The organism is Serratia sp. 4542 (genome assembly GCF_016805595.1).
GTDB lineage: Bacteria > Pseudomonadota > Gammaproteobacteria > Enterobacterales > Enterobacteriaceae > Serratia > Serratia nevei.
Genome location: NZ_RXKV01000006.1, coordinates 1 through 110234, shown reverse-complemented (window position 1 = coordinate 110234; position 110234 = coordinate 1). Strand labels below are relative to the sequence as shown.

Annotated in this window: 117 protein-coding genes, 3 tRNA genes and 1 rRNA gene (1 of these 121 running past the window's edge); 40 read left to right on the top strand and 81 right to left on the bottom strand. The window is 59.8% G+C overall.

Annotation, left to right across the window (positions count from 1 at the left end):
- The 4 genes from EKL15_RS07640 to EKL15_RS07625 all read right to left on the bottom strand — a co-directional run.
- On the bottom strand, positions 1-814 hold the 5' portion of the coding sequence (locus tag EKL15_RS07640) for a FecR domain-containing protein (protein ID WP_060440594.1). Its footprint begins 140 nt before the window's first position; only the first 814 of its 954 coding nucleotides appear in the window; the start codon lies at positions 812-814; its stop codon lies beyond the left edge, outside the window.
- Between the two features lie 76 nt (positions 815-890).
- A complete protein-coding gene (locus tag EKL15_RS07635) occupies positions 891-1391 on the bottom strand; it encodes an RNA polymerase sigma factor (protein WP_060423284.1) in 501 nt (166 codons plus the stop codon).
- 144 nt (positions 1392-1535) lie between these two features.
- Positions 1536-1736, bottom strand: a complete 201-nt coding sequence (locus EKL15_RS07630) for a YaiA family protein (protein ID WP_046688340.1) — start codon at positions 1734-1736, stop codon at positions 1536-1538.
- 47 nt (positions 1737-1783) lie between these two features.
- Positions 1784-2188 carry a nuclear transport factor 2 family protein gene (locus tag EKL15_RS07625; protein WP_070915516.1) on the bottom strand — a complete coding sequence of 135 codons (405 nt, stop codon included), beginning with the start codon at positions 2186-2188 and terminating at the stop codon, positions 1784-1786.
- 96 nt (positions 2189-2284) lie between these two features.
- Between EKL15_RS07625 and EKL15_RS07620 the strand changes: the two genes are divergently transcribed.
- Positions 2285-3028 (top strand): AraC family transcriptional regulator, encoded by a 744-nt coding sequence (locus tag EKL15_RS07620; protein ID WP_100396234.1) that lies wholly within the window; start codon positions 2285-2287, stop codon positions 3026-3028.
- Between the two features lie 36 nt (positions 3029-3064).
- On the opposite strand, the gene aroL is transcribed toward EKL15_RS07620, so the two are convergent.
- The 4 genes from aroL to EKL15_RS07600 all read right to left on the bottom strand — a co-directional run bounded on the left by aroL (position 3065) and on the right by EKL15_RS07600 (position 7502).
- A complete protein-coding gene (aroL, locus tag EKL15_RS07615) occupies positions 3065-3589 on the bottom strand; it encodes a shikimate kinase AroL (RefSeq protein ID WP_100396235.1) in 525 nt (174 codons plus the stop codon).
- A gap of 109 nt (positions 3590-3698) precedes the next feature.
- On the bottom strand, positions 3699-4217 hold the full coding sequence (locus tag EKL15_RS07610) for a GNAT family N-acetyltransferase (protein WP_070915512.1): 519 nt from the start codon (positions 4215-4217) through the stop codon (positions 3699-3701).
- 53 nt (positions 4218-4270) lie between these two features.
- Positions 4271-6394: a TonB-dependent siderophore receptor gene (locus EKL15_RS07605; protein ID WP_060440598.1), complete on the bottom strand. Its 2124-nt coding sequence runs from the start codon at positions 6392-6394 to the stop codon at positions 4271-4273.
- Entirely contained in the window at positions 6387-7502 is a 1116-nt protein-coding gene (locus tag EKL15_RS07600) for an ABC transporter substrate-binding protein (RefSeq protein WP_203089191.1), read from the bottom strand. Before EKL15_RS07600 ends, EKL15_RS07605 begins: the two co-directional genes overlap by 8 nt.
- A gap of 214 nt (positions 7503-7716) precedes the next feature.
- Between EKL15_RS07600 and EKL15_RS07595 the strand changes: the two genes are divergently transcribed.
- Complete coding sequence (locus EKL15_RS07595) at positions 7717-8178, top strand: GNAT family N-acetyltransferase (protein WP_060423260.1); 462 nt, start codon at positions 7717-7719, stop codon at positions 8176-8178.
- Here EKL15_RS07595 and EKL15_RS07590 read toward each other — a convergent pair whose 3' ends face one another.
- Positions 8179-8736, bottom strand: coding sequence for a class I SAM-dependent methyltransferase (locus EKL15_RS07590; RefSeq protein WP_197658126.1), 558 nt, complete (start codon positions 8734-8736; stop codon positions 8179-8181).
- A gap of 240 nt (positions 8737-8976) precedes the next feature.
- The gene (locus EKL15_RS07585; RefSeq protein WP_038873191.1) at positions 8977-9261 is read right to left on the bottom strand and encodes a YdgH/BhsA/McbA-like domain containing protein; all 285 of its coding nucleotides are present in this window, start codon (positions 9259-9261) and stop codon (positions 8977-8979) included.
- 309 nt (positions 9262-9570) lie between these two features.
- Between EKL15_RS07585 and EKL15_RS07580 the strand changes: the two genes are divergently transcribed.
- Positions 9571-10746, top strand: coding sequence for a low temperature requirement protein A (locus EKL15_RS07580; protein WP_203089181.1), 1176 nt, complete (start codon positions 9571-9573; stop codon positions 10744-10746).
- Positions 10747-10944: 198 nt separating this feature from the next.
- Here the strand turns inward: EKL15_RS07580 and EKL15_RS07575 are convergent, their stop codons facing one another.
- Positions 10945-12306, bottom strand: coding sequence for an esterase-like activity of phytase family protein (locus EKL15_RS07575; protein ID WP_203089179.1), 1362 nt, complete (start codon positions 12304-12306; stop codon positions 10945-10947).
- A gap of 427 nt (positions 12307-12733) precedes the next feature.
- Here EKL15_RS07575 and aqpZ point away from each other — a divergent pair, with 427 nt between their 5' ends.
- On the top strand, positions 12734-13429 hold the full coding sequence (gene aqpZ, locus EKL15_RS07570) for an aquaporin Z (RefSeq protein ID WP_100396238.1): 696 nt from the start codon (positions 12734-12736) through the stop codon (positions 13427-13429).
- A gap of 57 nt (positions 13430-13486) precedes the next feature.
- On the opposite strand, the gene EKL15_RS07565 is transcribed toward aqpZ, so the two are convergent.
- Positions 13487-14257: a class I SAM-dependent methyltransferase gene (locus EKL15_RS07565; protein WP_159317686.1), complete on the bottom strand. Its 771-nt coding sequence runs from the start codon at positions 14255-14257 to the stop codon at positions 13487-13489.
- Positions 14258-14374: 117 nt separating this feature from the next.
- Here EKL15_RS07565 and EKL15_RS07560 point away from each other — a divergent pair, with 117 nt between their 5' ends.
- The 3 genes from EKL15_RS07560 to EKL15_RS07550 all read left to right on the top strand — a co-directional run bounded on the left by EKL15_RS07560 (position 14375) and on the right by EKL15_RS07550 (position 16676).
- Positions 14375-15160: a helix-turn-helix transcriptional regulator gene (locus tag EKL15_RS07560; RefSeq protein ID WP_038873182.1), complete on the top strand. Its 786-nt coding sequence runs from the start codon at positions 14375-14377 to the stop codon at positions 15158-15160.
- A gap of 125 nt (positions 15161-15285) precedes the next feature.
- Complete coding sequence (locus EKL15_RS07555; RefSeq protein ID WP_142109350.1) at positions 15286-16032, top strand: DUF2076 domain-containing protein; 747 nt, start codon at positions 15286-15288, stop codon at positions 16030-16032.
- Between the two features lie 95 nt (positions 16033-16127).
- Positions 16128-16676, top strand: a complete 549-nt coding sequence (locus EKL15_RS07550; protein ID WP_142109349.1) for a GNAT family N-acetyltransferase — start codon at positions 16128-16130, stop codon at positions 16674-16676.
- Here EKL15_RS07550 and EKL15_RS07545 read toward each other — a convergent pair.
- The 5 genes from EKL15_RS07545 to EKL15_RS07525 form a co-directional block, all read right to left on the bottom strand.
- Positions 16667-16918 carry a hypothetical protein gene (locus EKL15_RS07545; RefSeq protein WP_033642017.1) on the bottom strand — a complete coding sequence of 84 codons (252 nt, stop codon included), beginning with the start codon at positions 16916-16918 and terminating at the stop codon, positions 16667-16669. The genes EKL15_RS07550 and EKL15_RS07545 overlap by 10 nt on opposite strands.
- Before the next feature lie 86 nt (positions 16919-17004).
- Entirely contained in the window at positions 17005-17457 is a 453-nt protein-coding gene (locus tag EKL15_RS07540) for a thiol-disulfide oxidoreductase DCC family protein (protein ID WP_203089177.1), read from the bottom strand.
- Between the two features lie 75 nt (positions 17458-17532).
- On the bottom strand, positions 17533-17862 hold the full coding sequence (locus EKL15_RS07535; RefSeq protein WP_025301705.1) for a hypothetical protein: 330 nt from the start codon (positions 17860-17862) through the stop codon (positions 17533-17535).
- Between the two features lie 154 nt (positions 17863-18016).
- Complete coding sequence (gene ycaC, locus EKL15_RS07530) at positions 18017-18643, bottom strand: isochorismate family cysteine hydrolase YcaC (RefSeq protein WP_060423224.1); 627 nt, start codon at positions 18641-18643, stop codon at positions 18017-18019.
- A gap of 117 nt (positions 18644-18760) precedes the next feature.
- Positions 18761-19642, bottom strand: a complete 882-nt coding sequence (locus tag EKL15_RS07525; RefSeq protein ID WP_038873171.1) for a pirin family protein — start codon at positions 19640-19642, stop codon at positions 18761-18763.
- A gap of 125 nt (positions 19643-19767) precedes the next feature.
- Between EKL15_RS07525 and EKL15_RS07520 the strand changes: the two genes are divergently transcribed.
- Positions 19768-20676 carry a LysR family transcriptional regulator gene (locus EKL15_RS07520; protein ID WP_049273915.1) on the top strand — a complete coding sequence of 303 codons (909 nt, stop codon included), beginning with the start codon at positions 19768-19770 and terminating at the stop codon, positions 20674-20676.
- Here EKL15_RS07520 and EKL15_RS07515 read toward each other — a convergent pair whose 3' ends face one another.
- Positions 20677-21060, bottom strand: coding sequence for a VOC family protein (locus EKL15_RS07515; RefSeq protein ID WP_060423221.1), 384 nt, complete (start codon positions 21058-21060; stop codon positions 20677-20679).
- Between the two features lie 2 nt (positions 21061-21062).
- Positions 21063-21845, bottom strand: coding sequence for a DeoR/GlpR family DNA-binding transcription regulator (locus tag EKL15_RS07510; RefSeq protein ID WP_060423217.1), 783 nt, complete (start codon positions 21843-21845; stop codon positions 21063-21065).
- Between the two features lie 138 nt (positions 21846-21983).
- Here EKL15_RS07510 and EKL15_RS07505 point away from each other — a divergent pair, with 138 nt between their 5' ends.
- Positions 21984-22673, top strand: coding sequence for a ZIP family metal transporter (locus EKL15_RS07505; RefSeq protein WP_060440611.1), 690 nt, complete (start codon positions 21984-21986; stop codon positions 22671-22673).
- Between the two features lie 106 nt (positions 22674-22779).
- Entirely contained in the window at positions 22780-23397 is a 618-nt protein-coding gene (locus EKL15_RS07500; RefSeq protein ID WP_047728779.1) for a hypothetical protein, read from the top strand.
- 35 nt (positions 23398-23432) lie between these two features.
- Here the strand turns inward: EKL15_RS07500 and EKL15_RS07495 are convergent, their stop codons facing one another.
- The 4 genes from EKL15_RS07495 to EKL15_RS07480 all read right to left on the bottom strand — a co-directional run bounded on the left by EKL15_RS07495 (position 23433) and on the right by EKL15_RS07480 (position 25588).
- On the bottom strand, positions 23433-23696 hold the full coding sequence (locus EKL15_RS07495; RefSeq protein ID WP_004940597.1) for a DUF333 domain-containing protein: 264 nt from the start codon (positions 23694-23696) through the stop codon (positions 23433-23435).
- Positions 23697-23746: 50 nt separating this feature from the next.
- On the bottom strand, positions 23747-24235 hold the full coding sequence (locus tag EKL15_RS07490; RefSeq protein WP_015376789.1) for a DUF2501 domain-containing protein: 489 nt from the start codon (positions 24233-24235) through the stop codon (positions 23747-23749).
- A gap of 126 nt (positions 24236-24361) precedes the next feature.
- A complete protein-coding gene (pagP, locus tag EKL15_RS07485) occupies positions 24362-24952 on the bottom strand; it encodes a lipid IV(A) palmitoyltransferase PagP (protein WP_048232795.1) in 591 nt (196 codons plus the stop codon).
- 156 nt (positions 24953-25108) lie between these two features.
- Complete coding sequence (locus EKL15_RS07480; RefSeq protein WP_087763256.1) at positions 25109-25588, bottom strand: universal stress protein; 480 nt, start codon at positions 25586-25588, stop codon at positions 25109-25111.
- A gap of 674 nt (positions 25589-26262) precedes the next feature.
- Between EKL15_RS07480 and EKL15_RS07475 the strand changes: the two genes are divergently transcribed.
- Positions 26263-27942, top strand: coding sequence for an alpha-keto acid decarboxylase family protein (locus tag EKL15_RS07475; protein WP_203089175.1), 1680 nt, complete (start codon positions 26263-26265; stop codon positions 27940-27942).
- Positions 27943-27995: 53 nt separating this feature from the next.
- Here the strand turns inward: EKL15_RS07475 and EKL15_RS07470 are convergent, their stop codons facing one another.
- Entirely contained in the window at positions 27996-29099 is a 1104-nt protein-coding gene (locus EKL15_RS07470) for a DUF1615 domain-containing protein (protein WP_126180267.1), read from the bottom strand.
- 178 nt (positions 29100-29277) lie between these two features.
- On the opposite strand from EKL15_RS07470, the gene tehB reads away from it, so the two are divergent.
- Complete coding sequence (tehB, locus tag EKL15_RS07465) at positions 29278-30141, top strand: SAM-dependent methyltransferase TehB (RefSeq protein WP_060423195.1); 864 nt, start codon at positions 29278-29280, stop codon at positions 30139-30141.
- Here the strand turns inward: tehB and EKL15_RS07460 are convergent.
- Positions 30136-30849, bottom strand: coding sequence for a 2OG-Fe(II) oxygenase (locus tag EKL15_RS07460; RefSeq protein ID WP_203089173.1), 714 nt, complete (start codon positions 30847-30849; stop codon positions 30136-30138). The two genes, tehB and EKL15_RS07460, sit on opposite strands and share 6 nt — an antisense overlap.
- On the bottom strand, positions 30846-31901 hold the full coding sequence (gene ada / locus EKL15_RS07455) for a bifunctional DNA-binding transcriptional regulator/O6-methylguanine-DNA methyltransferase Ada (protein WP_187322760.1): 1056 nt from the start codon (positions 31899-31901) through the stop codon (positions 30846-30848). The genes EKL15_RS07460 and ada overlap by 4 nt, the downstream gene beginning before the upstream one ends.
- A 237-nt stretch (positions 31902-32138) precedes the next feature.
- Here ada and leuE point away from each other — a divergent pair, with 237 nt between their 5' ends.
- Together leuE and EKL15_RS07445 are read left to right on the top strand one after the other, a co-directional pair.
- A complete protein-coding gene (leuE, locus tag EKL15_RS07450) occupies positions 32139-32777 on the top strand; it encodes a leucine efflux protein LeuE (RefSeq protein WP_016928933.1) in 639 nt (212 codons plus the stop codon).
- A gap of 159 nt (positions 32778-32936) precedes the next feature.
- Entirely contained in the window at positions 32937-34436 is a 1500-nt protein-coding gene (locus EKL15_RS07445; protein ID WP_102984200.1) for an aldehyde dehydrogenase family protein, read from the top strand.
- Between the two features lie 33 nt (positions 34437-34469).
- Here EKL15_RS07445 and feaR read toward each other — a convergent pair whose 3' ends face one another.
- A complete protein-coding gene (gene feaR, locus EKL15_RS07440; protein WP_197652318.1) occupies positions 34470-35369 on the bottom strand; it encodes a transcriptional regulator FeaR in 900 nt (299 codons plus the stop codon).
- A 222-nt stretch (positions 35370-35591) separates the two neighbouring features.
- Here feaR and EKL15_RS07435 point away from each other — a divergent pair, with 222 nt between their 5' ends.
- Positions 35592-36314 carry a phosphatase PAP2 family protein gene (locus EKL15_RS07435; RefSeq protein ID WP_049202307.1) on the top strand — a complete coding sequence of 241 codons (723 nt, stop codon included), beginning with the start codon at positions 35592-35594 and terminating at the stop codon, positions 36312-36314.
- 35 nt (positions 36315-36349) lie between these two features.
- Here the strand turns inward: EKL15_RS07435 and EKL15_RS07430 are convergent, their stop codons facing one another.
- Both EKL15_RS07430 and EKL15_RS07425 read right to left on the bottom strand, forming a co-directional pair.
- Complete coding sequence (locus EKL15_RS07430) at positions 36350-36991, bottom strand: DsbA family protein (protein ID WP_110157349.1); 642 nt, start codon at positions 36989-36991, stop codon at positions 36350-36352.
- A 107-nt stretch (positions 36992-37098) separates the two neighbouring features.
- Positions 37099-37503 carry an Exc2 family lipoprotein gene (locus tag EKL15_RS07425; RefSeq protein WP_100396249.1) on the bottom strand — a complete coding sequence of 135 codons (405 nt, stop codon included), beginning with the start codon at positions 37501-37503 and terminating at the stop codon, positions 37099-37101.
- 193 nt (positions 37504-37696) lie between these two features.
- On the opposite strand from EKL15_RS07425, the gene EKL15_RS07420 reads away from it, so the two are divergent.
- Positions 37697-37945 (top strand): hypothetical protein, encoded by a 249-nt coding sequence (locus EKL15_RS07420; protein ID WP_038873128.1) that lies wholly within the window; start codon positions 37697-37699, stop codon positions 37943-37945.
- On the opposite strand, the gene EKL15_RS07415 is transcribed toward EKL15_RS07420, so the two are convergent.
- Complete coding sequence (locus tag EKL15_RS07415; protein ID WP_197794070.1) at positions 37942-38709, bottom strand: NAD(P)H-dependent oxidoreductase; 768 nt, start codon at positions 38707-38709, stop codon at positions 37942-37944. The genes EKL15_RS07420 and EKL15_RS07415 overlap by 4 nt on opposite strands.
- An 84-nt stretch (positions 38710-38793) precedes the next feature.
- Here EKL15_RS07415 and EKL15_RS07410 point away from each other — a divergent pair, with 84 nt between their 5' ends.
- Positions 38794-39174 (top strand): helix-turn-helix domain-containing protein, encoded by a 381-nt coding sequence (locus EKL15_RS07410; RefSeq protein WP_038873124.1) that lies wholly within the window; start codon positions 38794-38796, stop codon positions 39172-39174.
- On the opposite strand, the gene EKL15_RS07405 is transcribed toward EKL15_RS07410, so the two are convergent.
- Positions 39171-39752 (bottom strand): flavin reductase family protein, encoded by a 582-nt coding sequence (locus EKL15_RS07405; protein WP_060423165.1) that lies wholly within the window; start codon positions 39750-39752, stop codon positions 39171-39173. The two genes, EKL15_RS07410 and EKL15_RS07405, sit on opposite strands and share 4 nt — an antisense overlap.
- 174 nt (positions 39753-39926) lie before the next feature.
- Between EKL15_RS07405 and EKL15_RS07400 the strand changes: the two genes are divergently transcribed.
- From EKL15_RS07400 to EKL15_RS07380, 5 genes are all read left to right on the top strand, one after another.
- A complete protein-coding gene (locus tag EKL15_RS07400; RefSeq protein ID WP_055312975.1) occupies positions 39927-41528 on the top strand; it encodes an ABC transporter substrate-binding protein in 1602 nt (533 codons plus the stop codon).
- Positions 41529-41806: 278 nt separating this feature from the next.
- On the top strand, positions 41807-42331 hold the full coding sequence (gene cybB, locus EKL15_RS07395; protein WP_072265465.1) for a cytochrome b561: 525 nt from the start codon (positions 41807-41809) through the stop codon (positions 42329-42331).
- A 53-nt stretch (positions 42332-42384) separates the two neighbouring features.
- On the top strand, positions 42385-43671 hold the full coding sequence (locus EKL15_RS07390) for a hypothetical protein (protein WP_180548146.1): 1287 nt from the start codon (positions 42385-42387) through the stop codon (positions 43669-43671).
- A complete protein-coding gene (locus EKL15_RS07385) occupies positions 43668-44843 on the top strand; it encodes a hypothetical protein (protein WP_060423151.1) in 1176 nt (391 codons plus the stop codon). Before EKL15_RS07390 ends, EKL15_RS07385 begins: the two co-directional genes overlap by 4 nt.
- 16 nt (positions 44844-44859) lie before the next feature.
- Entirely contained in the window at positions 44860-45564 is a 705-nt protein-coding gene (locus tag EKL15_RS07380) for a hypothetical protein (RefSeq protein ID WP_203089171.1), read from the top strand.
- 3 nt (positions 45565-45567) lie between these two features.
- On the opposite strand, the gene EKL15_RS07375 is transcribed toward EKL15_RS07380, so the two are convergent.
- A complete protein-coding gene (locus EKL15_RS07375) occupies positions 45568-46683 on the bottom strand; it encodes a hypothetical protein (protein ID WP_370592967.1) in 1116 nt (371 codons plus the stop codon).
- Positions 46684-46750: 67 nt separating this feature from the next.
- Positions 46751-47473 (bottom strand): isochorismatase family protein, encoded by a 723-nt coding sequence (locus EKL15_RS07370; RefSeq protein WP_087763250.1) that lies wholly within the window; start codon positions 47471-47473, stop codon positions 46751-46753.
- A gap of 115 nt (positions 47474-47588) precedes the next feature.
- Between EKL15_RS07370 and EKL15_RS07365 the strand changes: the two genes are divergently transcribed.
- Positions 47589-48509: a LysR substrate-binding domain-containing protein gene (locus EKL15_RS07365; protein WP_100396254.1), complete on the top strand. Its 921-nt coding sequence runs from the start codon at positions 47589-47591 to the stop codon at positions 48507-48509.
- A gap of 460 nt (positions 48510-48969) precedes the next feature.
- Positions 48970-49503 (top strand): hypothetical protein, encoded by a 534-nt coding sequence (locus tag EKL15_RS07360; RefSeq protein WP_060423146.1) that lies wholly within the window; start codon positions 48970-48972, stop codon positions 49501-49503.
- A gap of 51 nt (positions 49504-49554) precedes the next feature.
- Here the strand turns inward: EKL15_RS07360 and EKL15_RS07355 are convergent, their stop codons facing one another.
- The 3 genes from EKL15_RS07355 to mchS3 all read right to left on the bottom strand — a co-directional run bounded on the left by EKL15_RS07355 (position 49555) and on the right by mchS3 (position 51014).
- Positions 49555-49692 carry a TM2 domain-containing protein gene (locus EKL15_RS07355; protein WP_164268409.1) on the bottom strand — a complete coding sequence of 46 codons (138 nt, stop codon included), beginning with the start codon at positions 49690-49692 and terminating at the stop codon, positions 49555-49557.
- 625 nt (positions 49693-50317) lie between these two features.
- Positions 50318-50572 (bottom strand): hypothetical protein, encoded by a 255-nt coding sequence (locus EKL15_RS07350; protein WP_204275850.1) that lies wholly within the window; start codon positions 50570-50572, stop codon positions 50318-50320.
- A 28-nt stretch (positions 50573-50600) separates the two neighbouring features.
- A complete protein-coding gene (gene mchS3 / locus EKL15_RS07345; protein ID WP_147824192.1) occupies positions 50601-51014 on the bottom strand; it encodes an MchS3 family protein in 414 nt (137 codons plus the stop codon).
- A 388-nt stretch (positions 51015-51402) separates the two neighbouring features.
- On the opposite strand from mchS3, the gene EKL15_RS07340 reads away from it, so the two are divergent.
- Genes EKL15_RS07340 through EKL15_RS07330 form a run of 3 tightly spaced genes read left to right on the top strand, consistent with a single transcriptional unit; the run spans position 51403 to position 55431 of the window.
- Positions 51403-52677, top strand: coding sequence for an HlyD family secretion protein (locus EKL15_RS07340; protein ID WP_084827850.1), 1275 nt, complete (start codon positions 51403-51405; stop codon positions 52675-52677).
- Entirely contained in the window at positions 52670-54784 is a 2115-nt protein-coding gene (locus EKL15_RS07335) for a peptidase domain-containing ABC transporter (protein WP_087763247.1), read from the top strand. The genes EKL15_RS07340 and EKL15_RS07335 overlap by 8 nt, the downstream gene beginning before the upstream one ends.
- Positions 54781-55431, top strand: a complete 651-nt coding sequence (locus tag EKL15_RS07330) for a CPBP family intramembrane glutamic endopeptidase (protein WP_084827849.1) — start codon at positions 54781-54783, stop codon at positions 55429-55431. The genes EKL15_RS07335 and EKL15_RS07330 overlap by 4 nt, the downstream gene beginning before the upstream one ends.
- A 30-nt stretch (positions 55432-55461) precedes the next feature.
- Here EKL15_RS07330 and EKL15_RS07325 read toward each other — a convergent pair whose 3' ends face one another.
- The 8 genes from EKL15_RS07325 to gpt all read right to left on the bottom strand — a co-directional run bounded on the left by EKL15_RS07325 (position 55462) and on the right by gpt (position 62311).
- Entirely contained in the window at positions 55462-56034 is a 573-nt protein-coding gene (locus tag EKL15_RS07325; RefSeq protein ID WP_147824191.1) for a hypothetical protein, read from the bottom strand.
- 808 nt (positions 56035-56842) lie between these two features.
- Complete coding sequence (locus tag EKL15_RS07320) at positions 56843-57061, bottom strand: TM2 domain-containing protein (RefSeq protein WP_015376761.1); 219 nt, start codon at positions 57059-57061, stop codon at positions 56843-56845.
- A gap of 196 nt (positions 57062-57257) precedes the next feature.
- Positions 57258-57333, bottom strand: a tRNA-Thr gene (locus tag EKL15_RS07315).
- A 187-nt stretch (positions 57334-57520) separates the two neighbouring features.
- Positions 57521-58774, bottom strand: a complete 1254-nt coding sequence (gene proA / locus EKL15_RS07310) for a glutamate-5-semialdehyde dehydrogenase (RefSeq protein WP_060440625.1) — start codon at positions 58772-58774, stop codon at positions 57521-57523.
- Positions 58775-58783: 9 nt separating this feature from the next.
- Positions 58784-59887: a glutamate 5-kinase gene (gene proB / locus EKL15_RS07305; protein ID WP_015376738.1), complete on the bottom strand. Its 1104-nt coding sequence runs from the start codon at positions 59885-59887 to the stop codon at positions 58784-58786.
- 114 nt (positions 59888-60001) lie between these two features.
- Positions 60002-60403, bottom strand: coding sequence for a sigma factor-binding protein Crl (gene crl, locus EKL15_RS07300; protein ID WP_033641981.1), 402 nt, complete (start codon positions 60401-60403; stop codon positions 60002-60004).
- A 60-nt stretch (positions 60404-60463) separates the two neighbouring features.
- On the bottom strand, positions 60464-61711 hold the full coding sequence (frsA, locus tag EKL15_RS07295) for an esterase FrsA (protein WP_021504999.1): 1248 nt from the start codon (positions 61709-61711) through the stop codon (positions 60464-60466).
- Between the two features lie 141 nt (positions 61712-61852).
- On the bottom strand, positions 61853-62311 hold the full coding sequence (gpt, locus tag EKL15_RS07290; RefSeq protein ID WP_025301674.1) for a xanthine phosphoribosyltransferase: 459 nt from the start codon (positions 62309-62311) through the stop codon (positions 61853-61855).
- A gap of 338 nt (positions 62312-62649) precedes the next feature.
- Here gpt and pepD point away from each other — a divergent pair, with 338 nt between their 5' ends.
- The gene (gene pepD, locus EKL15_RS07285) at positions 62650-64110 is read left to right on the top strand and encodes a beta-Ala-His dipeptidase (protein WP_060425301.1); all 1461 of its coding nucleotides are present in this window, start codon (positions 62650-62652) and stop codon (positions 64108-64110) included.
- A gap of 42 nt (positions 64111-64152) precedes the next feature.
- On the opposite strand, the gene dinB is transcribed toward pepD, so the two are convergent.
- The gene (gene dinB / locus EKL15_RS07280; protein ID WP_033637213.1) at positions 64153-65214 is read right to left on the bottom strand and encodes a DNA polymerase IV; all 1062 of its coding nucleotides are present in this window, start codon (positions 65212-65214) and stop codon (positions 64153-64155) included.
- 183 nt (positions 65215-65397) lie between these two features.
- Here dinB and EKL15_RS07275 point away from each other — a divergent pair, with 183 nt between their 5' ends.
- A complete protein-coding gene (locus EKL15_RS07275; RefSeq protein WP_142109315.1) occupies positions 65398-66291 on the top strand; it encodes a glycerophosphodiester phosphodiesterase family protein in 894 nt (297 codons plus the stop codon).
- Positions 66292-66357: 66 nt separating this feature from the next.
- On the opposite strand, the gene EKL15_RS07270 is transcribed toward EKL15_RS07275, so the two are convergent.
- The 10 genes from EKL15_RS07270 to EKL15_RS07225 form a co-directional block, all read right to left on the bottom strand.
- On the bottom strand, positions 66358-66777 hold the full coding sequence (locus EKL15_RS07270) for a putative T6SS immunity periplasmic lipoprotein (protein ID WP_102984210.1): 420 nt from the start codon (positions 66775-66777) through the stop codon (positions 66358-66360).
- A gap of 4 nt (positions 66778-66781) precedes the next feature.
- On the bottom strand, positions 66782-67315 hold the full coding sequence (locus tag EKL15_RS07265) for a hypothetical protein (RefSeq protein ID WP_060425298.1): 534 nt from the start codon (positions 67313-67315) through the stop codon (positions 66782-66784).
- Between the two features lie 421 nt (positions 67316-67736).
- The gene (nqrM, locus tag EKL15_RS07260) at positions 67737-67964 is read right to left on the bottom strand and encodes a (Na+)-NQR maturation NqrM (protein WP_004930244.1); all 228 of its coding nucleotides are present in this window, start codon (positions 67962-67964) and stop codon (positions 67737-67739) included.
- Positions 67965-67971: 7 nt separating this feature from the next.
- Positions 67972-69003, bottom strand: a complete 1032-nt coding sequence (locus EKL15_RS07255) for an FAD:protein FMN transferase (RefSeq protein ID WP_203089169.1) — start codon at positions 69001-69003, stop codon at positions 67972-67974.
- The gene (nqrF, locus tag EKL15_RS07250; protein WP_033649928.1) at positions 69004-70227 is read right to left on the bottom strand and encodes an NADH:ubiquinone reductase (Na(+)-transporting) subunit F; all 1224 of its coding nucleotides are present in this window, start codon (positions 70225-70227) and stop codon (positions 69004-69006) included.
- 15 nt (positions 70228-70242) lie between these two features.
- Complete coding sequence (nqrE, locus tag EKL15_RS07245) at positions 70243-70839, bottom strand: NADH:ubiquinone reductase (Na(+)-transporting) subunit E (RefSeq protein ID WP_015376732.1); 597 nt, start codon at positions 70837-70839, stop codon at positions 70243-70245.
- Between the two features lie 6 nt (positions 70840-70845).
- Entirely contained in the window at positions 70846-71475 is a 630-nt protein-coding gene (locus EKL15_RS07240) for an NADH:ubiquinone reductase (Na(+)-transporting) subunit D (protein WP_004930232.1), read from the bottom strand.
- Positions 71468-72262, bottom strand: coding sequence for a Na(+)-translocating NADH-quinone reductase subunit C (locus EKL15_RS07235; protein ID WP_015376731.1), 795 nt, complete (start codon positions 72260-72262; stop codon positions 71468-71470). The genes EKL15_RS07240 and EKL15_RS07235 overlap by 8 nt, the downstream gene beginning before the upstream one ends.
- Positions 72252-73493, bottom strand: coding sequence for an NADH:ubiquinone reductase (Na(+)-transporting) subunit B (locus tag EKL15_RS07230; protein WP_033649926.1), 1242 nt, complete (start codon positions 73491-73493; stop codon positions 72252-72254). The genes EKL15_RS07235 and EKL15_RS07230 overlap by 11 nt, the downstream gene beginning before the upstream one ends.
- A gap of 3 nt (positions 73494-73496) precedes the next feature.
- Positions 73497-74846, bottom strand: coding sequence for a Na(+)-translocating NADH-quinone reductase subunit A (locus EKL15_RS07225; protein WP_033649925.1), 1350 nt, complete (start codon positions 74844-74846; stop codon positions 73497-73499).
- Between the two features lie 553 nt (positions 74847-75399).
- Between EKL15_RS07225 and dpaA the strand changes: the two genes are divergently transcribed.
- On the top strand, positions 75400-76167 hold the full coding sequence (dpaA, locus tag EKL15_RS07220) for a peptidoglycan meso-diaminopimelic acid protein amidase (RefSeq protein WP_060425295.1): 768 nt from the start codon (positions 75400-75402) through the stop codon (positions 76165-76167).
- On the opposite strand, the gene EKL15_RS07215 is transcribed toward dpaA, so the two are convergent.
- The gene (locus EKL15_RS07215; protein ID WP_004930222.1) at positions 76102-76905 is read right to left on the bottom strand and encodes a class II glutamine amidotransferase; all 804 of its coding nucleotides are present in this window, start codon (positions 76903-76905) and stop codon (positions 76102-76104) included. The two genes, dpaA and EKL15_RS07215, sit on opposite strands and share 66 nt — an antisense overlap.
- A 97-nt stretch (positions 76906-77002) precedes the next feature.
- A complete protein-coding gene (gene lpcA / locus EKL15_RS07210) occupies positions 77003-77584 on the bottom strand; it encodes a D-sedoheptulose 7-phosphate isomerase (RefSeq protein WP_004930220.1) in 582 nt (193 codons plus the stop codon).
- A 246-nt stretch (positions 77585-77830) separates the two neighbouring features.
- Between lpcA and fadE the strand changes: the two genes are divergently transcribed.
- The gene (gene fadE / locus EKL15_RS07205) at positions 77831-80287 is read left to right on the top strand and encodes an acyl-CoA dehydrogenase FadE (RefSeq protein ID WP_038871338.1); all 2457 of its coding nucleotides are present in this window, start codon (positions 77831-77833) and stop codon (positions 80285-80287) included.
- 289 nt (positions 80288-80576) lie between these two features.
- Entirely contained in the window at positions 80577-80729 is a 153-nt protein-coding gene (locus EKL15_RS07200) for a Hok/Gef family protein (RefSeq protein ID WP_004930217.1), read from the top strand.
- Positions 80730-80802: 73 nt separating this feature from the next.
- On the opposite strand, the gene EKL15_RS07195 is transcribed toward EKL15_RS07200, so the two are convergent.
- The 10 genes from EKL15_RS07195 to mtnK all read right to left on the bottom strand — a co-directional run bounded on the left by EKL15_RS07195 (position 80803) and on the right by mtnK (position 90006).
- Positions 80803-81846 carry a HoxN/HupN/NixA family nickel/cobalt transporter gene (locus tag EKL15_RS07195; protein ID WP_203089160.1) on the bottom strand — a complete coding sequence of 348 codons (1044 nt, stop codon included), beginning with the start codon at positions 81844-81846 and terminating at the stop codon, positions 80803-80805.
- 40 nt (positions 81847-81886) lie between these two features.
- Positions 81887-82864 carry an urea transporter gene (gene yut, locus EKL15_RS07190; protein WP_060425293.1) on the bottom strand — a complete coding sequence of 326 codons (978 nt, stop codon included), beginning with the start codon at positions 82862-82864 and terminating at the stop codon, positions 81887-81889.
- A gap of 19 nt (positions 82865-82883) precedes the next feature.
- Positions 82884-83831 carry an urease accessory protein UreD gene (locus EKL15_RS07185; protein WP_049202286.1) on the bottom strand — a complete coding sequence of 316 codons (948 nt, stop codon included), beginning with the start codon at positions 83829-83831 and terminating at the stop codon, positions 82884-82886.
- Complete coding sequence (gene ureG / locus EKL15_RS07180; RefSeq protein WP_175444080.1) at positions 83828-84484, bottom strand: urease accessory protein UreG; 657 nt, start codon at positions 84482-84484, stop codon at positions 83828-83830. The genes EKL15_RS07185 and ureG overlap by 4 nt, the downstream gene beginning before the upstream one ends.
- Positions 84481-85167 carry an urease accessory protein UreF gene (locus tag EKL15_RS07175; RefSeq protein WP_049202285.1) on the bottom strand — a complete coding sequence of 229 codons (687 nt, stop codon included), beginning with the start codon at positions 85165-85167 and terminating at the stop codon, positions 84481-84483. The genes ureG and EKL15_RS07175 overlap by 4 nt, the downstream gene beginning before the upstream one ends.
- On the bottom strand, positions 85164-85760 hold the full coding sequence (gene ureE / locus EKL15_RS07170) for an urease accessory protein UreE (protein WP_047572557.1): 597 nt from the start codon (positions 85758-85760) through the stop codon (positions 85164-85166). The genes EKL15_RS07175 and ureE overlap by 4 nt, the downstream gene beginning before the upstream one ends.
- A gap of 12 nt (positions 85761-85772) precedes the next feature.
- Positions 85773-87488 carry an urease subunit alpha gene (locus tag EKL15_RS07165; RefSeq protein ID WP_060440636.1) on the bottom strand — a complete coding sequence of 572 codons (1716 nt, stop codon included), beginning with the start codon at positions 87486-87488 and terminating at the stop codon, positions 85773-85775.
- A 3-nt stretch (positions 87489-87491) separates the two neighbouring features.
- Entirely contained in the window at positions 87492-87938 is a 447-nt protein-coding gene (locus EKL15_RS07160; RefSeq protein WP_087763216.1) for an urease subunit beta, read from the bottom strand.
- A gap of 55 nt (positions 87939-87993) precedes the next feature.
- Entirely contained in the window at positions 87994-88296 is a 303-nt protein-coding gene (locus EKL15_RS07155) for an urease subunit gamma (RefSeq protein ID WP_025160087.1), read from the bottom strand.
- 510 nt (positions 88297-88806) lie between these two features.
- Positions 88807-90006 (bottom strand): S-methyl-5-thioribose kinase, encoded by a 1200-nt coding sequence (gene mtnK, locus EKL15_RS07150; protein WP_197813466.1) that lies wholly within the window; start codon positions 90004-90006, stop codon positions 88807-88809.
- 146 nt (positions 90007-90152) lie between these two features.
- Here mtnK and mtnA point away from each other — a divergent pair, with 146 nt between their 5' ends.
- On the top strand, positions 90153-91181 hold the full coding sequence (gene mtnA, locus EKL15_RS07145; protein ID WP_084826791.1) for an S-methyl-5-thioribose-1-phosphate isomerase: 1029 nt from the start codon (positions 90153-90155) through the stop codon (positions 91179-91181).
- A gap of 17 nt (positions 91182-91198) precedes the next feature.
- On the opposite strand, the gene EKL15_RS07140 is transcribed toward mtnA, so the two are convergent.
- The 3 genes from EKL15_RS07140 to EKL15_RS07130 are packed head-to-tail and all read right to left on the bottom strand — an operon-like array spanning position 91199 to position 93038.
- Positions 91199-91741, bottom strand: a complete 543-nt coding sequence (locus EKL15_RS07140; protein WP_102984216.1) for an acireductone dioxygenase — start codon at positions 91739-91741, stop codon at positions 91199-91201.
- Positions 91738-92427 (bottom strand): acireductone synthase, encoded by a 690-nt coding sequence (gene mtnC / locus EKL15_RS07135; protein WP_197809251.1) that lies wholly within the window; start codon positions 92425-92427, stop codon positions 91738-91740. Before mtnC ends, EKL15_RS07140 begins: the two co-directional genes overlap by 4 nt.
- The gene (locus EKL15_RS07130; RefSeq protein WP_038871354.1) at positions 92424-93038 is read right to left on the bottom strand and encodes a methylthioribulose 1-phosphate dehydratase; all 615 of its coding nucleotides are present in this window, start codon (positions 93036-93038) and stop codon (positions 92424-92426) included. Before EKL15_RS07130 ends, mtnC begins: the two co-directional genes overlap by 4 nt.
- A 164-nt stretch (positions 93039-93202) precedes the next feature.
- On the opposite strand from EKL15_RS07130, the gene EKL15_RS07125 reads away from it, so the two are divergent.
- The gene (locus tag EKL15_RS07125) at positions 93203-94363 is read left to right on the top strand and encodes a pyridoxal phosphate-dependent aminotransferase (protein WP_100397113.1); all 1161 of its coding nucleotides are present in this window, start codon (positions 93203-93205) and stop codon (positions 94361-94363) included.
- Positions 94351-95124 carry an amidohydrolase gene (locus tag EKL15_RS07120; RefSeq protein ID WP_100397114.1) on the top strand — a complete coding sequence of 258 codons (774 nt, stop codon included), beginning with the start codon at positions 94351-94353 and terminating at the stop codon, positions 95122-95124. Before EKL15_RS07125 ends, EKL15_RS07120 begins: the two co-directional genes overlap by 13 nt.
- Here EKL15_RS07120 and hpxK read toward each other — a convergent pair.
- From hpxK to EKL15_RS07100, 4 genes are all read right to left on the bottom strand, one after another.
- A complete protein-coding gene (gene hpxK, locus EKL15_RS07115; RefSeq protein WP_100397115.1) occupies positions 95116-96369 on the bottom strand; it encodes an allantoate amidohydrolase in 1254 nt (417 codons plus the stop codon). The two genes, EKL15_RS07120 and hpxK, sit on opposite strands and share 9 nt — an antisense overlap.
- Entirely contained in the window at positions 96366-97610 is a 1245-nt protein-coding gene (locus tag EKL15_RS07110) for an alanine--glyoxylate aminotransferase family protein (protein ID WP_100397120.1), read from the bottom strand. The genes hpxK and EKL15_RS07110 overlap by 4 nt, the downstream gene beginning before the upstream one ends.
- A gap of 208 nt (positions 97611-97818) precedes the next feature.
- Positions 97819-98658, bottom strand: coding sequence for a MurR/RpiR family transcriptional regulator (locus tag EKL15_RS07105; protein ID WP_100397116.1), 840 nt, complete (start codon positions 98656-98658; stop codon positions 97819-97821).
- Between the two features lie 136 nt (positions 98659-98794).
- Entirely contained in the window at positions 98795-99673 is an 879-nt protein-coding gene (locus EKL15_RS07100) for a siderophore-interacting protein (protein ID WP_100397117.1), read from the bottom strand.
- Positions 99674-99902: 229 nt separating this feature from the next.
- On the opposite strand from EKL15_RS07100, the gene EKL15_RS07095 reads away from it, so the two are divergent.
- Positions 99903-102143 carry a TonB-dependent siderophore receptor gene (locus tag EKL15_RS07095; RefSeq protein WP_100397118.1) on the top strand — a complete coding sequence of 747 codons (2241 nt, stop codon included), beginning with the start codon at positions 99903-99905 and terminating at the stop codon, positions 102141-102143.
- A gap of 106 nt (positions 102144-102249) precedes the next feature.
- Here the strand turns inward: EKL15_RS07095 and EKL15_RS07090 are convergent.
- Positions 102250-102326: transfer RNA gene (locus EKL15_RS07090), tRNA-Asp, on the bottom strand.
- Positions 102327-102470: 144 nt separating this feature from the next.
- Positions 102471-103214 carry a DNA polymerase III subunit epsilon gene (gene dnaQ, locus EKL15_RS07085; RefSeq protein WP_038871384.1) on the bottom strand — a complete coding sequence of 248 codons (744 nt, stop codon included), beginning with the start codon at positions 103212-103214 and terminating at the stop codon, positions 102471-102473.
- A gap of 71 nt (positions 103215-103285) precedes the next feature.
- Here dnaQ and rnhA point away from each other — a divergent pair, with 71 nt between their 5' ends.
- Positions 103286-103753 carry a ribonuclease HI gene (gene rnhA, locus EKL15_RS07080; protein ID WP_033649910.1) on the top strand — a complete coding sequence of 156 codons (468 nt, stop codon included), beginning with the start codon at positions 103286-103288 and terminating at the stop codon, positions 103751-103753.
- Here the strand turns inward: rnhA and EKL15_RS07075 are convergent.
- Complete coding sequence (locus EKL15_RS07075) at positions 103750-104469, bottom strand: class I SAM-dependent methyltransferase (RefSeq protein WP_038871387.1); 720 nt, start codon at positions 104467-104469, stop codon at positions 103750-103752. The two genes, rnhA and EKL15_RS07075, sit on opposite strands and share 4 nt — an antisense overlap.
- Positions 104470-104513: 44 nt before the next feature.
- Here EKL15_RS07075 and gloB point away from each other — a divergent pair, with 44 nt between their 5' ends.
- The gene (gene gloB / locus EKL15_RS07070) at positions 104514-105269 is read left to right on the top strand and encodes a hydroxyacylglutathione hydrolase (protein ID WP_100397119.1); all 756 of its coding nucleotides are present in this window, start codon (positions 104514-104516) and stop codon (positions 105267-105269) included.
- A 71-nt stretch (positions 105270-105340) separates the two neighbouring features.
- Positions 105341-106723 (top strand): murein transglycosylase D, encoded by a 1383-nt coding sequence (gene mltD, locus EKL15_RS07065; protein ID WP_060440648.1) that lies wholly within the window; start codon positions 105341-105343, stop codon positions 106721-106723.
- Positions 106724-106775: 52 nt separating this feature from the next.
- Here mltD and EKL15_RS07060 read toward each other — a convergent pair whose 3' ends face one another.
- Positions 106776-107570 (bottom strand): endonuclease/exonuclease/phosphatase family protein, encoded by a 795-nt coding sequence (locus EKL15_RS07060; RefSeq protein WP_025160092.1) that lies wholly within the window; start codon positions 107568-107570, stop codon positions 106776-106778.
- A gap of 330 nt (positions 107571-107900) precedes the next feature.
- On the opposite strand from EKL15_RS07060, the gene yafC reads away from it, so the two are divergent.
- Positions 107901-108785, top strand: a complete 885-nt coding sequence (gene yafC / locus EKL15_RS07055; protein WP_060425254.1) for a DNA-binding transcriptional regulator YafC — start codon at positions 107901-107903, stop codon at positions 108783-108785.
- 46 nt (positions 108786-108831) lie between these two features.
- Here the strand turns inward: yafC and dkgB are convergent, their stop codons facing one another.
- The 3 genes from dkgB to rrf form a co-directional block, all read right to left on the bottom strand.
- Positions 108832-109635: a 2,5-didehydrogluconate reductase DkgB gene (dkgB, locus tag EKL15_RS07050; protein ID WP_060425251.1), complete on the bottom strand. Its 804-nt coding sequence runs from the start codon at positions 109633-109635 to the stop codon at positions 108832-108834.
- Between the two features lie 213 nt (positions 109636-109848).
- Positions 109849-109925: transfer RNA gene (locus tag EKL15_RS07045), tRNA-Asp, on the bottom strand.
- A 94-nt stretch (positions 109926-110019) separates the two neighbouring features.
- Positions 110020-110135, bottom strand: a 5S ribosomal RNA gene (rrf, locus tag EKL15_RS07040).
- Positions 110136-110234 lie beyond the last annotated feature (99 nt).

Here is a 110234-nt window from a genome sequence, read left to right as displayed (position 1 = left end):
CGATGCGGGTTTCGCGATAGCGATTGAGCTGCGCGAGCGCCTGCGCCAGCGGTTGGCGGTCGATCACCAGCCAGCCGCGCCGCCAGGCGTCATCACCGGCCGCTTGCCGCGTCAGCCACAGCAGGCCGCTGCGGTAATGCGCCGCCTGACGTTGCGCGACCACTAGCGAGCGCTCGCCGCGCTCGAGCGTCACCCGCACACTGTGCTGATGCACGCTGACATCCACGCCCTGCTCGGTGCGCGCTACGCTGAACTCGGTGCCCAGCGCCTGCGTGACGCCATTTTCCGCCTCCACCCTGAACGGGCGACGTTCCGCCCCGCCCAGCGGCGCGACGATAAAATAGGCGGTGCCGCGCAGCAATCGCACCTTGCGCTCGTCTGCAGAATACGCCAGCGCGATCGCGCTGCCGCTGTCCAGCGCCACCCGGCTGCCGTCCGGCAACGCAACTTCACGCACTTCGCCGCGAACGGTTTGATAATCCGCCTGCATGCCGATCCACAGATCCGGCCCGCGATAAACGCCGAAGGAAACGGCGATCGCCACCGCCGCCGCCACCGCCCAGCGTGGCCATCGATGGCGAGAGGGCGTTTTCAGCGCCGCCACCTGCGGCTGTAAGGCCTGCCGCTGCTCTGGCGGCAACTGCCCCAGCGTCGTCCAAAGCTGGCGCGCCTGACGCAGCGCCGCCGGATGCTGCGGATCATCGGCCAGCCAGGCGTCCAGCGCTTGCCGCCGTTCGGCGGGCAGCGCCCCTTCGGCCAGGCGTACGGCCCAGGCGGCCGCCTGCTGTCGCGCCTGCGCGGTTAGCGGTTTCATGATGACGTAGACCCCTGTTTTTTCTGGTTATAGGTTAAGACGTCTGAGGGCGGATAAACCCGTAAAAAAATTGCCATTATTGTTCTTCCATACGCGCCATCAGCCGCTCGAGCGCGCTGGCCAGGTGTTTTTCTACCGTGCTGAGCGACACGCCCAGCTGCGCCGCCACCTGCGCCTGGGTCAGGCCATCGAGCCGGTTAAGGCGGAAAATCTGCTGCGTGCGCGACGGCATGCCCGCCAACGCCTGTTGCAACAGCTGCAGCAGTTGGCTATCGATCGCCAGTTGTTCAAGCGCCGGTTCGCCGGAGGGATACTGCGCCAGAATGTCGTCTTCTACCGCTTCGGTCTGCCGCCGCTGCTGCTGGCGCAGATGGTCGAGCATCAGGTTTTTGGCGGTTTTATACAGGTAGGCCTCAATATCGAGAATGTTACCCTGCGGGTATTGCTCGGTAAGGCGGGTAAAACTTTCCTGCGCCAAATCCGCGGCCAGCTGAGGGTCGCGCAGTTTGGCGTTCAAATAAGTTTGCAGCGGCCGCATGTGGCGCAGAAACAGCGCCTGCAACTCGGAATTGGACATCTCTTTTCCCAGAAGTGAAACACCCAATAGGGGCGATAAAAATCACATAAATGATTATCATTATCAATATTGTTCTGGGAAATATGTGCTAAGGCGGGGATAAACAGGAAACCGGCCTGACGCCGGTTTCCGCTGGGCTGCAGGTCAGAGCTCTAACGCCTCGTCCTCATAGCGATGCTTGGCGTCGAGCGCTTCCTGCTCGGTTTCATGTTCACTGAGCAGCGTATTCGGCTCAATGTCGTCGGTGCGCACTTCAAAACGGCGCAGATGCAGGCTCGGGTCGCCCCGAAACACCTCTACGACGCGGGCGCTCCGTGGATAAGCAGGTTGATCATTTTCGCGCATGCCGTTCTCCCGTGTGTTTCACACAGTAGCAAGTATAGCAGCCGCCCTCATTCCGACACGCGCGAGCCAAGATCGCGATCGCCGGGGGAGCCCGCCAACAGCTCGGTCAGTTCGTCACAGGCGCAAATGCGGCCCTCACGCACGGTGAAGTGCGCCAGCACCCGCACGCGGCTGCAGGAACCATCGCACTTTTCCAGCTCGACCAGATGGTGGGTCAGCACCGCCTCGCCCTGCTCCGCCGCCGCGATCACGCTCAGCGTCATGCGGCGGGTTTGCCGCTTCAGCAGCGCCATGTGTTGCTCAAACTGCTCGAAGTTCAGCACCTTGCCATCCACCTGCTGGCGGTAGTCTGCGCTGAAACGGGCGGCGAGCTGCGTCGGCCGGTGCTCCGGGCTGGCGACGACCTGCTGCAGCGTATCGAGTACCAGATCCAGTGGGGTAAGTTGAGTCATCATGTTTCTCCGAAATAGGGTGAACGACGATCCTATCCCGCTCAAGCGATGGCATAATAACCACATCAAGACTTTTAATAACGTTAAACGGCCAACATGACGCAGATCCGCAGCCAACGCCTTCAGCATGAAAAAAAACACCTGACGCCCTGGCACCGGCACGAAGGCGGCCAGATCTATCTCTTGACGCGCGGCATGCTGGCCATGGAACTCCCGGGCCGGCAATGGGCGATCGCCGGCGGTACGCTGGGCTGGCTGCCGCCGGGATGCGCCCATCAGGCGCTGGCCTGCGGCGACGTGGCAGGCTGGAGTCTGTATCTGCCGGTGGAAAGCGTGCCGGAGATGCCGCCGCAGCCGCAGCTGTTCACGGCCTCTGCGCTGTTGCAGGCCCTGGTAGAGCGCATCGCGCAGTTCCCCGCCGGCCCGCTGAGTGCGCCGCAACGGCGGCTGCTGCAGGTGCTGCTGGACGAAATGCACGCGGCAAGCCGCGCCCCTTTGCAATTGCCGCTGCCGCAGGACGCCCGGTTGCTGAACATCGCCCGGGCGCTGCTGAACGATCCCGCCAGCCTGCGCAGCCAGTGCGACTGGGCCACCTGGGCCGGGCTCAGCCCGCGCACCCTGAGCCGCCGTTTTCTGCAGGAAACCGGCATCAGCTTCGCGCTGTGGCGCCAGCAGGCGCGGGTATTGCGTTCACTGGAGGGATTATCACGCGGCGAAGCGGTCAGCGAGGTGGCCGACACCTGTGGCTATGACAACGTCAGCGCCTATATCGCCGCCTTTCGCCGCCGCTTCGGCGTCACGCCCGGGGCGTACTTTGCGCCGGCTCGGCAAACGGAATAAGAAAACGGGCGCCCAGCGCCCGAAGAGAAGAAAGGGTTACTTCACCGTCTCACGCGGCAGCACCGCGAGAATTTGTTCCACCACCCGCTGCGGATCGGCGGCGCCGTCTATCACGTAATGCGCGGCGTCCTGATACAGCGCTTCGCGCGCCGCCAGCACCTCGAGCATCTCCTCGGCGATCGGCCTGCCGGTGAGCGTCGGGCGCTGCGCATCTTCCGGGTACTCTTCCAACCGCTGCGCCAACACGCTGGCCGGCGCGCGCAGGTAGATAACGGTGCCATGCTGACGCATAAACTGACGGTTCTCCTCCGCCAGGATCGCCCCGCCGCCGGTGGCAACTATAGTTGACAGCTTGGTCACGGTTTGCAACGCGATGGTCTCGCGGCGGCGGAACCCCAGCCAGCCCTCGCGCTCGACCATTTCCGCCACGCTCATCTGCGCCGCCTGCTGCATAAACAGATCGGTATCGACGAACTGATAGCCCAACGCCAACGCCAATGCGCTGCCTACCGTGGTCTTGCCGGCTCCGCGAGCGCCTATCATGAACAGGGTTTGTGTCATTACGGGTTGTCCCTTATGCGGTGACTTGAGTGCATTGCATACCAAAATACCGAGCGGGTGCGATGGCGTGGTGGTGGCATCATACCCTGCCCGCTCTGTATTTCAATATTTACGATAGTGTAAATTCCATGGCACAGCGACTGCCTGCGGCAAAGCCGTGCGCCAGATCCTCATCCAGATGCCGCCGCAGAGCAGCCGTGAGCCGCGCGTCGTCGAGCGGCCGGAATCCCAGCCGCCGGTAGTAAGGCGCATTCCACGGTACCTCGATGAAGGTGGTGAGCGTCAGGCGGCCAGCGCCCTGCCGTTTGGCCTCTTCCGCCACCGCGCCGATCAGGCGACGGCCGACGCCCTGCCGCTGCCAGGTGCCGGCGACCGACAATTCGGCGATGTGCCAATCGCCCCCCTGAACCTGCACGGCGATAAAACCGGCGCACTCGCCGTTGTCGCTTTCCGCCAGCCATTCACGGCGTTCGGCAATAAACGCGGCATGCTGCTGCGGGGCCATCACCTCGCCTTCGGCGATAAAGCGCCATTCCGGCTGCTGGCGAAACAGCTGCGCCGCCGAACGTTCAACCGCCATCAGATGCACGATATCCCGCTGCTGCGCCAAACGAATCTGCAGGCTCATGGGTTCTCCTTAACGTTGGGGCGGTTATTTAAGCAAATTTCACCGCCCGTAGCTTAGAAATCGATACTGCCGCGCAGCACCACCTCACGCGGTTCCCCCACCGCCACGCGCAAATTACCGCCGCTGGACGGGTAGTAGGTTTTATCGAACAGGTTCTTCACGTTCAGCTGCCATTTCACCCGATAGCCGTTGATCGGCATGGTGTAAGCGGCGAACGCATCGGCAACGGTGTAATTATCCAGGGAGAAGCTGTTGGCGGCGTCACCCGGGCGGCGTCCTACGTAGCGCGCACCGGCGCCAATGCGCACCTCATCGCCGCTGTAGAAGCCCGGGCTGCCCAGGTTCTGGGTCAGGAACAGCGAGGCGGTGTGGCGCGCCACGTTGGTCATCTCTTTCCCCTTGTTGTCCGGATCGTCCACCACCCGCGCGTCGGTATACGCATAGGAGCCGATCAGGCTCAGCGAATCGGTGAGGTTACCGGCTACGTCCAGCTCCACGCCCTGCGAACGCACGCGCCCGGCGGTGCGCGTCACGGTTTCGCCCTCCACCAGCTCATTGACCATCACGTTGCGCTTGGTGATGTCGAACAGCGCCAGCGTGCCGGTGACGCCGTTCGGCAACGCCAGCTTGCCGCCGACTTCCCACGACTTGCCCTGCTCCGGCGGCAGCGAACCAATTTGGGTGGCGATGGAAGAGTTCGGCTTGAACGACTCGGTATAGCTGCTGTACAGCGACACATAAGGCGTCAGCTTGTACACCACCCCGGCGCGCGGCACCAGCTTGCTGTCCGAGCTGTCGGTATTGGCCTGGAACGGCCGCCCCTTGCCGGCATAGACGTCGAAAGCGTCGTAACGCAGGCCGCCCATCACCAGCCATTTATCGGTTAGCTGGATGGAATCCTGCATAAACCAACCGTAGCTGGTGAGGTTTTCCCGCTGGTCGCTGTCTTTGGCGCTGACCGCCGTCGACGGCGGCATCAGGCCGTATACCGGATGATAGATATTGAAATCGCTGTTCTTTTTGCCGCGGATCATGTCGCCGCGGAAGGTACGGTTATCTTCAAAATCGAAGCCGAACAGCATCTGGTGGTTGATGCTGCCCCAGTCCACGTCGCCATTGAGCGTCAGCTGCACCGCGTTGGCGTGGCTGACGGCGTTGGCAGTCGAGTCGGCCTGGCGGCTCAACACGCCGGTCACCGGGTTCAGCGCCGTGGCGCGCGCCTGGTTGTCGCTGTAGCTGTTGCGGCTGTAGGCGTAGGTCAGTGAGCTTTTCCAGCGCTCGTTGAGCGTCTGATCGATCTGCAGGGTAATGCTGTCCTGATCGCCGCGGGTGGCATTATAGGCTTCGTCGAAACGGCGATCGCGCGGCGTATTCACCGGTTTGCCGGTGCGCGAATCGATAATGGTGCCGCGATCGAACGGCACCAGATATTCCATATGTTCATAGGCCAAGCGCACGGTGGTGTTCTCGCCGTACCACATCAACGACGGCGCGATCACCGTCTGGCGATTGCGGCCAAAGTTGCGCCAGTAATCGGTTTCATCGTGATCGACGATCATGCGATAGGCAAACCCCGACGTGCCGAGCGGCCCGGTAACGTCGAGCTGGCCGCCGCCGCCGTTGAAGCTGCTGCCCCAGCCTTCCACGTGGGTATGCTGCTGCAGCTGGGGCTTTTTGGTGATCATGTTGATCATCCCGCCCGGCTCGCCCATGCCGTACAGCATCGAGGCCGGCCCCTTGAGCACCTCCACCCGCTCGGTGGTCGGCGTAAAGTTGCGCGCCTGCACCGAGCGCACGCCGTCGCGCAGAATGGAGCCGTCGCGGTTGTCGCCGAAGCCGCGTTTCATGACCGCGTCTTGGGTGCCGCCCAGCGTGTTGGCCTGGGTAATGCCGCTGACGTTGTACAGCGCTTCGTCCAGGCTGCTGACCGCCTGATCGGTAATCACCTGCTGCGGCACCACGTCGATCGCCTGCGGCACGTTCAGCAGGTTGGTTTCGCTGCGGGTGCCGGTGACGCTGGTCAACGGCTGATAGCTCTGCACGCCGTCGGCATCTTTGCGGCCGACCACGACCAGGCTCTCTTCCTGCGGCGCGGCTTTATCCGCCGCCCACGTCGGCGATGTCGCGCAGGCCGCCAAAGGCAATGCGCACCACCAGCCGCGCTTGTTGTTATTCATTATCTAACTGACTCCAATAGGTCCCTGAAAAAGGTAACGGCAAAAACTGCTGATACAGCTGTTGGAAGGTCTGCTGCGGGTTAATGTCGGCGAACAGATCCGGGTAAAACGCTTTGACGAACATCTCGACCAGCACCACGTGGTACGGGCTGAGGTAAAAGTTGTGCCAGACGCTCCAGGCGCGGTGATGCTTCACCGCCTGCAGGCTGGCCAGCATCGGCTGTGTGGCGATCAGCCGGCGGAAGCTGTCGGCGGCGTCCTGTTGGCTGACCTGCGGCCCGAGGCGCAGATCGGATAGCCGCTTGCCCTGCGGCCCGGCCATGCCGGTGGCGAGGTAAACGTCGGGATTGGCGCTCAGAATGGTTTCCGGGTTCAGCTCACCGTACACCCCTTTGACGCTGGCGTTGGCGATGTTGTCGCCGCCGGCGAAGCTCAGCAGATCGCCGAGGTTGCCGTGCGCGGCGGTGGTGCAGCAGGTGTCACGCCGCCCCAGATGCAGGTGCAGCATCACTTTGGGCTTCGGCCCCTGATAGCCCGCCAGCCGCTGCTGAATCACAGCCATATGCTGCTGATAAAACGCGATAAACTGCTCAGCGCGCTGCTGGCGATTGAGCACTTCGCCCAGCAGCCGCACGCTCGGCACGGTGTTGTTCAGCAGATCGATGCGCAGATCGACGTAGATTACCGCCACGCCGGCCTTGTTCAGCGCGGAAACCAGCAGATCGTTATCGCCGTCTTCACGCGCGTAGCGCGCCAGGATCACCAGATCCGGCTTCAGCTGCAGCAGGCTTTCAATATTGACCTGGCGGAAATTATTGCCGCTGATAATGGGGATCGCGGCGATCTGCGGGAACTTCTGCGTATAGAGCTGCCAGCTTTGCGCATCGAACCGCGCCAGATCCGCCGGCCAGCCGACGATGCGCTGCGCCGGGTTGCCCGGCTCCAGCAGCGCCAGCGTATACAGCATGCGGCTTTCCCCCACCACGATGCGCTGCGGGTTGTCCGGCACCACGACCTGGCGGCCGGTGATATCGGTCACCGTCTTCGCCTGAGCGGAGAACACGCCGAAGCACAGGGAAAGCAGCAGTAAAATGAGGGAATTGCGCATGATTAAGCCGACACGGGGAAATAGTGTGCGCATGATAATCACTCTCATTAGCACTTGCAATCCTGCACGGCGATTGCCAAAAGAAATCCGGGAAACGGCGCCGGGCGCGCGGCGAAACATGGTGAAACCGCTAAAAGAGCGGCTTTAAAAAGTTAAAAAAATGGCGGGGAAATCGGTTAAATAGAGCGGAAACCACCAAAATAGGGAGACATCCATGGATCAACGCATTATTCCGCTGTCGGAGTGCCCGCAGTTTGCCGATGTGTGCGCCGCCTGGGCCTTCGGCCAGTGGGGTTCACAACGCGGCGGCACGCTGGAGCGCACCCAGCTGCGCTTCGCCCAATGCAGCCGGCCAAGCGACGATCACCTGACGCTGATGATGATCGACGGCGATCGCCCGGTGGGCATGGCCAGCCTGTGGCCCAGCGACGATCATCAGCGCCAGGATCTCACCCCGTGGCTGGCCGGCGTCTTCGTGCATCCCGATCACCGCCGCAAGGGCATTGCCCACCGCCTGGAGATGGCGATCGTCGAAGCGGCGCGGCAGCGCCATCATTCGATTTTGCATCTCATCACCGACAAATCGGAAGCGCTGTACGCCGGCTGGGGTTGGCAACCTCTGGAGCGCCGGCGGCAGTATGACGAAGACGTGGTGGTGATGGTGAAAACGCTGTAGTTAACGCGGCGTACAGACATACACCAGCGCCGGCGGGAAATTGCGCACCACCCGTAGGCGCTTCCAGTGAAAATAGCGGGACAGCAATTTTTCCGACAGGTGGCTGTATTGAAACAGCACCAGCGTGCCGTTGCGCGCCAGCAGCCGCTGCCGGGCCTGCTGAAGGATGCGCACGCTGATCCTGACCGGGATCGACAGCAGCGGCAGGCAGGAAAACACCACGTCATAATCCGTGGCCATTTGGGTCGCCGAATGGGCCATCACCCGCAGCCGCCGATCGTCTATCCCCCGCAGCCGATGCACGAAATGCGGTTGGATCTCGAAAGCCTCCAGCGCCGCATCGGCGCGCATCCGCCCCAGAATGCGTTTGGTCAATACGCCGTCCGCCGCCCCCAGCTCCGCGATCGACAGCGCCCGGGTCCATTCAACCTGGTTCAGCATCGCCTGGCACAGCCACGGGGAAGAAGGCGCCAGCGTACCGACGGTGCGCGGTGAAGCCATAAATTGCTGCAGGTAAGCGAAGTGATTCATCAGTTGCAGCCGGGTCGCATTTAACATTGAGGCCTCCTTGGGTTAAGTCCTCAATGTGAGCCGAATTTCTTAAGTATTCATTAACATGATTCCGAAAGCGGCGGACACAGTTGTAATAAAATGCAACCTCAGCCGCAGCGGAAAAATGAAAAACGGTCGTAATAATGACCTGAAAATAAGCCGCCCACGCGCGCCCTATCAGATAATTATTACGACCGTTTATTTTATTGGCCACGTTGCCGTGGCCAGAGGGTAAAAAGCCAACGCTTAGCGATAAATTTCCGCATTGCCACGCCAGTTGCTGGAATCCCCGGGGGTGTCCAGACCGATAATGCGGTAATGGCCGGCGCCGTCCGCCGCGGCTTTTTCTTTCAGGGCGTGAATGGCGTCATGCGGTGAGCCGCTAATGCCGGAAACCGACACCACGCCGAGGCTTTGCAGATTGGCGGCCTGTTCGCTGTTGACCTGTTTCACCGACGACAGCGGCGCGGCGAAAGTGGAGAAGGAAGCGGCGGCGATCAATACTGCTGCGATGCTTGGGATAAGTTTCATGATTGACTCCAGGTGTTCTTGTTTATTAGCTCGTTGTCAGTGATGTTAATTATCCGCTAGCCAATGAAAACGGACGTCATGCAACGTAAAGAACATCAATCATTGTGAGGAGAATAAGGAGGAAGTGAGAGCGAGTGTGTATTTTAAGGCGGAAATGACTTTATAGGGTTCACCTTACCCCTATTTGATGAACAATTAAAGACGGGGAGAAAGAAAGAACGCGCGCCGCCGCTATTTAAGATTTTTTACCCGCCGGGGCGCGCTGAGCTACGCTGATTTTGTGGCTTACCCTTTTAAGGAAGAACGCTTATGTCGCAAAACCTGCTGCGCGTGCGTGACGGTCAGGGCGCTTCGGTCTCGTTTTCCGAGCTGCTGTTCGATCTGATCTACGTTTTCGCCGTGACCCAACTTTCCCACTATCTGTTGCATCACCTGACGCTGACCGGCGCGCTGGAAACCCTGTTGCTGTGGTTCGCCGTCTGGCTGGCCTGGCAATACACCGCCTGGGTCACCAACTGGTTCAATCCGGATACCCGTCAGATCCGCCTGCTGCTGTTCGCTATCATGCTGCTGGGGCTGTTCGCCGCCGCCGCACTGCCCCAGGCGTTTGGCGAGCGCGGCCTGATCTTCGCGCTGTTCTATGTCGCCATTCAGGTCGGGCGCTCCGTCACGGTGCTGCGCCTGCTGGCGCCCGGTCATCCGTTAAAACGAAACTTTCACCGCATTCTCGGCTGGCTGTGCATCTCCGCCGTCTTCTGGATCGCCGGTGGGCTGGCGGAAGGCAACACCCGCCTGGCGCTGTGGGCGGTCGCGGTCTTGTGCGAATACGTCTCACCGATGTTCGGCTTCCGGCTGCCGGTGCTGGGGCGCTCGGACAGCAGCAGCGAGTGGACCATCGAGGGTCACCATCTGGCGGAACGCTGCCAGCTGTTCGTTATCGTGGCGCTGGGGGAAACCATTCTGATCACCGGCGCCACCCTGAGCGAGATGAAAAGCTGGAACCTGCCGGTGCTCATCGCCTCGCTGGTGGCCTTTCTCGGCAGCCTGGCGATGTGGTGGGTCTACTTCGACACCAGCAGCAAAGCCGGCAGCCACGCCATCAGCCAGGCGGAAAACCCCGGCCAGCTGGGCGCTTACTTCCATTACGTGCACGTCGCGCTGGTGGGGGCGATCATCGTCTGCGCCGTGGCCAACGAGCTGGTGATCGCCCATCCCGACGGCCGCATCCAAAACGCCACGGCGGCGGTGTTGCTGCTCGGCCCGGCGCTCTACCTGTTCGCCAACGCGCTGTATAAACGGCTGGTGTATCATCGCTTCCCGCTGTCACACCTGGTGGGGCTGCTGGCGCTGGCGGTATTGGCCCCCGTCGCCTATTTAACCGATCTGCTGATGGTCAATGGCCTGACGACGCTGATCATGGTGGTGGTGGCGGTGTGGGAAAGCATCTCGCGCGGCAGAGCGCCGCAGCGGCACGCGGAAGCCTGAAGCAAACGGGGGCGTCACCGCCCCCGCTGTGAGATTGATGACAAACCTCATGCCATTGCCGGGTTTGCAGAGAGCAGCGGATAAAAAAACAAGGAAAATCAATTTATTGATTTTCGGCTGATGGCCACAAAGGAGGAAAAACCACGTTTTTTCCTCCTTTGTCAACGGTCTGACGGGGGCGCTATCGCCCCCGCTGTCTCACTTCAAGGGATGCGGCAAGGTGAGCACCCAGAGCTCGCTCAGCGACTCCGGCTGCTCCAGCGGGCGCAATTCGATACGGGCGTCGGTCTTGTCGCCGTCGAGGCTCAGCCGCCCTTCTTTCTCCAGCTGATAATCGCCGATTTTCTTGCTTTTTGGCGATGCGTCCACCAGCTTGGCCTGCAGGCCGAAATCGTTGTCATTAATCAGCGCCAGCGTGCGATCGTCGATCAGCGCCAACCCTTCCGCTTTCTCCTGGCGCCAGCCCAACTGGCGCAGATCCGCCACTTCCTGTTTCTGCGCCAGCTTCACGCCGCGTTTGGCGAGATCTTTCGCATCGTCGAACTCCAGCGCTTTCCCCTGGCCGTCAAACGCGCTCAGATCGCTGGCCTGCGCGAGATCCACCAGATAGATCTTGTTGATCATCGTCTTATCTTTACCGGTTCCTTGTTCAATCAACAGGATGCGCTGGTTGTCCAACGCCACCACATCGCCAATCTTGGCGTCTTTGGCTTTTTTATAGCTGTCGATATCGATGGGATAGCCGTACATGGCGGTTTTGCCACTGCGCGGATCGAAGCTCACCAGCCGGGTAAACTGCGCCTTGTTTTTGCTTTTGCCATCGACATCCAGCGTGCTCTGCACCGCCGCCAGAATGCGCCCATCCGGCATCCGGGTCAGCCCCTCAAAACCGCGGTTGGGCTGGCGCCACTTCAGGATGTTCGGCAAACCACTCGCCACCGCCTGCTCGCCGGCCTGCGGTGTTGGGCCGTATTTGGCGAGAATTTTACCGTTGCCGTCGACATGGATCAGAAACGGACCGTACTCATCGCACAGCCAATAGCCGCCGTTGCCGTCACCGATGATGCCTTCGGTATCCAACCCGCGGCGATCGCCGGGCAGCGGCTGCAACGCGTCGTTCAACGCCACTTCGTTCGTGGAACCAATCAGCTCGCTCGGCAGCGGCAGCCCGCTAATCGGCCCTTTTTCGTCATGCAAGGGCCGTGCATTCTCGGCCACGGCCTTGCCGCCACCGATACGAATGTCCATCAACAGAGGCACGAATTGCGGGTTGGCGAAAATTTTGGCTTCTTGCTTGCCCACCGCCGGGGCATCGGCATTCGGGCCGCGATCGGTCAGCGTCGTCAGCACCAGATCGTCGCCCTGCTTGCGATTGAACGTCAGCCCGGAGCCGATCCCCACCGGCAGCCCCTGCGGGAAATTCTTGGCGAACGCCCCCTGATAGGCGACGCGTTCCCCGCCGGGGAAGCCGACCACATAACGCGCTACCTCAATATCTGCAGCGTAGGTGAATACAGGAAACAGTGAAGCCAACAGCAGGGAGAGCGATTTTATTTTCATGGTTTTTACCCGAGGTTGAACGAAGCGTTATCAGGCAGAAGAAGATATTAATTTAGCATGACACTGAGATGACAACAGGCGCTTCGTCAAATGTGCAATAGGCAATGAAGGTTGACTGGCAAATAGAAATTAGCAATTAACCTGGGGATATTGAATGGAGAAAACCGCTGGAAAAAAGCGCCTGAAAATAACCCGTCATTTCGCTTAGGGTAAATTCTTATATCAAAGATAAAAAAATCGGCAAACGCGCGCCGGCACGGCGAAAAACGGCGTTTTTCTCATAGACAAAATAAAATACCGGGGATTTAATACCGCCGTTATTCAAGGTGCATTAAGAAAATTCTATAGAATATCTGCATGAACTGAAAAAGCTGTTCTATAGTTTTTAGTGCTAACGCCCGTTAGTCTATTCCGCAGGATGGAATCTATGTCAAAGCGACTTTTTGCTGAATTTTTTGGCACATTTTGGTTGGTGTTTGGTGGTTGTGGTAGCGCAGTATTAGCCGCGGCATTCCCACAGCTGGGTATTGGTTTCCTCGGCGTCGCGCTCGCTTTCGGTCTGACCGTGGTGACGATGGCCTATGCCGTCGGCCATATTTCCGGCGGGCACTTTAACCCGGCAATCACCGTTGGCTTATTCGCCGGCGGCCGTTTCGCGGCGAAAGACGTGATCCCTTACGTTATCGCACAGGTGATCGGCGGTATCGCCGCAGCGGCGGTGCTGTATTTGATCGCCAGCGGCAAAGCCGGTTTCGACGCCACCGCAGGCGGTTTCGCCTCCAACGGTTACGGCGAACACTCACCGGGCGGTTATTCTCTGCAGGCCGCGATCGTGATTGAGCTGGTGCTGACCGCCTTCTTCCTGATCGTTATTCATGGCGTGACCGACAAACGCGCGCCGGCAGGCTTCGCCCCGCTGGCGATCGGCCTGACGCTGACCCTGATCCACCTGATCAGCATCCCGGTGACCAACACCTCCGTCAACCCGGCGCGCAGCACCGGTGTAGCGATCTTCCAGGGCACCTGGGCGCTGCAGCAGCTGTGGGTCTTCTGGCTGGTGCCGCTGGTCGGCGGCATTATCGGCGGCCTGATCTACCGCTGCCTGCTGGAAGATAAAAAATAAGCGCATCACAGCCGATAGCGTTTCACGGGGCAGCCTTCATCGGCTGCCCCGTTGCTTTCAGCCCTTCGTCACGTCAAACATCATGATATCGCTGGTAAAGGAGCCGTCCGGCTGAATGGCGAAGTGCGCCGCGACCTCCTGCGACACACTTTGCTGCAGCGCACGGATCGCGGTAACGAAATGCGCCGGCGTGCGCATGCGCGCCACCCAGCTGCCGAACTCCAGCATCAACCGATCCGACGTTACCTCGCGCACCACCAACCCGGCCTCGGTCAATAACGCCAGCCACTCGCCCGGCGCATAGTTGCGCACGTGTGAGGTGTCGCGCAGCACTTCCACGGTTTGCAGGTAGATATCCAGCAGCGGATGCCCCGGCGAGACCACGTCCATGAAGATCGCTCTGCCGCCCGGCTTGAGTACCCGCTTGACCTCACGCAGCGCCTGGCCAACGTCGTGCCAGTGGTGTGCCGAATAGCGGCTGATGACCAGATCGAAGCTGGCGTCCTCAAACGGTAAAGACTCCGCCACGCCCTGCTGCAGCTGAATATTACTCAGGCCTTTTTCCGCCGCCGCCTGCTCCACCACCGCCAACATTTGCGCCGACAGATCGTAGGCCACCACCTGCGCCACCCTGGCCGCCGCCGTGAAGCTGGCGTGCCCGGCGCCGCAGCCCAGATCGAGCAGGCGCGCGTCTGCATGCGGTTCCAGTAACTGTGCGAGGCGTTGCAAATCCTTGCCCTGCGCGTGCACCGCGCTGGTTAAGTAAGCGTTGGCCTGCTCGCCGAACTGCCGGTCTACCGCGTTTTTATGGCTGTTGCTGATGCTCATGTTTGCTCCCGTTATTATCCGGCTTGCGCCTGTGCCTGAAGGCTTTCGGCTACTATAATCAGGCTACTATACGGGTACAATATGAGCAGTTATCCTGGTATAAATAGGTACCACGCTATGTCATCAGAAGCCTTATCCGGGCCAAAGGCCCTCGGCGCATTCCTGCGCGCGCACCGCGAGCGCATCACGCCGGAAATGCTCGGCCTGCCCAGCTCCTCGCGCCGCCGCACCAGCGGCCTGCGGCGCGAAGAGCTGGCGCAAATCAGCGGCATCAGCGCCACCTGGTATACCTGGATCGAACAGGGGCGCGAGGTGTCCATTTCCCCCTATACGCTGGCACGCATCGCCAAGGCGCTGCGGCTGGGCCCCGCCGAACGCCACTACCTGTTTACCCTGGCGCGCGTCGCCGATCCCGAGCAGGAAACGCACCGCGAAACCGCCAACGACGCGGTGCTGCAAAGCGTGCACCAGATGACTGTGCCCTGCTACCTGCTGGACGTGACCTGGAACGTCGTCGCCTGGAACCCGCAGGCGGCGGCGCTGTTCAGCGGCTGGCTGGATGTGGCCAACAGCCCCAACCTGCTGCACTTCATGTTCTTCCACCCATTGGCGAAAACGCTGGTCAGCGATTGGGAAGAACGTGCCCGCCGCGTGGTGGCCGAGTTTCGCGCCGAGACCAGCCATCACCAAAACACCGAAGAGATGCGCGCCTTCGTGCGCAACATGACGCACAACAGCGCGGACTTTAATCACTGGTGGAAACAGCATGACGTGATGGCGCGCGAAGGCGGCGAGCGCGCGTTCGAGCACCCTCAGCAAGGTGCGCTGCGCTATCGCCAGCTCACCTTCCATCCGGCGGAGCACGGCGGTCTGAAGCTGGTAATGCTGATCCCGCTGCCGTAATTGGTAACAAATTCATAGACAGGTTTACCCGCCATTTATTTATTGGTTCATGCAAACGCGCTAGGGTGATTGTTACCGATGACAACGATCATCCAGCACCGTTATTTATCTCCCGAGGTACGCCTATGCAATCCGAAGAACAACGCCTTATCGATGGTCTGTTTGGCCGCCTGAAAGAAGCCGAGACCAAGACGGGCCCACGGGATCTCCAGGCAGAACAGCAAATTAATCAGCATATTCGCGAGCAGCCTTCCGCCCCTTATTACATGGCGCAGGCGATGATCATTCAAGAAGCGGCGCTCAAGCAGATGGACCAGCGGGTCAAAGAGTTGGAAGCCCAAGTGGCGCAGCTGCAACAAACCGCCAACGGACAACAGAGCAGCGGCGGCTTCCTGGCCGGCCTGTTCGGCGGCGGCAGCCGCAGTACGCCAAGCCCGCGTGAACAGTATCAGGCGCAGCAGCAAAATACGGCGGCCTGGAACAACGCGCAGCAAGGGGGCTACTCACAGCCGCAGCAGCCAGCCTATGCCCAACCGCAGCAGGCGGCGCCTTCGCGCGCCGGCGGCTTCCTGGGTGGGGCTTTGCAAACCGCGGCGGGCGTCGCCGGCGGCGTGGTATTGGCCGACATGCTGACCGGCATGTTCCGCCATTCGCAGCCGCAGGAAATCGTGAATATTATCGAAGAAAACCCGGCACCGCTGGACGACAGCGCGATGCGCAATTTCGACGCCTCCAACAACCTTGATACCTTCAACAACGGCGACGGCGGCAGCTTCCTGAATCAGGACAACGGCTTCCAGAACGCCAACTATCAGGATGACACGGACTACGCCGACGACGATTACAGCGACGACGACGATTCCTTCCTGTAATACTCCTCTCCCCCTCTCACCCGCAGAGGGGGATTTCCCGTTTCGCCGATCTGGACTACAGTGAACGCTGTTCATTGATCCGGCCGGGAGAAACGATGCCGAGCTTTAATCCTTCAGCCCCGTACTTCAGCGAGCGCCTGCAGATGCGGCCGCCGGTGATGACAGACCTCGAACGTTTCTACGCCATCTTTGGCGATCCGCAAACCCAACGCTTCAACCCCGCCGGCCCGCTCACCAGCGAAGCGCAGGCCGCTTCGGCGCTGCAGGAGCGGCTCGCCGTCTGGCGGCAACACGGCTACGGCTCCTGGGCGCTCGCCCTGCGCGAACGGCCGGATTGGGTTATCGGTTTTGGCGGCTTGTCCTGGAAACCGCTCGGCGCGCAGCGCACCGTTAACCTCGGCTATCGCTTCGATACCCGGGTGTGGGGCATGGGGCTGGCCACCGAGATGGCGCGGGCTTCACTGCAATACGGGTTTGTCGGTCTGGAGGTGGGTGAGATTTCTGCCATTGTGCGCGCGGAGAATCAGGCTTCGTGGCGGGTGCTGGAAAAGATTGGCATGCAGCGGGTGGATACGCTGGATGACGTGCCCGGCGCAGCGCCGAGCCTGGTGTATACGCTAAAGCGCGGCGACTATCAGGGCTGATCGTCGCTGATTTTGGCCAACGCCATGCGGTAAGATTTGACCTTCTGACGCTTTTTCAGCCAGGTGGCGGTAGAAACGATGAACACCGCGCCCGACATCGCCAATACGCCGGTCGGGTGGCCGTAAAACACCATCAAGGCAAAGTACACGGCGGAAACGATCGCCACCCATTTAGCCGTATTGCCCATGTCGTTTTTCTCCTGGGTCAAACGGCGGATGTGCTCTTCTTCACTGATTCCCATACGCGCTCCTTGTTGGCTGAACGTTCCATTATATGGAGCTGGAGTGCTGATATTTCAAGCGGTTGGATGGTAAAGAAGCGTAAAGCTCAGGCCGGCGGTTCCCGCCGCCGGGGCAGATAGCGCCCGGGCTGGTCGGCGCCCGGCAAACCGGTGCCGTCGTTGCGGCCAAACAGCCGGTAGCGATTGCCGGCGACCGCATCGTAGACCTTGTCCGCCAGCCGCGGCGGCAGGTAACGCGCCAGCGCCAGCGCGCGGTACGGCCACCCCAATTGGCGCAACGCCTGGAACAGCGCCGCCGAACGCAGCCAACAGCGCCCCTGCTCAACATAGACCACGGAATCGAAACAATCGGTCGGCAATCCCAGCACCTGCAGGATCGCCTGCCCTTCGACGGATTGCACCGTCGCCAACAGAATGCGCCGCTGCCGATCGGCGCGAATAAGGTATCTCACCAGCCCGTGACACAGATTGCATTCGCCGTCGAACAACAGCGCGCACTCGCCGGGCTGGAGACAGGGCAGTTGTGCTAAAAGGGTCATCCCGCCTCCCGATAAACGCTCGCCTTAGCCTAACGCGCCTTGAGCGTGCGAACCAGAGCGGGATGACAGAGCCCGTTAAGGCGCAGGCGGGGCGTCAGGCACGGCCACCACCGCGACGCGCACCTCGTAATGCTTGGCGCTGCCCGCCGGGATCACCGCCGTCAGTTTGTTGATGGTTTCCACCGGATTGTCGCTGGCCGAGGTGGCGCAGAACAGTTCGCCGCCGTGGCAGAACCCCGGCTTGGGCGGGTGCCCGCCCGGGAAAGGCGGCATGCGCATCGGTTCATCCGCCACAGGCGGCAACGCTTTGGCCGCAGGCGCCTCAGGGGCCGACATCGCGCTCGCGCTGAACAACAGCGCCATGCCCATGCAGGGCAGCGCCAGGATCTTGATTGCTTGTTTCATTGAATTAGCCTCATTTGCCGGGTTCGGGATTACGCTACCCCGCCCCCGGCCAATGAGAAAGCCGCTTTTCGCTACCTTTTCGCCCCGCTACGTTTTGCTTACATCCCGCATCTAACGTGATGAAAGGCGAAAGGTGGGGTAAAGGGCCGCCGTGTTACTTACCGCCGGCCAGCGTGTTATAGCTGGTCATCAGATTGCGGTAGTCCGGGATATGGTTGGAGAACAGCGTGCCCAGGCCTTCGATGTCGTTGCGCCAGTCGCGGTGCAGCTCGCAGGCGACGCCGAACCAGGTCATCAGCTGCGCGCCGGCGGCTTCCATGCGGCTCCAGGCCGACTGACGCGTCAGCTCATTGAAGGTGCCGGAGGCGTCGGTCACCACAAAGACCTCAAAGCCTTCATTGAGCGCCGACAGCGCCGGGAATGCCACGCACACTTCGGTCACTACACCGGCGATGATCAGCTGTTTACGGCCGGTGGCTTTTACCGCCTTGACGAAGTCGTCGTTGTCCCAGGCGTTGATTTGGCCGGGGCGAGGAATAAAAGGGGCATCGGGGAATTGGGCCTTCAGCTCAGGCACCAGCGGGCCGTTGGGGCCGTTTTCGAAACTGGTGGTCAGAATGGTCGGCAGATTGAAGTACTTCGCTAAATCACCCAGCGCCAGCACGTTGTTTTTAAACCGATCGGGATCGATATCGCGCACCAGCGAAAGCAGCCCTGCCTGATGATCCACCAGCAATACGGCGGCCTGGTCCTTGTCGAGGCGCTTGTAATTTGCAGTCATGGTTTTACTCCTGTGGGGGTTGATGTTGCGGATGAAACGCCCCGCCGCTGGGACGGGGCGTTGAGGTTTAAGTGTAGCGCCTGGGCCGGGGAACACGTCCCACCCCAGGCACCAAGGTCAGCCGGCGCTTGCTTCGGCGTTCATGCTGCCGAACTTGCCGCTGTTGAAGTCGCGGAACGCCTGCTGGATTTCCGCGTCGCTGTTCATGACGAACGGGCCGTAGCCGACGATAGGCTCATCGATCGGTTCGCCGCTCAGCACCAGCAGCGCGACGTCGTTGTTGGCTTCGATAGTGATCGAATCCCCCGCCCGGTCGAAACGCACCATTTGGGTTTCGCGCACCACCTCTTCGCCGTTGACCAGGATCGCGCCATGCAGCATCACCAGCGCCAGCGTATGGCCTTCTTTCACCGTCAGCGTGGTGGTGTGGCCGGCATTCAGCTTCATATCCCACACGTTGAGCGGGCTGAAAGTGCGTGCCGGGCCGGCGTGGCCGCCAAAGTCACCGGCGATCACCCGCACCTGCCCTGCGCCGTCTGCCAGCGGAACCACCGGAATATCGGCGTTCAGCAGCGTCTGGTAACCGGGCTCGGCCATTTTGTCCTTGGCCGGCAGGTTGACCCACAGCTGCACCATTTCCATGGTGCCGCCCTTGCGCGAGAAGTCCCGCGAATGGAACTCTTCGTGCAGAATGCCGGAGGCGGCGGTCATCCACTGGACGTCGCCGGGGCCAATCACCCCGCCGCTGCCGGTCGAGTCGCGGTGTTCCACTTCGCCCTGATAGACGATGGTCACCGTTTCAAACCCGCGATGCGGATGCTGACCCACGCCGCGGGTGCCGGAGGCAGAACGGAATTTGGTGGGCGCCGCATGATCCAGCAGCAGGAACGGGCTCATTTCCGCCCCCAAATCGTTATAAGAGAACAGCGAATTCACCAGGAAACCGTTACCGACCCAATGTGCTTCCGGGCTGTTGTGAATACCGAGGATTTTTTTCATCTTGAACTCCCGTTTCAGACCTCACGGCCTTAAGTTGATGGCAGAAGTTTAATCTGTCGGGGTTTGCTGCAGTAGTAGGCAAGATGTACACTCAGCGTTCTACTGGTAGAACGATAAGGGATACGATGCTGACCGATCTGAACGATCTGTTTTTCTTCGCCAGCGTGGTCGATCACCAGGGATTTGCTCCCGCCGGCCGGGCGCTGGGCATTCCCAAATCCAAGCTCAGCCGCCGCGTGGCGCTGCTGGAAGAGCGGCTGGGCGTGCGCCTGATCCAGCGCTCGACGCGGCGTTTCTCGGTGACCGAGGTCGGCCAAAACTATTACGCACACTGCAAGGCGATGCTGGTGGAAGCGGAAGCGGCGCAGCAGGCGATCGAACAGACGCGCGCCGAGCCCTGCGGCACGGTGCGCATGTCGTGCCCGGTGGCGATCCTGCACACCCGCGTCGGCAGCATGGTGGCGGCCTTTATGGCCGACTATCCGAAGGTGACGGTGCATCTGGAGGCCACCAACCGCCGGGTGGACGTGGTGGGGGAAGGGTTGGATCTGGCGATCCGCGTGCGGCCGCCGCCGCTGGAAGACAGCGATCTGGTGCTGAAGATCCTGGCACAGCGCACCTGGTGCGTCGCCGCCAGCCCGGCGCTGGTGCGCACCCTCGGGCCGGCGCACACGCCGGAAGACCTGCGTAAATACCCGACGCTCGATCTCGGCCCGGCGCGCGCTCAGCACCAGTGGCGGCTGACCGGCCCGCAGGGTGAGCGGGTCGAGTGGGAACACACGCCGCGGCTGGTCACCGACGACATGCTGATGCTGCGCACCGCCGCCATCGCCGGCGCCGGCATCGTTCAGCTGCCGGCGATGATGATGCGTGACGACATGCTGCGCGGCGAACTGGTCCAGCTGCTGCCCGGCTGGCAGCCGCAGGGCGGCGTGGTGCATGCGGTCTACCCGTCGCGCCGCGGTTTATTGCCGGCGGTGCGGCTGCTGCTCGATTATCTGGGCGAGCAGTTCGCCAGCATCGAAGAGGAGTGATTAGGCGGTAATTTCGATCGCGTTGCCGTCCGGATCGCGGATGACGGCCTCATAGAAGCCGTCGCCGGTCCAGCGCGGAGCGGACTGCAAGATACCCTCCTGCTGCGCGCGCTGCGCCAATCGATCGACCTGCCGTTCATCCCCCAGCGACAGCGCGATGTGCGCCCAGCCCACCCGTTCTTCCAGGGCCTGCGCCGGCAACAGCGTCGGCACGCGCATGATCTCCAGCGTCGGCCCGGCCGCCAGGCTGACGAAACGGGAAACAAACCCCGGCCGGTTGCGGCTGACGTACTCCTCACCCGCCTCACCGTTGAAATAGCGCTGCCAAAACGCCAGCTGCGCGTCGATATCACGGGTCCACAGGGCAACATGGGCTATTTTCATCATCATTCTCCGGTCGGTAAATCGCTGTGCCAAACCTGGCCGCCGCCCTGCGCCACCTGCAGCTCGAGCTGCGGGTGCGCGCCGCGCGCCGTCACCAGATGATCCACCCGCCCGGCGGGCAGGAAGGGGTAAGGGGCGTAGGTATTGAGCTTGTCGCGGGTACACAGCACCGCCACGCTGCCGGCGCGCGTCAGCAGCCGCTTTTTGAAGGTGGCGTCCTGGTAGCTCAGCGCGGAGAAGCCGCCGTCCGGGTCGTAGGCGCAGATGCCGGTGAACACCAGATCGAAATGGAAACCATCTATCTCTTCCGCCGCCTTGGCGTCCACGCAGCCGCCAACCTGCGCATCCAGCTCACCGCCGATCAGGATGGTGCGGATCCCCGGCCGTTCCAGCATTTTGCCGGCGATGCTCAATGCATTGGTCACCACCGTCAAACGCCGATCGCGCGGCAACATATCCGCCAGATACAGGTGGGTGCTGCCGGCATCGAGGAAGATCAGCTGCTCTTCACCGATCAACCCCAGCGCGGTCTGCGCCAGCGTCAGCTTCTCATCGCCGCTGAGCGCCATGCGCGCCGCAACGGGGCCTTCGGCCGGCGTCGGCGCCAGCGCGCCGCCATAGATACGTTTACACAGGTTCTGCGCCGCCAGCTGGCGCAGATCGCGGCGGATGGTGGCTTCGGTGGTATTCAACCGCTGCGCCATCTCCAGGGCCAACACCCGCCCCTGTTGGCGAAGCGCGTCGAGAATGGCCTGGTGGCGTTCATTCGGTAACAGTTTGGACATCGCGTAAATCCGGTGACGCTAAAGTGATCACGAATGTACATAAACGTACACAATCGAACAATCATTTTTTTCGCCACGCTGAAGCGGCGGCGCTCGTCTAGACTGAGAGTGACATCACCGATAAGGGATTATGACGCGATGACCTCCGCCGTGCTTTATACGCTGTTTCCCGCCGCAGCCACCGTCATCGGCGCTGCGGTGGCACTCTATCGCCGCCCCGGTGCCGCCACGATGCGCGTCATCCATCACTTTACCGCCGGCATCGTTTTTGCCGCCGCCGCCACCGAAATCCTGCCCGATCTCAAGCAGCAGTCGCCTTTGGCCGTGTTGCTGGGCGGCGCTGCGGGGGTGCTGTTAATGCTGTTGGTTAGGCAACTGGGTGAAAAAGCGCAGGGGCCGGTCGGTTTTATCGCCGCGGTCGGCGTCGATATCTTTATCGATGGGCTGGTGCTGGGTATTGCCTTCGCGGCCGGTGCCAAGGCCGGTCTGCTGTTGACGCTGGCGTTGACGCTGGAAGTGCTGTTCCTGGGGTTGTCGATCGTCGGCGATTTGAAAGACTTTCTCGGCAGGCGGCTGCGGGCCATGGCGGCGATAGTCGGCCTGGCGCTGCTGCTGCCCATCGGTGGCCTGCTGGGGGCGCCGGTGGCCATGCTGGGCGCATTTTGGCTGACCGCCTTTTTGGCCTTTGGCCTGATCGCCCTGCTCTACCTGGTCACCGAGGAGCTGCTGGTCGAAGCGCATGAAGGCGGAAAAGAGACACCGTTCGCCACCGCGATGTTCTTTGCCGGCTTCCTGCTGCTGTTGCTGTTAGAGGAAGGTTTGGGGTAAAAAAACAGGAATTTCATGGCGCATGCCGCCCGGAGGCAACGCTTTGGCTATACTGAGGCAGGCGAAGTTACCGTAGACGTAACGGCTTGGGCGTAAAGGGAAAACGATGTTATTGACGATCGCAAGGTGGCTGTTTCAACTCCCCGGGAAGCTGTTCGGGCTGATTTTTAAAAATCGCCTGAGGATATTTTTGTTCTTTATGCTGGTCGCCATCGCGGTGCTCGGCGCCAAGCGCTATCTGCGCGCTCATCAATATGACGACGAGTTCAGCCTCGCCGCCCCCACCGATTACAACCGCGCGATAAAGCGCGAAATGCCGCTGCGCGAGGCGCGTGAACAGTGCGGGGGGCCGCTGCACGACAATGCCGGGCAGCCGTGGCCCGCCTCAGCCGGTTATCTGCACCAGCCGACGCGGCTGCCCGCGACCGGTCTGCATCGGCTGACGCTGGATAATCAGGGCAACGATTTCGCGGTGCTGGTCAAGCTGGAAACGCCGACGGCACCGCAGCAGCTGGCTGAAGTCTTTATTCCGCCCGCCGGCAGCTTCGAGGTGAAAATCAATGCGGACGCGGAACACGTCATGAAAATCAAGAACATCAAGACCGGCTGCATGTTCCGCTCCCGGCCGTTCAACCTGGATAAACAGAGCGATTGGCGCATGCCGCTGACGCTACAAAAAGACGGCAGCCTGCAGCTGCAGTCGATAGGGGATCGCCAATTCTGATCGGGCGCCGGGCGGAAGCGCCGGCGCCGCGAGGGTTACTTTTTCACCGGGTGATCGCGGCGGAACAGTTCCCAGCTTTCAATTTCCTGCCCACTCGGCAAGGTGCAGGTGGAATACTGGCCTGCCGCGTTCTCTTTGGCATTCAGCTTGCCGCCGATTTGGGTGCAATACACGTCGGCCGGGTTCGCCATGCCGATCGGTTTCACCTGCGGCGGTGGCGGCGCATCGTTGGATTTCACGGAACACCCCTGCAACATCGTCATCCCCGCCAACAGGGAAAGCATCAACGTTTTTTTCATTTTTCCAGCTTATGCAAAAAAGAACGGCGGAGCGCTCCGCCGTTCGTTCATCATGAAATAAAGGATTTGCCCTGTTTCAGCACCAGATCGCAGGCTTTTTGCTTCACCTTCTCGGTGATCTGCGAGGTACCCAGGCTGTTCAGATCCAGGCTCTTGCCTTCGCCGGTCTGCAGCAAGCCGCCCAGGCCCTGCTGATAATCCTGGCTCTTGGCGTTTTCGGTGCTGGTGATGCCCAGCTTGCTGAGCAGCTGATCTTTCACCCCTTCGGCACCGTTAGCCGACAGCACGTTGTTTTTCACACAGTACTGCAGGATACCGGCGGCATTGGTCATGCTGCTGGAGCTCAACGCCTTGTCGCCACCGTTCAACAGGCCGGTCAGCGAGGAGAGCGACATGCCGCCGCTGCTGTCGCCGCCCGACTTGCTCAGTTCGCCCGCCGCGCTGCTGAGGGAATCCATCAGCCCGGCAGCCTGAGTGGCGCCGCTAGCCAGGGTAGCGGACAGCGCCAAGGCCAGCAGTAAACGATGTTTGGTGATCATAGTGGTAAAACTCCTGTAATAACGGCATGCGATCGGCGCAGCGCGCCGGGATACCCTTCCGACGCCGCCGGCGGCGACAAGTTCCTTTTATCTCGCCGCCGCGCCGTTTTTCGGAATTCAGGAAATTTAGAACTGCCAGCGCAGCCAGGCGAAGAACACGTTGCCGTTGTTATAGGTGCCGGGAATGTAGGTCGCCTGGAACGTCAGCCGCTGATAGCCGATAGAGGCCAGCGGCAGCGGTGCCGGGATAGGAATGTATTTCCAGTTGTCACGCGCGGTGACGCTGGCGGTGAAGCCCAGCCCCAGGCGGAAATCCTTGTCATCCAGCGGGCGCCAGATCTTCTCGTAGGCGTAGCCGCCGATCGGCTCCCACTTGTTGAAGGAATCCTTGAACGCCATGATGTAGATGCCGTGCCAGTCACCGTCGCTGTCGTAGCGGGAGATACCGTAACCGGCCCCCCACGGGCGCTCGTTGTACTTATCGATCTTCTCGTCGTCGTAAGTCCAACGGTTGTGCCAGGTGATGGCCGGAATATAGAGATCGTGGTTAGGCGAGTTGTTCCAGGTCTCCGCCACGTTATCGGTAAAACGCTGCCATAGACCCGGTTTTTCAGCCTGCGCGGTATTGCCACTTTCTGTACCAACCTCAGCGTAAGAAGGCAGTGCAGGAAATATCAACGCCAGAGAACATGCCAAAAGAGTCCGTTTGAGAAACATCGTAAAGCTCCTGTAAAAATACGGCCGAAGATTCTTACCGATAGCCCAGGCAAGATCAAGCTGTATCTAATTTATCCAACGCCCGTTGTGCTTTGGTTAAGTTTAGCACCGGAAAATTCCCGATAACTTTTAACAGGTTGTGCCGGCCTGCGTATGCTATCGCCTTTCGGGCGGCAAAGCCGTGGGAAAAGTCCGCTTTGTCGCACACGACTCGCGGGCAAGGTGCTTGACCAACACATCGACATCGAGACGGTTCACAAACTCCAGGGAATAAGAAGAATAGAGACCGAACAGGCGATTCTGGTGCCCGACCACCACCAGATCGATACCGGCCTGATGAATGAAATCGTTGACGTCCTTAAAGCGCCGGATAGTGACGATTTCCTTGACCGCAACCGGCGCCTCGACGGCGCTCACCAGCCGGCTCAGCATCGCCTTGGCGGCGATCACCTCCTGCGCCTGGCGATCTTTGACCAGCGCATCGCTGCCGTACTCCAGCTCCGCATAGTCGGCGTTGAGGTGGCCGACGGTGATGGCGATCGGCAGCCCGCCCGCCATCGCTAGCGTTTGACGCAGTAACGGCAGCCCATCGCGCTCATCGTGAATCAGTACCAGAATGTGTCGATAGCTTTTCATCGCTCTTTCCCCCGTCAGTCAGTGCCACTGGGGCACCGCCCTCTTTGGTAGGTATACGCCATCTGCGCGCACGTAGAGAAAAGTTTACGTATCACTTACCACGGAATGTGATGGCCACCACGTTATCTTAGCGACCGTGGCGGCGCATTTTAACGCCGGCCCGACGTGGCGCGCACCGCCGCCCCCGTAAAGTAAAGCTGACGGAAACCGACGAATAAAAAACGATCGCTGTTAATTTTTTGTTTTTAATTGGTTACAGAATGGTTTCTTGAAATAAGCGTGCGGCGGATCACCAAAATCCCCCTTTACGTCAGCGTCGGCTTTTCTTTTCCAGGCTAACTGCCGGGTACCGCCAGACAGGATTTAACGCGGCATCAAAAGTACCGGTAAACTCCCCCTGCGTCATGATAAATGCCAACGCGGCGCCGTTTCTCTGCTGATATTCCATCAAGGAAAAATACCGCCGCACGCCAATACGCAATACCCCTACTTTTTATGTATTACTCAATCGCGTAAAGCGCCGAATACAAACCGCCCATTTTTCGGCTGCCAACCCTATCTTGAACAAGTCGACGCTTTAAATAACTGTTAAAGCTAACGACACAACATCGCCAGCAATTTATTTTTGCTGATTTTCGCCTGACAAAATAAAGATAAATAATCCGGAGCAATCAATGAAAATAACTATCGGGTCATTCATTCTGCAACAGCTTCACGCCCTGAACGTCGATCGTATTTACGGCGTGCCCGGCGACTATAACCTCAGCCTGCTGGAGCTGCTGGAAAGCGACGACCGATTGGCGTTTATCGGCAACTGCAATGAATTGAACGCCTCCTACGCCGCCGACGGCTACGCCCGAATGAAAGGCGCCGGCGCGCTGATCGTCACCTACGGCGTTGGCGATCTGGCCGCGCTGTCCGGCATCGCCGGTGCCTATGCCGAATCTTCGCCGGTGATCTGCATTGCCGGCACGCCGCCGCTGCACGCGATGAAGAATCATCAGCTATTGCACCATACCCTGGGCGACGGCAATTTCGACAACGTCATGAACTGTTTTAAACAATTCACCGTTGCTCAAGCCTTGATTACGCCGGAAAATGCCGCGCAGGAAATTCCGCGCGTTATTTCCCGCGCCTGGATAGAGAAGAAACCGGTCTATTTACAGCTGCCTTCCGATATTTGCGACGTCGAAATTGAAATCACCGCAGCCGCAGCGGCGCCGCAGTTGCCGGCCAGCGATAAATACAATGTGCAATTAGCGGCGATGGCGCTGTTAACCAAAATAAAACGCGCACAGCGCCCGATCATGTTGATCGACCAAATGGTGGATCGCTATCAGCTGCAGCAGCGGGTTATCGAGGTCGCTCATCGCTTTGCCATTCCGCTGACCAATATGCCGACCGCCAAATGCATTATTCCGGAAGATACCGCCGGTTGGATGGGCGGCTACAGCGGCAACCTGTCGCGCCCCGAACTGTATGAACGCATGGCCCACTCGGACTGCGTGCTGAGCTTCGGCGTGCGTCTGGTGGACTCCACCACCGGCTATTTCTCGCAGCAAATTCCCGCCGCCGCTCAGGTGGATATCCAACCGTTCTCGCTGAAGCTGGACAACACCTCCTACCCGGCGGTGGCGGCGGCGGATCTGCTGCAGGCGCTGCTGGATCTGAGTGAAGACGCGCCGGTACAGCCCCTGGCGCCGCTGCCCGATCCACGAGAGAAGCTGGCGACGCCGAGCGATACCCCCATCGACCAGGCCTATCTGTGGCAACGGATCCAGCGATTTATCCGGGCAGATGACGTGGTGGTGGTGGAAAACGGCACCTCGGGCGCCGCCATCGGCGGCATGCACATGCCCGGCGGCGTCAAGGTGGTCAACCAACCGATCTGGGGTTCGATCGGCTATACCCTGCCGGCGCTGCTCGGCACCCTGATGGCGGCGCCGGAGCGCCGGCATCTGCTGTTCATCGGTGACGGCTCCTTCCAGCTCACCGCGCAGGAAGTGTCTACCCTGCTGCGCTGCGAGCAAAAGCCGATCATCTTCCTGATCAACAACGACGGCTACACCATCGAGCGTTATATCCTCGGCGAAAACTCGTCCTACAACGACATCGGCCCGTGGGACTACGCCAAACTGCCGGCGGTGCTGAATACTCAGGCGCAGCCGTTCAGCGTGGCGGTGGAGACCACGCAGCAGCTGGAAATGGCCCTGGAACGCGCCTCGCGGCAGGATCGGCTGGCGTTTATCGAGGTGAAAGTGCCGATGATGGACACGCCGCCGGTGATGAAAGAGTTCTGCAACCGCTGCAACAGCTTTAACTTCGGCCTGACCAACCCACGCCGCAGCGCCTGAGGCGCTACCGCGCCGCCGGTGGTTCAGGCCACCGGCGGCATTTTTTTATGTCGTTACCCGCCGGCGCGCGCCATGCAACGCTGGCGGCGTTCGTCCACCCGCTTGGCGAACCAGGCGGTGGTCAGCTTGCGGGTGATTTTCGGGCTCTCCAGCTGGATACCCGGCAGCATCTCACGCGGCAGCTTGCCGCCCGCCAGCGCGTAGACCTTCTTATACAGGTCGGTGTCGGCAAAGCCGGCCGTGTCGCCTTTCTCGAGCGCCCGGCGAATGGCGCTGTCGCTCATGTTCAGGCGCTTGCCGAGCGTGCGCACCGCCAGCTCGGTCGAGCCGGGCTTGTCGCTGCCGAAATCGATCAGGTCGCCGTCCAGCGCCAGCGGAATCGCGCTCGCCCGGCTGACCGCGTTTTGGAACGCCGCGTTGCGGCTGGCGTACCAGCCGGCGTTGAAGTCGGCAAAGCGATAAATCGGCCGGCTGTAATCGACCGGATACCCCAGCAAATGCATAATGCCGAAGTACATGCCACCGCGCCGGCTGAAGACTTCGCGGCGAATCGAACCGTCGATCGGATAAGGGTACCCTTTGGCGTGCGCCTCGGCGAAGGCGACGCTCACCTGCATCGGGCCGCCGGTATGTACCGGGTTTAAATGCCCGAACAGCTTCTGCCCCATCGGCACGCGGTCGATCATGTCATCGAAGATATCGCTCAGATCCTTCTCGGTACGCACCTTATCCAACCGCTCGCTGTAGCTCTTCCCGTTCGACGACGAGATCTTCAACGCGGTGTGCACCAAAAAGTTCGGGATGTGCATCTGATCGGCACGGCGATCGATCTCCTTCCAGGCGATCTTCGGCAGCCCCGGCACCTGCGGGTTGGCCTGGAACGTTGACTCCTGTTCGGTCACCGCCAGCACCGAACACAGGTTCTCATCGCTCGGCTCGATGCCCTGCGCGGCAAAGGCGGCGGTAATATCGGTAGCCCAGCCCTGACGATCGCCGGCGTTGGCCGGGATCAGCGTCATCAGTCGGGCTTTGACGTCGGCGGGGCGCGCCGCCGGCGCCGTGGTGGTGGTTTTACTGGTACAGCCCGCCAGCGCCAGCAGCGCGGCCAGGCTCAGCCAACGGAAGGGCGTCGGGTGAAATAAACGAGGTATCGGCATCTTTTCCCTGAACGTGATGACATGAACAGCACTGAAATTAGCCCAGCCGCCGCGCACAATCCAGTATAAAGATATCGCCGCGCCTTCCCGTCAGGCCGCTATGTTCAAACGCCTCATAAAGATGTATTTTATATACATCATATAAATCACTTTGCTTGCCCAGCCAGAGGAGCCCCTTATGGAGCAGCAGCTGCTTTGCTATAAAACCCTGCCGGAATGGAACAGCGACACGCTGCCGGAAGCCTTCCGCCAGCGCCACAACACCCAGAGCGGCACCTGGGCGAAGCTCACCGTCCTGAGCGGCAGCCTGACGTTCGCCATGATGACCGAAGACGGCGCCACCACCGAGACCTGGCAGTTCAGCCCCGAAAGCCAGCCGCCGTTTATCGCACCGCAGCAGTGGCATCGCATCGTTTCCTTCTCGGACGACATGACCTGCCGGCTGGCGTTTTACTGCACGCCGGAAGATTACTACCACAAGAAATACGAACTGACGCGCACCCACTCTGAAGTGATCGAGGCGGCGGCGCGCATCGCGCCGGGCAAGGCGCTGGATCTGGGCTGCGGCGGCGGCCGCAATTCGCTCTATCTCAATCTGAAAGGTTTCGACGTCACCGCCTGGGACAAGCACGCGCCGTCGATAGACCGCCTCAATCAGATCATCGACGCCGAGCAGCTGACCCGCCTGAGCGCCAGCGTGCAGGATCTCAATACCCACCGCTTCAGCGGCGAATACGACTTCATCCTGTCCACCGTGGTGATGATGTTCCTCGAACGCCAGCAAATTCCGTCTATCGTGCAAAACATGCAGGACAGCACCGTGCGCGGCGGCCATAACCTGATCGTGGCGGCGATGGATACCGAGGATTATCCCTGCCCGCTGCCGTTCCCGTTCACCTTCAGCCCGGGTGAGCTGAAGCATTATTATCGCAACTGGGAGATCCTCAAATACAACGAAGACGTCGGCCAACTGCACAAGACCGACGCCGCCGGCAACCGCATCTCGCTGCGCTTCGCCACCCTGCTGGCGCGCAAGCTATAGCGCGTCGTGAAAGATAACCCCCAGCGTGTGGCGTTGGCCGGCGCGTATCCGGCTGACGCCGTGGCGCAGATTGACCCGATAGTAGCCTTTCACTCCCGCCACCGGCCTGTGATGCACGGCGAACACTACTGCGTCGCCCTGCTGCAGCGGCACCACCTCCGGCCGACTCTGCATCCGCGGCCGCTGTTCGGTCAGCACGAATTCGCCGCCGGTGAAGTCCCGTTCAGGGGCGGAAAGTAAAAACGCCACCTGCAGCGGAAACACCCGCTCGCCGTACAGATCCTGATGCAGGCAGTTGTAATCCCCCGCTTCGTAACGCAACAGCAGCGGCGTCGGCCGCCGTTGGCCGGCCCGGTGGCATTCGGCCAGGTAGGCCTCGTGTTCGGCGGGATAGCGCGCCGTCAAACCCAATAAGGTATTCCAGCGGTTGGCCACCGGCGCCAGCCGTGCATACATCAGGCTGCGCACCTCGGCCACCGGAAGCGGCAGCGGATAGGCGAAATACCGGTACTCGCCGCGGCCAAAACCGTGCCGCGCCATCACGACGCGGCTGCGGAAGTGCGCATCGTGCGGGTAGAGCGCCGCCAGCTCGCGGCACAGGTCTTGGCTGAGCACGCCAGGCAGCCGCGCGCAGCCCTGCGCATCGAGTTCGCGTTCGATTGCCGCCCAGTCCAATTCGGCCAGCCGCGCCGCCAGCAGGCCGCTCATCGCTGCGCCTCTTTTTCCAACAAGGCTTGCTTGCGCTCGACGCCCCAGCGATAGCCGGACACAGCGCCGTCGTTACGCACCACCCGGTGACAGGGGATCGCCACCGCCAGCACGTTGGCGGCGCAAGCGCCGGCCACCGCGCGCACCGCTTTGGGCGCGCCGATGCGCCGGGCGATATCGGCATAGCTGACGGTTTCGCCGACCGGTATCGCCCGCAGCGCCTGCCAAACCCGCTGTTGAAACGCGGTGCCGCGAATATCCAGCGGCAGCGCCAGCCCATTTTCCGGCGCTTCAATCAACCCCACCACCTGCGCCATCAGCGCTTCATACTGCGCATCGCCGCCGATCAGCTCGGCATTAGGGAACTTGTCCTGCAGATCCTGCACCAACCGCTGCGCATCGTCCCCCAGCAGAATGGCGCAGATGCCCACCTCGCTCTGCGCCGCCAGGATCTCACCCAGCGAACAGCGCCCTACGGCGAAATGGATGCGCATGCCTTTGCCGCCCGCCCGGTAGGCCTTCGGCGTCATGCCCAGCGCGGCGTTGGCTTGCTGATAGAAGCGGCCGTTGGCGCCATAACCGGCGTCGAAGATCGCGTCGGTCATCGTCTCCTGCTGCGTAAGACCGGTGCGCAGCCGTTGGCTGCGCTGCGCGTCGGCATAGCCTTTCGGCGTCAGGCCGGTGATCGCTTTGAACAACCGGTGGAAATGGTATTGGCTCAACCCGACGTGGCGCGCCAGCGTCTGCAGCGACGGCGCTTTCTCCGCCCGTTCGATATAGCGGCAGGCCTCAGCTATCTGCCGCGCATGCTGCTCCGTCAACGGCGTCAGCCCCTGGCGGCAGCGTTTGCAGGGCCGATAACCCGCTGCCTCCGCCTGCTCGGCGTCGTCGAACAGCTCCACGTTTTGCCGGTTCGGCTGGCGTGACGGGCAAGAAGGTGAGCAATACACGCCGGTGGTTTTCACCGCGTAGATAAAGCGGCCGTCGGCGTGCTTGTCGCGGCTGACGATCGCCAGCCAGCGCGGATCGGCGCTGTCGATTACGTTTTTCATCATCCGTTCCTCACTGCGGTTTCGATGTTAACCAGCATAGTGACGGGCCGTTGGCGAAACACGCCGACTCTTGCTTTTTAATTCGGCGCCGACGTTTTCGACAATGTTTCGACAATTTTTAACCAACAACATGAAGTTTATTACGTTGCCAACCCGGTTGCACAGCGTTAGGATCGCGGCCGGCCACGGGCGTGGCCAGTGTTTTTGCCTGTTAGTTGCGCGCATGGAGAGGTTATTGTGTTAGAGAGTTTTGGCGTCCTGAATTTATGGACCTATTTGGCCGGGGTGGTCTTCATTATCATTCTGCCGGGGCCGAATACGCTGTACGTGCTGAAAACCGGCGTATCGCGCGGCGTGCGCGCCGGCTACACCGCAGCGCTCGGCGTATTCATCGGTGATGCGATCCTGATCTTCTGCGCCTATATCGGCGTGGCTTCGCTGATCCGCACCACGCCGTTCCTGTTTACCCTGGTGCGTTTTCTCGGTGCGATTTACCTGCTGTTCCTCGGCGCAAAAATCCTCTACGCCACCTTCGTGCAGAAGGCGCAGGCGCAACAGCAGCAGATTGAGGGCGGCCACAGCATTCTGCGCAAGTCGCTGACGCTGAGCCTGACCAACCCGAAAGCTATCCTGTTTTACGTGTCGTTCTTCGTGCAGTTCATCGATTTCAACTACGCGCACACCGGGCTGTCGTTCACCATTCTGGCGCTGATCCTCGAAGCCGTCAGCTTTATCTACATGAGCACGCTGATCTTCTCCGGCGCGATGCTGGCGCATTTCTTCAATCACAAGAAAGGCCTGGCGAAGCTCGGCAACGGCCTGATCGGCCTGCTGTTCCTCGGCTTCGCCACCCGTCTGGCAACCCTGAGTTCGTGATCCCTCCCGGCCGGCGCCCGCCGGCCGCGGTTTACTCGTTCGTCACGGCAAAATGACACGCAGGGCAAACCGAATGTCAGGCAGACCAAAGCCGCCGCTTTCCCGCTGATCTAGACTTGCAGGGTTAACGATAACCTGATGAGCCTGATCGGAGGATGTATGTCTGACAATACCGTAGCCGTGCTGGATAGCGTGTCGCGTTTTCTCGATCGTCAGCATGGGCTGTATATCGACGGCCAGTGGCGCGCGTCCGCCGCGGAAGGCCGCCTGGCGGTGTATAACCCCGCCAATGGGCAGCAGATCGCCACCACCGCCGACGCCAACGAACACGACGTCGCGCTGGCGGTGCAGTCCGCCCACAAAGCCTTCAGCGAAGGCGTCTGGGCGCAGCGTCTGCCGGTAGAGCGCGAACGCATCCTGCTGCGCTACGCCGATTTGGTGGAGCAACACGCCGAGGAGCTGGCGCAGCTGGAAACCCTGGAGCAGGGCAAATCCATCAACATCGCCCGCGCTTTCGAAGTCGGCAGCACCCTGAACTGGATGCGCTACACCGCCGGGCTGGCGACCAAAATCACCGGCCAGACGCTGGACGTCTCCATTCCGATGCCGCCGGGCGCCAAATATCAGGTTTATACCCGTAAAGAGCCGATCGGCGTGGTTGCCGGCATCGTTCCCTGGAACTTCCCGCTGATGATCGGCATGTGGAAAGTGATGCCGGCGCTGGCGGCGGGCTGCTCCATCGTCATCAAGCCGTCGGAAACCACCCCGCTCACCCTGCTGCGCATGGCCGAACTGGCGAGCGAAGCCGGTGTGCCGCCGGGCGTGTTCAACGTGGTGACCGGCCGCGGTACCGTGTGCGGCAAGGCGCTGACCGAACATCCGCTGATCGCCAAAGTCAGCTTCACCGGCTCCACGCCGGTGGGCAAAAGCATCGCGCGCGCGGCGGCGGATCGCCTGACCCGCGTGACGCTGGAGCTGGGCGGCAAAAACCCGGCCATCGTGCTGAAAGACGCCGATCCGCAGCAGGTGATCGAAGGCCTGATGCTCGGCAGCTTCCTCAACCAGGGGCAGGTGTGCGCCGCCAGTTCGCGGATTTATATCGAAGCGCCGATCTATGACCAACTGGTGGCCGGTTTCGAACAGGCAGTGAAATCGCTGTCGGTCGGGCCGGGCATGGACACCGGCGCGCAAATCAACCCGCTGGTGTCGCTCGCGCACCGCAACAAGGTGGCGGCCTACCTTGACGACGCCCGGGCGAAAAACGCCGAGCTTATCGGCGGCGCGGCCGGGCCGGATGCCAACGGCTTCTACATCCCGCCAACGCTGGTGATCAACCCGGACGACAGGCTGAACCTGACGCGCGAGGAAGTGTTCGGCCCGGTGGTCAACCTGATTCGGGTGGCGAGCGCCGAAGAGGCATTGAGCAAGGCCAACGACACCGACTTCGGGCTGACCGCCAGCCTGTGGACCACCAGCCTGCAGAAAGCGATGGCGCTGACGCCGCGCATCCAGGCCGGCACCGTGTGGGTCAACACCCATACGCTGATCGACCCGAACATGCCGTTCGGCGGGTTCAAACAGTCGGGCAGCGGCCGTGACTTCGGCCCGGATTGGCTGGATGCCTACACCGAAACCAAATCGGTCTGCATCCGCTATTGAGTGAGGCGGCGCGGGCCTGGCCCGCGCCCTGACTTATTGATATTGCCGGCGGTACTCACTCGGCGACATGCCGAAACGCTGCTTGAAAGCGGTCGAGAAATGGCTGTGATCGGCAAACCCCCAGTCGAGGCCGACTCCAGCCAGCTTTTCCTGCCCGGCGGCACTGCGCAGCGCCTGCGCGCACAGATCCAGCCGGCGATTTCTGATGTACTGCGCCACCACCAGCCCCTGGCGGGCGAACAGCCGATACAGGCTGCGCAGCGACACCCCCAACTCGGCCGCCACCCATTCCGGGCGCAGCTGCGCCGACTGAATATGCCTGTCGATCAACGCCAGCGCCTTGTCGAAAACCGGCTGTTGCCCCTCCGGGCGCGCCTGTTCGAGCGCCAGCGCCGGGCGCAGCAGCGCCGCCAGCGCATTCAGCACCGCTTCGCTTTCCGCCGCGGCGAGCTGAGGATCCTGCATGCTGCTCAGCACCAGTTGGCGGCTGAGGCGCACCGCGCTGAGCTCTGCTCCGAGACGCTGGGCACAAGGCGGCGGCACCGGCAGGCAGCCGCGCGGCAACAGCAGTGAGATTTGGCGTGAATCGCTCTGGAAGGTGAAGCTGCTGGGCCGTGAGGCGTCGATCAGCGTGATGTCGCCGGGAGAGAGCACCGTCTGGCTCTCGCCCTGCTCCATCAACGCGCTGCCGCGCAGCTGGAAGACGGTAAAAAAGTGCGCGCCGTCGCTGCGGGCGATCTCGCGCGGCGTGCGGTACAGCCGGGCCTGAGACACGTCGACCACGCTCAGGCGCAGCGCATGGGCGCGGAATTCCTGCATCGCCCCGCTGAAGCCCGGCCCCAGCGTTTTCGCGCAGAATCGGCCGCAGGCGGTGTTGATTTTCCCCAGCCACTCTTCGAAGCCGACGTCCCGGAGCGTTGCCAATGCCGTCATGATCTCTCCCTTCAAACAGCAGCGGTGCTGCGCCGTTGAACAGAAAAACACCATAACAATCCGTTAACACACAATCAATGGCGAGCGGGGGATTTGGCGCCGCGATCACAGTTCACCCGGCGCCCGTCATCAATCCGCCACGAAACCGTCATCTCATCGTCACAGGCCTCGCCAAAGATACAGACTGCTCCCCTTTCACTTTGACACCCTGGACATGATCCGATGAAATCGTTGCAGAAATCCGTTTTAGCGCTGTGTTTGTTTACCACCAGCGCCCTGACCGCGTTCCACGCGCAGGCGGCAGAGGAAGCCCAACCGTTCACCACCGCGCAGCAGGTGGATCTGACCCACATCCTGCCGCCACCGCCGGCCAACGACTCGGCGCAGACCCAGCGCGAACTGCGGGAAGTGCTCGACATGCAGCAGAAACGCACGCCGGAAATGGCCAGCCAGGCCAAGGCGGATGCGGAAGAGAACGTCTGGGTGTACAGCAACGTGATGGGGCCGAAGTTCAACGCCAAAGCGTTGCCGGCCGTGAGCGCCTTCTTCGATCGCATCGTCGCCACCGAAGCGGCGGTGGTCGATCCGGCGAAAGATTTCTGGAAGCGCCCGCGCCCGCATATGCTCGACAGCCGCATCGAGCCGATCGTCAAGCGCTCCAGCTCCGGCTCCTGGCCTTCCGGCCACACCACGCTGGGCACGCTGATGGGCATCACCCTGGCCAACATGGTGCCGGAAAAGCGCGCCGCCATCATGACGCGCGCCTGGCAATACGGTGACAACCGAGTGGTGGCAGGGATCCACTACCCTTCCGATATCGAGATGGGCCGCATCGCCGGCAGCGTGATCAGCCAGCAGCTTTCACAGCAGCAGGATTTCCAGCAGCAGTACCGGCAAGCGCGCGACGAGCTGCGTCTGGCGCTGGATTTGCCTGCGGAAAAATAGACCCGGCGGCTAACACCGGGCCCTGACGGCCCGGTTTACGGCTGCTTGTCCAACAGGTAACGCACCACCGCCGCGTACTCTTTGGCGTAGCCTTCGACGCTGGTGCTGGCCATGCCGGCATTGTCTATCTTGTATTTGCCTGCCACGTAGAACGATGGGGTGCCGCGCACCTCGAACGCTTTCACCGCTTCGTTCTGCTTGGCGATCAATCCTTTGACCAGCAGGCTGTGACGCGCGTTTTCATAGGTAGCGGCATCGATGCCGGCCGCCGTGAACACCCGCTGAATATCTTCGGCACCGTTGACGGCGCGCTGTTTCTGCACCGCGTCGAACATCGCCCCTTCAATCTTGTCTTCCACGCCCAGCACCGTCGCCACCGCCCAGGCTTCGGTCAGCTCATTGCCCAGTTTACCCATCAGGCTGACGTGATATTTGGTGACTTTCTCACCGGCGGGCAACGCCTGCGCCACAGTACTGCCTACGCGGTAGGTATCGGCGAACTGATAGCAAGGGCCGCAGTAGAAGGAGAAGAACTCCACCACCGCCGGCGCGGCGGCCACCGGCTTATCCAGCCGGGTGTATTGCTCGCCCGCACGGTAATCCGCGGCCTGAACCGCGGGCAACGCCAACATCAATACGACGGCGGCGGCGAACGAACGCTTAACTTTTGCCAACATAAACACTCCTGGTTTCGATTATGAACATCGTCCTTAGCGGCGGTTTTTATAATCAAATAACCGGCAGAAGGCCAGTTTTTATTACCTTCTGTTTATGTGGGATTCAGTCAGCGCCCTTCGTAGCCGTCCCAATAGGCACCTACCGCTTCCTGCGACAGCACCTGGCGGCGCTTAGGATTGTCGGAGCCGCTGTAGGCACGATTGATGAAAATGGTCTTGTGTTCCATGTTCTGCTGGAATTCCGGGCTGGCCAGATAGTCGGCCTTTTTCTGCGCCTCGCTGCGCGCTAAGCCCGCCGCGCGATCCTTTTTCCCCTGCTGGTAGAACTGTTCGAACATCGGCACGGCGTTTTTAATGCTGCCGTTCACATCGGTGCGGAATTGCGGATCGAAGTCATCGCGCGTTTGATAAACGTAATGCTTGGCATGCAGCTCCGCGCTGCTGAGGTGGTGGGTGCAGGCGCTGAGCGCCAACAGCGGCAACAACAGCGCCGCGCTTTTCAGTTTTTTCATGTCGTCTGTCCCTGTCAGTGAGGAAGGTCCTTTAGCGCCAAGAGCATAGCGCCGGCCCCCGGTGAACGTCAAACGACAAAAAATCGCATCATATTGTTTTATATTAATATTATATACATTGATTGGTATTCATTGCCTGAAACACTATGCTTTAACAGAACAGGGTAAACACTCACCGACAGCGAGGCGGCCAATGAAACCGATCGACAAAAACGTGGGGGAGTACGACCTCACGGCGGAAAAAAAAGCGGGCATGATCACCGGCACTATCCGCGGTGAACTGCCGGACAGCGACGCCAACCTGCCGCTGGTGCCCTTCTCCGGCACCTTCGCCGGCCCGAGCGTGGCCGACGCCATCGCCGATATCCAGCAACAGTTCCCCGACATCGAACCGGCGATTATCGACGACTTGCGCGAGGAACTGCTGAAGGCCGGTTTCTAAACCGGATCGCGGTGCCGTACGAACGGGCTGTAGACCGGCGCGCCGGGCTTCAGCGCCAGATCGGCGTCAAAATCGTCATTGCGGTTGAACGGTACCGCCGGCCAGGCGGCAAGATCGCTTAAGCCTTCCCGATACGCCTGCGTCACCTGCGCCAAAGCGGCGTTCTGCGCCCGCCGCTCCTCGCCCGCCAACCCGCCGCGCACGCCATAGACCAGGAACGGCTCCAGCACGCTAAAGCCGATATAGTGCAGCGCATGCATGATCGGCCACAGCATCAACCGCATATCGCCGTCACGCCCGTCCGGCGCACAGGCCTGAGCGGAAGCGCCGGCGGTAACGGTCAGCAGCGCTCGTTTGCCGCGCATCACGCCGTTCTCATGGCGGTGGCGGCTGTCGTACACCCCGCCGTAAACGAACACCCGATCCATCCAGCCTTTGAGGATGGCCGGTGCGCCGAACCACCAGAAAGGGAACTGCAGCACCAGCGTATCCGCCCAGCGCAGCAGCTCGATATGCCGCCGAATCTCCGCCGGCAGCGCCTGGATCGTCCAGTGATGGCGCTGCTCCTGCATCGCATCGAACCTGTCCGCCTGCTTTCTGCTGGGGTAATGGCCGGCGCCTTCGCGCGGATCAAACCCCTCCTGATACAGATCGACCGTCTTCACCTGGTGCCCCTGCGCCAGCCAGGCCTGCCGCGCCTGTTCGGCCAAATGGGCATTGAAAGAATGTGGCTCGGGGTGAGCCAGCACAATCAGCACGTTCATCCTGTTTCTCCCGCGGTAAGGTGGTGCTGCTATGCTGTGGCTTTATCGCATCCTTGGCAATTACGCACCTGAAGGTAACCCCCCATGGCCTATCCCGGCGACGTCTATTCGAGTAAATGCTCCGCGCGCGATGCGCTGGCGCTGATTTCCGGCAAGTGGGTGATGCTGATCCTGCCCGCGCTGGCGCAGCGGCCGATGCGCAACGGCGAGCTGCTGCGCCGCATCGACGGCATTTCACAGAAGGTGCTGACGCAAACGCTGCGCCAGCTGGAACGCAACGGGCTGCTCGAACGGCTGGATTTAAGTGAAAAGAATCAGGCGCATGTGGAATACCGGCTCAGCGCCGTCGCCTGCTCGCTGGTCGAGACGCTGACGGCGCTGGACCGATGGGCGGAATACCATTTCCCCGAGTTGGACGCCGCCCGCGAGCGCTATGATGCCGACCGCAAGCGCGCGGCCGATTAAAGCGGTTTGGCCCGCAGCGTCTCGCCGCTGCGCACGAAGTTGCCCGCCCCCAGATGATGAATCGTATGCAGATCCGCATTGGCGGCGGTGAAGTTCCAGCGCCCCTGCTGGAACACCCGCTCGTCCGCCGCCGCGCTCAGCACCTCGCCGAAGCAGGTGTCGTATTTTTCCTGCGCGCCGCTTTCCGGCAATAAGCGGCACTCCAGCCACGCCACGCAGCCCTGTTCGATCAGCGGCACCTGCAGGGTGGCGCTCGGCGCGGCAGCGATGTGGAAGCGGGCGAACTTGTCGTCATCCAGCCCGGACACACTACCGACCGCGTAGGTGGCGTCGATGAACATGGCCGCCGGCACGCAAATGCCGAATACGCCGCTCTCCTCGATCATTTGCCGGCTGTGCGCCCCTTTGTCCACCACGATGGCAATGCGCGGCGGGCTGAACTCCACCGGCATCGACCAGGCGGCAGCCATCACGTTGCGTTTGGCGCCGTCGCGGCTGCGGCTGGTGATCAATACCGTCGGGCCGTGGTTCAGCAGGCGGCTGGCGTGTTCGAGGGCGACAGGGCGAAAGTGGCTCATCGGGAAATCCTTGCGAGTGAGTGATTGCCCAGCAGTGTAGATCTGCGCTGCGGCGGCAGGCAACGCGGGGCGCACAGAATGCGCAGCTGAGGCGCTTGTTCCCCGTCGCGCCATCCGTTATCTATAGTTAAATCAATTCGCCGCTAACGGCTCCCCCCACCTGAGGATCTTGCCTTGACGTTTTCAAAACACCCTATCGCCGCGCTGGCGCTGGCAAGCGCCGGCCTGCTGTCGGCGGGCAGCGCGCTGGCCGCTTCCGATGCGCTGGTGTACTGCACCGTCGCCTCGCCGGAATCGTTCAACCCGCAGCTCTCCAGCTCCGGGCCGACCTTTATCGCCACCTCGCAGGTGCTGTACAACCGCTTGGTAACGCTGCGCGAAAGCGATAAAACCCCCGCCCCTTCGCTGGCCACCGAGTGGAGCGTCAGCCCGGACGGCAAGACCTACACCTTCACCCTGCGCCAGGGCGTAAAATTCAACAGCAACAAATATTTCACCCCAACGCGCGACTTCAACGCCGAAGATGTGGTGTTCACCGTGATGCGGCAGAAGGATCCCGCTAACCCGTATCACAAGGTCTCCGGCGGCAACTATGAATACTTCACCGACATGGGCCTGGATAAACTGATCGCCAAGGTGGAAGCGGTGGACGAGCATCACGTACGCTTCACGCTGAGCCAGCCCAACGCCGCCTTCGTCGCCGACTGGGCGATGGATTTCGCCTCGATCCTGTCCGCCGAATACGCTGACGCCATGCTGAAAAAGGGCACGCCGGAATACGTCGACAACTGGCCGATCGGCACCGGGCCGTTCGCGCTGCAGCAGTACAAGCAGGATTCGCTGATCCGCTACATCGCCAACCCGCACTACTGGCAGGGCGAAGTGGCCAGCAAGCATCTGATCTTCTCGATTACGCCGGATCCGCAAACCCGGCTGGCCAAGCTGAAGACCAACGAATGTCAGATCATCCCTGCGCCGCTGCCGGAACAGTTCGCCGCCATCAAGGCCGACGGCAACCTGCAGCTGCACGACATTACCGGGCTGAACGTCGGCTATCTGGCGTTCAACACCCAGAAAAAACCGTTCGACAACCTGCTGGTGCGCCAGGCGCTGAGCTATGCGGTGGACAAGAAAGCGATCGTCGCCGCAGTGTTCAAAGACAGCGGCACCCCGGCCAACTCGCTGCTGCCGCCGGGCATGCTGGGCTACAACGATAAACTGCCGGAGTACGCCTACGATCCGCAGAAGGCGCGCGAGCTGCTGAAGCAGGCCGGGCTGGAGCAGGGCTTTGAGACCGACATCTGGTCGATGCCGGTACAGCGCCCCTACAACCCGAACTCGAAGCGCATCGCCGAGATGATCCAGAGCGACTGGGCGAAGGTGGGCGTGAAAGCCAAGATCGTCACCTGGGAGTGGGGCCAGTATCTGGCCGGGCTGCGCAAAGGCGAACAGCAGAGCGCGCTGTACGGTTGGGTGTCGGACAACGGCGATCCGGACAACTTCGCCACCCTGCTCGGCTGCGCCGGGGTGCAGAGCGGCGCCAACGTGGCGCGCTGGTGCGATAAGGATTACGACAGCCTGATCCAGCAGGCGATTCAGGAGAATCAGCCGCAGGCGCGCGCCAAGCTGTATCAACAGGCGCAGGTGATCTTCGCCAAACAGGCGCCGTGGCTGCCGCTGGCCACCGGCAAAGTGTTCTACGCCACCCGCAGCAACCTGAGCGGCTACGTGGTGGACGTGAACGGCAGCGACTTCGCCAAGGCCAAATTGAACTGATCCCAGGCGCCGCGGCGAGAGCTGCGGCGCTACCCGCCTCATCGCTTAATAAGCTGCCAGCCTCTGAACCTACCGCGCATTAACTTCACAACTTACGATGCTAGCGCCCTCCCCTGCCGCCAGGCATTTAATCCACTAAGTTCATAGCTTAATAAGCGGCGTAATCCCTGGCATTTTGCTTAAACTGCACGTAGGCGCTTTCCTCGCCTGTAACATTTCGTTACCATCGGCACACAGACCCTTTAACATCAAAAGGTAACCCGGTGCAGAACACCTACATGCCGTGGCAAATTCGCCTGCACTGGCTGGTGGCGATCCTGCTGGTCATCACCTGCGTCACCATCGAGCTGCGCGGCTTTGCCGAACCGGGCAGCGCCCCCTGGTACGTGCTGGTTGTCACCCACTTCAGCTGCGGCGTAACGGTGTTTGCGCTGATGATCGCCCGCCTGTTCCTGCGCTGGCGCCACCCTTCGCCCGCTATCGTGCCCAAACCGCCGAAGTGGCAAACCGGCCTGGCGCACCTGACGCACACCCTGATTTACCTGCTGCTGCTAACGCTGCCGGTACTGGGGGTGTACTCGCGCTATCTGGGCGGCAAGGAGTGGTATCTGTTCGGCCTGCCGATGCCGTTCGCCGACGTGGCGGATCGGCCGCAGGCGCGGATGATTATCGGCTGGCACAAAACGCTGGCGTCGTTCGGCTACTGGCTGATCGGCCTGCATGCTGCCGCCGCGCTGTTCCACCACTATATCGTCAAGGACAATGCGCTGGTGCGCATGCTGCCACTGATGAAAAAGCGCTGACTACCCGGCTCCAGGGATGAATTTTCGGGCCACGCCCGCTGACAGGGAATGACATGCAAACCCAATTTTTTCATGTGACCGTCGAGCAATGCGCTAGCCAACAGACGGCGCCCGACAACCTGGTGAGGATCATCGCTTCCGGCCAGACGTTCTTTTTTTACCGTGACGACTTCAGCGACAGCGAAAATCTGCTGGCCAGGCTCGCCGCCGGCGATCGGGTGAAGATTGGCGCCCACCGCCTGCAAGACGGCAGCTATTGGCTGCACTGGCTGCTACACGGCACTAAAGGCCGGCTGGAGCCAGACAGAACGCTGAAATACAAGCTGAAATACTTCGCCCTGCTGGTGCTGGGCGCGGCGCTCACCGGCGGTTTCCCGGCGGCCTTTTTCATCATGGACCGAGAAGATTCCTGGCTGACCATCGCCCTGTTCTTTATCGCCATTATCGCCGGCCTTATCGGCATCGGCCTGGTGCTGTTCGTCGGTTCGGAGCTCCTGCTGATAGCGCACCGCGGCCGCAGGCGCCTGCTCAGGGCGCTGGATCGCGTGCTGCAGGGGCAAGACGTCACGCCGCCCGGCTCGCTCAGCCTGAAAATCCCCGGCATCAGATACCGGGCCATCCGTGCAGACGCAACGTCAGCGCCCACATCGCAACAAACCGAGTTTCCCCTCCCTGACGGCGTCGAGGCCTCCGGCATCGAGACGGTCAACGCCCTGAGCTACGAACTCCGCGACTATAAGCTCCCGCGGCAGGTGCAGTATTTGGACACTTATGCGTGGCGCCAGAAGGAGACGCACTTCGCGTTGACGACCCGCGCGCTCAACGTCCCCAATACCAAACTGCATCCGGTATTTCGTCGGCAACATCCGCTTTTCATCGCCAAAGGCGATCCGCTGCAGGTGCTGTATTGCGAAAACGACACCGTCCCCGAGTTGCCGACGGTGCGTGGGATCATCAATCACCGCGACCGCCAAACCTATCTCATCGGCAGCAGCCGCTACTTCACCGAAGCCGGCCTTAACCTGAGCACGCGCGTCGTCTTCATCCTCGGCGCGATCATGATGTGTTTGATGCTCGGCATGATCGTGTGGGATAACGCCGATACCCCAGCGGGCTTTTACCTGGATGCCTGGACCCTGAAGCGCCTCGGCAGTGAATTGCCGCCGATTCTGCTGCTGATGATGTTGATGGTCAGCGGCCTGGCGCTGTTGATCGAGGGCTTCGCCCAGATCTGCCGCCTCTACGCGTTTGACCAGCACCGCACGTTTAAGACGTTCAAATACCTGCGCAATCTGCGCCGCAGGCTATGGCGGCAGGAACAGGTGACGGAGCTGAAATGATGACGTTAGCGCTTTATAAAAGACCCCTTATTATCCTGATGCTGTTTTTGGCCAGCGCGCTGGGCGTCTATTTCCTCGCCCCTGAACAACGCTATGCACAGTGGCAATGGACCCAGAGCGACGAAGCCTTGCCGACGATAGCCCGTTACGATCTCATCCACAGCTACCCGGCGCAGGACGGTGCTCTGCTGCTCATCAGCAAAAGGAGTGAACGCGGGGCCTACAATAGCTTTTACGGCTGGGCGGCCAGCTACCTGAGCCAGGTGTTATTCACCGGCCCGAAGGGGTTGCAGATGCTGGGGCAACTCGACGAATCGATCTACGATGCGGTTTGCGTCGAGCAGGAGTGCGCGCTTTTTCTGTCCAAGGGGCGCCGGCTGGTCGATGTGCAACGGGGCACCCTCGGGGCGCTGATCCCCTGGCCGGAGGGCGACGACAACCAGCCTTCCTTTATCGGCGGCAAACTGGTGGCGCTGCCGGGGCAACACGCGCTGTATTTCATCAGCACCGAAGGCGTATTCTACAGCCCGGACTTTGGCGCCCATTGGCGGCAAACGCTGGATCTGCCGGCGCAGCTGGACGCGCGGCAGCTGCTGGGCTTTGAGCGCGGCGAGGAGGACTCACCGACGGTTAACGCCGCCGGAAAGCGCAAATCCATGCCCGAGATCTTTACCGCCGTTGATGGCGAACGCGTGCTGTTCTGGATGAACCCGGTGCTCGGCTCCGGCGCCTTGCACATCGCCGTTAACGGCAAAACCGGCGAGGTGGCCGAACTGCATTGGCTAACGGTACGCGTGAAGGAAAGCGCCCAGGCCCCGGATGGCGGCATCTACCTGATCGCGCAAACGCTGGACAGAGGGCTGTATCAGCTCCTGCGTTATCAATCTAGCGGGCAGCTGACGGTGCTGTTGGAAAACGGCGATAAATCGCTGTATCAGCTGTGGGCGGGCAACGACAAGCTGGTCGCCCAAACGGATAACGGCGATGCGCGCCTTTCGCTGATTTTCGATCTGCGCTCATCCGACGTGCGCTACCGGCAGCCGTTGGAGTACCGCTACAACGGGCGCGACGACGCACGTCAGACCGTGATCGAACCGGAAAGCCACTATGGCGATGACGGGGAGACCCCGCCACTGCCCTACTTCGTCCGCTATCGTTCCACCACGCCGTGAACATAAGGAACTTGCCATGCTGTTAGGTTATGGCGCCGGCGCCGCAGGATTGCTGGCGCTGTTGTTGGCCCTGCTGCTCACCGGTATCCTGCTCACCTGGTGGGGCCGGCGCTACATCGCCGCCCGCTGCGGCCGCCCGCGACCGCCGCTCTCCTGGGGCGGCTATCTGCTGGCCTCGGCGCTAGCGGTCTACCCGGTGGCGTGCGCGCTGATGCTGATCGGCATGGCCATCCAGGACATCAAGAGCCAGCGGGCGGAAGAACGCTGGAATCAACGCAGCTACCTGACGCTCGACGAGGCAAAACCGTTTGGTGAAATCACGCTGCCGAAGGGAAGCTGGGTAAATCGGCAGGAGCCACGCCTGCCCGGCACCGAAGACAGCCCTATCACGATGGACGGCGTGACCGCCGTGCGTTTTCCTCAGCCACAGAGCGTGGCCGGCGTGCCGATCATCGCCTTTGAGGTTTTACCGCCGGTGATGGAGCTGGCGAGCGCGCACACCTTTACCCGCCCGAGCGGCCAAAGGGTGCGCTGCGAAGCCGGTTGGCTGGTCACCTTCTTGTTGCCGCCGGATCGGCCAGCTCCGCAATGGGAGGAGTGGCAGGCCGGGCTGCCTGCGGCAGCGTTTCGGCCCAGCAGTTGGGCCTTTAGGGAGTGCTTCTCCGGCAGCCCGATCGCCGTACTGACCTTGCACAACGGCGAAGTCAGGGTGCTGCCTTAAGCCTTACGCCGTGGCGTTGGGCAAGCGCACGGTCACGCGGTTATTGGCCGTGGGCAGCTGCAGCGGCGCTTCCTGCCAGCTCACCGCGATAACCAAGACCGGCGGCGCCGCTACGCGCGGCGCACGCCCGTCGGGCCCCACGCCGTAGGCATCCCATTCAATCACGAACACGCCGCCGTCTTGCGGCTCGACCCGCTCGACGAAAAAAGTGGTGTCCGAACCGCGCCCGCCCGCCGGTTTGTGCGCGTGAGAGAGCAGGCTGAACCACTCGCCGGCGAAGTACAGATGGTACAGACCATCGACAATATGCTCGCCGTGGAACTGGCAGCCGCCGACGCTCAAGCCGTCACCCGCCGGGGATTCCGCCACGCGTTCGAGATCGCGCACAAAACGATCCGTCGGCCGGTTATCCAGCAACAGCTCATAAGGGGGCGCGTGCAGCAACGCGGCCGGATCGTCCGCCTGGCGCAGATCCGCCGGCAACATCGAGCGCGCCGCCAGCGCCCGCCCACTGGGTAAGGCGATCGCCAGACGATCCGCCGGATCCTCAGTCCACTGAGGCACCCACAGACCGCGCAGCTGACGCAGCGGCGTAGCCTCCGCCTGCCGACACCTCGCCCGCAGCCGCGCCAGCGCTTCAGCGGAACCGGCGGCCAATGCCGCCTGCTCCCGATCAGTCAATGCAGGCAGCGCGTACATCATCCGGGCGGCAGGCTCGTACACCGTCAGCCCCTCACCCTCGCGGCTGCGGGTCGGGATCAGGCGCAGCTTGCCATCGTCCACGTCCTGCGCCGCCGCACAGGCGCCATGCACAATCGCCCCGTCACGCAGCAGCAGCGTCCAAAAATTGGGGCCACCCATGCCCAGCTCCCCCACGCCGCCAATCCGCCGATCGCTGTCGCCGGCGTGCGCCATCTCAATCGGCTGCGAGCGCCAGTCGGTCTTGCGCCATTCTGCCGCCTCTGCTGGGTCTTGCGCGCTTTTAGCGGCGTACTTCGCCCATTGCAGCACGGCAAACAGCGCGATGCACAGCACGCCGAAAACCGGGTGATCCTGCCAAATCAACAACCAACCGACGATCAAAAGGGCCCAGGCGGCCATGGCGATATCCTTTTCCACGAGAAAACCGCCTGATTCTAGCTCAGGCGGTTAGCGGGGTTGAAAAATATCGCCATCAGGCCAGGCGCTATTTGCCCTTGGCCTGGAACAGCTGGTTCACCAAGGTCGTCGCCGGCATATCCAGCGCCCCGTACAGTTCACCGGCTTTGGCATCGCCATTATCCCCCAGCCACTCTACTCCCACCGTACCGTAATCCGTCGGGATCACTCCGGCCTGAATCAGCCGAGCCATCCCCGCTTCATGCTTGGACTGGTTGAAAGTGCCGGAGGCATCGATCACCACATAGGTGTCGTACCCCGCCGCTTTGGCGGTGATCGCCGGGAACCCGGCACACACTTCCAACGATACGCCGGCGATCACGATCTTTTTGCGGCCGGTGGCCTCGACCGCTTTGCGCACGTTTGCGTCGTCCCAGGCGTTGACGCTGTGGCGATCGATAATTTTCACACCCGGCAACGCAGCCTTGAGCTCCGGAATGATCGGCCCGAACGGACCGTTGGCACCGGTCGACGTCACGACCACCGGGATCCCCATCACCTGGGCCGCTTTGGCGAGCGCCACGACGTTATGCTTCAGCGTCGCGCTGTCCATATCACGCACGCCGGTGATCAGGCCGATCTGATGGTCAACCAACAACAGTACCGAGTTGTTGCGATCCAACAGCTGCAAAGGGCCAGACGCCTGCTGCGTCTGAGTATGTGGCTGCGGCGCAGCCGGCGCGGCGAAGGCCGGCTGCGCCGCCCCGGCCATCGCAATGGCCAAGGCCAACGTGCGGTAAAGGGTTTTCATGATGTTTATCCTCATTTCAACAATGGTGTGCCTGCAGGATAAAACCGCATCAATGAGGGTTAAATAGGCGACAATAGAAGCTATCATTGCAAAAATGATCACAATGAGGTGCGCGATGTCTGTTTTTCCGCTCGATCTCAACGCCATGTATTTTTTCACCCAGGTCGTTGAGCACAAAGGATTTACCGCTGCCGGCAAAGCGCTGGGCATCCCCACCTCTCGCCTGAGTCGCCAGGTGGCGCAATTGGAACGCCAACTCAACCTGCGGTTGCTGCAAAGAACCTCGCGGCGTCTCCAACTCACCGACGTCGGCCACGAGGTCTATCAGCACTGCGTCGCAATGATGCAGCAAGCGCATCAGGCCCAGCAGGCGGCCTTGCGCACGCTGGCGGAACCGAACGGTACCGTACGCTTCAGCGTGTCACCGCTGCTGGCAGACGAAGTGATCGCATCTATTTTGCCGACGTTCATGACGCGCTTCCCCCGAGTGAACGTGGAAACGCACGTCACTGCCCGACGGGTAGATCTGTTGGAAGAAGGGCTGGACTTCACCCTCCGCGGACTTGGCATCGCCAACGAGGCCGCAGGGCTCATTCAACGGCGGCTCGGCACCGCCAAATGGCTGCTGGCCGCCAGCCCGGCATGGCTGGCGCGACACGGCGCCCCCGCAACGCCACAGCAGCTGAGCGATATGCCCTGCCTGCTTTACCCGCCACAGCAAGGCGCGCCGGGTTGGCGGCTCTACGGGCCGGAAAACGCCGTGATTAACGTGCCCTTCTCGCCCCGGTTAAGCAGCGATAATTTGCAGGTCATCCTGCATGCCGCCCTTGATGGACAAGGCATTTGCGGTATCCCCTACTACGCCTGCCGCCAGGCGCTCGCGCGCGGGGATTTACAAGAGGTGCTCAGCGGGTGGCATCCACAAAATGGCGAGCTGGTGCTGCTTTACCCATCACGGCGTGGTGTGCCACCGGCGGTAAAAGCGCTGATCGAATTCTTTTGCCAGGAAATACCGCCGCTGCTGGACGACCGCTAACCGCAGGTAAAGATGATTATTCCAAACAAAGTCAATAATAAGCCTGGCAATATATCCGGAATGCACCTGACGTTATTTATGTAACTGCACGGATCACATAAATAACGCTTCACAGAGTGATTCCAACGTAAAGAAATAACTCTCTGCATATCAATGAAATACTTACAACCAGATTAAAAAATGAAAGATGAATGCAGAAAAAAACCGCAATAATTTGTGTATATTCTAAACATTGACTATGTTTAGACATACTATTTATATGCAGATAAAAACGCCAAATAAAAAAGAGAAAGGCGTCTAGCAAAGTTAAATCAACCCCACCAGCCACGAGGGTAAAAACTATTTTATAGCAATATTCCGAGGGAATTTAATTTCCACGGAACGGTTAACCTTGGGTTTTATCAAGCCAATAGGCTACACACCGCAATTAATAACATTAATAGTATTCCGGAGAGCGACAATGAAAATCGTTACAGGCATTATCCTTACCTCTGTAGCCGCCTTCAGCGGCGCGGCTTACGCGGCCGATGCGCAGCCTACCACCGGCAGCGCGGCGGTGACGCTGGAACACGTGCACGCCGTGATGGAAAACGGCAGCCCGGCGCCACAGCACGACGCCGCCTGCAAAAAAGAACTTTCCATGCCGGAATCGAAATATATGGGCATGAAGGTTAAAACCGATTACACCATTAACAGCAGCACCATGATGATGTCGGCCAAATCGATGTTCCCATCACCGGATTCCATGAAGCCCATGGAGCTGACGGTCGATCTCTCCGCGTTGGGCCTGGCTGATGTGTATGCCTTCGGCGCCTTTAAACCGGCCGCACTGCCGCAGGCCTATATTTATTTCACCATCGACAAGGATTTTAAAAATCCGGTCAGTACCTTTATGATCATCAACCAAGGCAAGCAATATAACTGCGTAATCTCCAGCTCGAATAAAATGATGAGCAAAGAGATGCGCGGCAAGATGATGATGAAAAAACAGTAGCGGAATGAAAAGCGGCGCTCCCCTTAACAGGCAGCGCCGCCAGAAAACGCGTTAAATCAGACCAGGGTTGTATTTCTGGTTGAATTTCTCTTCCGACTGGAACAGATAAATAATGCCTTCGATAAAGCCGACAATCGCCGGGATCCCCGTCCAGCAGAACAGCAGGTAGAACAGCCCCCACCACTTCATGCCCAGGTAAACAATGAGCTTTCCAAACTGTGGGACGGGTATCACGACGCACATACCAAAGAGAACGTGTCAGGATACAGCAACAAGAAGTTCCGCAAGTACATCGATACTTACTGCGGCAATCCATCGAAATCATTTATAAAAAAAGCGACGCAAATAATAATCACATCTGGGAAGTAAAGGTGTGGGGAGACAATCAGGAAACACAAGAGTACTTGTATCTCCGCAAGGCGCTGGAAGACACCTACGAGAAATATCCCCCTCCCGCAAAGAGATAAATTAATCGTTGTCCTCTCTCCGGTTGGGGAGGGGATAACAAAGCTCTTGTCGCCGTATCTCCCCTTGTTTCCGAACACCCCAATAGAGTCCTCATTCTCACAGTTATGTATCATTCTCCTTATACTGATCTTCTCCGCAAACAACGTGTGCGGCCGTCGTTCGGTATCGGACTGAGCACAAACATGATAACGCAGGGATTTTACACAATGCAGAGTGTCTAATTACAGTGGGGTTGTGTCGAAAATAAAATACAAACTGGCCGTTGATGCGCTGACTGAAAAAGCTAAAGGAAGTGGGAATAGCCGCCTCGGCAAGGCGGCTGTGATATTCAGGGAATGATTAACTATCAGAAATGACCATTGCAATCTGCTGATAAGCCTTTATTTAGGCAAAAATCAACCATACTCCCCCAAGAAGGCCCACCGCCATTAGGATACATTACACTTGATGGCGTTCCTGGGGCCCAACATGTCCCGTTTGCATCGATATAAGTCCCGTTATCAACACCGCGTTGATCGACTACATTTGTGGATTCACGGTGACCATCAGTTACAAATCCGCCGCTTACTGATGCTAACATGTTACCTGTTAACTCTTTCATTAATAATTTCCTTATAAAAAATATTTTATTACTCACATCCATGCTTCAATACTGACGTGTATTCATCGTAAAATGAAACACGTCTTAATATATCACCTTTGAGTAAGGTGATTTTGTTTTTCTTGTATGGCAGAAAAAGAGTGTCCATTTCGCGATAAGATAACTTGATTAGGCCGCAAGCAGCATATAGCTTGGCTTCTGGAGTGGCTTTTTCATCTTTTGCCAACCTAATGAAAATGTCTTTTGAGTTATTCTTATTCAGAATGGCGTTATATGCCATTTCACCGTCACTTATTTTACCAGCAAAGCCATTCATTCCAAGCGAAAAAAAAGATGCCTTTTTCAGTATTTCATACTCTGTGTTTTCAGCTGCCTTCAGAAAAGAAGAGTGTAATATCAAGAATGGAATAAGAAGTTTTAAAATTCGCATAGTAAGTTCCATTACCCTCGAGTTCCCTTTATTCATTACCTTAGCACTATAAACAAATCGGGTTCAAGAGGCAATGTCGAAAATATCATGCAGAGATAGGGTAATGCCTTAGTTGAACAGAGGGAGCAGCGTATGAATCCCTCTAAGGCGATTTTTCTGCATAACATCGTCCTGTGAGAGGTACACTGGCACTGCAAATGTGGCATTCAGTTAACGTGAGCTGCAGGAGACGCTGGCTGAACATAGCTTGAATGCCGAACACTCCACGATAGAGTTTTATCCCGTATATTGCTCAATAATCTAGTGACACCAGCTCACCACAATGCTGGTGTTTAACGAATTGTTGACGGCATAATAGGGCAGGACTAAATTCCCCCTCTCTTTATAAGGAAGCAACAAGGTGTTTCGCCAGGAAGCGATCGATAATCAGAAAATGAAATGGCGTGGCCGGGCGCTCCTACTTCCTGGCATTCCCTTTTGGCTCACGGCAGGGCTCTGCCTGTTTTTTCTCATTGCTTTTCTCACCTTCGTGGTCGCCGGTACCTATACCCGGCGGATCAATGTGACCGGCGAGATCAGCACCTATCCCCGCGCGGCCAACGTTTACTCCACGGTTCAAGGGGTAGTGGTCAAACAATTTGTCACCGAAGGGCAGGTGATCACCGCCGGAGCGCCCATTTACCAGATTGACGTCAGCAAAAGCACACGTAGTGGTGTAGTCAGCGATAACCAGCAACGGGATATCGATGGCCAGTTGGCACGCATTGCGCAAATTATCAGCCGACTGGAAAGCAGCAAGCAGGCCACGCTCACTATGCTGGAAAAACAGAAGGCGCAATATACCGCCGCGTTCTCACGCTCAACCGACATCCTTCGGCGTGCTCAGGAAGGGATACGCATCATGAAGGAGAACATGGAGAACTACCGACACTATCAGACCAAGGGACTGATCAACAAGGATCAGCTCACCAACCAGGTGGCGCTGTATTACCAGCAGCAGAACAACTTGCTGGGCCTATCCGGCCAGAACGAACAGAATGCACTGCAGATCACCGCGCTGGAAAGCCAGATCCATACCCAGGCCGCCAACTTCGACAACCAGATCTACCAGATGGAGCTGCAGCGCTACGAGCTGCAGAAGGAGCGGCTCAACATCGATGCCGGTGGAGCGATCATCGTTCGTGCGCTGGCCGATGGCCGCATCGATTCTCTGAGCGTCACGGTTGGCCAGATGGTCAACGTGGGTGACAGTCTGCTGCAAGTGATCCCCCACGACATCGATCACTACGCCCTGGTGCTGTGGGTACCTAACGATGCCATCCCCTACATTGCTGCCGGTGACAAGGTCAATGTACGTTATGACGCCTTCCCGGCGGAAAAGTTCGGCCAGTTTGCCGGTACGGTGTCCGTCATCTCCAAAGCCCCGGCCTCACCGCAGGAAATGCTGACCTATCAGGGGGCGCCCAAAGCGGCGCTGACCGCCGCCGTGCCGTACTACAAGGTGATTGTCATTCCGGAAAAACAGGCCATTGCCTATGACGGTAAACGTCTGAGCCTGGAAAACGGCATGAAAGCGCAAAGCACCCTGTTTCTGGAAAAAAGGAGGATTTATCAATGGATGCTGTCGCCGTTCTACGACATGAAACACAGCGCGACGGGGCCGGTCAATGAGTAAGCCTGCATTCAAACAGCTGGTCAGCCAACTGGATCTGCGGCTACGTCACCGGGTTCCCATGGTGCACCAGACCGAGTCGTCGGAATGCGGGCTGGCCTGTCTGGCGATGATATGCGGTTACTACGGAAAAAACATCGACCTGATCGCGCTGCGCCAGCAGTTCAACCTGTCAACCCGCGGTGCAACACTGGTTGGACTGACCGGTATCGCCGAGCAACTAGGGTTGAGCACCCGTCCCCTGTCTCTGGATCTGGACGAACTCAACGCGCTGAAACTGCCCTGCATTCTGCACTGGGAATTCAACCATTTCGTGGTGCTGGTCAGCGTCAACGGTCACCGCGCGGTGCTGCATGATCCGGCGCGCGGACGCCGGGTCATAAGCCTGACGGAACTGTCGCACAGTTTCACCGGCGTAGCGCTTGAGGCCTGGCCCGGCAGCGAATTCACCGCCGACAGCATTCGCCACCGCATTCATCTTCGCACGCTGATTGGCAGCGTACACGGGCTCAAGGGGGCGCTCGGCAAAATCTTTTGCCTGTCTCTGGTGTTCGAAACCATCAACCTGGTGATGCCCATCGGCACGCAGCTGGTGATGGATCACGCTATTCCTGCCGGGGATCGCGGGTTACTGACGCTCATCTGCGTGGGGCTGATGCTGTTCATCCTGTTGCGAGCTGCCATTGGCATGGTGCGCGCCTGGTCCGGACTGGTCATGTCGACGCTCATCAACGTGCAGTGGCAATCCGGTCTGTTTACCCACCTGTTGCGCCTGCCGCTCGGTTACTTTGAACGGCGTAAGCTGGGTGACATTCAGTCACGCTTCAGTTCACTGGATACGCTGCGCAGCACTTTCACCACCAGTATTGTCGGCGCCATCATGGACGGTATCATGGTGATTGGCGTGCTGGTGATGATGGTGCTATATGGTGGCTGGTTGACCTGGGTGGTGATCGCGTTCACCGCGCTTTATGTGCTGATGCGCCTGCTGACTTACGGGTATTATCGCCAGCTGTCCGAAGAGGCGCTGGTGAGAAATGCCCGCGCAGGTTCCTATTTTATGGAGACGCTGTACGGTATCGCCACCGTCAAGATGCAGGGCATGGCGGAACGCCGCATCGCTCACTGGCTAAATCTTGAAATCGACAGCATCAATACCGGTATCCGGATCACCCGGATGGACATGCTGTTTGGCGGGATCAACACCTTCGTGGCGGCCTGTGACCAGGTTGTTATTCTGTGGTTGGGAGCCAGTCTGGTTATTGATAATCAAATGACTATCGGCATGTTCGTCGCGTTCGGTGCTTTTCGGGGCCAGTTCTCCGATCGTATCGGGTCTCTGACGGCGTTTCTACTGCAGCTGCGCATGATGAGCCTTCATAACGAACGAATTGCCGATATTGCCCTGCATCCACGGGAAGATCGCAAGCCTGACCTCCCATATATCTCGGGAATGCAACCGATGGGGTTGTCTACCCATGCCCTGAGCTACCGGTACGACAGCCAGTCACCGGCGGTCTTTGATGCCTTGGACATCAACGTTGCACCGGGAGAAAGCGTGGCCATCGTGGGCCCGTCCGGGGCAGGCAAGACCACGCTGATGAAGGTGTTGTGCGGGCTGTTTCCTCCTGATTCAGGGAAGGTTGAGGTGAACGGCGTCGATATTCGGCAGCTCGGCATCAACAACTACCACAAGATGATCGCCTGCGTGATGCAGGACGACAAACTGTTCTCTGGCTCAATCCGGGAAAATATTTGCGGGTTCGTGGACGAGGTAGATGACGCCTGGATGGAAACCTGTGCTCGTGCCAGCTATCTGCATGAAGTGATCATGAAAATGCCTATGGGGTATGAAACCCTGATCGGCGAACTGGGGGAAGGATTATCCGGCGGACAGAAGCAACGCCTGTTTATTGCCCGGGCTATTTATAAGAAACCGGCGATTTTGTTCCTGGACGAGGCGACCAGTGCGCTGGACAAGGACAGTGAAGCGAAGGTGAATCAGGCGATTAAGGCACTCAGCATTACACGGGTGATTATTGCCCACCGCGAAACCACCATTGCCTCGGCCGATCGCGTCATCGTTCTGACCCACAAGGCGGATCAATGAATAAATCACGCTTTGCATTTACGCTGGCCTGTTTTGCGCTGGTTCTTCTCATGGTGGGCCTGACCTTTTACCCCTGGTTTCTGAGCGATAACGCCGCGTTTGTGCAAACAGGTCTGGTGTTACCCGTTCTATATCTCCTCGAGTTCGGCCTCATCGTCCCGTTATATGTGGCCTTTTTTAGCAAAGAGCATGGTATGGGCATGGGAAAAATTAACGGGCGGTTAATGATTGCGTTCACGGTATTCATTCTGCTGCTCCAATACCTAGGCGCCTATATTTTGGGGATTAGGAAAGCAGAAAGCTGGATGACCGAACAAGAAGCGGTAAGGGGGGGCGTATTTTGGGCGAACACCATCCTGTTGGTCTTTCTCGTTCCCATTTACGAGGAAATGGTATTCAGAGGGTGCCTTTTCAGTGGGTTGTTGCAGGTATTCAAAGGCAGTATCTATTGGTCTGCGCTCACGACGTCAGTTGTTTTTGCCATTCTGCATACTCAGTATTCGGATATACGCACGCTAGTGATCCTGACGCTGGTGTCACTACTTTTGATTGCTGCACGCATTTTATCGAGGGGAGTGGCTATGCCGGTATTGCTGCATATGCTGATGAATGGTTTCATCATGGCGACCAGCTATTACTTTTCATAGCGTCAGCATCGAAAACAAGGCCTCCACCCATCAGTCTTTCCTGAGTTTCAGCACATTTTTTTTCCACCATTCACTGGTCACAAAGACATAGCCTAGCGCTATAACGACAGAGTAGCACAGGTTTTTTATCACTAAAAGCCCTTTAAGTTCAGCGCTTTGAATAACATTGACCACGGTAAGACAAAATAGAAAAAGAAAAAAAACTCGGATAAATTTCTTCATAGCGAAATGAGCTCCTCCTTCGAGTGGCCGGGAGATATCCCCGGCCATCACCGCATTACCAGTGGCACTGTCCATTAACACTGTTTTTGTTGCTGTCACCGCCAAAGGCACCACGGTCGTTACCACCGTTGTTGCTGTGAGTGGCATTCCATGCGGCATCAAAACCGGCTCCGCCAAGAACACCACCGACAACGGTACCCACAATAGCGCCCAATGGTGCCCCCGGTCCAGTGAGCATCCCTCCGATAACGCCTCCGGTCGCCGCAGCTGCCGCTTGGGCTGCATCACGCCCAGAATCGTGACCACGATTGCTGCCACCATTGTTGTTGACTCGGCCGCCACCATCACGGTTATCCCCAAAATTTCCTGCACCAGAAACATGGTAGAGCATAGATGGATCAATAACTTTCATAAACAACTCCTTTTGATGATGAAACCACAGCGTGTAAAGTTATGTAAAGCGACTAATTATTAACCCACACAACGTGAGGTTTCAAGGAGAAATTGTTAGAAAATTTTAAGTTTTTCATTACTAGATCATCATTCGCAGGGCTGACTGCACTCCGGCGACGCCCGGTTAAAAATGACAGGGTAGCAATACTGACGTTATCCAGTACACCCTTTATGCATAGGATATTTGATCCGAGTATGTCTGTTTTCGCATCTGATGAGAAAAAGAACGAAAATGGCATAGCGGTTATATACTCCATATGCCACACATCTGCATACTAGACCTATGCCTTATAGGCCATGAAATCAGGAAGACATCATGCAAACTGTATCAATTTTTAAAATGACAATAACAATACCGCTAAAAATGGCAACCTGAGATATACATTGGCCAGTCTATTTTTGCCCACTTAAAATGACCGCTTAGACTTGTTCCGAAGTAACCTGTTGTGGCCGCTCTCTAATGTATTCCGTCAGCGAGCGCGCTATGATTTCCTATGCTTCACTCAGGATTCTGAACAGATAATGTCCGATAAGTCCTGCTCTTCAACCCACTGCCCCTGTGGCAAATCCGGTCAGCACCTTTATGATCATCAACCAAGGCAAGCAATATAACTGCGTAATCTCCAGCTCGAATAAAATGATGAGCAAAGAGATGCGCGGCAAGATGATGATGAAAAAACAGTAGCGGAATGAAAAGCGGCGCTCCCCTTAACAGGAAGCGCCGCCAGAAAACGCGTTAAATCAGACCAGGGTTGTATTTCTGGTTGAACTTCTCTTCCGATTGGAACAAATAAATAATGCCTTCGATAAAGCCGACAATCGCCGGGATCCCCGTCCAGCAGAACAGCAGGTAGAACAGCCCCCACCACTTCATGCCTAAGTAAAACTTGTGAATGCCCAACCCACCCAGGAAGATGGCCAGCAGGGCCGCCGCGAGCTTGTCTTTTCTGCTCATAGTGCACTTCTCCTAACTTCTCACCGAACCACCGGCATGTCCAAAAAACGGATGCCGCTCCACAGAGCGCCGCATCACAATGCTTGAGGAGAAAAACATTCATCCATCAAGACTCAACAGGGGTAATTATAACAGCGGATGATTAAACGGTTGTTTAACCGGCGAAAAGGTAAGCAAAGGGAATCTGAAGGAGAGGTGGTGCCGATAATAGGAGTCGAACCTACGACCTTCGCATTACGAATGCGCTGCTCTACCAACTGAGCTATATCGGCATCGAGCCGGGCCTGCGGGGCAAGCCGGAAGTGCGTTGAACAAGGTAGACCTGTGCACGAAATGAGTCAATAGCCGCCGGGGCGTTTGGTTGTTTTGCAAGCAGCCACACTGCCGCGCGTTGGCCCTTCCAAAAAAATCAGGACGCAGCACGCTGCGCCCTGACGTATTTACTACCGCAATCCGGCCTTAGCTGCGCACCAGATCGTCGCCGTAGCCGATCCACTTGTAGGTGGTCAGCGCGTCCAGGCCCATCGGGCCGCGGGCGTGCAGTTTCTGGGTGCTTACCGCCACTTCCGCGCCCAGGCCGAACTGGCCGCCGTCGGTGAAACGGGTGCTGGCGTTGACGTACACCGCCGAGGAGTCCACCGCGCGCACGAAGTGCTCGGCGCTGCTCAGCGAGCGGGTGAGGATCGCGTCGGAGTGGTTGGTGCCGTGGGTGCGGATGTGGTCGATGGCCTGATCGATATCGTCCACCAGCAGCACGTTCAGATCCAGCGACAGCCATTCGTCGTCGTAATCTTCCGCGTTCACCGGCACCACCGTCGCCGGGCCGCCCTGCAGCAGCGGCAGCGCGTTTTCCGCCGCGTGCAGCGTCACGCCCGCCGCCGCCATTTTGGCGCTCAGCGCCGGCAGGAACTCGGTGGCGATGCTGCGGTTCACCAGCAGCGTCTCCAGCGAGTTACAGGCGCTCGGGCGCTGGATCTTGGCGTTTTCAATCACCGTCAGCGCCTTGTCGAAATCGACGTCGGCATCCACGTAGGTATGGCACACGCCGATGCCGCCGGTGATTACCGGGATGGTCGATTGCTCGCGGCACAGCTTGTGCAGGCCGGCGCCGCCGCGCGGGATCAGCATGTCGACATAGCGATCCAGGCGCAGCAGTTCGTTCACCAGCGCACGATCCGGACTGTCGATCGCCTGCACCGCCGCCGCCGGCAGGCCGCACTGTTCCAGCGCCTGCTGGATCACTTTCACCGTCGCCTGGTTGGTATTGTGCGTCTCTTTACCGCCGCGCAGGATCACCGCGTTGCCGGTTTTCAGGCACAGGCTGGCGACGTCGATGGTGACGTTCGGCCGCGCCTCGTAAATCACGCCGATCACGCCGAGCGGCACCCGGCGGCGCTCCAGCTTCAGCCCGCTGTCCAGCAGGTTGCCGTCCAGCACGTGGCCGACCGGATCGTTCAGGCGGCACACCTGGCGCACGTCGTTGGCGATCGCCGCCAGCCGCGCCGGCGTCAACAGCAGGCGATCGAGCAGCGCTTCGCTCATGCCGGTGGCGCGCGCTTGCGCCATGTCTTGTTCGTTCGCCAGCAGGATCGCTTCGCTGCTGGCTTCCAGCCTGTCGGCCATCACCGACAGCACCTGATTCTTCTTCGCCGTGCTCAGCACCGCCAGCTGCCAGGAGGCCTGCTTGGCGGCCTTCCCCATCTGCTCCAGCATGCTCACTCCTTAACTGACAATCATATCGTCGCGGTGCACTGCCACCGGACCGTATTCATAACCGAGGATCTCGCTGATTTCCTGCGAGTGGTGCCCGGCGATCATGCGCATCGCGTCGCTGTTGTAGCGGCTGACGCCGTGCGCCAGATCGCGCCCCGCCAGGTTGCGGATGCGGATCACTTCGCCGCGCGAGAAGTCGCCCTTCACTTCGCGAATGCCCTTCGGCAACAGCGAGCTGCCGCGCGCCATCATTGCTTCCACCGCGCCATCGTCGACGGTGATCTCACCGGCCGGCGGCGCGCCGAAGATCCAACGCTTGCGGTTTTCCAGCGGGGTTTCCAGCGCGTGGAAACGGGTGCCCACCGGTTTGCCTTCGATCACGTCCGCCACCACGCCCGGCTTGCTGCCCGCGGCGATCACCACGTCGATGCCGGCGCGGCAGGCCACGTCGGCCGCCTGCAGCTTGGTGCCCATGCCGCCGGTGCCCAGGCCGGAGACGCTGTCGCCGGCGATGGCGCGCAGCGCGTCGTCGATGCCGTGCACTTCACGGATCAGTTCAGCCTGGGGGTTGTTACGCGGATCGGCGGTGTAGAGGCCCTGCTGATCGGTCAGCAGCAACAGTTTGTCGGCCCCGGCCAAGATGGCCGCCAGCGCCGACAGGTTATCGTTGTCGCCCACCTTGATTTCGGCGGTAGCGACGGCGTCGTTCTCATTGATTACCGGCACGATGCGGTTGTCCAGCAGCGCCGTCATGGTGTCGCGCGCGTTGAGGAAGCGCTCGCGGTCTTCCAGATCGGCGCGCGTCAGCAGCATCTGCCCGACGTGGATGCCGTAAATGGAGAACAGCTGTTCCCACAGCTGGATCAGCCGGCTCTGCCCCACCGCCGCCAGCAGCTGCTTGGAAGCGATAGTGGCGGGCAGCTCGGGGTAGCCCAGGTGTTCGCGCCCGGCGGCGATGGCGCCGGAGGTGACGATGACGATGCGGTGGCCCGCGGCGTGTTGCTGCGCGCACTGGCGCACCAATTCGACGATGTGGGCGCGGTTCAGACGCAGCGATCCGCCGGTCAACACGCTGGTGCCCAATTTCACAACCAATGTCTGGCTGCCGTTCATAGTATTTCTGCCGTGTGTAATTGAGAAGAAGAGTGCAAAGGTCTTTGTAACAGGAGAGACGCGTTATGCCAACAGGCACAACGCGAAATCAGCACAATACGTGGTCAAACGGGGTCAGGCGGAGAGTTTGATCAGTTTTTCTTTGAAATCGTCGGCGGGTTCCAGCCCCAGTTCCATGGTCGCCAGCAGCTCGCCCAGGCGGCGATGGAAGTCGCGCAGGGTGTCTTCCAACTTGGCGCTCACTTCATCATCCTTAATGTTTTGCGCCGTCCAGTCGCCTTCCTTGTCGAACAGGCCGAACTGGTACGAATAGGTGAAGCGCGCCTCTTCCGCCTGCAGCTCCATCCACCAGCCCCAGAACTCGCGCTTCTCCGGAGCGGGCTTTACATTGACGCAGACGGCCAAACAATCAAAGAAAAAACGGTCGTTTTCACATTGCCCTTCACGCAGGTACGGCCCCAAGCTGGCAAAACGTTTCATTAGTCGGCTTTTAGGGTGACCACTCGGTAACGTCATTCTCTAACCTCCTCAATGTAGACCACTCTTTTTAACAAACTGTTAAAATTTAGCAACTAATTAACGCATTTTGTCCCTCAGCCAACCGGACATCTGCAGCAACGCCCGGTGGAAGCTGTCGTAAACCGGGGTGCGCGGGATGGCGACCAGCTTGCCGCTCACCGAGGAGGTGACGATCAGCTGCGACTCTTCTTTTGGGCTGAGCGTATCGCGCTCCCAGTAGCCGGAGATCATCGGCGTCGGGCAGCGGCGCCCCAGCAGCCCCTGCATTTTCAGCGAGTAGCTGTTCAGCTCCACCTTCAGCACGTTGTCCGAGGCGTTAGCCATGCCCATGCGGCTAGCCAGCACGTCCATATACATGTCCGGCACGTTCAGCTGGGTGCTGCTGTCACACAGCAGGCGATGCACCACCGGCCCCAGGCAGGCCACGCCGCGCAGCCGCTGCGGCTCCAGGTAGGCCAATCGCACCGCCACGTTGGCGCCGAAGCGGAAGCCAAAGGCGCTCACCCGCTGATGGTCCACCCACGGCACCGAGGCCAGCTGGATCAGCACCTGTTGGTGCAGGTAGCTGGAGTCCTGCGTCAGCTTCCATTTGCAGGAGGAGCCGATCGACGGCATGTCGAGCGTCAGCATGGCGATGCCGTGCGGCGCCAGGTAATCGCGGAACAGGCGGTGGTAGTCGGTCTGCAGCGTGTCGAGGCTGCCGCACATCAGCACCGTCGGGAACGGCGCTTCGCCCTTCTCCGGCATGTGCAGGAAACCGGTGACGCTGCCGCCGCCCTCGATGCGAAACTCCAGCTCTTTCAGCTGATACGGCAGCAGCAGCGCCGCCTCTTCGTAAGCGCGGTTGGCGAGCATCTCCGCCTGTTCGGCCAGCTCGTCGCCCTTCAGGTGCGGGTAACCGGCGATGCTGTACAGGCTCGCGGCCTTCAGCCAGTATTCGCCGCCGAGCAGCGGATCCTGCTGCTCCGTCGCCCGCTGCTGCCACTGCATGCCCTGATGGATCCACTCGTAGATCCAGTTGCCGTTGCGGTAGCCCACCACGGTATCCAGCCGCTGCGGATTGCTGCGCTCGGCGTCCGAGGCGGCGATGCGCGCCAGCACTTCGTGGATTTCGATCGGGCTGACGCCGCGCCAGGCCCACAGCAGCGGATTCAGCATGCGGTACCAGCTGCCGGTGGTGTCGCCTTCCAACGCGGAATGCATGGCGGCGCTCACTTTGTTGCGCGCGCGCAGCACCAGCGTCGAGGTTTCAGGGTGTTTGAATTTAGGCTTGAAAAGAATTTCAGAAAGGTTGGCCTGTGCCATGGTAACAACAGCCTCCGTAAATCTGGCGATAGGCCGCAAAAGGCCTACTTAACTGGAGGTAGTGTACCTAACTCTGGCGGGATAAACCAAGATAACGCAAACGCCCGGCATAACCGGGCGTTGACTTAGAACTGGCTGGGCTTAGCGGCCGCCGATAGGGGGAACGAAGCTGACGCCCATGTCCCACGGCTGTTCGATCCAGGTATCCTGCGGGATGTCGACCTCGTAGTCGTCCACCAGCGGACGGCCCGCCGGTTTGGCGAAGATGGTGACGAAATGCGCTTTCGGGTACATGTCGCGGATCGCTTTCGCGGTGCCGCCGGTATCCACCAGATCATCCACCACGATGAAGCCTTCACCGTCGCCTTCGGCGCGCTTGAGCACTTTCATTTCGCGTTGGTTGTCATGGTCATAGCTGGAAATGCAGACGGTATCCACATAGCGGATGCCCAGTTCGCGCGCCAGCAGGCCCGCCGGTACCAGACCGCCGCGGCTTACGGCAATGATGCCAGTCCATTTGTCGGCAGGCAGCAGGCGGTGCGCCAGCTTGCGTGCGTGCATTTGCAGCATATCCCAGGTAACAACGTATTTTTCGCTCATAGAATCGTGTCCCAGCCGGCGGTGAAGCGGCTTATTTTATAGTTCAGGGGAAAAAAGGTTGCGCGAGATTATAGAGACTGGCCGCATTGAATTCCAGCTGTACCGAGGAAAACCTCGCGATTTCCGCCGCGCGGCTTTCCGGTGATTGATGCTGAAAAAACGAACGTTCCCGCAGCGAAGCCGTGTGATCAAGCGCTTAAACCGCACAATACGGGGCGCGCACCGCCGGAAATAAAGTGATATTCTCTGATGATCGTGCCACGACGCACAGATGCCCACTCACCTTAACCGCGCGGCACGCCCGTCCTGTCGGAGCCTGCCGTCACAGGAGACTTATAGTGTCTGAATTGTCTCAGCTTTCGCCACAGCCGCTGTGGGATATTTTCGCCAAGATCTGTTCTATCCCACACCCTTCTTATCATGAAGAAGCGCTGGCGCAGCACATCCTCACCTGGGCCAAAGAAAAGAACCTGCACGCAGAGCGCGATCGGGTCGGCAATATCCTGCTGCGCAAGCCGGCCACCAAAGGCATGGAAAACCGCAAGCCGGTCGCGCTGCAGGCGCACCTGGACATGGTGCCGCAAAAGAATAACGACACCGTGCACGACTTTGCCAAGGATCCGATCCAGCCTTATATCGCCGGCGAGTGGGTGAAAGCGCGCGGCACCACGCTGGGCGCCGACAACGGCATCGGCATGGCCTCCGCCCTGGCGGTGCTGGCCGACGACAGCGTAGAGCACGGCCCGCTGGAAGTGCTGCTGACCATGACCGAAGAAGCGGGTATGGACGGCGCCTTCGGGCTGCAGCCGAACTGGCTGCAGGCGGACATCCTGATCAATACCGATTCCGAAGAGGAAGGCGAAATCTATATGGGTTGCGCCGGCGGTATCGACTTCATCACTACCCTGCCGCTGCAGCGCGAAGCGGTACCGGCCGGTTACCAAACCCTGAAGCTGACGCTCAAGGGCCTGAAAGGCGGCCACTCCGGCGCCGAGATCCACGTCGGGCTGGGCAACGCCAACAAGCTGCTGGCGCGCTTCCTGTTCGCCCATGCGGCGGCGCTGAACCTGCGCGTGCTGGATCTGAACGGCGGCACCCTGCGCAACGCCATCCCGCGTGAAGCCTCCGCGGTGGTTGCGGTGCCGGCGGACAAGGCCGACGCGCTGAAAGCCCTGAGCCAGGAGTTCCTGGCGGTGCTGCAGAACGAACTCTCCGCCAAAGAGAAGAACATCACCGTACTGTTGGAGCCGACCACCAGCGCTTCGCAGGCGCTGAGCGCCGACAGCCAGCAGCGCTTCCTGGCGCTGCTGAACGGCACGCCGAACGGCGTGATCCGCATGAGCGACGCGGTAAAAGGCGTGGTGGAAACCTCACTGAACGTCGGCGTGGTCACCACCAGCGAAAACGAAGCGGAAATCATCTGCCTGATCCGCTCCCTGATCGACAGCGGCAAAGACTATGTGGTCGAGATGCTGACCGCGTTGGGCCAGCTGGCCGGTGCCAAGGTGGCGCCGAAGGGCGGCTACCCGGGCTGGCAGCCGGACGCCGACTCGCCGGTGATGCACCTGGTGCGCGAGCTGTATCAGGAGCTGTTCAACAAGACGCCGAACATCATGGTGATCCACGCCGGTCTGGAATGCGGTCTGTTCAAAAAGCCGTATCCAAACATGGACATGGTATCGATCGGGCCAACCATCACCGGCCCGCACTCGCCGGATGAACAGGTGCATATCGAAAGCGTCGGTCTGTACTGGAAGCTGCTGACCTCGCTGCTGAAAGCGATCCCTGAGCGCGCGTAAGCTGCGCGCTTAACGCAAAAAGCCGGCGACTTGCCGGCTTTTTTATTCCCAAGGCAGCGCCAGCTGCCGCTCCAGCTGCGGATCGAGCAGCGTCACATGCAGCCCCACCAGCCGCACGCCGCGCCCTTCGCGCCGCTCGCGCCACGCCTGCCGCGCCACCTCCAGCAAATCCTGCCGGTTCAGCACCGGGAACACGTGCTCCTGGGTGGTTTGCTGAAAATCCTGAAACTTCAGCTTCACGCCCTGCCGGGCGATGTGCAGATCCGGCTTCACCTTGCGCAGTCGCATCTCCAGCTCGGGATAGAGTTTGTCGATAATCAGTGTTTCGCAATCTTCCCAGTCGTGAATGTCTTCCGCCAGCGTGCGCTCCACCCCTACCGATTTGCGCAGCCGCTCCGACGAGATTTCGCGCCGATCGATGCCCTGGCACCGCTCCCACAGCACCCGGCCGAACTTGCCGAAGCGCTTGAGCAGCTGCGCCAAATCGTATTGCTGCACGTCGGCGCAGGTGATAAGCCCCACCTCTTCCAGCCGCTTGGCGGTCACCTTGCCGACGCCGGGGATCTTGCTGAGCGGCAGCTGCTGCAAAAACGCCGGTACCTGCGCCGGCGTGATCACGTATTGCCCGTTCGGCTTGTTCATCTCGGAGGCGATTTTGGCGAGAAACTTGATCGGCGCAACGCCGGCCGAGGCGGTGAGGTTCAGTTCGTCGGCGATCGCCTGGCGGATCTCCTGGGCGATCAGCGTTGCCGAGCCATTGCATTGCGGGCTGTCGGTCACGTCGAGGTAGGCTTCATCGAGCGACAGCGGCTCGATCAGCGGAGTATACCGGGCGAAGATTTCGCGGATATGCAGCGAGGCCTCTTTGTAGGCCGCCATGCGCCCCGGCAACAGGGTGAGGTGCGGGCACAGCTTGAGCGCCATTGCCGTGGACATGGCGCTGTGTACGCCGTAGCGCCGCGCCGGGTAGTTGGCGGTGCTGATCACCCCGCGGCGATCGGCGCTGCCGCCAATCGCCAGCGGGATATCGCGCAGGCTGGGATCGTCGCGCATTTCCACCGCCGCGAAGAAGCAGTCCATATCGACATGAATGATTTTACGCATCGCACCCTCCAGTAACACTGTATAAGTATACAGTCAGATACCGAAAGCTCAAGGCCGCAGGATTCGACGAAAGCACCGTTTCCGCCAGATATTTCCGCGTTGTTAAAAAAGCTTAATTTTTCAATAGTATGATTTCCGCCATCCCGTGCGGCTCACCACAACGATAACGACAAGGTACCCTACATGATCAGATTTTCTTATTTGCTGCTGGCTTCCGCGCTGTCGCTGAGCGCGCTGGCGGCCAGCGCTGCCGGTCACGCGCCGGCGATCGTCGCCCACCGCGGCGGCACCGCCGATGCGCCGGAGAACACCCGCATCGCCATCGAAACCGCGCTGAAAAACGGCGCCGACGCCATCTGGATCACCCTGCAAGCATCCAAAGACGGCGTCATCGTGCTGTATCGCCCTTCGGATCTGAAAGCGTTGACCAACCGGCAGGGCCCGGTCTCTGCCTATACCGCCGCGCAGCTGGCCGAGACCGACGCCGGCTGGGCCTTCGCCAGGGGAGATGCGCACCCGTTCCGCGGCCAGGGCATCGGCATTCCGCGGCTGGACGACGTGCTTAAAGCGTTTCCGCACGTCACCTTCTATCTGGACATCAAATCCCCGGACGCCGATCCGGCGCAGTTTGGCCAGGCGCTGCTGGCGACGCTGGAGAGCACCGACAGCCTGAACCGCATCCGCGTCTACTCCACCGACGCCAAATACCTGCAGGCGCTGCCGCCGGCCATCCCGCGCTTCGAAAGCCGCGACGAGACCCGCACGCTGCTGGCCAACGTCACCATGGCGCACCAGTGCGACGTCAAACCGGATAACCGGCAGCCGCGCTGGTACGGGCTGGAGCTGAAGCGCGAGGTGGAAGTGGTGGAGAAATATACCCTCGGCGAAGGGCGTTCGAAGGCGTTTCTGACCTGGGATAAAGAGTCGATGGACTGCTTCCGCTCTCAGGGCCCGGCGCATATCATCCTGTTCGGCGTCAACTCGCCGCAGGAGTATCAGCAGGCGCTGGCGCTGGGCGCCGACGGCGTGATGGTCAACTCACCGGCCGAGGCGAAAAGCTTCCGCAAGGCGAAATAAATCATCGGCCAAGGGCATAAGGCGGTTCGACAAACCCACCTTATGCCCCCCGGCTTTCAACATCCGTTAGTGAGCAGGAACCACCTGGATGATGCCATTTTCATTGCGTACGCTAAACCCCGCCCCAAATAGCCGGGCAGCAGGCTCAATACCTTTACTTCGTTTATCCCGCGACAACAGCGTTACCGAAACCCCGTAAGACCTCCCGCCCTCGAATTTATAGTTATCGTCAGAAATACACGTAGCCGCGGTGACCGCAGGCATCTCGTTATCCGCGAAATTCTTGCCGAAGATAGCGTTGGCGTTGCCGATTTCTTCGATAATGACGCCGGCCAACCGCTCGTCCCCTTCCGGTTGAACCCGCACGCAAACGTGGTTATCAACGACAGTGACGCTGGCCGCGTAGTTCTTTGGCCTCGGATCGTTCATGTGCATACAGCCGGCGAGCAGCAAAGTCAGCGTTCCAGCCAAAATAATGCGGTTCATCCTGTTACCTCTGCTTAAAAAACTGAGAAAGCGCATATTCGTATTTTCTGGCGATCGTTTTATCCGTTACACCCTGAAAATTCACGCCATTGTTAATCGCACCCAGCCAGATAGTGTAACCATACTTCTTCAGGAACCAATAATCAGCGATGATTGAAGCCTGCTGTTCCATAGAGTAGTTATGCAACAGCTGTTTACCATCGAGTCGATATTTGTATTCAGCAGCCCAACTCAATAGCCCTCGGGTTCTCACCCACATGCCTTTTTGATGCTGCCAGACATGGCTCATTTCGTGGATAAATACATGCTGGAAACCTGCGGCGGCCGTGGAAAAATCAGCCTTATACAAAGCTTGTCTAAACCAGATTTCTCCGTTGGGCGCCATGGCCGTTCTGCTGGCTTGCAATCCAAACGGCAGATAGCTATCGCAGTGGACATACACCTTCTCATAGAAAACTGAACGGCCAAACACCGAACGGGCCAAATTAATTTCACCCACCGTTAACGCCCGTTTTATCCTTTCTTGTTGTTGTCCCATCCTGGAACTCCCTGAATCCAAAAGAAACCTAATAAGACGATATTTTAACCAACCGAGTCAATAGACTAACCTGCTGAGAATTATCAGGAAGATCCGAATGATTCTACAATGAGAGATGTATCAACCTTACGATTTAATCCTGAGCAAGATTAAAGATTACGATGGGCGTTTTAGCGATTTCTTTGAATCAAAAGAAGTCTGGTTCTGGCAGGTGATATGAAACGGATAGCAGCAATTATTTCCGGTGCGATAAGATAATAGGTATCAGTCTCATGCTCCTGGCTTTTCCCTTTCTCTCAGACTGGATTGTTGGCCGGATGTTGTGCTGTTTCGTGGGTGGTATACTCAGCAACCTGGCCTATTCAAAATCAAATACATCCCCCAAATAAAAAACCCGGCCTTGGCCGGGTTTTCGCTACAGCTACAGAATGCGGTGCTTGTCCAGCTGCTCGCGCCGCTGCGCCGCTTTGGCTTCGCGCTTTTTGCGCGCATCGCAAGGTTCCGGGCAGTCGCAGACTTTCTCCATCCCCAATGCGGTGATGCCGCCGCAGCTGCCCTGCAGGCTTTTGCGTTTGAACACGTAGCCCAGCGACATCCCGCCGACGATCAGCAGGAACAACACGAAGGTGGCGGCGAATACCGTCAGCATAGCAACCTCACGAACGCTTTTTCAGGTAGGGTTTGAACGCGTCCGAATAACGCTCCTCAAACCCGTCGGCGGTTTTCACGATCATGAACACCGGGATACCGAGCAGATTGGCCAGCGCCAGGCCGCGCTCCGGCCCCATCACGTTCAGGCCGGTGGACAGGCCGTCGGCGGTCATGCAGGTCGGGCTCAGTACGGTGATCGACACCAGGCGGTGGTTGATCGGCCGGCCGGTGATAGGATCGATGGTGTGCGAATAGCGCACCCCGTCCTGCTCGAAGTAGTTGCGATAGTCACCCGAGGTGGCGATCGACATCTCCCCCGGCTGGATCACCAACTGCGCCTGCTGCTGCGCACCGGCGGTCGGGCGCTCGATGGCGATGCGCCACGGCTTTTGCTCGCCGTTGCGCCCGCGCGTGCGCACCTCACCGCCGATATCCACCATGTAATTTTGCACGTGTTGCGATTGCAGATACTCCGCCACCACGTCCACGCCGTATCCTTTGGCGATCGACGACAGGTCGACATACAGTTCGGGGATGCTTTTCACCAGCGCGCTGCCCTGCACCGTCAGTTTATCGGCACCGGTCCAGGCGCGGCGGTGCGCCAGCTCCGCCTCGCTCGGCACTTTATCCGGCCGCCCTTCCGGGCCGAAGCCCCACAGATTGACCAGCGGCCCGACGGTCACGTCCAGCGCGCCATCGGTCACGCGGTTGATGCGCAGCGCTTCGCGCACCACCTCAGCGGTCGCCGGCGAAACCGGGAATGGCCGGTCAATGTCGCGGCTGGCGTTGAAGCGGCTCAGCTCGGAGTCCGGCCGGTAGGTGGACATCTGGTCGTTCACCTGCTCCAGCCGTTTATCGATCTCCGCCTGCATCTCGCGCGCCGACGGCGTATCGTCGCCGGTCACATAACGGATCGAATACGAGGTGCCCATGGTTCTACCCGTCAGGTCCACCTGTTCCGGCCCGCAGCCGGTCAGCAGCAGGGTGGCGCTCAGCGCCACGCCCGTCAGCCAGTTCTTCATCGCCAATGCGCGCATTTAGCCACCAAAGTCATCCAGCATGATGTTTTCGTCTTCGACGCCCAGATCTTTCAGCATCTTGATCACCGCAGCGTTCATCATCGGCGGCCCGCACATGTAAAACTCGCAGTCCTCCGGCGCCGGGTGATTCCTCAGGTAGTTCTCCAGCAGAACATTATGGATAAAGCCGGTGTAGCCGGTCCAGTTATCTTCCGGCTGCGGATCCGACAGCGCTACGTGCCAGGTGAAGTTGTCGTTCTCCGCCTGCAGCTGGTTGAAGTCGTCTTCATAGAACATCTCGCGCAGCGAACGCGCGCCGTACCAGAAGGTGATCTTGCGCTTCGAGTTCAGGCGCTTGAGCTGATCGAAGATGTGCGAACGCATCGGCGCCATGCCCGCGCCGCCGCCGATGAAGATCATTTCGGCGTCGGTGTCCTTGGCGAAGAACTCGCCGAACGGCCCGGAGATCGTCACCTTGTCACCCGCCTTCAGCGACCAGATATAGGAAGACATGATGCCCGGCGGCACGTCCGGGTTGTTTGGCGGCGGCGTGGCGATACGCACGTTGAGCATGATGATGCCCTTCTCTTCCGGGTAGTTGGCCATCGAGTAGGCGCGCACCGTGGTGTCGTTCACCGTCGAGCGGTAGCGGAACAGGTTGAACTTGTCCCAGTCGCCGCGATACTCCTGCGGCACGTCGAAGTCGGCGTAGCTGATGTCGTGCGCCGGGGCTTCGATCTGGATGAAACCGCCCGCGCGGAACGGCACGTCTTCGCCATCGGGGATCTTCAGCTTCAGCTCTTTGATAAAGGTGGCTTTGTTATCGTTGGAGATAACTTCGCACTCCCATTTCTTCACGCCGAAGATCTCTTCCGGCAGCTCGATCTTCAGGTTCTGCTTCACGTTCACCTGGCAAGCCAGGCGGCAACCCTCTTTCGCTTCGCGCTTGTTGATGTGCGAGAGCTCGGTCGGCAGGATATCGCCGCCGCCCTCTTTGATCACCACCCGGCACTGGCCGCAGGAACCGCCGCCGCCGCAGGCCGAGGAGACGAAAATTCCCTGGCTGGAGAGCACGTTGAGCAGCTTGTCGCCCGCCGGCGCATGGAAGCTCTTATCCAAATCGCCGTTGATCTCCACCGCGATGTCGCCGGTGTTCACCAGCTTCGATTTGGCGAACAGGATCAGCAATACCAGCACCATCACGATGGTGGTGAACATTGCTACGCCTAAAATAATTTCCATAAATTCTTCCCGCCTTTACAACTGAACACCGGAGAAGGACATGAAGCCCAGCGCCATCAGTCCGGTGGTGATAAAGGTAATGCCCAGGCCGCGCAGTCCCGCCGGCACGTTGGCATACTTGAGTTTTTCGCGGATCCCCGCCATGGCGACGATCGCCAGCATCCAGCCGGTGCCGGAGCCGATGCCGTACACCACCGATTCGGCGAAGTTGTAGTCGCGCTGCACCATGAAGGACACGCCGCCGAAGATGGCGCAGTTCACGGTGATGAGCGGCAGGAAGATGCCGAGCGCGTTATACAGCGACGGGAAGAAGCGATCGAGGATCATCTCCAAAATCTGCACCAGCGCCGCGATCACGCCGATGAAGGTGATGAAGTTGAGGAAGCTCAGATCGACGCCTTCCACCAGCGCGCCGTCGCGCAGGATCAGGTTGTAGACCAGGTTGTTCACCGGCACCGAAATGCCGAGCACGATGGTCACCGCGATGCCCAGGCCAAAGGCGGTCGAGACCTTCTTCGACACCGCCAGGAAGGTACACATCCCGAGGAAGAACGCCAGCGCCATGTTCTCAACGAACACCGCGCGCACAAACAGGCTGATATAGTGTTCCATCGGCCTTTACTCCTTTTCGATCTGCGCCGGCTTCAGGGTGCGCAGCACCCAGATCAGCAGGCCGATGATGAAGAACGCGCTCGGCGCCAGCAGGAACAGGCCGTTCGGCTGATACCAGCCGCCGTTCTGCACCGTTTCCAGCACCGGGACGCCGAACAGCTTGCCGGAGCCAATCAGCTCGCGCAGGAAACCGACCAGCACCAGGATCACCCCGTAGCCCAGCCCGTTGCCGATGCCGTCCATAAAGCTCTCGATCGGCGGCGACTTCATGGCGTAAGCCTCGGCGCGCCCCATCACGATACAGTTGGTGATGATAAGGCCGACGAACACCGACAGCTGCTTGGAGATCTCGAACGCGTAGGCGCGCAACAGCTGATCGACCACGATCACCAGCGAGGCGATGATCGCCATCTGCACGATGATGCGCACGCTGTTGGGAATATGGTGACGGATCAGCGAGATGAAGAAGCTGGAGAACGCCGTGACCAGCGTCACCGCAATGGTCATCACCACCGCCGTCTCCAGCTTGGTGGTCACCGCCAACGCAGAACAGACGCCCAGCACCTGCAGGGCGATCGGGTTATTGTCGAACAGCGGCCCCAGCAGGACCCGCTTTATCTCTTTGGAATCAGCCATTTTTCAGCGCTCCTTCACGAACTTTTTTCAGGAACGGGCCGAAGCCGTGCTCGCCCAACCAGAAATCAAACGTATGCTGCACGCCGTTGGAGGTCAGCGTGGCGCCGGACAGGCCGTCCACCCCGTGCACATCCCCCTGACGCGCGCCGCCTTTCACCACGCGGATCGCCGGCTGGCCGTTGTCGTCGAACAGCTGTTTGCCGACCCACTGCTGGCGCCAGGACGGGTTCTCGACCTCGCCACCCAGCCCCGGGGTTTCCCCCTGGTCGTAGTAGGTGATGCCCTTGACCGTGTTGCCGTCGTTATCCAGCGCCACGAAGGCGTACATCATCGACCACAGGCCGGTGCCGTATACCGGCAGCACAATCTTGTTCACCTGGCCGCTTTCATCGCGCACCAGGTAGATTTCCGCCTGATTGCTGCGGCGCTTGATGCCGGCCGGATCGTCGCCCGCCGCCAGCGCCACGCTTTTGGCGTCGTCGCGCAGCGCGGCGCCCAGATCGAACGCCGCCGCCTTGCCGGCGACAAACTCGCCGCTGTTCAGATCCACCAGGCGCGGCTCGATGCGCTCGCTGTACAGGCGCTTGACCTGCTCGCTCTCCATTTTCGGCTGCAACAGGCCGGCTACGTCGAGAATATTGCGCTGCTTATCGAGCAGCTTTTGCTCCTGCTGTTTGGACTTCAGGCCGACGGCGGAGCCCGCCACCACCACTGAACACACCAGACACAGCAGCAGCACTACCAGCAGCGTTTTACCGATGCCGTCGTTTTTCGCTTCATTCGCCACGGGCTTTTCTCCGCTTGATGTTGGCCTGCACCACCAGATAATCGAACAGCGGTGCGAACAGGTTGGCGAACAGGATCGCCAGCATCATGCCTTCCGGATAGGCGGGGTTGACCACCCGGATCAGCACGCACATCACGCCGATCAGAATGCCGTACCACCATTTCCCCTTGTTGGTGAAGGAGGCGGAAACCGGGTCGGTCGCCATAAAGATCATGCCGAAGGCGAAACCGCCCAGCACCAGATGCCAGTACCACGGCATGGCGAACATCGGGTTGGTATCGGAACCGATGGCGTTGAACAACAGGGCGGAAGCCACCATGCCGAGCATTACGCCGGCGACGATGCGCCAGGAGGCCACGCGGCCGAACAGGATAATCGCCCCGCCGATCAGGATCATCAGCGTGGAGACTTCACCGATGGAGCCGGGAATGTTGCCGAGGAAGGCGTCCATCCAGCTGATGGACTGGCCGGTGGCCACGTTGCTCAAGCTGTGCGCCCCGCCTGCGCTCCACTGCGCCAGCGGCGTCGCGCCGGAGAAACCGTCCGCAGAGGTCCACACCAGATCGCCGGAGATCTGCGCCGGATAGGCGAAGAACAGGAAGGCGCGGCCGGCCAACGCCGGGTTGAGGAAGTTGCGCCCGGTGCCGCCGAAGATCTCTTTGGCCACCACCACGCCGAAGGTGATGCCCAGCGCGGCCTGCCACAGCGGCAGGGTCGGCGGCACGATCAGCGCGAACAGGATAGAGGTGACGAAGAAGCCTTCGTTGACCTCATGCTTGCGGATAATGGCAAACAGCACTTCCCAGAAGCCGCCGACGACAAACACCACGGCGTAGATCGGCAGGAAGTAACAGGCGCCCAGCACCATTTTGCTGACCCAGCCGGCGTCGGCCGCCAGCGAGGCGCCGAGCCACTGCGCCAGGCGATAATGCCAGTCGCCCGCCAGCACCTGTTGCAGCTCGTCGCCGCTGTACAGATGGTGCAGCGCCGGGATTGCCTGCTGGCCGACGTTGTACATGCCCCAGAACATCGCCGGGAATACCGCCAGCCACACCAGGATCATCATGCGTTTCAAATCGATGGCGTCGCGCACGTGCGAAGCGCCGCGCGTCACCGTGCCGGGGGTATAAAACACCGTGGTGGTCGCTTCATACAGCGGGTACCACTTTTCCAGTTTGCCGCCCGGCGTGAAGTGATGCTCTATCTTCTCAAAATAATTCTTCAGGCCCATCGGTTATCCTTCCTGCTCAATCTTGGTCAGCACCTCGCGCAGCACCGGCGCGTACTCATACTTGCCGGGGCAAACGAAGGTGCACAGCGCCAGATCTTCCTCGTCCAGCTCCAGACAGCCCAACGCCTGCGCGCTGTCGCTGTCGCCCGCCAGCAGATCGCGCAGCAGCAGCGTCGGCAAAATGTCCAGCGGCATCACCCGCTCGTAGTTGCCGATCGGCACCATGGCGCGCTCGCCGCCGTTAGTGGTAGTCGAGAAGGCGAACAGTTTGTTCTTCAGGAAGTGGCCCAGCGTGGTGCGGGTAATGGAGAACTTGTTCGGCGAAGGCACGATCCAACCGAACAGCTCTTTGTCGCGCCCTTCTTCCAGCACCGACACCTGCGAGTGGAAACGGCCGAGCCAGGCGTTCGGGCCGGCGGCGTGCATGCCGTTCAGCACCGAACCGGAGATCACCCGGTTCTCGCCGTCTTTCAGGCGGCCGGCGGTCAGCTCCTCGAGGCTGGCCCCCAGGCGGGTGCGCAGCAGCGCCGGCTGCGCCACCTGCGGCCCGGCCAGCGCCACGACCCGGCGGGTATCGAGCTTACCGGTGGTGAACAGCGTGCCGATGGCGATGACGTCCTGGTAGCCGATGTGCCAAACGGTTTTCTTCAGGCTGACCGGTTCCAGGAAGTGAATGTGCGTACCCACCAGCCCGGCGGGGTGCGGGCCGGCAAATTCGCTGTAGGCGATCTGCGGGCTGCTCTGCTGGCCAACGGAGGCACCGGCGGCGTGGCATACGTGTACCTTGCCCGTCGTCAGGCGCGCCAACACCAGCAGCCCGGCGTTGAACGCCGCCAGCTGTTCGGCGATGATCACCTGCGGATCGGCGGCCAGCGGCTGGGTATCCATCGCGGTGACGAAAATAGCGCGCGCTTCGCTGCCGGGGCTCGGCGTTTTGCTGAACGGACGGGTGCGCAGCGCGGTCCACAGGCCGCTGGCGATCAGTTCACTCTCGACCTGTTCGCGCGGCAGCTGGGCCAGCTCACCCAGCGGGTAATGCGCAAACTCGAGCTGATCGTCACCGCCGTTTTCCAGCGCAATCACCACCGATTGCAATACGCGCCGTTCGCCGCGGTTAATCGCGGCGATGCGGCCGCTGGCGGGAGCCGTGAAGAAAACCCCGGGGTTTTTCTTATCTTCGAACAACGCCTGGCCTTTCTTAACGGTATCGCCTTCCTGCACCAGCATGGAGGGACGCATTCCGACATACTCTTCCCCAAGCAGGGCGACATGCTGAATGTTCGGGCCGTCTTGGATCGCCTGAACCGGAGCCCCGGCTATTGGCAGATCTAACCCTTTTCTGATCTTAATCATAGGATTTATACGATGTAGTTTGGTTTACACGTCTGCCCAGCCCCAGAGGCGGGTGCTGACGATGCCAGGATTGCCGGGCAGTGCGCATGGCGGCACGCCCAACATGAACTTTCTCGCAGTGAAAAATCGGGGTAACGCGCATTCCCTTGATTCCCCCTTTCCGTTGTTTGCTCGACAGTCGATGTGTTAACGGCCTGTAGCCAAATAACCATCAAAACGGCCGGGTTATATGCCATAACCCCTGCCGCTTCAATCGCCACAGCGCGTTAAATTGAAGAGGGAATATTAACATTGTTCGCAACATTGTTCTGCGTTCCGTCGTGACTTGGGTCAAGCAAACGCAATTAAATTTCGCCTGTTTTTCACTACTTATCGTTAAAATCTGCCGGTCATTTCACTTTTATCGAGCTTTGTCGTTTTTTTATACATATCACGTATTGCTAAAAATAAACGCGCTGGTAATCTGGCGGTGTTTTGCAGCAGTAAAAACAATAATCAGTGGCATGCCGACCAACGTCATTGCGCCGGCAGATAAATATAAGCAGGAATAATAATGAGCAAAATCGCGCTGTTGTTTGCGATGCTTGTTTCTATGCCGATGATCACGGCCTGCAGCGCCAGCGAGCAGGTACCGGAAACGCCGGTAGTTAAACAGCAATTATTGGGTTCGCCGGTCTATATTCAGATCTTCAAAGAGGAACGCAAGCTGGAATTGTATGCCAAAATGGGCAATGAATTCCGCCTGGTCAACACGTTCCCGATCTGTAATTTCTCCGGTGGGCTGGGTCCTAAACGTCGTGAAGGCGACTTTAAAAGTCCGGAAGGCTTTTATAGCGTTGACGCGCGCCATCTGAAACCCGACAGCAAGTATTATCGGGCGATCAATATCGGTTTCCCTAATGATTACGATAAATCGCAGGGCTATTCCGGTGCTTATCTGATGATCCACGGTGAATGTAAATCGATCGGCTGTTACGCGATGACCAACACCTATATGGATGAGATCTATCGCTATGTCGAAGCCGCCTTCGCCTATGGCCAAAGCCGCGTCGACATCAGCATCTACCCGTTCCGCATGACCGAGCAAAACCTCAAGCGCCATGCGTCATCCAGCTATATCGCCTTCTGGCGCCAGCTGAAGCCGGGCTACGATTACTTCGCGAAGAACCACCAGCCACCGATGATGACCGTGGACAACGGCCAGTACGTGCTGGGTCAACCGTTGATGAGCAGCGGCCAGATGACGCAGTACGCGTCAGCCAGCCCGACGCCCAACACCAACCCCTTCGCTCAGAACAAGCCGCTCACCGAAGTGAAATAACGCGAACTCGCCTGGCTCAATCTTGTGCCAGGTTTCGTTGGCGGTCAGCGGTTGGGTGGCGATCACCGTGACCACATCGTTCGGTGTGGTCTGCTGCTGAAAATCGATTTCCACATCCTGATCGAGCAGCGTCGCCTTGCCGAACGGTGCGCGGCGCGTGATCCAATACAGGTTGGTGGAGCAATAGGCCATCACGAAGCGCCCGTCCGACAACAGCATGTTGAATACCCCTTTCTTGCGCAGCTGGCTCGCCAACAGGCCGATGTAGCGGAAAACCGCCGGCCACTGGCTCGGGGTGCGCGGGTATTTCAGCGCCAGCTGATGCAGCAGCCAGCAGAACGCGTATTCGCTGTCGGTCTGGCCGACCGGGCGAAACGTGCCGGTATCCAGCTGACGGTAGCCTTTCAACTGGCCGTTGTGCGCGTAGGTCCAGTTGCGGCCCCACAGTTCGCGGGTGAACGGGTGGGTGTTTTCCAGCGCCACTTCGCCGCGGTTGGCCTGGCGAATATGGGACACCACCGCACAGGACTTGATCGGGTAGTCCTGCACCAGGCGGGCGATCGGCGAGTTGAAGCTCGGCTGCGGATCCTTGAATGTGCGGCAGCCGTTCCCTTCATAGAAGGTAATGCCCCAGCCATCCTTATGCGGCCCGGTGCGGCCGCCGCGCTGTACCAGGCCGGTAAAGCTGAAGCAGATATCGGTCGGTACGTTTGCGCTCATCCCGAGCAGTTCACACATCGCCAGCACTCCTTAACCACACTGACACAGGCTGTGCGGGCGCACCATGCGGCGCCCGCAGTCTTATTCATGGGGAGCCGCAGCTCCCCGCAGGCTATCAAGCCTTAACCATCTCTTTTTCGATCAGCTGAATCAAGATGTGAATCGCTTTGATGTGGATTTCCTGAATGCGGTCGGCGTAGCCGAAGTGCGGCACGCGAATTTCCACATCGGCGGAACCCGCCATCTTGCCGCCGTCCTTGCCGGTCAGGGTGATCACTTTCATCCCCTTGGCGCGCGCCGCGTCGATGGCCTTGATGATGTTGCCGGAGTTGCCGGAGGTGGAAATGCCCAGCAGCACGTCGCCTTCGCGGCCTACCGCTTCCACATAGCGAGAGAAGACGTACTCATAGCCGAAGTCGTTGCTGACGCAGGACAGGTGGCTCACGTCCGAGATGGCAATCGCCGGGTAGCCCGGGCGGTTTTCACGGTAGCGGCCGGTCAGCTCTTCGGCGAAGTGCATCGCGTCGCAATGGGAACCGCCGTTGCCGCAGGAAATCACTTTACCGCCGGCTTTGAAGGAATCCGCCAGCAGCACCGCCGCACGTTGGATGGCGTCGATGTTGGCGTCGTCATTGATAAATTTCGCCAGGGTATCAGCCGCTTCGTTCAGTTCACTGCGAATAAGGTCGTGGTACATGAGGAACCTCTTGTTATCGTCAAATCTTCCGCTCCGCAGTGTACCGGATCGCGGAAACAGCGAGAAGCATTCTCAGCCAAACAGCGCGCCGGTTAAGGAAGCGGAGAGGTTTTTGATGATTGGTGCTGTCAGTTTGTGACCTGAGTTGTAATTAAACTGTAAACGCATTGATAAAAATTCTGCCTTGTACTAAAACCTATTACATACACACAACAGGTCAGACCTCTTACTACTTCGGAGCTTCTTATGATGGTTCTTAGTATTGTCGTTTTACTGGCTCTCCTCGGCGTGGTGTTCTACCACCGAGTGAACCTTACCCTCAGCAGCCTGATCCTGGTGGCGTACACCGCCGCCATGGGTGCGATTGGCCTGTGGAGCTTCTGGCTGTTGCTGCCGCTGGCGATCGTGCTGCTGCCGCTGAACCTTTCCTCCCTGCGCCGTTCCCTGCTCTCCGCACCGGCGTTGCGCGCCTTCCGCAAGGTGATGCCGCCGATGTCCACCACCGAGAAGGAGGCGATCGACGCCGGCACCACCTGGTGGGAAGGCGATCTGTTCCGCGGCGCGCCGGACTGGAACAAGCTGCACAGCTATCCGAAACCGCGCCTGACGGAAGAAGAGCAGGCGTTTATCGACGGCCCGGTGGAAGAAGCCTGCCGCATGGCCAACGACTTCCAGATCACCCACGAACTGGCCGATCTGCCGCCTGAACTCTGGGCATACCTGAAAGAACACCGTTTCTTCGCGATGATCATCAAGAAAGAGTACGGCGGTCTGGAATTCTCTCCTTATGCTCAGGCGATGGTGCTGCAAAAACTGGCCGGCGTTTCCGGCATCCTGGCGATCACCGTCGGCGTGCCGAACTCCCTCGGCCCGGGCGAACTGCTGCAGCACTACGGCACCGAAGAACAGAAAAACCACTATCTGCCGGGCCTGGCGCGCGGCGACGAGATCCCTTGCTTCGCGCTGACCAGCCCGGAAGCGGGCTCCGATGCCGGTGCCATTCCGGACGTCGGCACCGTGTGCATGGGCGACTGGCAGGGCAAACAGGTGCTGGGCATGCGCCTGACCTGGAACAAGCGCTACATCACGCTGGCGCCGGTCGCCACCGTACTGGGCCTGGCGTTCAAACTGCATGACCCGAACCGCCTGCTGAGCGACAACGAATCCCCGGGCATCACCTGTGCGCTGATCCCGACCAGCACGCCGGGCGTGGAAATCGGCAACCGCCACTTCCCGCTGAACGTGCCGTTCCAAAACGGCCCGACCCGCGGCACCGACGTGTTCGTCCCAATCGATTACATCATCGGCGGCCCGAAAATGGCCGGCCAGGGCTGGCGCATGCTGGTTGAGTGTCTGTCGGTCGGTCGCGGCATCACCCTGCCGTCCAACTCTACCGGCAGCCTGAAATCCATCGCCCTGGCGACCGGTGCCTACGCGCACATTCGCCGTCAGTTCAAGATCTCCATCGGCAAGATGGAAGGGATCGAAGAGCCGTTGGCGCGCATCGCCGGCAACACCTATGTGATGGACGCCGCCGCTTCGCTGATCACCTATGCGCTGGTGCAGGGCGAGAAGCCGGCCGTGCTGTCGGCCATCGTCAAATACCACTGTACGCACCGCGGCCAGCAGTCGATCGTTGACGCCATGGACATCGCCGGCGGTAAAGGCATCATGCTCGGCGAATCCAACTTCCTGGCTCGCGCCTATCAGGGCGCACCGATCGCCATCACGGTGGAAGGCGCGAACATCCTGACCCGCACCATGATGATCTTCGGTCAAGGCGCGATCCGCTGCCATCCTTATGTGCTGGATGAAATGGCGGCGGCGCAGAGCAACGATCTGAACGCCTTCGATAAATCGCTGTTCGGCCATCTGGGCCACGTCGGCAGCAACAAGGTACGCAGCTTCTGGCTGGGCCTGACCAACGGCCGCACCAGCGCCACGCCGACCAAGGACGCGACCCGTCGTTACTATCAGCAATTGAACCGCCTGAGCGCCAACCTGGCGTTGCTGTCGGACGTTTCCATGGGCGTGCTGGGCGGTAGCCTGAAGCGCCGCGAGCGCATCTCCGCTCGCCTGGGGGACATCCTCAGCCAGATGTATTTGGCTTCCGCCGTGCTGAAACGCTTTGACGACGAAGGCCGTCAGAAAGAAGATCTGCCGCTGGTGCATTGGGGCGTGCAAGACAGCCTGCATAAAGCCGAACAGGCGCTGGATGACCTGCTGCGTAACTTCCCGAACCGCTTTATCGCCGGCGCGATGCGCTTCGTGGTCTTCCCGCTCGGCCGTGTGCATACCGCACCGTCCGATCGTCTGGATCACCAGTTGGCTAAGATCCTGCAGGTACCTTCCGCCACCCGCAGCCGTCTGGGGCGCGGCCAGTACCTGACGCCGAGCGAACATAACCCAATCGGCCTGCTGGAAGCGGCGCTGGCCGACGTGATGGCCGCCGAGCCGATTCACGAACGTCTGTGCAAGGCAGTCGGCAAAAACCTGCCGTTCACCCGTCTGGATCGTTTGGCGGAACGCGCGCTGGAAGAAGGCAAGATCAGCGCCGACGAAGCGAAAATTCTGGTGAAAGCCGAAGAGAGCCGTCTGCGCTCCATCAACGTGGACGACTTTGCGCCGGATGCGCTGGCGGCCGCCAAGCCGGAAAAGCCGGCGGCGCAGTCTAAGCGCCAACAGCAGACCGAAGCGGCTTAACGCCAATTCAAGCTTCACGCATCCAAGGGGCGATCATCATCGCCCCTTTTTCTTTTCTTGCATCACGAACTGCGCACCGCGCCGCAGGTTGGCGCAACGGCGGATTTCACGGGAAGGAAGTTCGAGTAGACTGCGCGGCGGGTGCTCTGGATCTTTCTGTCCGGAGCCTTGGCAAAGGAGAGAAAGAGAAAGGCCCCGAGTCGATATTATCAACCCGAGGCCACTCTGATGCCAAGCAACATCAGGTTAGCCTCTTACCCGCCGCAAGGCAAGGATAGGGAGGTCAAAAATGCAGCAAAAACGGGTCGTACTTAAACTGGTGATCGTCTGTATGACGCTGATCGCGTTCATCTGGCTAACCCGCGGTTCGCTGTGCGAACTGCGCATCAGGCTGGGAGACTCGGAGGTTGCGGCCACTTTGGCTTACGAATCCGAACGGTAAGGCAACCCAACGGCGGGGTTCGCCCCGCCCTTTGGCCGATGGTGTCAGGCAGGATCCACGAGCCCCCGTCTTTTCAACCGCTGACCGTCAGTTTGTCGTAGCCGCGCAGGCGGTAATTCACCACCGACACCAACCAGCAGAAGATGAACACGGCGATCACCCAATAGCCCATCTCCCCCAGATGATCGTTGAGCCGCGCGACGGCGTCCCACAGCGGGCCGGACAGCGCCAGCTTGTCGGCGATAAGCCCGAGCGCTTCGATGCCGCCGATAAACACTGCGATGATCACCGACGCCGCCGTGATGGTCATGTTGTAGTACAGTTTGCGGATCGGTTTGGAGAACGCCCAACCGTAAGCGCCAATCATCACGAAGTTGTCGATGGAGTCGATCAGCGCCATCCCGGCGGTGAACAGCGCCGGGAACAGCATGATGCTCCACAGATTCATGCCGTGGCCCGCACCGGCGGCTGAAATCCCCAGCAGCCCGACCTCGGTGGCGGTGTCGAAGCCCAGGCCAAACAAGAAACCCACCAGGTACATGTGCCAGCTCTGGTTCACCAGCCTGAACAGCGGGCGGAAACAGCGCGCCAGCACACCGCCGCCGCTCATCAGCAGATCCAGCGATTGATGCGCTGGCAGCTCGCCCGCCTTCACCTGCCGGAACGCTCGCCACACGGAGATCAGCACCAGCAGATTGATAAAGGCGACCGTCAGCAAAAACAACGAGGACACCAGCGTGCCGATCAGGCCGCCGGTTTCGTGAAACCAGCCCATCTGACGGCTGAACATCATCGCCGTCGCGGCAATCGCGGCCGAGGCCAGCACCACGATGGTCGAGTGGCCGAGCGAGAAGAAGGTACCGACCGCCACCGGCGTTTTGCCCTGCTGCATCAGCTTGCGGGTCACGTTGTCGATCGCGGCGATGTGATCGGCATCCACCGCATGGCGCAAACCAAAACTGTAGGCCAGCAAGGCGGTGCCCATCAGCGCGGCATTGTCTTTGAACACCGCCAGCGCCAGCAGCCAGACGATGACGTTGACCGCCACCAGCCCCAACAACAGGGATACCGCCCGTCGCCGGGCCGCGCCATGCAATCCTTCGGAAACTACCGCCATACCCACACTCCTGTTTTATCGTTATGTTCAAATCAATGGATTAGCGCCGCGCCGCGATCACCGCCGGATTGGCGCTCAAAAACAGCCAGGACGCGATCACGAACGGCATGGTCAACGACGGCATGCCCAGCGGGGCCAGCAGGGTATTGAACGCGCCCTGCACCAACACCGTAAAAATCACGCCGAGCAGCGTATAGATCAGCACTCGCCGGCCGGGTGGGTTGAAGACGGATCCCAGCGCCACCGCCGTCAGCACTGCGCTGAAGGCGTACAGCCCGGCGAAAACCGCCTGCGGATCGGCGCCGATCGCCAGCGATGTGGCCACCGCCAGCAACGCGCCGAAAAAACCCAGCAGCATCGCGCGCGGCGACGACACCGCCAGCCCGAGCAACAGCAGTACGCCACCGCTCACGCTGCTGCACAAAAAGACCTGAGAAACGCCGTGCAGCGCGCCGCTCAGCATCTCTGCGACGCCGGGATGCGCGTAGAACACCGCCCCGTCGGCCGGGATGGCCGCCGCCGGCAACCGTACATGCCGCAGATGGCTGAACGGGTAGCTGGCCAACAGCACCGTCCAGGTGGTCAGCACGAAAGGCGCCGTCAGCGCCGCGATCTTCCAGGTGCGCAACAGCCGATTGAGGCCAACGGTGACGATCACCGAGATCGTGCTGCTGAACATCACGCCGATCCACAGCCAGGCCGAGGGCAGTAAAAAGGTCGGCAGCGCGGCGCCGACCAGGCAGCCGTTGTAGCCATACAGCCCAGAGCGCAACGCCGTGCGATCGTCCACCAGCCACGCCGCGCTCAGCGTCGCCGACGCAGTGCCCAGCAGACAGCCGAAGGCCACCTGCGGCAACCCTTCCTCATAGGCGCCCACGAAAATGGCGATAAAAAACAGTAATCCGGTCAACGGGTTATTTTGAAACATCACCTGCGAACAGCCGCGCAGCACCGCATCCGTCGCCACCGCTATCCGGCTGTGGGCACACAGACCGCCCCAACTCCACCTTGTCGTCATGACCGCTTCCCGCTGCAGATTAGCGCCAGATAAAGGGCTCCGGCAGCGTCACGCCCAGGATCTCTTCCCGGGCGACGCGCCAGAAAACGCGAATGGCCGCCTTCACCTGGCGCGCCTCTTTGCCCAGGGCCTTAAAGATCAGCCCACACTCGTTGGGCAACCGGCTGACGCCGCTGGCGATCCCCTCAACCTCGTCATAATGGGGCGCGATGCGATCGAGGATCCGCTGATGGTGCTCGGGCGGCGTCAGCAGGATCACATTGCCGAACACGTCGAACGGCCCCATCACGCCGACCCCGTTCAGCGGGTGTTTATGCGGCTCCAGCACATAGCGTTCGACAAACAGCGTCTTGCCCTCGGGGCGGCAGGCACTGATGCGCGAGGAGTACACGTCGAATCTGAACCCGCGATCCGCCTGATGGTGTTTGCGCCCCGACATCAGGATCTCGCCGTAGAGCAGCGTCGCCGTCGGGTGCAGCGTAATGCGGGTATCGGTAATGAAGCGCGAACCGCAGTGGGGGATCACCGGATCGGGCATCATCTCCAGATAGCTGCCCTCTTCGAGCGTCAGCGTCTGCATCTGCGCCGCGTAATTATTTTCCATGGCGTGGATCTTGGTCGCCGACTGGGTGGTGACATGCCCGCAGGCCTGGGGGGCGACCTGCACCTCGAGCGTCAGGCGATCGCCCTGCAAGATGCATCCCGAGGTGGAGATGACGAACACGCACGGCATCTGCGGCAGCGCTTCATCCCAATACAGCGCCCGCTGCACCAGAAACGGTACGCGCCGCTCCATCTGCCGCAGCACGCTGCGATGCCCGCTTAGCGCAAACCCCAGCCGCAGATAGCCGGTTTTGCCCACGCCGCCGCTGGCCATTTGCGGCGGCTCATCCTGATAATCGGCCAGCTCCGGCGCATCGGCGCCAAGCTGCGCGACGCGCCTCGCGGCTTCGCTGACCGCAGTCATACCGCCGCCGACGGCGCATGGGTGAACAGGAAATCACGCATGATCATGTCCACCAGCTCGTCGATGCCTTCGCCGGTTTTGCAGTTGGTGAGAATATAAGGCCGCTCGCCGCGCACCACGCGGGTGTCGTGTTCCATCACCGCCAGGCTGGCGCCGACATAGGGGGCCAGATCGATTTTGTTGATCACCAGGATGTCGGCCTGCACCAGGCCCGGGCCGTTTTTGCGCGGGATCTTTTCCCCTTCGGCGACGTCGATGACATAGATGTAAAAGTCCGCCAGCGCCGGGCTGAAGGTCAGCGTCAGGTTATCGCCGCCGCTCTCGATCATCACCACGTCGCTTTCCGGAAAGCGGGCCTCCATCTCCTCTACCGCCGCGATATTCATGCTCGGATCCTCGCGCACGGCGGTATGCGGGCAAGCGCCGGTTTCCACGCCCAAAATTTTCTCCTCGTCCAGGATCCCCTTGAGCGTGCGCTTGACCTGTTTGGCGTCTTCGGTGGTGACGATGTCGTTGGTGATGATTAGCGGGCTGATGCCCCGCTCGATCAAGCGCGGCGTGATGACTTCAATGATCGCGGTCTTGCCCGAGCCTACCGGGCCGCCGATACCGATGCGGGTAATTTTTTTCACTCTGCTCGTTCCTTTTATCAGTTGCTGAACAGTCGGGTAAATGCGCCGACGTGCAGTGCGGCCAGGACATCGGTCACCGGCGCATAAGAGGCCATTTGTTCAACGCCGCCGCGTTCGGCTTCGTCACAAAAAACGTCGATGTCCCGGTTGAGTTGAAACAGGATGCGTTGGGTGTCGATATGGGTGACGCGCATCAGGCGCATGGCGGCGCTGAGAATGGTCATCGCCACGCCGTACTGATGCATCACCGCCACCTCGCGCGGGCCGGCGCCCAGCGCCGTCATCACCACCGCCTGCGTCACCGGATAGGTGCCGGCGGCGCGGCCGGTTTTGATCTGCTCAAGCCACCAAACCACCTGAGGTTCGTCGCAGATGGCCGCCGCCATTTCCGCCAGCTTTTTTCCCATCCGCACCACCATGTTGCGGCCCTCTTCGTTCAGCTTGCGGTTGAACAGTGCCCAGTCGTGGCCCATCGCCGCCTCGCGATCGCCGGCCTGCAGCGCCCGGCAGGCCGCCGTCACCGCTCGGCCGTCGCCGCCCGCCGCCTGTTGCAAGGCGGTGCGGGTGAACGACTGCAGCGTGTCGGCATCGCGCACGATGCCGGCCTGGATCGCCGACTCGACGCCGTTGGAAAAGGCGAACGCCCCCACCGGCAGCACCGAGTCGGCAAACTGCAGAATGCGAATCAACTGGACGGCGTTCATTTCAGTTTGATCACATGCTGGCCGAGGAAGGGGCTGTCGACATGCACATGGGTGGCGGAATCCTCCGCGCCGCCGAACAGCAAGCGCGCTTCGGGCTGGGTCAAATGCGGCAAAATGCTTTCGCCCTTCACGAACGAATAAGGCAACGCGTGGAAACCGTGGGTTTTCATCACCGAATCCATCACCTTGGTCGCCACCGTCAGCGGAATAAAGATGCGATTCCCTTTGATGACCGATTTCCAGTGCTGATTGCCCAGCGCATGCCCCAGTTCGAACGCGGTCTTCAGCACCGTCGCCATATCGGTCGCCAGCAACGACTCAAGATGGATGACCATCACGTCGCGCAGGTTCATCTGCACCACCACCGCGCTGCGGTTCGCTTCGTCCCAAAGCAACACGTCGCCGTCGGCCAGCACCTGATGACGATCGAGGGAGATGCCGAGATCCTGGCCGTCGCGGGTCGTCTTGCGGCAGCGGCTTTTCTGCGCCTCCCACTGCGAAAGCGCCAGCACGTCCAGCGAGGCGTGTTGCAAGCGTTCGCGCCAGTCGGCATCCCGTTTGATATTGCCGAGTATCTTTTCAATCACGATCATGAGCGGCGGTTCCTAGCTGAAGAAATAGCGTTGATTAAGCACGGCGGTGGAGATGGGCTTCACCGTGGCGTGTTCGCCGTTGACCTTGACCGCGAAGGTTTCGGGATCCACCTCGATGTTCGGCGTTTCCGCATTGCGCACCATGTCCTGCTTGGAGATCGCCCGGCAGTTATGCACCGCCATCACCTGCCGCTCCAGCCCCAGTTTCTCTTTGATGCCGTCGTGCAACGCGGCGCCGGAGACGAAGGTGACGCAGGTTTCCTGCAGCGATTTGCCCATGGCACCGAACATCGGGCGGTAGAACGTGGGCTGCGGCGTCGGCAACGACGCGTTGGGATCGCCCATCACCGCCCAGTTGATCATCCCGCCCTTGATCACCAGCTTCGGCTTGGCGCCGAAGAAGCGCGGCTCCCACAGCACCAGATCGGCCATCTTGCCGACCTCGACCGAACCCAGCACGTGGCTGATGCCCTGCGCAATCGCCGGGTTGATGGTGATCTTCGCCACGTAGCGCAACACGCGGAAGTTGTCGTGCTCCGCCGCGTCTTCCGGCAGCTTGCCGCGCGCGACTTTCATCGCATGTGCCGTCTGCATCACCCGCAACCAGTTTTCGCCGACCCGCCCCATCGCCTGGGAATCGCTGGAAAACATCGACAGCACGCCCATGTCGTGCAGCACGTTTTCCGCCGCGATGGTTTCCGGCCGCACCCGGCTTTCGGAGAACGCCACGTCGGCCGGCACATTGGGATTGAGGTTGTGGCACACCATGATCATGTCGAACAATTCGGCCTGGCTGTTGATGCCGAACGGCAGCGTGGGGTTGGTGGAGCTCGGCAACACGTTCATCTGCGCGGCAACCTTGATGATATCCGGCGAGTGCCCGCCGCCGGCGCCTTCGGTGTGGAAGGTGTGGATGGTGCGCCCTTCAAAGGCGTCGATGGTGTCCTCGACGTAGCCGCCTTCATTCAGGCTGTCGGTGTGCACCGCCACCTGAATATCCATGTCGTCGGCCACGCGCAACGCGTGGCGCAGCGCGGAGTTGGTGGCGCCCCAGTCCTCATGCACTTTCAGCCCCGCCACGCCGGCGGCGATTTGTTCGACCAGCGGCGCAGCGTGCGAAGCGTGCCCCTTGCCGAGCATCCCCACGTTGACCGGCATAGTCTCGAAGGCGCGCAGCATGCGGTGGATATGCCAGGGCCCGGCGGTCACGGTGGTGCCGTTGGAGCCGTCGGTCGGCCCGACGCCACCGCCGAAGAACGTCGTCACGCCGTTGGAAAGCGCATGCGCCGCCTGCTGCGGCGAAATGAAGTGGATATGCGTATCGATGCCGGCGGCGGTCAGGATCAGGTGCTCGCCCGAGATAGCGTCGGTGCTGACGCCCACCACCATCCCGGGCGTGACGCCGTTCATCATCGCCGGGTTGCCGCTTTTGCCGATGCCGGCGATCAGGCCGTTTTTGATGCCGACGTCCGCCTTGATCACCCCTTGCCGGGCGTCCAAAATCGTTACGTTGGTAATCACCAGATCCAGCACGTTATCGCTGGTTAATCGGTTGTCGGCGCCCATGCCGTCACGCAGCGACTTGCCGCCGCCGTAGACCGATTCCTCGCCGTAGCCGCGCAGGTCTTTCTCTATTTCAATAAACAGTTGCGTATCGCCCAAACGAATTTTATCGCCGGTGGTTGGGCCGAACAGCCCGGCATATTCTTGCCTGGAGAGAGTTGGCATGCGTTATTCCTCGCTCGTTTTCGTCGGCGCCTGATCGAGGTTTTTATAACCCAGCTCAATAGCTCGCTTTACATCTATCGTTTTCTTTACTCTTTCACCGGCCGCAACCGGGCTGTCCCCCGCCCAACCGTCCACCAGATTATTAAAACCGTAGACCGTTTGTTTGCCGCCGATGGCAATAAGCGCCACCTCAATCTCGTCACCGGGTTCAAAACGGATCGCCGTCGTGGCAGTGATATTCAAACGCTTGCCAAAGGCGGCAGCGCGATCGAATTGCAAGGCTTTGTTGGCCTCAAAGAAATGAAAATGCGAACCGACCTGAATAGGCCTGTCGCCGGTGTTACGCACCGTTAAAATAAGGCTTTCGCGATCTTCATTGAAGGTAATGGGGGTTTCGGACAGGATATAGCCGCCGGGCGGCACGTGCTTTTCTGGGTCATGCTTTTTCATCGAAATACCTGTGCTGATAGGGTTTATCCGTGGCAATCAGGAACGCAAACCGCACTTACTGAATCGGATCGTGCACCGTCACCAGGCGGCTGCCGTCGCTGAATATCGCTTCGACCTGCACGTGCGGGATCAGATCCGCCACGCCGTCCATCACGTCATCGCGGCTCAATACCTGCCGCGTGTCGTTCATGACTTCTTCCAGCGTTTTTCCCTCGCGGGCGCCTTCCAGCGCTGCGGTGGTAATAATCGCCACCGCCTCGGGGTAATTCAGCTTTATCCCTCTGGACTTTCGCTTTAATGCGACGTCGGCCAGGGTATAGACCATCAACTTTTCAATTTCTCTTGGCGTTAATTGCATGGGGCACTCCGATCTCGATAGGAATAATCAGACAAAACGAGGCCAAAGGTGATTAATAGTTAATAACCTTGCGTTATTTATTTGCGTTTATCTGACCCTCGAACAATCTAGGAGGTAATATTGAGATGATCAACCCACAACTTTATTCACGTTAGAGCATGAGTTATCCCACGCCATAAAAAAGTAACGGTGACATGATAGTTTTTATCGATACAATTTCTTTTTTTCTCTTTCTGTTTCCACAATAAAACGATCAAAAAAAGCACAGCCCACCCTGCTTTGTTTTCACCACCTCAATAAAACCCAGAAAAATACCCTCCTCAGGCACCAAACCACTAATATTAAAGACATGTAACCAACGGTCAGAAAATATAATTAAATTTACAAATAGGGCACGAACAAAAATACATTTTTAGTTAAAAACAATTTATCTATTCTATTGCTGATACCAATAAGTTCTTAAAAATAAAAAACCCGGCCGCAGCCGGGTTTGCCTCATTGCCGAGTTATTCAGCCTTGCTGACGAATGCGTGCCAACAGCGCGTCAATATGCTCGATCTGCTGCGCATTGACGATCAGCGTGCGCCCCAGTCCCAGCGCATGACGCTGGCAGTCGAGGCGCATGTCGGCGTCGGCGATGCTGTCCAGATCGGCGACGTGCGCCAGGCCGATGGTGCGCCGAATCAGTTCGGTACCGCAGTACCCGACCGCATCGGCCCAGACCTGTTGCAGGAACTGCTCGGCGTAACCCGGCGTTGCCAGCGCCGCATCCCGGCTTTGCTGATGGCACAGCGCCAGGAAGCGATCGGCAAAGATCAGCCACAGCTCGCGCACATCCTGCAAGCGCTGCTCGCGCCCGGCGGCGGCGTCGCGCGGCCCGAACAGCCCCGGCAGCCCGCAATAGTTGAGCAGCAGATTGCCCAATGCGGTGCCGATATCGAAACCGATCGGGCCGTAGAAACCGAATTCGGCGTCGATCGCTTTCAACCGTCCTTCCGCCACGAAGATCGAACCGCTGTGAATATCCCCGTGCAGCAGCGCCTCCGCCTTGCTGAGAAAGCGATGTTTCAGGCCGGCGACGGCCAGCTTCAGCGGCGTATCCTCACGCAGCGCCTGCACCTGCGGCAACAGCGCCGCCTCGAAGCGATTGCGCTCATGATCGATATAAGGATCGGTAAAGAACAGATCTTCGGTGATCTGGCACAGCTCGGGGTTGGTGAAACGGCTGACTTCCGCCTTCTTCTGCTGCGCCGACTGATAAAAATCGGAGGTGTGGAACAGCGTCTGCGCCAGGTATTCCGCCAGTTGCCCGGCCGCCAGCGGGTGATAGTTGCCCTGCACCAGCTCGCTGCGCCAGATGCGATGGTCGGAAAGGTCTTCCTGCACCATCACCGCCAATTCGGGATCGTGATGCAAGACTTTTACCGTATGCCGCGGGCAGAAGCCGCCGTGGACCAGCAGCGTTTCCGCTTCGATGCGCGCCCGATCCAGCGTCAACGGCCAGGATTCGCCCACGCAACGTACGTAAGGCAGCGCCTGTTTGACGATCACCCGGCTCACCCCTTCGCGATCGCGGATCTTGAACACCAGATTCAGGTTGCCGTCACCGATCTCGTCAGCGCTGACCAGTGCCTGCGGTTCAGACACCTGACCGTATTGGCGGGCGTATTCAACGGCGTCGGTAGCCGTAAACGTACGATAAAGCGACATTCCCTAACCCCTCTGTTCTCTCTCACCGATCCCAGCGATTCTGTTTATTTAGACGTAAAAGCATTTGGACGTCTATACATCTGGAAGTCATGTTGGCAGAATAGCGTTTCAGATGCAATAACCACGCAACAAGGAATTAACCGCCGATGCAAGCGCTTAACACCACCAGTTTGACCCTGCAGGACAACCGCCTTTGGATCCTCGATCAGCAAGCCCTGCCGCAGGAAAAGCGGTGGCGCGCCTGCGACAGCGTGGAGGAATTGGTCGGGCACATTCACAGCCTGCGGGTGCGCGGCGCGCCACTGATCGGGCTGTCTGCCAGCCTGCTGTTGGCGCTGCTCGCGGAACGCGGTCTGCCGCGCGCCGAGCTGGAGCAGGCGCTGCACACGCTGCGCGCCGCCCGCCCGACGGCGGTCAACCTGATGAATAATCTGGATCGCATGAAGCTGGCGCTGGCGGAGCCTGATTGGGTGCCGGCGATGGTGAACGAAGCGCTGCGGTTGGTGGAAGAAGATCGCCGATTGTGCGATCGCATTGCCGATCACGGCGCTGGGCTGGTCAAGCCCGGCAGCCGCCTGCTGACCCACTGCAATACCGGCGGGTTGGCCACCGCCGGCGTCGGCACCGCCATCGGCGTGCTGCTGCACGCTCACCGGCAAGGCAAGGTGCAACAGGTGTGGGTCGATGAAACCCGGCCGCTGCTGCAGGGCGGCCGCCTGACCGCCTGGGAACTGGGCGAGCTGGGCATTCCCTATCGCCTGATCTGCGATTCGATGGCCGCCAGCCTGATGGCACAGGGCCAGGTCGATGCGGTGTGGGTCGGCGCGGATCGCATCGCCGCCAACGGCGACGTCGCCAACAAAATCGGCACCTACAGCCTGGCGGTGCTGGCGCACTACCACGGCATCCCGTTCTACGTGGCCGCCCCGCATACCACCCACGATCCGCACTGCCCGGACGGCGCCGCCATTCCGATCGAGCAGCGCGCGGCGGCCGAAGTCACCGGCGTTTCAGGCAGCTTCGGCGCCTGTCAGTGGGCGCCGAACGAGGCACCGGTCTACAATCCGGCGTTCGACGTTACGCCGGCCAAGCTCATCAGCGGCTGGGTATTCGACAGCGGCGTGATTACGCCGCAGCAGGTTGAAGCGGGGATTTTCCGGCGGGCGCTGGGGTAACGCCCGCGGATTGACGCTCAGTCCAGACGCGGATAGGCATCGGCGATCTTGTCGCCGGTAAAATGCGCCACCCAGCCCTCCGGGTTGTCGAACACCCGGATCGCGGTAAAGTGCGGCGCCGATCCCATATCGAACCAGTGGCGAGTGTTGGCCGGCACCGAGATCAGATCGTTCTTTTCGCACAGGATCTGGAAGATCTTGCCGTCCAGATGCAGGCAAAACAGCCCTGCGCCTTCGACGAAAAAGCGCACTTCATCTTCGCCGTGCGTATGTTCGGACAGGAATTTTTCACGCAGCGCCTGCCGCTGCTCATGGTCCGGCCGCATGCTGATCACGTCCCAGCTCTGGTAGCCCTTTTCCGCCACCAGCCGGTCTATCTCATGCTGGTAGGCGGCGATCACCGCCTCCGGCTGCGGGTTGTCGCCCAGCTCGCGATCCGCTTGCCAGCGCTCAAAGCGCACGCCGATCTGCGCCAACTGGCGCTGGATCTCCTGCGCGTCGCGGCTCTGCCACAGCGGCTGCTGCGGCGCTTTATCGCTGAAAATGGTCAATCCACTCATGAGACGAACTCCCCTAAATCGATACGATCAAAACGGTTAACCTGCGGATGCCGGCTCTGCTCGTCCGCCTCATCGCGGATCAGCTGGCAGGTATGCCAGCCGGCGGCCTGCGCCGCATCCAGCTCCTGGCGGATGTCGGACAAAAACAGCAGCTCGTCGGGCGCGATGCCGATAGCCTGCGCGATGTTGCGGTACGACGCGGTTTCACGCTTGGCGCCGACGTGCGTATCGAAATAACCACTGAACAGCGGCTGCAGATCGCCCGCATCGCTGTGGCCGAACAGCAGCTTCTGCGCCTCCACCGAACCGGAGGAATAGACATAAAGCTTCACCCCCTGCCGCTGCCAGGCGGCCAACTGCCCGGCGACCTCCGGATAAAGATGCCCGCGGAAGTCCCCTTCGCGGTAACCGCTGCGCCAGATGATGCCCTGCAACGCCTTGAGCGCGGTAGATTTACGGTCTTCATCCATAAAGCGGTATAGGGCGGCGATCAGCGCGTCGAGATCTGCCTGCGGCTGGTCAATTTCAGCGCGCAGCGCCGCCAGCGGCGCGGCGACTTCGCTCTCAGCGGCATGGCGGCGCACAAAATCCGCCAGCCGTTCGCGGGCGTAAGGAAACAGTACCTGATGCACAAAGCGAATATCGCTGGTGGTACCTTCAATATCGGTCACGATAGCGCGGATCATTTCGCCTCCAGTAAGCGGCGTTGCAGTTCACACTGGAACAGGAATTCCAGCCCTTCGAGATGGCGGCGGGCTTCCGCCACCTGGCTCCCCCAGCAATACAGGCCGTGGCCGCGTACCAGAAAGCCGTATTGCAGCGGCGTGGCCTCGGCATAGGCCGCCACGCGCGCCGCCAGCCGGGGGATATCCTGATCGTTGTCGAAAATAGGGATCGCCACGCTGTCCAGGTGGCTGCGCTGGCCGGCCAGCGACTTCTGCATTTCGTACCCCTGCAGCACCAGCGCATCGCCGCGCTCCACCCGTGACAGGACGGTAGCGTTGACGGAATGGGTATGCAGCACCGCGCCGATGTGCGCAGACAGGCGGTAGAGCAGCGTATGCAGCCCAGTCTCCGCCGATGGCGTGCGGCCGCTCGGCACATGATTGTCGGCGATATCCACCCGCAGAAAATCGGTGGCGCTGAGGCTACCCTTGTCTTTGCCGGACTCGGTGACCAGGCACTGACGTTCGTCCAGGCGCAGCGACATGTTGCCGCCGGTCGCCGGGCACCAGCCTTTGTCGCCAATCCAGTGGCAGGCCGCCAGCAATGCGGTAAGTTGCGGATTCTCCGTCATTATTATCGTTTCCCGTTCGGTAAGGCGGTCGGCAGATGAAACGTTGCCTGCCGTGTGGCGGGCTAAGCACTTTTTCGCATTTAGCCATCTAAGCGTCTTGATTGCCAAATACTAGCATCGTGTTATATTGACGGCAATATAAGCGCCTGGAGTATTCACCTGCTATGAGCACTTCCGCATTGATTCCCGAAAGTAAACTGCCTGCCCTGGGCACCACCATCTTTACCCAGATGAGCGCGCTGGCGCAGCAGCATCAGGCGATCAACCTGTCGCAGGGCTTCCCCGATTTCGACGGCCCGGACTACCTGAAAGAACGTCTGGCCTGGCACGTCGCCCAGGGCGCCAACCAGTATGCGCCAATGACCGGCGTGGCGCCGCTGCGCGAAGCCATCGCCGACAAAACCGCCGAGCTGTATGGCTGGCAACCGGACGCCACCGCCGAAGTGACCGTCACCGCCGGCGCCACCGAAGCGCTGTTCGCCGCCATCAGTGCGCTGGTGCGCCCCGGCGACGAAGTGGTCTGCTTCGATCCCAGCTATGACAGCTATGCGCCGGCGGTCACGTTGGCCGGCGGCATACTCAAACGCATCGCCCTGCAGCCGCCCGCGTTTGCCGTGGATTGGCCAGGGTTCGCCGCCGCGCTGTCGCCACGCACCCGCCTGGTGATCGTCAACACGCCGCACAACCCGTCCGCCACCGCCTGGCAGGCGGAAGACATGCAGCAGCTGTGGCACGCTATCGCCGAACGCGAAATCTACGTGCTCAGCGACGAGGTTTACGAACACATCTGCTTCGCCAAAGGCGGGCACGCCAGCGTGCTGGCCCACCCGCAGCTGCGCCAACGCGCGATCGCGGTGTCCTCTTTCGGCAAAACCTTCCACATGACCGGCTGGAAAGTGGGCTATTGCGTGGCACCCGCCGCGCTGAGCGCCGAGGTGCGCAAAGTGCATCAATACCTGACCTTTTCGGTCAATACCCCGGCCCAGCTGGCGCTGGCGGATAGCCTGCGCGCCGAGCCGGAGCACTGGCGACAGCTGCCGGCGTTCTATCGCGCCAAACGCGACCGCTTTGTGCAGGCGCTGACGAGCAGCCGACTGGAAATTTTACCCTGCGCGGGTACATACTTCTTGCTGGCGGACTACAGCGCCATCTCCAGTCTGGACGATGTGGCATTCTGCCATTGGTTAACCGAGCACGTGGGCGTGGCGGCCATTCCGCTGTCGGTCTTCTGTGCCGATCCTTTCCCCCATAAATTGATCCGGCTGTGCTTCGCTAAACAGGACGCCACGCTGGATGCAGCTGCGGAGCGGTTATGTCGACTTTAAAAATTACCCTGTTGCAGCAACCGCTGGTCTGGCGCGACGGCCCCGCCAACCTGGCGGCTTTCGATGCGTTGCTGGCGCCGATCGTTGGCCGAGATCTCATCATCTTGCCGGAGATGTTCACCACCGGTTTCGCCATGGATGCCGGCGAGAGCGCCCTGCCCGAACAGCAGGTGATCGACTGGCTGCACGGTTGGGCGGTGAAAAGCCACGCGTTAATCGGCGGCAGCGTGGCGCTGAAAACTGACGAGGGTGCGGTCAACCGCTTCCTGCTGGTCGAGCCGGGCGGCCAGGTGCACGCCTATGACAAACGCCACCTGTTCCGCATGGCCGGCGAACATCTGCACTACCAAGCCGGCAACCGGCGTGAAATCTTCGAATGGCGCGGCTGGCGCATCCTGCCGCAGATCTGCTACGACCTGCGTTTCCCGGTCTGGGCGCGCTATCAGCAGGATTACGATCTGGCGCTGTACGTCGCCAACTGGCCGGCGCCGCGCAGCAGCCATTGGCAAACGCTGCTGGCGGCGCGGGCGATTGAAAACCAGGTGTACGTGGCGGGCTGCAACCGGGTGGGCGAAGATCCCAACGGCCTGAGCTACAGCGGAGACAGCCTGATCATCAGCCCACAGGGCGAGATCCTGGCGAATGCGGAGCCCGGCGCGGCCACGCGGCTGGACGCCGAGCTGTCGCTGGAAACCCTGCAGAGTTACCGCAGCGCCTTCCCGGCCTGGCGCGATGCCGACAGCTTTCTGCGTTTAGACTGATTCCTCCTTCTCCCAGCCGGCGATCATCAGGCAATAGGCCTGGATCGCCAGCGCCACGTCCGCCTGCCGCACCGCTTCGTCCGGATGATGGCTGACGCCGCCGGCGCAACGCACGAACAGCATGCCGACCGGCCATTGCGCCGCCACGGCGATGGCGTCATGCCCAGCGCCGCTCGGCAACGCCAGGCTACGGCCCTGCACTTGTGCGACAGCCGCCTGCCAGCGGCGCTGCAGGTCCACGTCGCAGGCGGTGGCATCGATGCAATAAAACGCCTCGCTGGCGAAGCGCATTCCACGCCGCGCGCAGATCGCCTGCGCCTGCGCCAGCAACGCCGTCAATAGCGCCGCCAGCGGCGCATCCTGCGGGCCGCGCACATCGAGCGTCAATTTCACCTCACCGGGGATCACATTGACCGCGCCCGGCAGACTCTCGATGCAGCCGACGGTGGCCACCAGTGGCGAATCGGCGGCGCAGGTCAGCGTTTCGACCGCCGTGATCCATTCTGCTGCGGCCGCCAGCGCATCTTTGCGCTGCCCCATCGGCACCGTGCCAGCGTGGCCCGCCTCGCCGCTGAAAGTGCAGTTAAGCCGGCGCGCGCCATTGATCGCCGTCACCACGCCCAGCGCCAAATCGGCCGCCTCCAGACATGGGCCCTGTTCGATATGTAATTCGAGATAGGCGCGAATTTCGTTTGGTGCGCGATGCGCCTGCGCGATCGCCGCCGGATCCAGCCCAAAGTCGCGCATCGCCTGCGCTATGCTCACGCCGTCGGCGTCGGTGCGCGCCAGCCACTCTGCGGGCCACTGGCCGGTCAGGCCGCGGCTGCCGAGCAGCGTGACGCCAAAGCGCGCGCCCTCCTCGTCGGCAAAGCCGATCACCTCCAGCGCCAGCGGTAATCGATGCCCCTGGCGGTGATAGTGCGCCACCGTTTCCAGCGCCGTGAGCACGCCGAGCATGCCGTCATAGCGCCCGGCGTTACGCACCGTGTCCAAATGCGAACCGAGCAGCAGCGCGGGGGCGCCGGGCGTGTGCCCTTCATAGCGGCCGCAGATATTGCCGACGCTGTCCTGCCAAACCTGCATGCCGCTCTCACGCATCCACTCCCCGACTCGGTGATTGGCGCGCCGATGTTCGGCGGAGAGATAAAGACGCGTCAGCCGATCGGGCTCTGCGCTGATCGCCGCCAGCTCGTCACAGCGCGCCATCACCCGTGCGGCGGCCTGCTGTGCCTCCAGCGGCGTCATCCACGCTTGCCTGTGTCATAAACGTTCCAGGCGGCCTGCAACGCCTCGCCCTGCTTGCTGGCGAAACCGAGGCGGTTCAGCACCGCCTCCAGCGCCGCCAGGGTTTGCAGCACGCAATCTTTGCGCGCGTTGTAACCCATGGTGCCAATGCGCCAGATCTTGCCCTGCAGCGGGCCAAACGAGGTGCCGATTTCAATGCCAAAGTCGTTCAGCATCATCTGCCGCACCTGTTCACCCTGTACCTGCGGCGGGATCATCACGCCGAGCACGTTGTTCATGCGGTGCTCAAGATCGCCGAACACCGCCAGCCCCATGCCCCGGATGCCCGCCAGCATCGCCGCGCCGTGCAGCCGGTGGCGGGCGATGGCATGATCCAGCCCTTCTTCGAGGATCACCCGCGCGCATTCCCGCGCCGCGAACAGCATGCTGGTGGCTTCGGTATGGTGATTGAGGCGCTCCGGCCCCCAATAATCCATGATCATGCCGATGTCGAAATAGTTGGAGTAGATCATCTCGTCGTCGCCATCGGCGTGCTCGGCGGTGCGGATCCCCTCCTCCACGCATTTACGGCGGCGCACAATCTCTTCAAACTGCGGGCTGAGAGTGACCGGCGAGCTGCCGGAGGGGCCGCCCAGGCACTTCTGCAGCCCGGCGGAGACCGCATCCAGCCCCCAGGCATCGGTCTCCAGCGGGTTACCGCCGAAGGAAGCCGTCGCGTCGGTATAGAACAGCACGCCGTGGCGGCGGCAGATATCGCCCAGCTCATGCAGCGGCTGCAGCATGGTGGTGGACGTGTCGCCCTGTACCGTCAGCAGCAGGCGCGGGCGCACTCGCTTAATCGCGTCTTCGATGCGATCGGCGCTGAACACTTCGCCCCACGGTACCTCGATCGTGTGTACCTCGGCACGGCAGCGGCGGGCAATCTCGCACAGCAGATGCCCGAAACGGCCGAAGACCGGCACCAGCACCTTATCGCCCGGTCGAATGGCGGAAACCAGCAGTGCCTCGATGCCGGCGCGCGAGGTGCCGTCCACCAGCATCGTCCAGCGGTTTTCGGTGCGGAACAGCGCGCGGTACAGCGCCATGACCTGATTCATGTAACCGGTCATCGCCGGATCGTACTGGCCGATCAGCTGACTCGACATGGCGCGCAGCACGCGCGGATCGGCGTTGATCGGCCCCGGCCCCATCAGCAGGCGCGCCGGCGGGTTAATCTGATCGAATTGCGAAATATCCAACATGTTCATTCCCTGTCAGCTTAGTAAGTTATTGAGTTATGCCGTCAGCGTCGACATGACGTTTGTTTGCTGCCCAACAGCCTACTCCCGATAGGGATTCAGTTGAAACAAAAGATTCTTATGATCAATTAATGAAACCAAAGTAACACAATGAGGTGACCGATCCGCCTTAAACGGCGGAAGGTGAAGGAAGGGAAATGAACTGTCGTGCTTAACGCAGCTCCAGTTCGTCCAGCGCCTGGAACAGTTCGGCGACGTGATGAATGCGCTGCCGCCCCTGCGCCAGCCTCTCATGCAGCAACGCATTGCTGAGCAGGCTGGCCAGGCTCATGGCGGCAGCATAGCTGTCAAAGGCCGACACGCTGTCGAGCGGCACGGTCAAATGCCAGTTGGCCAACGGGAACAACTCCTGCGCCTGCGGTTCACAGATCAACAGCGTCGGTACCCCGCGGCTTTGCAACAGCGCCAGCACTGCCTTTATCTGGCGCGGCCGGCGACGGAACGCCACCACCACCGCCACGTCCTGCGGCATCAGCCCCGCCAGATCTTCCGCCAGCGTCTGCCCCGGCTGCGGCGCCAGCAGTACCTGTTCACGCACCTGCATCAGCTGCTGGCGCAGGTGCATCGCCACCGGATAGCTGTTGCGCAGCCCCAGCAGCATTACGCCTCGCGCCTGCGCCAGTGCGGCGATCGCCGCGCTGAACTGCACCGCATCGATCTGCTTTACCCAGCGGGTGAGATTGGCCATTTCCTGCTTACAGTGCCGCGCCAGCAGCGTATCGCCCTGCACCGCATCGCGGCTGTCTGTCAGCGGCATGCCACTTTGGCGCAGGGTGCGCAGCTCATCGCGCATGGCGCGGTAGTTGGGGTAGCCCAGCCGTTTGAACAAGCGGCTGACCGTGGCTTTGGAAACGCCGCTCAGGCGCGCCAGCTCGGCGCTGTTGTAACCGATCAAATCGTCATAGTGATCGAAAATGAAGTCGGCCACCCGCTGCTCCTGTGGCGTCAGCTGTGGGTAGTCGCGGCGCAGGCGTTCGTCGAACCGTTGCATTATCGTTCTCGCTGTAACCTTCGTTTCAGCGGAACATAGCACGGTCGAACTACCCGCTGGCAAGCAATTATTCGTGGGTGGGGAATGGCAGCGGCATGCCCTTCTCCCGCGTCAATGCCGGAAAAGGGCCGCGCGTTCAGCACCAATAGGCCATGAAGTTGACGGTAGCGCGATCCAGATCGCGTTCGCCGATCAGATAACGCCGCAGCGTTTTCACCGTGGAAGACTCGGCCGCCACCCAGGCATAAAAAGCGTTACCGCCGGCCGCACGCTCCCACAACACCTCATCGCTCAGGCTGCTTTCCGCCAGGGACTGCGCCTGCGCACACGCCGACGCGGGGATAACGACCCGCTGGCGCACCGCCTCCACCAGCAGCGTGCCATGCGCCATTTGGTGGCCCACGTCACGCGGCAGCCAGTAAACCTCGGCGAACGGGAAACGGGCCAAATCCAGGCAATCCCCCGCCACCGGCACCTCAAAAAATGCCTGCACTCGCGGCGGATTGGCCTGCTGCGCCAGCTGCTCCAGAATACCCATCGCCGCCGGCACCGCCGTCTCATCGGCGATCAACAGCGCCTGCTGCAACTGCGCCGGCGGCACCCATTCGTAGCCGCCGCTGTCGCCGTCGAAGTCAGCGTTGGGAGCGACCGTCTGAAGGGCGTCACCCGGCTCGGCGTGGGTCGCCCAAGCGGAGGCCGGGCCGTTCACGCCATGCAGCACGAATTCGACGTCCATCTGATTCTGCTCACAGCGCAGCGCACGCAGCGTATAGGTGCGCATCACCGGACGCTGTTCTTTGGGGATCGCCATGTAATCGCCGTACCAGTCCGGGCCGTTGACCAACTGCGGGATCTTGCCGTCCGCCGCCGGGAACAACAGTTTGATGCGCTGATCCGGCGCTTCCAGCTTCATCCGATGAATATCCGCACCTTCAAACACGCAGCGCACCAGCGAAGGTGAAATCAGCGTTTTGCTTTTCAAGGTGATATCAAAAATTCTGTAGCTGGCGGACATGTTCTCGATTCTCCGGCAACGGCTGTCGCTTATACGTATGGCCGATCGGCTACCGTTTGACGGCGTGGAGTGCGCGATCGTGCAGCGGGTAAAATGTTAATAAAACTAATTAATTACATTAATGTATCGCAAAAAATCATATCATGATTTTATTGATAACAAGAAACGTTATTGATAAAAGAATCATTCTCAAAAATAACGTAATAACAATATCACCTGGGAAATAACGATGAAACGCAAACACCTTTGGGTATTGAACCCTTGTCTGCTGGCAATGCTTGCGCCGGCGGCTTGGGCAGAGGATCAGAAAGCCGGCAACGAAGAGCAGTTGGTGGTCTCCGCCAGCCGTTCGCACCGTAGCGCGGCGGAAATGGCGCAAACGACCTGGATCATTGAAAGCCAGGAGATCGAACAGCAGGTTCAGGGCGGTAAAGAGATCAAGGACATGTTGGCGCAGCTGATCCCCGGCATGGACGTCAGCGGCCAGGGCCGCACCAACTATGGCATGAATATGCGCGGCCGTTCGATGATGGTGATGATCGACGGCGTACGCCTGAATTCATCGCGCAGCGACAGCCGCCAATTGGATTCGATCGATCCGTTCAATATCGATCATATTGAGGTGATTTCCGGCGCGACCTCGCTGTACGGCGGCGGCAGCACCGGCGGCCTGATCAACATCGTCACCAAAAAGGGGCAACGAGAACAGCAGGTCGAATTACAGATCGGCAGTAAAACCGGCTTTGGCGGCCATAACGATCACGACGAAAACGTGGCGGCGGCGGTCAGCGGTGGCAACGACAACGCCTCGGGACGCCTGTCCGTTTCTTACCAACGCTACGGTGGCTGGTACGACGGCAAAGGCAACGAGGTGCTGATCGACAATACCCAAACCGGCCTGCAGTATTCCGATCGCCTCGACGTCATGGGCACCGGCACCCTCAACATCGACGAACACCAACAGCTGCAGCTGACCACTCAATACTATAAAAGCCAATCCGACGGCGATCACGGCCTGTTCCTGGGAGAGAACTTTGCGGCGGTGACCGGCAATGCCAAGGCATACAACAGCGGCAACTTAAATTCCGACCGTATCCCCGGCACCGAACGCCATCTGATCAACCTGCAGTATTCCAACACCGATTTCCTCGGCCAGGATTTGGTGGCACAGGTCTACTACCGCGACGAAACCCTGACCTTCTACCCGTTCCCGACGCTGGCGGGCAAAGCGCCGAACTATTACGTCAGCAGCATTGGCGCTTCGCAGCAAAAAACCGATTTCTACGGCGGCAAGCTGACGTTAAACAGCAAGCCTGTCGATGCACTGACGCTGACTTACGGTCTCGACGCCGAGCATGAGAGCTTCAACGCCAACCAACAGTTCTTCAACCTGGCGAAGGCGCAACAGTCCGGCGGCATGACGCTGGAGAACGCCTACAATACCGGCCGCTACCCGAGCTATACCACCAGCAACCTGGCGTCGTTCCTGCAGGCCAGCTACGACATCAACCCGATCTTCACCCTGAGCGGTGGCCTGCGTTACCAGTACACCGAAAACAAGATTGACGACTTCGTCGGCTATAACCAACAGCAGGCGATCGCCACCGGCGCCGCGACGTCCGCCGACGCGATACCGGGAGGGAAAACCGACTACAACAACGCGCTGTTCAACGCCGGCCTGTTGGCGCACCTGACCGATCGCCAGCAAACCTGGTTCAACTTCTCTCAGGGCTTCGAGATCCCGGACCCGGGCAAGTATTACGGCAACGGCACCTACGCGTTGAACGGCGGCCATTACCGGCTGCTGAAGAGCGTCAACGTCGGCGATTCCAAGCTGGAAGGCATCAAGGTCAATGCCTTCGAGCTGGGTTGGCGCTATACCGGCGATAACCTGCGCACGCAAATCGCCGCCTACTATTCGCTGTCCGACAAGAGCATCGCCATCAACAAAACCGACATGACCATCAACGTCAATGCGGACAAGCGCCGCATCTACGGGATGGAAGGCGCGGTGGATTATTTCTTTGAAAACAGCGACTGGAGCGCCGGCACCAACTTCAACGTTATCCGTTCCGAAACCAAGGTCAACGGCGAATGGAAGAAGCTGGTGGTGGATACCGCCAGCCCATCGAAAGTCACCGCTTATGTCGGCTGGGCGCCGGGCGACTGGAATCTGCGCTTACAGTCGCAGCAAACCTTCGACGTGTCGGACGACGGCGATTACACCAAGGCCAACTCCACCCAGGGCCGCAAAATCGATGGCTACAACACTCTCGATTTCCTCGGCAGCTATACCCTGCCGGTAGGGAAAGTCAGCTTCAGCGTGGAAAACCTGCTGGACAAGGAGTACACCACCGTTTGGGGCCAACGCGCGCCGATCCTGTACAGCCCGACCTACGGCTCGCCTGAGCTGTACAGTTATAAAGGCCGCGGACGTACCTTCGGCTTGAACTACTCGGTGTTGTTCTGAGGAATAATGGGCCGGTCTGCCGGCCCCGTTTATTGGGCCGCACCGTTTTGCAGAGAGCAGAAACGACGAAGCCCTGAGTTATCGCTAACTCAGGGCTTCTGAATAGTGGCGGAACGGACGGGGCTCGAACCCGCGACCCCCTGCGTGACAGGCAGGTATTCTAACCAACTGAACTACCGCTCCGCGCCATTCCCTCTTGCGGGGGAACGAGGCGCATATTACGGACGCCTCTCGGTTCCGTCAACGCCTTTTTCTCACCAAATGAACCGTTTGCACAGTTTTTCAACGAAGGTTCATCCGGTGCGTTTTTTTCGTGCAACAATGCCGTTACTCGGCCGGCGCACCGCGCCACAGGCAGCTGCCGCCCTTTTTCGCCACCAGATCCAGACGCGCCTCGTGCGCCTTCACTTCTTCGTCGCTGGCGTAGACCACTTTCATCGCGGTCGCCGGGCGGACAATGCGCTGAATTTCTTGCGCGGCGTCGTTTTGCTGGGTATCACCCTCCATCTGGAACGCTATCGAGGTCTGACCGCCGGTCATCGCCAGATAGACTTCCGCCAAGATCTCGGCATCGAGCAATGCGCCGTGCAGCGTACGCTTGCTGTTGTCTATCTCATAACGGCTGCACAAGGCATCGAGGTTGTTGCGCTTGCCCGGGAACAGGCGACGCGCCATCAGCAGGCTGTCGGTGATGGTGCAGAAGGTCTCGGTCTTCGGGATGCCCTGCTGCAACATGCGGAATTCGTGATCCATAAAGCCGATATCGAACGCCGCGTTATGGATCACCAACTCGCCGCCGCGGATAAAGTCGAGGAATTCGTCGGCAACCTGATCGAAGGTCGGCTTGTCGGCCAGGAAATCGTCGCTGATGCCGTGTACGCCGTAAGCTTCCGGATCCACCAGCCGATCCGGCTTGATGTAAACGTGGAAGTTGCGCCCGGTCAGGCGGCGGTTAATCACCTCCACCGCACCGATTTCGATGATGCGGTGCCCTTCGTAGTGCACCCCAAGCTTGTTCATACCGGTGGTTTCGGTATCGAGGACAATCTGTCTGGTGGTTGTAGAGATCATATTGCAGTGCTCACAGCGCTCGTTTATGTCAGACTTGGCTTTTAAAAACTGATAGGAAGAGTCTACCAGAGATGCTCAAACAGGTAGAAATTTTCACCGATGGCTCCTGCCTTGGCAATCCCGGCCCCGGGGGTTACGGTGCGATATTACGCTATAAGCAGACGGAAAAAACTTTCAGCGAGGGTTTTCGTCTGACCACCAATAACCGCATGGAAATGATGGCGGCGATCGTGGCGCTGGAAGCGCTGACCGTACCCTGCGCCGTGACGCTCAGCACTGACAGCCAGTATGTGCGCCAGGGCATCACCAGTTGGATCCATAACTGGAAGAAGCGCGGCTGGAAAACCGCCGACAAAAAGCCGGTCAAGAATGTCGATCTGTGGCAGCGGTTGGATTTGGCCATTCAGCGCCACGAGGTAAAATGGGAATGGGTCAAGGGCCACGCCGGCCACCCAGAGAACGAACGTTGTGACGTGCTGGCGCGCGAAGCGGCCGGCAAGCCGACGCAGGAAGACGTCGGTTATCAACCGGAAGCCTAAGGCAGCTTGCGATAGCTCTTGGTCGCGCCCACCGCGCGGCTGAGAGACGGTTTTCTCGCCCCCAGTTTCATCGGCGTGGGCGTCAGCGGCAAGGTGCGTTTGCGCGCCACAATCACGCTCATGCAGCCCAGCGCCGGCAAATGGGTGCATAAAAATTTTCCACCCTGGCGATGCCACGGCAGCACGTGAAAACGCGCCTGGTGCAGCACCTCATAATTCAGCAGGCTAAGCCAATCCAGCAGCCGCATCTGGGTAAACATGCGGCTGACATAGGGTTGGCGGCGACGCAGTCCGGGCACCAGCTTGCCCAGTCCCAACAGGCTGAACGGATTGAAGCTGCTGATAACCAACCAGCCGTCGTCGATCAATACCCTGTCCACCTCGCGCAACATGCGGTGCGGATCGTCCGCGTAGGACAGCGTATGCGCCAACAGGCAGGCATCCACCGACTTGGCGGCAAACGGCAGTTGATAAGCATCGGCGATCACCTGCAGCCCTTCGCCCTCCAGCCCTACGTTGACCTGATGGGAAATCGCGCATTTGTCCGTGGCCAGCTCGGCGCTGAGCATGCCCATCTTCAGCAGATGGAAGCCGAACAGCTTCGGCCACCAGGGTTGCAACTGCCGCTCGAGCGCTTCACGATAGTACTCCCCCCACGGCAGCTCCGCCCAGGACTGCGGGCCGGTGAGCTTTTGTAGAGTATGGGCTGGTTTCATGATTTATTATCTTCTTTCAAGCCGTTGCCAACGAGAGGTACACCATGAATCTTATCAGCATTCCCGCCTTCCAGGACAATTACATTTGGTTATTGGATGACCGGCAGGGACGCTGCATTATCGTCGATCCGGGTGAGGCGCAGCCGGTGCTCGAAGCGCTGCAGCGCCTGCTGCTGGTGCCGGCGGCGATCCTGCTGACCCACCATCATCACGATCACGTCGGCGGCGTGGCGCAGATCGTGGCCCAGTATCCCGGCCTGGCCGTCTATGGGCCGCAAGAAACCGCAGACAAAGGTGCCAATCACATCGTCCGCGACGGCGACACCTTTGACATCGATGGCCGCCAGTACAGGACGTTCGCCGTCCCCGGCCATACGTTAGGCCATGTGGCATTCTATAGTGCCCCTTATCTGTTCTGCGGCGACACAATGTTCTCTGCCGGCTGCGGCAGGCTGTTTGAAGGCACCGCCAAACAAATGTACGACTCATTTCAACAACTCGCGCAACTTCCCGATAACACCTTAATTTGCTGCGCGCATGAATATACTCTTTCAAATCTTAAGTTTGCGCGGGCTATTTTGCCGGAAGATCGAGAGATTGAAACATATCAACAACATGTTGAAGCGTTAAGGGCAAAAGGCCAAGCCAGCGTGCCAACCACATTGCAATTAGAGCGCAAAATTAACCTGTTTTTACGTTGCCATGACGCTGATTTACAAAAGAAATTAGGCTTTAATTCACCACCAGAAAGCCTTCATTCAGTTTTTTCCGAATTACGCCTGCGGAAAGATAACTTCTAAGCTTTTAGTTGTGTTATTTGGCGAAGCAAAGTATTATTGCTCGTCTTTTAAGCAACTACATTGACACACACATGAAGGCTAAAGCGATATTTCTCGCCTCAGTCTTGCTAGTGGGTTGCCAGTCGTCCAGGCAGGACGCACCGGCGCCAGAACAGCATGCACAGAGTTTGTCTTCGGCTGGTCAAGATGGTGAAGCAGGAGAGTACACAGCAAATGGCCGAGCGAGCTCGGCGCGGTGGTTGGATAACAACAGTCCCGCCGCGCAACAGGACCTGTGGAACTTCATTAGCGACGAGCTGAAGATGGAGGTTCCGGAAAATTCCCGGATCCGTGATCAGAAAAGAAAGTACTTAAAAAGTAAGAGCTATCTCCACGATGTAACATTACGGGCAGAGCCGTACATGTACTGGATAGTCGGGCAGATTAAGAAACGTAATATGCCGATGGAACTGGTACTGCTACCCATAGTGGAGAGCGCTTTTGACCCACACGCCACGTCAAGTGCCAACGCAGCAGGGCTATGGCAAATCGTGCCGCAAACGGGTCGCAATTATGGTTTGAAAAACAATCAGTGGTATGACGGTCGACGCGATGTCGTCGCCTCGACAACCGCTGCGCTTAACATGATGCAACGCTTGAACCGCATGTTTAACGGCGACTGGTTATTGACCGTAGCCGCCTATAACAGTGGTGAAGGCCGCGTGATGCAAGCGGTGAAGGCAAACAAACGCCAGGGTAAGCCAACCAATTTCTGGGCACTGTCGCTTCCGCGTGAAACGTCAATCTATGTCCCGAAAATGCTGGCGCTGAGCGACATCATCAAGAACAGCAAGAAGTACGGCGTGAAACTCCCGAAAACGGATGAAACCCGTGCGCTGGCGCGTATCGATGTCGGACAGCAGATCCAGCTGACTCAGGCGGCTGAGATGGCAGGGCTTTCGGTCACCAAGATGAAAGCGTATAACCCAGGCTACAAAAAAGGCGTTACGGCACCTAACGGGCCCCATTACATCATGGTTCCCAAAGGGCATGCCGATCAGCTGAAAGACTCGCTGGCCGATGGCCAGATCGCCGTGACTCAGCCAACGACGCAGTTGGCGAAGAACAGCGGTTTGTCCGGTGGTAGTTCGTATAAAGTACGCTCCGGCGACACTTTATCGGGCATTGCCAAGCGGCTGAACGTTAAGACCAGCGATTTGCAGAGTTGGAACAACTTGCGCGCCAAGAGCGCCCTAAAAGTTGGGCAAACCCTGCAAGTGGCCAGCAATACGGGCAGTAACAGCAGTATCACCTATCAGGTTCGCAAAGGTGATTCGCTCGCCAGCATTGCACGTCGTCACGGCGTCGATATTAACGACGTGATGCGTTGGAATTCAACGCTCGGTAAAGGCAGTCTGCAACCCGGTCTGAAGCTGACCCTGTTTGTCGGCAACAAGCTAACGCCGGATACCTAAGTTTCCGGCACAAAAAAAGCACCCCGCGGGGTGCTTTTTTATTACCTGTGATTCACCAGACGGGGGAGTCTTTTTCCGGGTGGAACTCCACCAACAACGGATTGTGATCCGACGCGCTGGTCACCAGCACCGAGGCCTCAACAACACCCAGGTTACGGTAAAACACGAAGTCCAGCGGGCGACCAAAGGCCTTGCGGCGGTGATCGTCGGTGAAGCTCACCTCGCGCAGCGCCATTTCGCCGGCAAAGTCATACAGCGCGTTGATACGTTTACGGCTCCAGGCGTTGAAGTCCCCCGCCATGATCACCGGCCCCCGATGGCTGGCGATCTGCTCGCCAATCGGCCCCAGCTGCTTGCTGTAGACGTCGACTCCCAGGCTGAAGTTCACCGCATGGATATTCACCACCATCAACAGCTCGCCATTGTACAGCGGGTAAACGGTGATCAAGGCCGATTTGGACAGCCGCAGCAGCGGCTCACGCTCACGCAGCGGGCAGCAGTAAACCGGATGAGCGGCTGCCAGCGTCATCACGCCGGAAGGATGTTGCGGCAACACAAAGGCCGGCACCTGATCGGCCGCCAGATAGTTGGCGGTAGCGTAGCTCACCAGCTCCGGCGTGGTTTGCGCCTCTTGCAACAACACCAGCTGCGCATCTTTGCCATGATTTTTCAGCACCGAAAGCCAGTCGGCTCGTTGCTGTTTGAAAATATTCCATACCATGACGCGCAGAGCGCCGGTCGTCGGCAGCGCAGCCCCTGGCGGCAACGGCTGGTTAACGGCGCCAGGAAAAATTCGTTCGACTGGCTGGCCTGCAACATACCTCATTGCATAAGTTCGTTTCGGCACGCGATTCGCCTATTACCCATTAGCATGAAACTGGCGATGAAGACTTCGCCAACGGTGAATTGATTATACGCCTGCCCCGCACAGAGGGCATGGCTTTTACAGGCATAACCTTTTCAGTTATAGGGGCCGTCTGCGGTGATTTCAATATTCTGAGGGTATAGCTGTGTAAAGGTGACGCATCAGAGGTGAAAAATGCGAAAAGGCCAGCAAAATGCGCACGGGATATCGGAATGTACAGGTTCGTGCTCAAGTGGGTGACGGCGATGCTCCGACGTGATTAAATGACGAAATCGCTCAAAATTTCAAACGATGTTTGCCCGTGGAGCAAAAATGAAAGCGAATTCGGACGAGCTTATCACCTTCGTCACCGTAGTGGAGAGCGGCAGCTTCAGCCGGGCGGCAGAGCGCCTGCAGCAGGCCAACTCCGTGGTTAGCCGTACGGTAAAAAAACTGGAGAGCAAGCTGGGCGTGACCCTGCTCAACCGTACGACACGCCAAATCAGCCTGACACAGGAAGGCGAAAACTACTTTCGGCAGGTGCAAAAGGTGTTGAGCGATATGGCCGCAGCGGAAAATGCGTTGCTGGAAAGCCGCCAACGCCCGCAGGGGCTGCTGCGCGTCGATGCCGCAACGCCGGTCGTCTTGCATCTGTTGACGCCGCTGGTCGCCGAGTTTCGTGAACGCTATCCGGAAATGTCGCTATCGTTAGTCTCTTCGGAAAACTTCATCAATTTGATCGAACGGAAAGTGGATATCGCAATCCGCGTCGGCGAGCTGACGGACTCTACGCTGAAAGCGCGCAAGCTAATGGCCAGCTATCGGCGCATCCTGGCCTCCCCCGCCTACCTGGCGCAGTATGGCGCGCCAAAGACGGTGGCCGATCTGGAACACCATTGCTGCATCGGCTTTAACGACCTGCCTAACCTAAACCGCTGGCCGCTGGCCTGTGCCGATGGTCGCCAACTGGAGATCGTTCCAGGGCTGACCACCAACAGCGGCGAAACCCAGCGCCACCTGTGCCTGCACGGCAACGGCATCGCCTGCCTGTCGGACTTTATGAGTGATGAAGACGTCAAACGCGGGGATCTGGTCCCCCTTCTGGTGGGGGACACGCTGCCACTCGAAATGCCGATCAACGCGGTGTACTACAGCGATAGCGCCGTCAGTAACCGCCTGCGCAGCTTTATCGATTTTATCAGCGAGCGGTTAAAGTGATAAAAAAGGCGCTCTCTCGAGCGCCTGAGGTCATCATATCTGAAGATTAGTCCCAGTCGGGTGCCAGACCTTCCGGGCTGACCAACCGGCCGTTGCTTTCCAGCGCGGCAATCTGTGCCATATCTTCATCACTCAGCTGCAGCTGCTGCGCTAGCAGGTTGCTTTCCAGGTTTTCACGCTTGGTCGAGGAAGGGATCACCGCGTAGCCGAGCTTCAGCGCCCAGGCCAGGACCACCTGTGCCGGCGTCGCCTTGTGCCGCGCCGCGATACGCTTGATCGTCTCCTCCTGCAACGCTTTGCCATACGCCAGCGTCATATAAGAGGTGATGGCAATGCCATGCTGCCGTGCGAACGCCACCACTTTCTCATTCTGCAAGAACGGCGACAGTTCGATCTGGTTGGTTGCGATCTGATCGGCACCGACCGCGTCAATCGCCTGCTGCATCAGATCGACCGTGAAATTGGATACCCCTATCTGACGGGTTAGCCCCAATCGCTTGGCTTCCAGCAATTCAGCCATAAACTCGGCGACCGACACTTCATCATTTGGCGATGGCCAGTGAATCAATGTCAGATCGACATACGAGGTCTGCAGTTTGACCAAGCTGTCTCGCAGGCTGGGAATTAATGACCCCTTGGCCAGATTCGCGATCCAAATTTTGGTCGTGATGAACAGCTCGTCACGCGGCACACCGCTGGCTGCGATAGCCTGGCCGACGGCCGCTTCGTTTTCATAGATCTGTGCGGTATCGATAGCCCGATAGCCCAGTTCCAGCGCCGTACTCACCGAGTCGATAACGACCTGATCCTGAAGGCGGAAAGTACCTAAACCAAATGCAGGAATGCTCACAATTTTTACTCTCTCATTAGTGGATAAATAGCAATGCGAGAGAGTATGGCAATATTTTTAGTGAGCAAAAACGCCAGGTTCGGCATAAGACTTTTGATCAACAGGCAACAATATTGAGGAAAAGCGGCAGGAGCGGTGGCAATTTCGACGATATTCCGTGAATTTTGCATATGAAAAAGCCCTGAGTCAGAGACTCAGGGCTTATCAATTAAGTGGCGGAACGGACGGGGCTCGAACCCGCGACCCCCTGCGTGACAGGCAGGTATTCTAACCAACTGAACTACCGCTCCACCGATTCTTTTACGTTGCATCTCTCGATGCCGGCAAAATCGCGCTCTGCGATTTGCGCATTACCAGTCGTCACACTGATAACGTTTATTTGATGCCTGGCAGTGTCCTACTCTCGCATGGGGAGACCCCACACTACCATCGGCGCTACGGCGTTTCACTTCTGAGTTCGGCATGGGGTCAGGTGGGACCACCGCGCTATTGCCGCCAGGCAAATTCGTTTCATTCCAACCGCGTCACTCTCGTGTCGCCATCAGAACCAATCTCGGAACTTCGCTGAAAATCTCTCTAAAACACCTTCGGTGTTGTAA

Coding starts and splice junctions, on each gene's coding strand:
- EKL15_RS07635 (WP_060423284.1), bottom strand. CDS start 1,391: ATGTCCAATTCCGAGTTGCAGGCGCTGTTTCTGCGCCACATGCGGCCG.
- EKL15_RS07630 (WP_046688340.1), bottom strand. CDS start 1,736: ATGCGCGAAAATGATCAACCTGCTTATCCACGGAGCGCCCGCGTCGTA.
- EKL15_RS07625 (WP_070915516.1), bottom strand. CDS start 2,188: ATGACTCAACTTACCCCACTGGATCTGGTACTCGATACGCTGCAGCAG.
- EKL15_RS07620 (WP_100396234.1), top strand. CDS start 2,285: ATGACGCAGATCCGCAGCCAACGCCTTCAGCATGAAAAAAAACACCTG.
- aroL (WP_100396235.1), bottom strand. CDS start 3,589: ATGACACAAACCCTGTTCATGATAGGCGCTCGCGGAGCCGGCAAGACC.
- EKL15_RS07610 (WP_070915512.1), bottom strand. CDS start 4,217: ATGAGCCTGCAGATTCGTTTGGCGCAGCAGCGGGATATCGTGCATCTG.
- EKL15_RS07605 (WP_060440598.1), bottom strand. CDS start 6,394: ATGAATAACAACAAGCGCGGCTGGTGGTGCGCATTGCCTTTGGCGGCC.
- EKL15_RS07600 (WP_203089191.1), bottom strand. CDS start 7,502: ATGCGCAATTCCCTCATTTTACTGCTGCTTTCCCTGTGCTTCGGCGTG.
- EKL15_RS07595 (WP_060423260.1), top strand. CDS start 7,717: ATGGATCAACGCATTATTCCGCTGTCGGAGTGCCCGCAGTTTGCCGAT.
- EKL15_RS07590 (WP_197658126.1), bottom strand. CDS start 8,736: ATGTTAAATGCGACCCGGCTGCAACTGATGAATCACTTCGCTTACCTG.
- EKL15_RS07585 (WP_038873191.1), bottom strand. CDS start 9,261: ATGAAACTTATCCCAAGCATCGCAGCAGTATTGATCGCCGCCGCTTCC.
- EKL15_RS07580 (WP_203089181.1), top strand. CDS start 9,571: ATGTCGCAAAACCTGCTGCGCGTGCGTGACGGTCAGGGCGCTTCGGTC.
- EKL15_RS07575 (WP_203089179.1), bottom strand. CDS start 12,306: ATGAAAATAAAATCGCTCTCCCTGCTGTTGGCTTCACTGTTTCCTGTA.
- aqpZ (WP_100396238.1), top strand. CDS start 12,734: ATGTCAAAGCGACTTTTTGCTGAATTTTTTGGCACATTTTGGTTGGTG.
- EKL15_RS07565 (WP_159317686.1), bottom strand. CDS start 14,257: ATGAGCATCAGCAACAGCCATAAAAACGCGGTAGACCGGCAGTTCGGC.
- EKL15_RS07560 (WP_038873182.1), top strand. CDS start 14,375: ATGTCATCAGAAGCCTTATCCGGGCCAAAGGCCCTCGGCGCATTCCTG.
- EKL15_RS07555 (WP_142109350.1), top strand. CDS start 15,286: ATGCAATCCGAAGAACAACGCCTTATCGATGGTCTGTTTGGCCGCCTG.
- EKL15_RS07550 (WP_142109349.1), top strand. CDS start 16,128: ATGCCGAGCTTTAATCCTTCAGCCCCGTACTTCAGCGAGCGCCTGCAG.
- EKL15_RS07545 (WP_033642017.1), bottom strand. CDS start 16,918: ATGGGAATCAGTGAAGAAGAGCACATCCGCCGTTTGACCCAGGAGAAA.
- EKL15_RS07540 (WP_203089177.1), bottom strand. CDS start 17,457: ATGACCCTTTTAGCACAACTGCCCTGTCTCCAGCCCGGCGAGTGCGCG.
- EKL15_RS07535 (WP_025301705.1), bottom strand. CDS start 17,862: ATGAAACAAGCAATCAAGATCCTGGCGCTGCCCTGCATGGGCATGGCG.
- ycaC (WP_060423224.1), bottom strand. CDS start 18,643: ATGACTGCAAATTACAAGCGCCTCGACAAGGACCAGGCCGCCGTATTG.
- EKL15_RS07525 (WP_038873171.1), bottom strand. CDS start 19,642: ATGAAAAAAATCCTCGGTATTCACAACAGCCCGGAAGCACATTGGGTC.
- EKL15_RS07520 (WP_049273915.1), top strand. CDS start 19,768: ATGCTGACCGATCTGAACGATCTGTTTTTCTTCGCCAGCGTGGTCGAT.
- EKL15_RS07515 (WP_060423221.1), bottom strand. CDS start 21,060: ATGAAAATAGCCCATGTTGCCCTGTGGACCCGTGATATCGACGCGCAG.
- EKL15_RS07510 (WP_060423217.1), bottom strand. CDS start 21,845: ATGTCCAAACTGTTACCGAATGAACGCCACCAGGCCATTCTCGACGCG.
- EKL15_RS07505 (WP_060440611.1), top strand. CDS start 21,984: ATGACCTCCGCCGTGCTTTATACGCTGTTTCCCGCCGCAGCCACCGTC.
- EKL15_RS07500 (WP_047728779.1), top strand. CDS start 22,780: ATGTTATTGACGATCGCAAGGTGGCTGTTTCAACTCCCCGGGAAGCTG.
- EKL15_RS07495 (WP_004940597.1), bottom strand. CDS start 23,696: ATGAAAAAAACGTTGATGCTTTCCCTGTTGGCGGGGATGACGATGTTG.
- EKL15_RS07490 (WP_015376789.1), bottom strand. CDS start 24,235: ATGATCACCAAACATCGTTTACTGCTGGCCTTGGCGCTGTCCGCTACC.
- pagP (WP_048232795.1), bottom strand. CDS start 24,952: ATGTTTCTCAAACGGACTCTTTTGGCATGTTCTCTGGCGTTGATATTT.
- EKL15_RS07480 (WP_087763256.1), bottom strand. CDS start 25,588: ATGAAAAGCTATCGACACATTCTGGTACTGATTCACGATGAGCGCGAT.
- EKL15_RS07475 (WP_203089175.1), top strand. CDS start 26,263: ATGAAAATAACTATCGGGTCATTCATTCTGCAACAGCTTCACGCCCTG.
- EKL15_RS07470 (WP_126180267.1), bottom strand. CDS start 29,099: ATGCCGATACCTCGTTTATTTCACCCGACGCCCTTCCGTTGGCTGAGC.
- tehB (WP_060423195.1), top strand. CDS start 29,278: ATGGAGCAGCAGCTGCTTTGCTATAAAACCCTGCCGGAATGGAACAGC.
- EKL15_RS07460 (WP_203089173.1), bottom strand. CDS start 30,849: ATGAGCGGCCTGCTGGCGGCGCGGCTGGCCGAATTGGACTGGGCGGCA.
- ada (WP_187322760.1), bottom strand. CDS start 31,901: ATGAAAAACGTAATCGACAGCGCCGATCCGCGCTGGCTGGCGATCGTC.
- EKL15_RS07445 (WP_102984200.1), top strand. CDS start 32,937: ATGTCTGACAATACCGTAGCCGTGCTGGATAGCGTGTCGCGTTTTCTC.
- feaR (WP_197652318.1), bottom strand. CDS start 35,369: ATGACGGCATTGGCAACGCTCCGGGACGTCGGCTTCGAAGAGTGGCTG.
- EKL15_RS07435 (WP_049202307.1), top strand. CDS start 35,592: ATGAAATCGTTGCAGAAATCCGTTTTAGCGCTGTGTTTGTTTACCACC.
- EKL15_RS07430 (WP_110157349.1), bottom strand. CDS start 36,991: ATGTTGGCAAAAGTTAAGCGTTCGTTCGCCGCCGCCGTCGTATTGATG.
- EKL15_RS07425 (WP_100396249.1), bottom strand. CDS start 37,503: ATGAAAAAACTGAAAAGCGCGGCGCTGTTGTTGCCGCTGTTGGCGCTC.
- EKL15_RS07420 (WP_038873128.1), top strand. CDS start 37,697: ATGAAACCGATCGACAAAAACGTGGGGGAGTACGACCTCACGGCGGAA.
- EKL15_RS07415 (WP_197794070.1), bottom strand. CDS start 38,709: ATGAACGTGCTGATTGTGCTGGCTCACCCCGAGCCACATTCTTTCAAT.
- EKL15_RS07410 (WP_038873124.1), top strand. CDS start 38,794: ATGGCCTATCCCGGCGACGTCTATTCGAGTAAATGCTCCGCGCGCGAT.
- EKL15_RS07405 (WP_060423165.1), bottom strand. CDS start 39,752: ATGAGCCACTTTCGCCCTGTCGCCCTCGAACACGCCAGCCGCCTGCTG.
- cybB (WP_072265465.1), top strand. CDS start 41,807: ATGCCGTGGCAAATTCGCCTGCACTGGCTGGTGGCGATCCTGCTGGTC.
- EKL15_RS07390 (WP_180548146.1), top strand. CDS start 42,385: ATGCAAACCCAATTTTTTCATGTGACCGTCGAGCAATGCGCTAGCCAA.
- EKL15_RS07385 (WP_060423151.1), top strand. CDS start 43,668: ATGATGACGTTAGCGCTTTATAAAAGACCCCTTATTATCCTGATGCTG.
- EKL15_RS07380 (WP_203089171.1), top strand. CDS start 44,860: ATGCTGTTAGGTTATGGCGCCGGCGCCGCAGGATTGCTGGCGCTGTTG.
- EKL15_RS07370 (WP_087763250.1), bottom strand. CDS start 47,473: ATGAAAACCCTTTACCGCACGTTGGCCTTGGCCATTGCGATGGCCGGG.
- EKL15_RS07365 (WP_100396254.1), top strand. CDS start 47,589: ATGTCTGTTTTTCCGCTCGATCTCAACGCCATGTATTTTTTCACCCAG.
- EKL15_RS07360 (WP_060423146.1), top strand. CDS start 48,970: ATGAAAATCGTTACAGGCATTATCCTTACCTCTGTAGCCGCCTTCAGC.
- EKL15_RS07355 (WP_164268409.1), bottom strand. CDS start 49,692: ATGAAGTGGTGGGGGCTGTTCTACCTGCTGTTCTGCTGGACGGGGATC.
- EKL15_RS07350 (WP_204275850.1), bottom strand. CDS start 50,572: ATGAAAGAGTTAACAGGTAACATGTTAGCATCAGTAAGCGGCGGATTT.
- mchS3 (WP_147824192.1), bottom strand. CDS start 51,014: ATGGAACTTACTATGCGAATTTTAAAACTTCTTATTCCATTCTTGATA.
- EKL15_RS07335 (WP_087763247.1), top strand. CDS start 52,670: ATGAGTAAGCCTGCATTCAAACAGCTGGTCAGCCAACTGGATCTGCGG.
- EKL15_RS07330 (WP_084827849.1), top strand. CDS start 54,781: ATGAATAAATCACGCTTTGCATTTACGCTGGCCTGTTTTGCGCTGGTT.
- EKL15_RS07325 (WP_147824191.1), bottom strand. CDS start 56,034: ATGTTTCTGGTGCAGGAAATTTTGGGGATAACCGTGATGGTGGCGGCC.
- EKL15_RS07320 (WP_015376761.1), bottom strand. CDS start 57,061: ATGAGCAGAAAAGACAAGCTCGCGGCGGCCCTGCTGGCCATCTTCCTG.
- proA (WP_060440625.1), bottom strand. CDS start 58,774: ATGCTGGAGCAGATGGGGAAGGCCGCCAAGCAGGCCTCCTGGCAGCTG.
- proB (WP_015376738.1), bottom strand. CDS start 59,887: ATGAACGGCAGCCAGACATTGGTTGTGAAATTGGGCACCAGCGTGTTG.
- crl (WP_033641981.1), bottom strand. CDS start 60,403: ATGACGTTACCGAGTGGTCACCCTAAAAGCCGACTAATGAAACGTTTT.
- frsA (WP_021504999.1), bottom strand. CDS start 61,711: ATGGCACAGGCCAACCTTTCTGAAATTCTTTTCAAGCCTAAATTCAAA.
- gpt (WP_025301674.1), bottom strand. CDS start 62,311: ATGAGCGAAAAATACGTTGTTACCTGGGATATGCTGCAAATGCACGCA.
- dinB (WP_033637213.1), bottom strand. CDS start 65,214: ATGCGTAAAATCATTCATGTCGATATGGACTGCTTCTTCGCGGCGGTG.
- EKL15_RS07275 (WP_142109315.1), top strand. CDS start 65,398: ATGATCAGATTTTCTTATTTGCTGCTGGCTTCCGCGCTGTCGCTGAGC.
- EKL15_RS07270 (WP_102984210.1), bottom strand. CDS start 66,777: ATGAACCGCATTATTTTGGCTGGAACGCTGACTTTGCTGCTCGCCGGC.
- EKL15_RS07265 (WP_060425298.1), bottom strand. CDS start 67,315: ATGGGACAACAACAAGAAAGGATAAAACGGGCGTTAACGGTGGGTGAA.
- nqrM (WP_004930244.1), bottom strand. CDS start 67,964: ATGCTGACGGTATTCGCCGCCACCTTCGTGTTGTTCCTGCTGATCGTC.
- EKL15_RS07255 (WP_203089169.1), bottom strand. CDS start 69,003: ATGCGCGCATTGGCGATGAAGAACTGGCTGACGGGCGTGGCGCTGAGC.
- nqrF (WP_033649928.1), bottom strand. CDS start 70,227: ATGGAAATTATTTTAGGCGTAGCAATGTTCACCACCATCGTGATGGTG.
- nqrE (WP_015376732.1), bottom strand. CDS start 70,839: ATGGAACACTATATCAGCCTGTTTGTGCGCGCGGTGTTCGTTGAGAAC.
- EKL15_RS07240 (WP_004930232.1), bottom strand. CDS start 71,475: ATGGCTGATTCCAAAGAGATAAAGCGGGTCCTGCTGGGGCCGCTGTTC.
- EKL15_RS07230 (WP_033649926.1), bottom strand. CDS start 73,493: ATGGGCCTGAAGAATTATTTTGAGAAGATAGAGCATCACTTCACGCCG.
- EKL15_RS07225 (WP_033649925.1), bottom strand. CDS start 74,846: ATGATTAAGATCAGAAAAGGGTTAGATCTGCCAATAGCCGGGGCTCCG.
- dpaA (WP_060425295.1), top strand. CDS start 75,400: ATGAGCAAAATCGCGCTGTTGTTTGCGATGCTTGTTTCTATGCCGATG.
- EKL15_RS07215 (WP_004930222.1), bottom strand. CDS start 76,905: ATGTGTGAACTGCTCGGGATGAGCGCAAACGTACCGACCGATATCTGC.
- lpcA (WP_004930220.1), bottom strand. CDS start 77,584: ATGTACCACGACCTTATTCGCAGTGAACTGAACGAAGCGGCTGATACC.
- fadE (WP_038871338.1), top strand. CDS start 77,831: ATGATGGTTCTTAGTATTGTCGTTTTACTGGCTCTCCTCGGCGTGGTG.
- EKL15_RS07200 (WP_004930217.1), top strand. CDS start 80,577: ATGCAGCAAAAACGGGTCGTACTTAAACTGGTGATCGTCTGTATGACG.
- EKL15_RS07195 (WP_203089160.1), bottom strand. CDS start 81,846: ATGGCGGTAGTTTCCGAAGGATTGCATGGCGCGGCCCGGCGACGGGCG.
- yut (WP_060425293.1), bottom strand. CDS start 82,864: ATGACGACAAGGTGGAGTTGGGGCGGTCTGTGTGCCCACAGCCGGATA.
- EKL15_RS07185 (WP_049202286.1), bottom strand. CDS start 83,831: ATGACTGCGGTCAGCGAAGCCGCGAGGCGCGTCGCGCAGCTTGGCGCC.
- EKL15_RS07175 (WP_049202285.1), bottom strand. CDS start 85,167: ATGAACGCCGTCCAGTTGATTCGCATTCTGCAGTTTGCCGACTCGGTG.
- ureE (WP_047572557.1), bottom strand. CDS start 85,760: ATGATCGTGATTGAAAAGATACTCGGCAATATCAAACGGGATGCCGAC.
- EKL15_RS07165 (WP_060440636.1), bottom strand. CDS start 87,488: ATGCCAACTCTCTCCAGGCAAGAATATGCCGGGCTGTTCGGCCCAACC.
- EKL15_RS07160 (WP_087763216.1), bottom strand. CDS start 87,938: ATGAAAAAGCATGACCCAGAAAAGCACGTGCCGCCCGGCGGCTATATC.
- EKL15_RS07155 (WP_025160087.1), bottom strand. CDS start 88,296: ATGCAATTAACGCCAAGAGAAATTGAAAAGTTGATGGTCTATACCCTG.
- mtnK (WP_197813466.1), bottom strand. CDS start 90,006: ATGTCGCTTTATCGTACGTTTACGGCTACCGACGCCGTTGAATACGCC.
- mtnA (WP_084826791.1), top strand. CDS start 90,153: ATGCAAGCGCTTAACACCACCAGTTTGACCCTGCAGGACAACCGCCTT.
- EKL15_RS07140 (WP_102984216.1), bottom strand. CDS start 91,741: ATGAGTGGATTGACCATTTTCAGCGATAAAGCGCCGCAGCAGCCGCTG.
- mtnC (WP_197809251.1), bottom strand. CDS start 92,427: ATGATCCGCGCTATCGTGACCGATATTGAAGGTACCACCAGCGATATT.
- EKL15_RS07130 (WP_038871354.1), bottom strand. CDS start 93,038: ATGACGGAGAATCCGCAACTTACCGCATTGCTGGCGGCCTGCCACTGG.
- EKL15_RS07125 (WP_100397113.1), top strand. CDS start 93,203: ATGAGCACTTCCGCATTGATTCCCGAAAGTAAACTGCCTGCCCTGGGC.
- EKL15_RS07120 (WP_100397114.1), top strand. CDS start 94,351: ATGTCGACTTTAAAAATTACCCTGTTGCAGCAACCGCTGGTCTGGCGC.
- hpxK (WP_100397115.1), bottom strand. CDS start 96,369: ATGACGCCGCTGGAGGCACAGCAGGCCGCCGCACGGGTGATGGCGCGC.
- EKL15_RS07110 (WP_100397120.1), bottom strand. CDS start 97,610: ATGTTGGATATTTCGCAATTCGATCAGATTAACCCGCCGGCGCGCCTG.
- EKL15_RS07105 (WP_100397116.1), bottom strand. CDS start 98,658: ATGCAACGGTTCGACGAACGCCTGCGCCGCGACTACCCACAGCTGACG.
- EKL15_RS07100 (WP_100397117.1), bottom strand. CDS start 99,673: ATGTCCGCCAGCTACAGAATTTTTGATATCACCTTGAAAAGCAAAACG.
- EKL15_RS07095 (WP_100397118.1), top strand. CDS start 99,903: ATGAAACGCAAACACCTTTGGGTATTGAACCCTTGTCTGCTGGCAATG.
- dnaQ (WP_038871384.1), bottom strand. CDS start 103,214: ATGATCTCTACAACCACCAGACAGATTGTCCTCGATACCGAAACCACC.
- rnhA (WP_033649910.1), top strand. CDS start 103,286: ATGCTCAAACAGGTAGAAATTTTCACCGATGGCTCCTGCCTTGGCAAT.
- EKL15_RS07075 (WP_038871387.1), bottom strand. CDS start 104,469: ATGAAACCAGCCCATACTCTACAAAAGCTCACCGGCCCGCAGTCCTGG.
- gloB (WP_100397119.1), top strand. CDS start 104,514: ATGAATCTTATCAGCATTCCCGCCTTCCAGGACAATTACATTTGGTTA.
- mltD (WP_060440648.1), top strand. CDS start 105,341: ATGAAGGCTAAAGCGATATTTCTCGCCTCAGTCTTGCTAGTGGGTTGC.
- yafC (WP_060425254.1), top strand. CDS start 107,901: ATGAAAGCGAATTCGGACGAGCTTATCACCTTCGTCACCGTAGTGGAG.